This is a genomic window from Paenibacillus sp. J22P51 (assembly GCF_059692215.1).
On sequence record NZ_JCAUAZ010000007.1, the window covers coordinates 173015 to 286144 of the forward strand.

128 protein-coding genes, 2 pseudogenes and 1 riboswitch (1 of these 131 running past the window's edge) are annotated in these 113130 nt (G+C 45.1%); of the genes and pseudogenes, 101 read left to right on the top strand and 29 right to left on the bottom strand.

What is annotated here, in order from left to right:
• Positions 1–19 precede the first annotated feature (19 nt).
• The gene (locus AC58QC_RS16990) at positions 20–328 is read left to right on the top strand and encodes a DUF4870 domain-containing protein (RefSeq protein ID WP_497416312.1); all 309 of its coding nucleotides are present in this window, start codon (positions 20–22) and stop codon (positions 326–328) included.
• 67 nt (positions 329–395) lie between these two features.
• Here AC58QC_RS16990 and AC58QC_RS16995 read toward each other — a convergent pair whose 3' ends face one another.
• Entirely contained in the window at positions 396–1154 is a 759-nt protein-coding gene (locus AC58QC_RS16995; protein ID WP_497416313.1) for an MBL fold metallo-hydrolase, read from the bottom strand.
• Between the two features lie 256 nt (positions 1155–1410).
• Between AC58QC_RS16995 and AC58QC_RS17000 the strand changes: the two genes are divergently transcribed.
• The 6 genes from AC58QC_RS17000 to AC58QC_RS17025 all read left to right on the top strand — a co-directional run bounded on the left by AC58QC_RS17000 (position 1411) and on the right by AC58QC_RS17025 (position 7510).
• Positions 1411–1677 carry a hypothetical protein gene (locus tag AC58QC_RS17000; protein WP_497416314.1) on the top strand — a complete coding sequence of 89 codons (267 nt, stop codon included), beginning with the start codon at positions 1411–1413 and terminating at the stop codon, positions 1675–1677.
• 225 nt (positions 1678–1902) lie between these two features.
• Positions 1903–2886, top strand: coding sequence for a ubiquinol oxidase subunit II (gene cyoA / locus AC58QC_RS17005; RefSeq protein ID WP_497416315.1), 984 nt, complete (start codon positions 1903–1905; stop codon positions 2884–2886).
• Between the two features lie 40 nt (positions 2887–2926).
• Positions 2927–4897: a cbb3-type cytochrome c oxidase subunit I gene (locus AC58QC_RS17010; protein WP_497416316.1), complete on the top strand. Its 1971-nt coding sequence runs from the start codon at positions 2927–2929 to the stop codon at positions 4895–4897.
• Positions 4897–5499 carry a cytochrome o ubiquinol oxidase subunit III gene (gene cyoC, locus AC58QC_RS17015; protein ID WP_497416317.1) on the top strand — a complete coding sequence of 201 codons (603 nt, stop codon included), beginning with the start codon at positions 4897–4899 and terminating at the stop codon, positions 5497–5499. The genes AC58QC_RS17010 and cyoC overlap by 1 nt, the downstream gene beginning before the upstream one ends.
• On the top strand, positions 5500–5823 hold the full coding sequence (gene cyoD / locus AC58QC_RS17020) for a cytochrome o ubiquinol oxidase subunit IV (protein ID WP_497416318.1): 324 nt from the start codon (positions 5500–5502) through the stop codon (positions 5821–5823).
• 205 nt (positions 5824–6028) lie between these two features.
• Positions 6029–7510, top strand: coding sequence for a L,D-transpeptidase family protein (locus AC58QC_RS17025; protein ID WP_497416319.1), 1482 nt, complete (start codon positions 6029–6031; stop codon positions 7508–7510).
• Positions 7511–7591: 81 nt separating this feature from the next.
• Here AC58QC_RS17025 and AC58QC_RS17030 read toward each other — a convergent pair whose 3' ends face one another.
• Positions 7592–8707 carry an aminopeptidase gene (locus AC58QC_RS17030; RefSeq protein WP_497266323.1) on the bottom strand — a complete coding sequence of 372 codons (1116 nt, stop codon included), beginning with the start codon at positions 8705–8707 and terminating at the stop codon, positions 7592–7594.
• A 168-nt stretch (positions 8708–8875) separates the two neighbouring features.
• On the opposite strand from AC58QC_RS17030, the gene AC58QC_RS17035 reads away from it, so the two are divergent.
• Both AC58QC_RS17035 and AC58QC_RS17040 read left to right on the top strand, forming a co-directional pair.
• A complete protein-coding gene (locus AC58QC_RS17035; protein WP_497416320.1) occupies positions 8876–9418 on the top strand; it encodes a hypothetical protein in 543 nt (180 codons plus the stop codon).
• Complete coding sequence (locus tag AC58QC_RS17040; protein ID WP_497416321.1) at positions 9408–10565, top strand: MFS transporter; 1158 nt, start codon at positions 9408–9410, stop codon at positions 10563–10565. Before AC58QC_RS17035 ends, AC58QC_RS17040 begins: the two co-directional genes overlap by 11 nt.
• A gap of 53 nt (positions 10566–10618) precedes the next feature.
• Here AC58QC_RS17040 and udk read toward each other — a convergent pair whose 3' ends face one another.
• Positions 10619–11254: a uridine kinase gene (udk, locus tag AC58QC_RS17045; protein WP_497416322.1), complete on the bottom strand. Its 636-nt coding sequence runs from the start codon at positions 11252–11254 to the stop codon at positions 10619–10621.
• Between the two features lie 112 nt (positions 11255–11366).
• Positions 11367–11684 (bottom strand): hypothetical protein, encoded by a 318-nt coding sequence (locus tag AC58QC_RS17050; RefSeq protein ID WP_497416323.1) that lies wholly within the window; start codon positions 11682–11684, stop codon positions 11367–11369.
• A 323-nt stretch (positions 11685–12007) separates the two neighbouring features.
• On the opposite strand from AC58QC_RS17050, the gene AC58QC_RS17055 reads away from it, so the two are divergent.
• From AC58QC_RS17055 to AC58QC_RS17115, 13 genes are all read left to right on the top strand, one after another.
• Complete coding sequence (locus tag AC58QC_RS17055; RefSeq protein ID WP_497416324.1) at positions 12008–12388, top strand: hypothetical protein; 381 nt, start codon at positions 12008–12010, stop codon at positions 12386–12388.
• Between the two features lie 8 nt (positions 12389–12396).
• Positions 12397–13932, top strand: coding sequence for a sensor histidine kinase (locus AC58QC_RS17060; protein WP_497416325.1), 1536 nt, complete (start codon positions 12397–12399; stop codon positions 13930–13932).
• On the top strand, positions 13929–15494 hold the full coding sequence (locus tag AC58QC_RS17065; RefSeq protein WP_497416326.1) for a DUF3369 domain-containing protein: 1566 nt from the start codon (positions 13929–13931) through the stop codon (positions 15492–15494). The genes AC58QC_RS17060 and AC58QC_RS17065 overlap by 4 nt, the downstream gene beginning before the upstream one ends.
• 286 nt (positions 15495–15780) lie before the next feature.
• Complete coding sequence (locus tag AC58QC_RS17070; RefSeq protein ID WP_497416327.1) at positions 15781–16632, top strand: patatin-like phospholipase family protein; 852 nt, start codon at positions 15781–15783, stop codon at positions 16630–16632.
• Between the two features lie 13 nt (positions 16633–16645).
• On the top strand, positions 16646–17053 hold the full coding sequence (locus AC58QC_RS17075; RefSeq protein ID WP_497416328.1) for a VOC family protein: 408 nt from the start codon (positions 16646–16648) through the stop codon (positions 17051–17053).
• A gap of 231 nt (positions 17054–17284) precedes the next feature.
• Positions 17285–17698, top strand: coding sequence for a DoxX family protein (locus tag AC58QC_RS17080; protein ID WP_497416329.1), 414 nt, complete (start codon positions 17285–17287; stop codon positions 17696–17698).
• A 110-nt stretch (positions 17699–17808) separates the two neighbouring features.
• The gene (wrbA, locus tag AC58QC_RS17085) at positions 17809–18423 is read left to right on the top strand and encodes an NAD(P)H:quinone oxidoreductase (RefSeq protein WP_497416330.1); all 615 of its coding nucleotides are present in this window, start codon (positions 17809–17811) and stop codon (positions 18421–18423) included.
• A 455-nt stretch (positions 18424–18878) separates the two neighbouring features.
• Positions 18879–19934, top strand: a complete 1056-nt coding sequence (locus AC58QC_RS17090; protein ID WP_497416331.1) for an ABC transporter substrate-binding protein — start codon at positions 18879–18881, stop codon at positions 19932–19934.
• Positions 19935–19962: 28 nt separating this feature from the next.
• A complete protein-coding gene (locus AC58QC_RS17095) occupies positions 19963–20253 on the top strand; it encodes a thiamine-binding protein (RefSeq protein ID WP_173109389.1) in 291 nt (96 codons plus the stop codon).
• Positions 20253–21020 carry an ABC transporter permease gene (locus AC58QC_RS17100; RefSeq protein ID WP_497416332.1) on the top strand — a complete coding sequence of 256 codons (768 nt, stop codon included), beginning with the start codon at positions 20253–20255 and terminating at the stop codon, positions 21018–21020. The genes AC58QC_RS17095 and AC58QC_RS17100 overlap by 1 nt, the downstream gene beginning before the upstream one ends.
• A 19-nt stretch (positions 21021–21039) precedes the next feature.
• On the top strand, positions 21040–21816 hold the full coding sequence (locus AC58QC_RS17105; protein WP_497416333.1) for an ABC transporter ATP-binding protein: 777 nt from the start codon (positions 21040–21042) through the stop codon (positions 21814–21816).
• Entirely contained in the window at positions 21800–22591 is a 792-nt protein-coding gene (locus AC58QC_RS17110; protein WP_497416334.1) for a TatD family hydrolase, read from the top strand. The genes AC58QC_RS17105 and AC58QC_RS17110 overlap by 17 nt, the downstream gene beginning before the upstream one ends.
• Before the next feature lie 96 nt (positions 22592–22687).
• Positions 22688–23248 (top strand): DNA-3-methyladenine glycosylase I, encoded by a 561-nt coding sequence (locus AC58QC_RS17115; protein ID WP_497416335.1) that lies wholly within the window; start codon positions 22688–22690, stop codon positions 23246–23248.
• 65 nt (positions 23249–23313) lie between these two features.
• On the opposite strand, the gene AC58QC_RS17120 is transcribed toward AC58QC_RS17115, so the two are convergent.
• The 3 genes from AC58QC_RS17120 to AC58QC_RS17130 all read right to left on the bottom strand — a co-directional run bounded on the left by AC58QC_RS17120 (position 23314) and on the right by AC58QC_RS17130 (position 25087).
• Positions 23314–23619, bottom strand: a complete 306-nt coding sequence (locus AC58QC_RS17120) for a hypothetical protein (RefSeq protein WP_497416336.1) — start codon at positions 23617–23619, stop codon at positions 23314–23316.
• Between the two features lie 133 nt (positions 23620–23752).
• Positions 23753–24739 (bottom strand): YpdA family putative bacillithiol disulfide reductase, encoded by a 987-nt coding sequence (locus tag AC58QC_RS17125; RefSeq protein WP_497416337.1) that lies wholly within the window; start codon positions 24737–24739, stop codon positions 23753–23755.
• A 165-nt stretch (positions 24740–24904) separates the two neighbouring features.
• On the bottom strand, positions 24905–25087 hold the full coding sequence (locus AC58QC_RS17130; RefSeq protein ID WP_497416338.1) for a hypothetical protein: 183 nt from the start codon (positions 25085–25087) through the stop codon (positions 24905–24907).
• A gap of 169 nt (positions 25088–25256) precedes the next feature.
• Here AC58QC_RS17130 and AC58QC_RS17135 point away from each other — a divergent pair, with 169 nt between their 5' ends.
• Genes AC58QC_RS17135 through AC58QC_RS17145 form a run of 3 tightly spaced genes read left to right on the top strand, consistent with a single transcriptional unit; the run spans position 25257 to position 26517 of the window.
• Entirely contained in the window at positions 25257–25565 is a 309-nt protein-coding gene (locus AC58QC_RS17135; RefSeq protein WP_497416339.1) for a Dabb family protein, read from the top strand.
• A 16-nt stretch (positions 25566–25581) separates the two neighbouring features.
• Positions 25582–25836, top strand: a complete 255-nt coding sequence (locus AC58QC_RS17140) for a DUF2164 domain-containing protein (RefSeq protein WP_497416340.1) — start codon at positions 25582–25584, stop codon at positions 25834–25836.
• Between the two features lie 45 nt (positions 25837–25881).
• Positions 25882–26517, top strand: a complete 636-nt coding sequence (locus tag AC58QC_RS17145; protein WP_497416341.1) for an NUDIX hydrolase — start codon at positions 25882–25884, stop codon at positions 26515–26517.
• Positions 26518–26583: 66 nt separating this feature from the next.
• Here AC58QC_RS17145 and AC58QC_RS17150 read toward each other — a convergent pair whose 3' ends face one another.
• Both AC58QC_RS17150 and AC58QC_RS17155 read right to left on the bottom strand, forming a co-directional pair.
• Positions 26584–26748 (bottom strand): hypothetical protein, encoded by a 165-nt coding sequence (locus AC58QC_RS17150; RefSeq protein ID WP_497266366.1) that lies wholly within the window; start codon positions 26746–26748, stop codon positions 26584–26586.
• 14 nt (positions 26749–26762) lie between these two features.
• Positions 26763–27017, bottom strand: a complete 255-nt coding sequence (locus AC58QC_RS17155) for a YpbS family protein (RefSeq protein ID WP_310224083.1) — start codon at positions 27015–27017, stop codon at positions 26763–26765.
• A 162-nt stretch (positions 27018–27179) separates the two neighbouring features.
• On the opposite strand from AC58QC_RS17155, the gene hrpB reads away from it, so the two are divergent.
• From hrpB to AC58QC_RS17170, 3 genes are read left to right on the top strand one after another with little or no spacing between them, the layout of a single operon-like run.
• On the top strand, positions 27180–29666 hold the full coding sequence (gene hrpB / locus AC58QC_RS17160) for an ATP-dependent helicase HrpB (RefSeq protein WP_497416342.1): 2487 nt from the start codon (positions 27180–27182) through the stop codon (positions 29664–29666).
• Between the two features lie 33 nt (positions 29667–29699).
• Positions 29700–30419: a lipase family protein gene (locus tag AC58QC_RS17165; protein WP_497416343.1), complete on the top strand. Its 720-nt coding sequence runs from the start codon at positions 29700–29702 to the stop codon at positions 30417–30419.
• The gene (locus AC58QC_RS17170; protein ID WP_497416344.1) at positions 30412–30675 is read left to right on the top strand and encodes a hypothetical protein; all 264 of its coding nucleotides are present in this window, start codon (positions 30412–30414) and stop codon (positions 30673–30675) included. The genes AC58QC_RS17165 and AC58QC_RS17170 overlap by 8 nt, the downstream gene beginning before the upstream one ends.
• Before the next feature lie 274 nt (positions 30676–30949).
• Here the strand turns inward: AC58QC_RS17170 and fabF are convergent, their stop codons facing one another.
• On the bottom strand, positions 30950–32185 hold the full coding sequence (gene fabF, locus AC58QC_RS17175) for a beta-ketoacyl-ACP synthase II (RefSeq protein ID WP_497416345.1): 1236 nt from the start codon (positions 32183–32185) through the stop codon (positions 30950–30952).
• A 112-nt stretch (positions 32186–32297) separates the two neighbouring features.
• Here fabF and AC58QC_RS17180 point away from each other — a divergent pair, with 112 nt between their 5' ends.
• The 8 genes from AC58QC_RS17180 (at position 32298) to AC58QC_RS17215 (ending at position 40093) form a co-directional block, all read left to right on the top strand.
• Positions 32298–33140 carry a helix-turn-helix transcriptional regulator gene (locus tag AC58QC_RS17180; RefSeq protein ID WP_497416346.1) on the top strand — a complete coding sequence of 281 codons (843 nt, stop codon included), beginning with the start codon at positions 32298–32300 and terminating at the stop codon, positions 33138–33140.
• 97 nt (positions 33141–33237) lie between these two features.
• On the top strand, positions 33238–34341 hold the full coding sequence (locus AC58QC_RS17185; RefSeq protein WP_497416347.1) for a GntR family transcriptional regulator: 1104 nt from the start codon (positions 33238–33240) through the stop codon (positions 34339–34341).
• 82 nt (positions 34342–34423) lie between these two features.
• Positions 34424–36103 (top strand): ribulokinase, encoded by a 1680-nt coding sequence (locus AC58QC_RS17190; RefSeq protein ID WP_497416348.1) that lies wholly within the window; start codon positions 34424–34426, stop codon positions 36101–36103.
• 76 nt (positions 36104–36179) lie between these two features.
• Entirely contained in the window at positions 36180–37667 is a 1488-nt protein-coding gene (gene araA / locus AC58QC_RS17195) for an L-arabinose isomerase (RefSeq protein ID WP_497416349.1), read from the top strand.
• Positions 37668–37863: 196 nt separating this feature from the next.
• Positions 37864–38865, top strand: a complete 1002-nt coding sequence (locus tag AC58QC_RS17200) for an aldose 1-epimerase (RefSeq protein ID WP_497416350.1) — start codon at positions 37864–37866, stop codon at positions 38863–38865.
• 100 nt (positions 38866–38965) lie between these two features.
• Positions 38966–39139, top strand: coding sequence for a hypothetical protein (locus AC58QC_RS17205; RefSeq protein ID WP_497416351.1), 174 nt, complete (start codon positions 38966–38968; stop codon positions 39137–39139).
• Positions 39140–39232: 93 nt separating this feature from the next.
• Positions 39233–39586: an ASCH domain-containing protein gene (locus tag AC58QC_RS17210; protein ID WP_497416352.1), complete on the top strand. Its 354-nt coding sequence runs from the start codon at positions 39233–39235 to the stop codon at positions 39584–39586.
• A 60-nt stretch (positions 39587–39646) separates the two neighbouring features.
• On the top strand, positions 39647–40093 hold the full coding sequence (locus AC58QC_RS17215) for a hypothetical protein (protein WP_497416437.1): 447 nt from the start codon (positions 39647–39649) through the stop codon (positions 40091–40093).
• Positions 40094–40129: 36 nt separating this feature from the next.
• Here the strand turns inward: AC58QC_RS17215 and AC58QC_RS17220 are convergent, their stop codons facing one another.
• From AC58QC_RS17220 to AC58QC_RS17230, 3 genes are all read right to left on the bottom strand, one after another.
• The gene (locus AC58QC_RS17220) at positions 40130–40828 is read right to left on the bottom strand and encodes a class I SAM-dependent methyltransferase (RefSeq protein WP_497416353.1); all 699 of its coding nucleotides are present in this window, start codon (positions 40826–40828) and stop codon (positions 40130–40132) included.
• A gap of 150 nt (positions 40829–40978) precedes the next feature.
• Positions 40979–41410: a threonine/serine exporter family protein gene (locus AC58QC_RS17225; RefSeq protein WP_497416354.1), complete on the bottom strand. Its 432-nt coding sequence runs from the start codon at positions 41408–41410 to the stop codon at positions 40979–40981.
• A gap of 1 nt (position 41411) precedes the next feature.
• A complete protein-coding gene (locus AC58QC_RS17230; RefSeq protein ID WP_497416355.1) occupies positions 41412–42185 on the bottom strand; it encodes a threonine/serine exporter family protein in 774 nt (257 codons plus the stop codon).
• A 167-nt stretch (positions 42186–42352) separates the two neighbouring features.
• On the opposite strand from AC58QC_RS17230, the gene AC58QC_RS17235 reads away from it, so the two are divergent.
• The 8 genes from AC58QC_RS17235 (at position 42353) to thrS (ending at position 51370) form a co-directional block, all read left to right on the top strand.
• Positions 42353–42811: a GNAT family N-acetyltransferase gene (locus AC58QC_RS17235; RefSeq protein WP_497416356.1), complete on the top strand. Its 459-nt coding sequence runs from the start codon at positions 42353–42355 to the stop codon at positions 42809–42811.
• Positions 42808–43668, top strand: coding sequence for an HAD-IIB family hydrolase (locus AC58QC_RS17240; protein WP_497416357.1), 861 nt, complete (start codon positions 42808–42810; stop codon positions 43666–43668). The genes AC58QC_RS17235 and AC58QC_RS17240 overlap by 4 nt, the downstream gene beginning before the upstream one ends.
• Before the next feature lie 49 nt (positions 43669–43717).
• Positions 43718–44269, top strand: a complete 552-nt coding sequence (locus AC58QC_RS17245; RefSeq protein WP_497416358.1) for a DUF1697 domain-containing protein — start codon at positions 43718–43720, stop codon at positions 44267–44269.
• An 817-nt stretch (positions 44270–45086) separates the two neighbouring features.
• The gene (locus AC58QC_RS17250) at positions 45087–45923 is read left to right on the top strand and encodes a polysaccharide deacetylase family protein (RefSeq protein WP_497416359.1); all 837 of its coding nucleotides are present in this window, start codon (positions 45087–45089) and stop codon (positions 45921–45923) included.
• A 160-nt stretch (positions 45924–46083) separates the two neighbouring features.
• Complete coding sequence (locus tag AC58QC_RS17255) at positions 46084–47016, top strand: manganese-dependent inorganic pyrophosphatase (protein WP_497416360.1); 933 nt, start codon at positions 46084–46086, stop codon at positions 47014–47016.
• 116 nt (positions 47017–47132) lie between these two features.
• Positions 47133–48116: a peptide-methionine (R)-S-oxide reductase MsrB gene (msrB, locus tag AC58QC_RS17260; RefSeq protein ID WP_497416361.1), complete on the top strand. Its 984-nt coding sequence runs from the start codon at positions 47133–47135 to the stop codon at positions 48114–48116.
• A 71-nt stretch (positions 48117–48187) separates the two neighbouring features.
• The gene (locus AC58QC_RS17265; protein ID WP_497416362.1) at positions 48188–49075 is read left to right on the top strand and encodes a multicopper oxidase family protein; all 888 of its coding nucleotides are present in this window, start codon (positions 48188–48190) and stop codon (positions 49073–49075) included.
• A 381-nt stretch (positions 49076–49456) separates the two neighbouring features.
• Entirely contained in the window at positions 49457–51370 is a 1914-nt protein-coding gene (thrS, locus tag AC58QC_RS17270) for a threonine--tRNA ligase (RefSeq protein WP_497416363.1), read from the top strand.
• Between the two features lie 5 nt (positions 51371–51375).
• Here the strand turns inward: thrS and AC58QC_RS17275 are convergent, their stop codons facing one another.
• The gene (locus AC58QC_RS17275) at positions 51376–52266 is read right to left on the bottom strand and encodes a cation diffusion facilitator family transporter (RefSeq protein WP_497416364.1); all 891 of its coding nucleotides are present in this window, start codon (positions 52264–52266) and stop codon (positions 51376–51378) included.
• A gap of 211 nt (positions 52267–52477) precedes the next feature.
• Here AC58QC_RS17275 and AC58QC_RS17280 point away from each other — a divergent pair, with 211 nt between their 5' ends.
• Both AC58QC_RS17280 and AC58QC_RS17285 read left to right on the top strand, forming a co-directional pair.
• Positions 52478–52741, top strand: coding sequence for an HPr family phosphocarrier protein (locus AC58QC_RS17280; RefSeq protein ID WP_497416365.1), 264 nt, complete (start codon positions 52478–52480; stop codon positions 52739–52741).
• 138 nt (positions 52742–52879) lie between these two features.
• Positions 52880–53923 carry a Gfo/Idh/MocA family protein gene (locus AC58QC_RS17285; RefSeq protein WP_497416366.1) on the top strand — a complete coding sequence of 348 codons (1044 nt, stop codon included), beginning with the start codon at positions 52880–52882 and terminating at the stop codon, positions 53921–53923.
• A 404-nt stretch (positions 53924–54327) separates the two neighbouring features.
• On the opposite strand, the gene AC58QC_RS17290 is transcribed toward AC58QC_RS17285, so the two are convergent.
• Together AC58QC_RS17290 and AC58QC_RS17295 are read right to left on the bottom strand one after the other, a co-directional pair.
• Entirely contained in the window at positions 54328–55236 is a 909-nt protein-coding gene (locus AC58QC_RS17290; RefSeq protein ID WP_497416367.1) for a YitT family protein, read from the bottom strand.
• Positions 55237–55274: 38 nt separating this feature from the next.
• Positions 55275–55643 carry a hypothetical protein gene (locus tag AC58QC_RS17295; RefSeq protein ID WP_497416368.1) on the bottom strand — a complete coding sequence of 123 codons (369 nt, stop codon included), beginning with the start codon at positions 55641–55643 and terminating at the stop codon, positions 55275–55277.
• A gap of 173 nt (positions 55644–55816) precedes the next feature.
• Here AC58QC_RS17295 and AC58QC_RS17300 point away from each other — a divergent pair, with 173 nt between their 5' ends.
• The 6 genes from AC58QC_RS17300 (at position 55817) to AC58QC_RS17325 (ending at position 60411) form a co-directional block, all read left to right on the top strand.
• Entirely contained in the window at positions 55817–56866 is a 1050-nt protein-coding gene (locus AC58QC_RS17300; protein WP_497416369.1) for a YheC/YheD family endospore coat-associated protein, read from the top strand.
• A gap of 56 nt (positions 56867–56922) precedes the next feature.
• Complete coding sequence (locus AC58QC_RS17305; protein ID WP_497416370.1) at positions 56923–57114, top strand: hypothetical protein; 192 nt, start codon at positions 56923–56925, stop codon at positions 57112–57114.
• Between the two features lie 228 nt (positions 57115–57342).
• Positions 57343–57651, top strand: coding sequence for a hypothetical protein (locus tag AC58QC_RS17310; protein ID WP_056621264.1), 309 nt, complete (start codon positions 57343–57345; stop codon positions 57649–57651).
• A 15-nt stretch (positions 57652–57666) separates the two neighbouring features.
• A complete protein-coding gene (locus AC58QC_RS17315) occupies positions 57667–58146 on the top strand; it encodes a hypothetical protein (protein ID WP_497416371.1) in 480 nt (159 codons plus the stop codon).
• 96 nt (positions 58147–58242) lie between these two features.
• On the top strand, positions 58243–59004 hold the full coding sequence (hisA, locus tag AC58QC_RS17320; RefSeq protein ID WP_497416372.1) for a phosphoribosylformimino-5-aminoimidazole carboxamide ribotide isomerase: 762 nt from the start codon (positions 58243–58245) through the stop codon (positions 59002–59004).
• Between the two features lie 33 nt (positions 59005–59037).
• Positions 59038–60411 (top strand): PDZ domain-containing protein, encoded by a 1374-nt coding sequence (locus AC58QC_RS17325; protein ID WP_497416373.1) that lies wholly within the window; start codon positions 59038–59040, stop codon positions 60409–60411.
• A 10-nt stretch (positions 60412–60421) separates the two neighbouring features.
• Here the strand turns inward: AC58QC_RS17325 and AC58QC_RS17330 are convergent, their stop codons facing one another.
• Positions 60422–61300: an alpha/beta fold hydrolase gene (locus AC58QC_RS17330; RefSeq protein ID WP_497416374.1), complete on the bottom strand. Its 879-nt coding sequence runs from the start codon at positions 61298–61300 to the stop codon at positions 60422–60424.
• A 93-nt stretch (positions 61301–61393) separates the two neighbouring features.
• Here AC58QC_RS17330 and AC58QC_RS17335 point away from each other — a divergent pair, with 93 nt between their 5' ends.
• The 5 genes from AC58QC_RS17335 to AC58QC_RS17355 all read left to right on the top strand — a co-directional run bounded on the left by AC58QC_RS17335 (position 61394) and on the right by AC58QC_RS17355 (position 66272).
• Positions 61394–62947 carry a tetratricopeptide repeat protein gene (locus tag AC58QC_RS17335; RefSeq protein ID WP_497416375.1) on the top strand — a complete coding sequence of 518 codons (1554 nt, stop codon included), beginning with the start codon at positions 61394–61396 and terminating at the stop codon, positions 62945–62947.
• A gap of 105 nt (positions 62948–63052) precedes the next feature.
• Positions 63053–63955 carry an S-layer homology domain-containing protein gene (locus tag AC58QC_RS17340; protein WP_497416376.1) on the top strand — a complete coding sequence of 301 codons (903 nt, stop codon included), beginning with the start codon at positions 63053–63055 and terminating at the stop codon, positions 63953–63955.
• 134 nt (positions 63956–64089) lie between these two features.
• On the top strand, positions 64090–64266 hold the full coding sequence (locus tag AC58QC_RS17345; protein WP_497416377.1) for a hypothetical protein: 177 nt from the start codon (positions 64090–64092) through the stop codon (positions 64264–64266).
• A 91-nt stretch (positions 64267–64357) separates the two neighbouring features.
• The gene (locus tag AC58QC_RS17350) at positions 64358–65140 is read left to right on the top strand and encodes an alpha/beta fold hydrolase (RefSeq protein WP_497416378.1); all 783 of its coding nucleotides are present in this window, start codon (positions 64358–64360) and stop codon (positions 65138–65140) included.
• Positions 65141–65363: 223 nt separating this feature from the next.
• Positions 65364–66272, top strand: a complete 909-nt coding sequence (locus AC58QC_RS17355; RefSeq protein WP_497416379.1) for a Gfo/Idh/MocA family protein — start codon at positions 65364–65366, stop codon at positions 66270–66272.
• A 527-nt stretch (positions 66273–66799) separates the two neighbouring features.
• Here AC58QC_RS17355 and AC58QC_RS17360 read toward each other — a convergent pair.
• Entirely contained in the window at positions 66800–67873 is a 1074-nt protein-coding gene (locus AC58QC_RS17360; protein ID WP_497416380.1) for an LLM class flavin-dependent oxidoreductase, read from the bottom strand.
• Positions 67874–68162: 289 nt separating this feature from the next.
• Between AC58QC_RS17360 and AC58QC_RS17365 the strand changes: the two genes are divergently transcribed.
• The 11 genes and pseudogenes from AC58QC_RS17365 to AC58QC_RS17415 all read left to right on the top strand — a co-directional run bounded on the left by AC58QC_RS17365 (position 68163) and on the right by AC58QC_RS17415 (position 76044).
• Positions 68163–68558: a zinc ribbon domain-containing protein gene (locus AC58QC_RS17365; protein ID WP_497416381.1), complete on the top strand. Its 396-nt coding sequence runs from the start codon at positions 68163–68165 to the stop codon at positions 68556–68558.
• Between the two features lie 7 nt (positions 68559–68565).
• Positions 68566–69153 (top strand): histidine phosphatase family protein, encoded by a 588-nt coding sequence (locus AC58QC_RS17370; RefSeq protein WP_497416382.1) that lies wholly within the window; start codon positions 68566–68568, stop codon positions 69151–69153.
• Positions 69154–69221: 68 nt separating this feature from the next.
• Positions 69222–69680: pseudogene (locus AC58QC_RS17375) on the top strand (GNAT family N-acetyltransferase); the annotation flags it as partial.
• 60 nt (positions 69681–69740) lie between these two features.
• The gene (locus tag AC58QC_RS17380) at positions 69741–70451 is read left to right on the top strand and encodes a class I SAM-dependent methyltransferase (protein WP_497416438.1); all 711 of its coding nucleotides are present in this window, start codon (positions 69741–69743) and stop codon (positions 70449–70451) included.
• A 14-nt stretch (positions 70452–70465) separates the two neighbouring features.
• The gene (locus AC58QC_RS17385) at positions 70466–70816 is read left to right on the top strand and encodes a VOC family protein (RefSeq protein ID WP_497416383.1); all 351 of its coding nucleotides are present in this window, start codon (positions 70466–70468) and stop codon (positions 70814–70816) included.
• Between the two features lie 42 nt (positions 70817–70858).
• Positions 70859–71734 (top strand): RNA polymerase sigma-70 factor, encoded by an 876-nt coding sequence (locus AC58QC_RS17390; protein ID WP_497416384.1) that lies wholly within the window; start codon positions 70859–70861, stop codon positions 71732–71734.
• 73 nt (positions 71735–71807) lie between these two features.
• Positions 71808–72251, top strand: coding sequence for a carboxymuconolactone decarboxylase family protein (locus tag AC58QC_RS17395; protein WP_497416385.1), 444 nt, complete (start codon positions 71808–71810; stop codon positions 72249–72251).
• A 247-nt stretch (positions 72252–72498) separates the two neighbouring features.
• Positions 72499–73602, top strand: a complete 1104-nt coding sequence (locus AC58QC_RS17400) for a fatty acid desaturase family protein (protein WP_497416386.1) — start codon at positions 72499–72501, stop codon at positions 73600–73602.
• The gene (locus tag AC58QC_RS17405; RefSeq protein ID WP_497416387.1) at positions 73599–73916 is read left to right on the top strand and encodes a MocE family 2Fe-2S type ferredoxin; all 318 of its coding nucleotides are present in this window, start codon (positions 73599–73601) and stop codon (positions 73914–73916) included. The genes AC58QC_RS17400 and AC58QC_RS17405 overlap by 4 nt, the downstream gene beginning before the upstream one ends.
• Before the next feature lie 106 nt (positions 73917–74022).
• Positions 74023–75042, top strand: a complete 1020-nt coding sequence (locus AC58QC_RS17410; protein ID WP_497416388.1) for a LacI family DNA-binding transcriptional regulator — start codon at positions 74023–74025, stop codon at positions 75040–75042.
• A 24-nt stretch (positions 75043–75066) separates the two neighbouring features.
• Positions 75067–76044, top strand: coding sequence for an aldose 1-epimerase (locus AC58QC_RS17415; protein ID WP_497416389.1), 978 nt, complete (start codon positions 75067–75069; stop codon positions 76042–76044).
• Between the two features lie 268 nt (positions 76045–76312).
• Here AC58QC_RS17415 and tatA read toward each other — a convergent pair whose 3' ends face one another.
• From tatA to AC58QC_RS17435, 4 genes are read right to left on the bottom strand one after another with little or no spacing between them, the layout of a single operon-like run.
• On the bottom strand, positions 76313–76513 hold the full coding sequence (tatA, locus tag AC58QC_RS17420) for a twin-arginine translocase TatA/TatE family subunit (RefSeq protein WP_028555878.1): 201 nt from the start codon (positions 76511–76513) through the stop codon (positions 76313–76315).
• A gap of 36 nt (positions 76514–76549) precedes the next feature.
• A complete protein-coding gene (tatC, locus tag AC58QC_RS17425) occupies positions 76550–77290 on the bottom strand; it encodes a twin-arginine translocase subunit TatC (protein WP_497416390.1) in 741 nt (246 codons plus the stop codon).
• A gap of 41 nt (positions 77291–77331) precedes the next feature.
• Entirely contained in the window at positions 77332–79053 is a 1722-nt protein-coding gene (locus tag AC58QC_RS17430) for a GMC family oxidoreductase (protein ID WP_497416391.1), read from the bottom strand.
• Between the two features lie 33 nt (positions 79054–79086).
• The gene (locus AC58QC_RS17435; protein WP_497416392.1) at positions 79087–79863 is read right to left on the bottom strand and encodes a gluconate 2-dehydrogenase subunit 3 family protein; all 777 of its coding nucleotides are present in this window, start codon (positions 79861–79863) and stop codon (positions 79087–79089) included.
• A 177-nt stretch (positions 79864–80040) separates the two neighbouring features.
• Between AC58QC_RS17435 and AC58QC_RS17440 the strand changes: the two genes are divergently transcribed.
• From AC58QC_RS17440 to AC58QC_RS17460, 5 genes are all read left to right on the top strand, one after another.
• Positions 80041–80406, top strand: coding sequence for a c-type cytochrome (locus AC58QC_RS17440; RefSeq protein WP_497416393.1), 366 nt, complete (start codon positions 80041–80043; stop codon positions 80404–80406).
• 166 nt (positions 80407–80572) lie between these two features.
• Positions 80573–81172 (top strand): DUF2238 domain-containing protein, encoded by a 600-nt coding sequence (locus AC58QC_RS17445; RefSeq protein ID WP_497416394.1) that lies wholly within the window; start codon positions 80573–80575, stop codon positions 81170–81172.
• 107 nt (positions 81173–81279) lie between these two features.
• Positions 81280–81624: a zinc ribbon domain-containing protein YjdM gene (locus tag AC58QC_RS17450; protein ID WP_497416395.1), complete on the top strand. Its 345-nt coding sequence runs from the start codon at positions 81280–81282 to the stop codon at positions 81622–81624.
• 77 nt (positions 81625–81701) lie between these two features.
• Positions 81702–82025: an ArsR/SmtB family transcription factor gene (locus tag AC58QC_RS17455; protein WP_497416396.1), complete on the top strand. Its 324-nt coding sequence runs from the start codon at positions 81702–81704 to the stop codon at positions 82023–82025.
• On the top strand, positions 82018–82467 hold the full coding sequence (locus AC58QC_RS17460; RefSeq protein WP_497416397.1) for an SRPBCC family protein: 450 nt from the start codon (positions 82018–82020) through the stop codon (positions 82465–82467). The genes AC58QC_RS17455 and AC58QC_RS17460 overlap by 8 nt, the downstream gene beginning before the upstream one ends.
• A gap of 51 nt (positions 82468–82518) precedes the next feature.
• Here the strand turns inward: AC58QC_RS17460 and AC58QC_RS17465 are convergent, their stop codons facing one another.
• Positions 82519–82938: a cupin domain-containing protein gene (locus tag AC58QC_RS17465; RefSeq protein WP_497416398.1), complete on the bottom strand. Its 420-nt coding sequence runs from the start codon at positions 82936–82938 to the stop codon at positions 82519–82521.
• 363 nt (positions 82939–83301) lie between these two features.
• Between AC58QC_RS17465 and AC58QC_RS17470 the strand changes: the two genes are divergently transcribed.
• From AC58QC_RS17470 to AC58QC_RS17485, 4 genes are all read left to right on the top strand, one after another.
• Positions 83302–83925, top strand: a complete 624-nt coding sequence (locus AC58QC_RS17470; protein WP_497416399.1) for an FMN-dependent NADH-azoreductase — start codon at positions 83302–83304, stop codon at positions 83923–83925.
• 203 nt (positions 83926–84128) lie between these two features.
• Positions 84129–84545 (top strand): hypothetical protein, encoded by a 417-nt coding sequence (locus tag AC58QC_RS17475; RefSeq protein WP_497416400.1) that lies wholly within the window; start codon positions 84129–84131, stop codon positions 84543–84545.
• A gap of 23 nt (positions 84546–84568) precedes the next feature.
• Complete coding sequence (locus AC58QC_RS17480; RefSeq protein ID WP_497416401.1) at positions 84569–85258, top strand: class I SAM-dependent methyltransferase; 690 nt, start codon at positions 84569–84571, stop codon at positions 85256–85258.
• An 11-nt stretch (positions 85259–85269) separates the two neighbouring features.
• On the top strand, positions 85270–86262 hold the full coding sequence (locus AC58QC_RS17485; protein ID WP_497416402.1) for a glycerophosphodiester phosphodiesterase family protein: 993 nt from the start codon (positions 85270–85272) through the stop codon (positions 86260–86262).
• A 74-nt stretch (positions 86263–86336) separates the two neighbouring features.
• Here AC58QC_RS17485 and AC58QC_RS17490 read toward each other — a convergent pair whose 3' ends face one another.
• Positions 86337–86867 (bottom strand): DUF84 family protein, encoded by a 531-nt coding sequence (locus AC58QC_RS17490; RefSeq protein ID WP_497416403.1) that lies wholly within the window; start codon positions 86865–86867, stop codon positions 86337–86339.
• 198 nt (positions 86868–87065) lie between these two features.
• Between AC58QC_RS17490 and AC58QC_RS17495 the strand changes: the two genes are divergently transcribed.
• The 8 genes from AC58QC_RS17495 to AC58QC_RS17530 all read left to right on the top strand — a co-directional run bounded on the left by AC58QC_RS17495 (position 87066) and on the right by AC58QC_RS17530 (position 91603).
• On the top strand, positions 87066–87503 hold the full coding sequence (locus AC58QC_RS17495; protein WP_497416404.1) for a DUF4362 domain-containing protein: 438 nt from the start codon (positions 87066–87068) through the stop codon (positions 87501–87503).
• A 55-nt stretch (positions 87504–87558) separates the two neighbouring features.
• Entirely contained in the window at positions 87559–88020 is a 462-nt protein-coding gene (locus tag AC58QC_RS17500) for a hypothetical protein (protein ID WP_497416405.1), read from the top strand.
• A gap of 100 nt (positions 88021–88120) precedes the next feature.
• Positions 88121–88254, top strand: a riboswitch (cyclic di-AMP (ydaO/yuaA leader).
• Positions 88255–88259: 5 nt separating this feature from the next.
• Positions 88260–88910: a CAP domain-containing protein gene (locus AC58QC_RS17505; protein ID WP_497416406.1), complete on the top strand. Its 651-nt coding sequence runs from the start codon at positions 88260–88262 to the stop codon at positions 88908–88910.
• Between the two features lie 145 nt (positions 88911–89055).
• On the top strand, positions 89056–89517 hold the full coding sequence (locus AC58QC_RS17510; protein ID WP_497416407.1) for a hypothetical protein: 462 nt from the start codon (positions 89056–89058) through the stop codon (positions 89515–89517).
• Positions 89518–89615: 98 nt separating this feature from the next.
• Positions 89616–90071, top strand: a complete 456-nt coding sequence (locus AC58QC_RS17515) for an SRPBCC family protein (protein WP_497416408.1) — start codon at positions 89616–89618, stop codon at positions 90069–90071.
• A 15-nt stretch (positions 90072–90086) separates the two neighbouring features.
• Entirely contained in the window at positions 90087–90500 is a 414-nt protein-coding gene (locus AC58QC_RS17520) for an Imm7 family immunity protein (protein ID WP_497416409.1), read from the top strand.
• 19 nt (positions 90501–90519) lie between these two features.
• A complete protein-coding gene (locus tag AC58QC_RS17525) occupies positions 90520–90903 on the top strand; it encodes a group-specific protein (protein ID WP_497416410.1) in 384 nt (127 codons plus the stop codon).
• A 271-nt stretch (positions 90904–91174) separates the two neighbouring features.
• Complete coding sequence (locus AC58QC_RS17530) at positions 91175–91603, top strand: hypothetical protein (protein ID WP_497416411.1); 429 nt, start codon at positions 91175–91177, stop codon at positions 91601–91603.
• 58 nt (positions 91604–91661) lie between these two features.
• Here the strand turns inward: AC58QC_RS17530 and AC58QC_RS17535 are convergent, their stop codons facing one another.
• Both AC58QC_RS17535 and AC58QC_RS17540 read right to left on the bottom strand, forming a co-directional pair.
• Positions 91662–92471 carry a sugar phosphate isomerase/epimerase family protein gene (locus AC58QC_RS17535; protein ID WP_497416412.1) on the bottom strand — a complete coding sequence of 270 codons (810 nt, stop codon included), beginning with the start codon at positions 92469–92471 and terminating at the stop codon, positions 91662–91664.
• A gap of 102 nt (positions 92472–92573) precedes the next feature.
• On the bottom strand, positions 92574–93473 hold the full coding sequence (locus tag AC58QC_RS17540; RefSeq protein WP_497416413.1) for an AraC family transcriptional regulator: 900 nt from the start codon (positions 93471–93473) through the stop codon (positions 92574–92576).
• A 174-nt stretch (positions 93474–93647) separates the two neighbouring features.
• Here AC58QC_RS17540 and AC58QC_RS17545 point away from each other — a divergent pair, with 174 nt between their 5' ends.
• The 7 genes and pseudogenes from AC58QC_RS17545 to AC58QC_RS17575 all read left to right on the top strand — a co-directional run bounded on the left by AC58QC_RS17545 (position 93648) and on the right by AC58QC_RS17575 (position 100346).
• The gene (locus AC58QC_RS17545) at positions 93648–95759 is read left to right on the top strand and encodes a glycoside hydrolase family 52 protein (protein ID WP_497416414.1); all 2112 of its coding nucleotides are present in this window, start codon (positions 93648–93650) and stop codon (positions 95757–95759) included.
• Between the two features lie 136 nt (positions 95760–95895).
• Positions 95896–96348: an NUDIX hydrolase gene (locus AC58QC_RS17550; protein WP_497416415.1), complete on the top strand. Its 453-nt coding sequence runs from the start codon at positions 95896–95898 to the stop codon at positions 96346–96348.
• A 274-nt stretch (positions 96349–96622) separates the two neighbouring features.
• Positions 96623–97204 carry a YdeI/OmpD-associated family protein gene (locus tag AC58QC_RS17555; RefSeq protein ID WP_497416416.1) on the top strand — a complete coding sequence of 194 codons (582 nt, stop codon included), beginning with the start codon at positions 96623–96625 and terminating at the stop codon, positions 97202–97204.
• Positions 97182–97562: a low molecular weight protein tyrosine phosphatase family protein gene (locus tag AC58QC_RS17560; RefSeq protein WP_497416417.1), complete on the top strand. Its 381-nt coding sequence runs from the start codon at positions 97182–97184 to the stop codon at positions 97560–97562. Before AC58QC_RS17555 ends, AC58QC_RS17560 begins: the two co-directional genes overlap by 23 nt.
• Before the next feature lie 37 nt (positions 97563–97599).
• Positions 97600–97983, top strand: a pseudogene (locus AC58QC_RS17565) (GNAT family N-acetyltransferase); the annotation flags it as partial.
• Between the two features lie 39 nt (positions 97984–98022).
• A complete protein-coding gene (locus AC58QC_RS17570) occupies positions 98023–99195 on the top strand; it encodes an alanyl-tRNA editing protein (protein WP_497416439.1) in 1173 nt (390 codons plus the stop codon).
• Positions 99196–99380: 185 nt separating this feature from the next.
• On the top strand, positions 99381–100346 hold the full coding sequence (locus tag AC58QC_RS17575) for a right-handed parallel beta-helix repeat-containing protein (protein WP_497416418.1): 966 nt from the start codon (positions 99381–99383) through the stop codon (positions 100344–100346).
• 87 nt (positions 100347–100433) lie between these two features.
• Here the strand turns inward: AC58QC_RS17575 and thpR are convergent, their stop codons facing one another.
• From thpR to AC58QC_RS17590, 3 genes are all read right to left on the bottom strand, one after another.
• A complete protein-coding gene (gene thpR, locus AC58QC_RS17580; protein ID WP_497416419.1) occupies positions 100434–101051 on the bottom strand; it encodes an RNA 2',3'-cyclic phosphodiesterase in 618 nt (205 codons plus the stop codon).
• A gap of 186 nt (positions 101052–101237) precedes the next feature.
• The gene (locus AC58QC_RS17585) at positions 101238–101660 is read right to left on the bottom strand and encodes a Gmad2 immunoglobulin-like domain-containing protein (protein ID WP_497416420.1); all 423 of its coding nucleotides are present in this window, start codon (positions 101658–101660) and stop codon (positions 101238–101240) included.
• Positions 101661–101807: 147 nt separating this feature from the next.
• Positions 101808–102023, bottom strand: a complete 216-nt coding sequence (locus tag AC58QC_RS17590; RefSeq protein WP_497416421.1) for a hypothetical protein — start codon at positions 102021–102023, stop codon at positions 101808–101810.
• A gap of 167 nt (positions 102024–102190) precedes the next feature.
• On the opposite strand from AC58QC_RS17590, the gene AC58QC_RS17595 reads away from it, so the two are divergent.
• The 9 genes from AC58QC_RS17595 to AC58QC_RS17635 form a co-directional block, all read left to right on the top strand.
• Positions 102191–102865 (top strand): formylglycine-generating enzyme family protein, encoded by a 675-nt coding sequence (locus tag AC58QC_RS17595; protein ID WP_497416422.1) that lies wholly within the window; start codon positions 102191–102193, stop codon positions 102863–102865.
• Between the two features lie 424 nt (positions 102866–103289).
• A complete protein-coding gene (locus tag AC58QC_RS17600) occupies positions 103290–104618 on the top strand; it encodes an ABC transporter substrate-binding protein (protein WP_497416423.1) in 1329 nt (442 codons plus the stop codon).
• 72 nt (positions 104619–104690) lie between these two features.
• Positions 104691–105587, top strand: a complete 897-nt coding sequence (locus AC58QC_RS17605; protein WP_497416424.1) for a carbohydrate ABC transporter permease — start codon at positions 104691–104693, stop codon at positions 105585–105587.
• Positions 105588–105593: 6 nt separating this feature from the next.
• On the top strand, positions 105594–106424 hold the full coding sequence (locus AC58QC_RS17610; protein ID WP_497416425.1) for a carbohydrate ABC transporter permease: 831 nt from the start codon (positions 105594–105596) through the stop codon (positions 106422–106424).
• Between the two features lie 42 nt (positions 106425–106466).
• Positions 106467–107516: a glycoside hydrolase family 43 protein gene (locus tag AC58QC_RS17615; RefSeq protein WP_497416426.1), complete on the top strand. Its 1050-nt coding sequence runs from the start codon at positions 106467–106469 to the stop codon at positions 107514–107516.
• A gap of 496 nt (positions 107517–108012) precedes the next feature.
• The gene (locus tag AC58QC_RS17620; RefSeq protein WP_497416427.1) at positions 108013–109368 is read left to right on the top strand and encodes an extracellular solute-binding protein; all 1356 of its coding nucleotides are present in this window, start codon (positions 108013–108015) and stop codon (positions 109366–109368) included.
• Positions 109310–111151 (top strand): cache domain-containing sensor histidine kinase, encoded by a 1842-nt coding sequence (locus AC58QC_RS17625; RefSeq protein WP_497416428.1) that lies wholly within the window; start codon positions 109310–109312, stop codon positions 111149–111151. Before AC58QC_RS17620 ends, AC58QC_RS17625 begins: the two co-directional genes overlap by 59 nt.
• The gene (locus AC58QC_RS17630; protein ID WP_497416429.1) at positions 111144–112769 is read left to right on the top strand and encodes a response regulator; all 1626 of its coding nucleotides are present in this window, start codon (positions 111144–111146) and stop codon (positions 112767–112769) included. Before AC58QC_RS17625 ends, AC58QC_RS17630 begins: the two co-directional genes overlap by 8 nt.
• Positions 112770–112869: 100 nt before the next feature.
• Positions 112870–113130, top strand: the 5' portion of a protein-coding gene (locus tag AC58QC_RS17635; RefSeq protein WP_497416430.1) for a hypothetical protein. 6 nt of this gene lie beyond the right edge of the window; 261 of the gene's 267 nt are visible here — the first part of the coding sequence; its start codon is at positions 112870–112872; its stop codon lies off the right edge, out of view.

A 113130-nucleotide genomic window follows, 5' to 3' on the forward strand; every position in this document is an offset into this window, starting at 1 on the left:
AGAAAAAGAGGTGCTGTCTATGTACGATTCCACGGATATTCAAAGTAACAAGGGTATGGCTATTCTTGCGTACATCTTGTTCTTCGTCCCGTTAATCGCGGCGAAGGACTCCAAGTATGCTTCGTACCATGCCAATCAAGGACTTACTTTATTTCTAGCTTGGGTTATCGTGAACGTCGTACTCGGCATTATTCCGTTCATTGGTTGGTTCTTGCAGCCGATAGCTAACTTGGCTCTGGTCATTTTGGCAGTGTTGGGTATTGTTGCAGCGGCACAAGGTCAAGTCAAACCACTTCCGATTATCGGTAGTTACACACTTCTGAAGTAGAATGTACATAATAGCAAGGGCTGACTATCGGTAGGTTATCTACTGTTAGTCAGCCCTTATTTGTTTGTTATGCCTCTGCGGATCGAGCTAATTCAACAATTCGTTGGTTCACATTATCGGTGACGAGACCACCGTGATAGCACAGCACTCTTTCAATGTCGAATTGTGTGTATTTGCTCAATGATTGCAAAGCCAACGGATAATCAGCGCAATACGCAGGTATAGGGCCTTGAAGCACGCCATCAACGACAACCATGGAATCCGCGGCGAGTAATGTTTTACTCTTTTTATGATAAAGACTCATATGACCTGGTGTATGGCCAGGCGTAAGGATCACAATGATCCCGCCACATCTGTCGAGCTCTTGTCCATCTTCCAATACGGTGTTAACTGGCGCCTTTGGTGGATTCTCAAGGTTTCGGCGAAACGCATCGCGCCATTCCGGTGTTGTGTCCGCAGGTAAATTAGCAACAGCACGTTCAATGGACTCTGGCGTTACTTTGATTAACATCTTATCACCTTGTATATAAGGTTTCTCCAGTTCAGAGGCGAGTACTTCAATCGCGTGGGGAGAGGTCTCGACAAGGGTAGGCAGGCTTCCAATATGGTCAAGATCCTGATGTGTGATAATGATGGAATCCAAGTTAGATAAAGAGACGCCACAACCTTCCATCGCTTGTTGGAAAAGTGGAAGTATGCCAGGATAGCCCGTATCGACGAGAATAGCGCCTTGTTCATCGACGAATAAAGCGGGGTGAAAGACGCTGACTCTACCCATGAGCGGAACTGACAATTCTAGTGAATAAAGTCCATCTGAAATTTGCATGCGAAACCCTCCGATTTGGAATGATAAGTGTAAAAAGACATGGAAATATCATATCTACCGGAATGAAATATGTCAAATAAATATTTAATCATAACACAAATATTAACCTATGTCAACGTTTTATAGTGTGCCAATCCTACCCAGTGCATATTTGTCCAAATTTTGATCATCATGTGAATAAAATATGAACAAAACCAGCTTTTTGTGTTATACTAGATATAAAGCACTTACAATTAAGTCAGGAGTTGTGATGACAATGTCAAATAGAGCTGTATCCGCAAATCCAGTTGAGCGCGTTGAACGAGATGTGATGCCATTAGTGAAATTGATGACTTTTGCTGCGTGGGCGTTGCTTGCTATAGGTTTAGTACTTAGCTTGGTTAGTTTAAAAAGCTTCAATGATACCAATACGACATTAATGGTGGGGATTGGTTTCATGGTAGGTAGTGTTTTTATTTATGTGATTCGGACAGCGATTCACTTGGTACACTCACGCAATGTTGCCAAAAATGAATCAGAATAAGAATTCGAAGGAATACTATGAAAGCCTTTCAAGTTTAATACTTGGAAGGCTTTTTGCTGTTCATATTTTTCCAGCAGAGTCAACAAACGTTCTGTGACATTTGTTTTACATTCCAACGTCGAACCTTTGACGTATTTGTTAAGTTGAGTTTTGCTATGGTGCAGTTTGTAGAACAAGATGATATGTTGATAATAAGTTAGTGACGTCGAAGGGGAGGTAAGTAAAATGAAGAAGAGAAAGCTTAAACAAGCATCGTTGATCTTCATGATGGTCGCCATCATCTTAGTGTTGTCAGGATGCAGTCAAGCTATGGTTTTGGATCCAAAGGGACCCGTTGGTGCTGAACTGAAGGATTTGATCGTCATTACAACTGTGTTATGCGCTATTATCACCGTACCTGTTTTAGTATTAACGGCTTGGATTGTATGGCGATATCGCGATAAAAAAGGAAATAAAGCTGCGTACGATCCGAAATGGTCACATAGTACGAAATTGGAAACAATTTGGTGGGCCATCCCCATCATTATTATTGGAGCGATCGCTGTCATCACTGTGAAATACACCTACGCGACTGATCCTTCCAAACCATTAGAGTCGGATAAAAAACCTCTAACGGTTCAAGTTACTTCACTTGATTGGAAATGGTTATTTACATATCCTGAACAAGGGATTGCGACTGTTAATTATTTGCAAATCCCTGAGGATACGCCAATTAAGTTCGAATTAACGTCAGATGCACCAATGAATTCCTTCTGGATTCCGCAGTTAGGCGGTCAAATCTATACGATGTCTGGGATGGCGATGACACTGTATTTGCAAGCGGACGAAATCGGTCATTACTTCGGAACGGGTGCTAATTTCAGCGGTGAGCATTTTGCTGACATGACCTTTGATGTGAATGCAACCTCACGAGAGGATTTCGATTCCTTCGTTGCCAAAACGAAGAATGTTCCTACGAAATTGACGAAGGAAGGCTATGAGGAATTAGCATTGCCTGGCAAATCAGGCGTGAGATATTTCTCCTCGATCCCAGACGGTCTCTTCGAGCAAATTGTGACGAAATACACGAAGGGGCAATCTAGTCATAGCGGGCATGCTTCGAGGTCAAGTACAGCTGAGAAAAAAGAAACCTCTAAGGAAGCCTCGATGAGTCAAGGCGGCATGAACCATAGCGAAATGGACCATAGTCAAATTCATGGTGCGAAGTAAGTAGTATTAGATCAAAGTTTCACGAAAGGGAGATCATCTCATGTTCGATAAAATAAAAGATTTCGCATCCGAGTTTTTCGTTACAGGCGATCCGATGATTCTGGGTGCCCAAGTTAGTATCGGGCTCACTCTGGTGGCGATTGTATTCGTTCTGACCTTCTTCAAGAAATGGGGATGGCTTTGGCGCGAATGGTTAACGAGTGTCGATCATAAACGAATCGGGATCATGTATATCATTTGTTCGATTCTGATGCTGTTCCGCGGTGGTGTTGATGCGCTGCTGATGCGTGTACAGCTTGCAATGCCAGACAGTGAGTTCTTGCAGCCTGATCATTACAATCAAATTTTCACCACGCACGGCGTTATTATGATTTTGTTCATGGCCATGCCGCTGATGTTCGGGTTGTTCAATATTATTGTTCCGCTGCAAATCGGAGCGCGAGATGTCGCATATCCGTTCTTGAATTCTCTCAGTTTCTGGATGTTCTTCTGGGGAGCGATGCTGTTCAACGTATCCTTCATCATCGGTGGTTCACCAGATGCAGGTTGGTTAAGCTACCCGCCTTTATCTGAATTGTCGCATAGTCCAGGAGTGGGAGAGAACTTCTATATTTGGGGGATTCAAATTTCCGGGATCGGGAGTTTAGCGACGGGGATTAACTTTATTGTGACCATTTTGAAAATGCGTACACCTGGCATGAAATTGATGAAAATGCCTATGTTCTCATGGTCCGTATTTTCAAGTTGTATCATTATTATTTTCGCATTTCCCATCTTAACCGTTACACTTGCTTTGCTATTTTTAGATCGTTTCTTAGGTGCGCACTTCTTCACCTTAGACGGCGGTGGCAATCCAATGATGTATATCAATTTAATTTGGATGTGGGGTCACCCTGAAGTATATATCGTTGTCCTGCCTGCCTTCGGTATTTTCTCTGAAGTAGTAGCAACCTTTGCGAAGAAAACGCTATTCGGGTATAAATCAATGGTTTTCGCCATGTTGATTATTAGCTTATTTTCCTTCTTTACGTGGGCGCATCATTTCTTCACGATGGGATCTGGTGCTGATGTGAACGCGTTTTTCGCGGTAAGTACAATGCTCATCGCGATACCAACTGGTGTCAAGGTGTTTAACTGGTTGTTCACGATGTTCAGGGGTAAAATTAAATTCACGACTCCGATGTTATGGACCATCGCGTTCATCCCTTGTTTCGTTGTTGGCGGGATGACGGGCGTGCTGCTATCCGTAGCGCCTGCTGATTTCCAATTCCATAACAGCTATTTCTTAATTGCGCATTTCCATCAGGTCTTGATCGGCGGGGTAGCCTTCGGTTACTTTGCGGGACTATACTACTGGTGGCCGAAGATGTTCGGATTTAAACTCAATGAGCATCTGGGTAAATGGGCTTTCTGGCTGTGGAACATTGGCTTCTACGTATGTTTCATGCCGCAATATTTTCTTGGTTTGGACGGGATGACTCGTCGTACGTACACGTATAGCTGGGATATGGGATGGGGACCGCTAAACGTGGTTTCCACCGTAGGCGGCTTCTTGATGGGATTAGCATTCCTATTCCAAGTGTGGCAAATCGCGCACTCCATCAAGTTCCTCAAAGAACACAAAGTGGGTGGCGACCCGTGGGATGGTCGTACGTTGGAATGGTCTATTCCTTCACCAGCACCCATTTATAACTTTGCCGTGCTGCCGAAAGCAGAAGTGGCTGATGTTTGGTGGGAAGAAAAGCAAGGTAGCGTTAAAAAACAACCTGCTCCTTCAACGTATGAACCCATTCATATGCCTAAGAATTCAGGAATCCCATTCATTATGTCGGCTTTCTGGTTCTTCGCAGGCTTTGGCTTCGTGTGGGATTGGATGTGGCTGACGATTCCATCCTTAATTGGTGTTGCTATCTGTATGATTGCTCGTTCCTTCAGCTATGATACGGATTACTATATTCCAGCGGATGAAGTGAAAGCCACGGAAGACGCATGGAAAGGAGTGAAGGTATAATGGCACATACAGCTGCACATGGTGCTCATGATCATGAACACGATCATGAATCGCTCAAAACGTTTGGATTTTGGATATTTCTAATCACAGACGTTATATTATTCGGTACATTATTCGCCACCTATATCGTCCTTCATCAAAATACGAATGGAGGCCCCACTCCGGAAGAGTTATTCAAGATGCCAGGCATCATTGCGGAGACCTTCATTTTGCTAACGAGCAGCTTTACGAGCGGATTAGCCTTGCTTGGTATGTACAAAGGGAATGTGAAGCAATTAATAGGTTGGTTGATCGTAACGGTGCTGTTAGGGGCCTCTTTCATAGGCTTAGAACTTGCAGAATTCATTAACATGGTTAATCATGAAGGAGCAACGATCAGCACCAGTGCCTTTCTATCGGCTTTCTTCACATTGGTTGGGACGCATGGCTTGCACGTCTCCGTTGGCTTAATCTGGATGATTGGTTTGATCTTTCAATTAAAACGCCGCGGCATTACTACAGTAACGAAGCGTAAAGTTGCGATCATTTCCCTGTACTGGCATTTCTTGGATGTCGTTTGGATTTTCGTATTTACAGTCGTCTATCTCATGGGGGTGATGTAAGTGAGTCAACCGCAAACAGAATCACATCACGAGTCTCATGGCACATTGAAATCGTATATTATCGGTTTTGCGCTGTCGATCATCTTGACGATCATTCCACTTGTTGTCGTTATGAACCACATGCTTAACAAAACCGGGACATTAATTTTAATTTTACTCATGGCAGTTCTGCAATTCGGTGTGCAATTGTTCTTCTTTATGCATGTCAAAGAGGGCGAGAACGCCCGTTGGAACATTATGGCGCTGCTCTTTGGCCTTGTTATTCTAGTAACCATCGTGGGCGGTTCAATCTGGATTATGACTTATAATACAGTTGCTCATTAAATCTTTAACGTAATAAATTAAAAGACGTTTTCGACCAATGCTGAATGGGTTGAGGGCGTCTTTTTTGGTCATTGGTGTACATCGATCGTTCAGCTACAAAAAGGGTTGTCTTTCCATTTATGTCGTGATACAGTATGTATCAGAGATACTAATTGTATCATACAACTGGTGAGACAAGCTAAATTTATGATCGGAGAGGAGCCAAATGATCCGACGAAACCAAAGATTCCGTAACCAGCTCGATGATCACCTCGTCCATTTGCACAAGAATTTGTTCATCAGTCATGCTGATCCGCTCTATCATGAGAAGGTGATTCGTTATTTGGATGCGAACTCGCCGGAAGCACACTTCAATTTGGGACAGAAATTTCGCGAGAAAGGGAATTGGAAAAGAGCTCGTTTACACTATACGGAAGTGCTCAAAACCTATCCCTCGCCTTTCTATTCTGCTGCGAATCGTGCAATTCACATGTTGGATCAGCAACAAGCCGCTCATGTTGCACATCTAGAACAGACGTTGCCAGAGAAGCGAAAGCCATTATTACCTCCATTTATGAAAATGCTGCTGATCGTATTGCTGATTCTAAATGTTCTTTTGGTATTGTTCTTAGTTGGTGATCATTCGATCTCTCGGACGATTTCCAAAATGAAAATTTGGGGAGTAGGCACTCAGGTCACCTACGAAACGGTGGACAAGCCTTTTATTCTGTATCTATCGCCAGAGACGGCAAGTTCAGAAATCGAAAAGAAGCTTCATGCGCAAGCCTTGGTTCTGGCAAAGGAAATACCGAACGCGAATATAATGATTTACGGGATTGTGTCTGATGATAACAGGGATAAAGGAAAAACCATGCTGCTGACCAATGAGGACGATATCAAACGTGCGATTGTCGTCGCTACTTATCAACCAGATGCAGACGCCCTAGTTCACATCCGATTTCTGAACGCAGAATTTGAAGAGCACCAACCGCTTAGCGCGATTGGTGCTAATTTAGTTCGAACCGCTTTGGAATCATATAAGAAGGATACAGGACAAGCCCCTCCACAAATAGATAAATTGCTGCAGGATTATCCCAATAATTATTTAAGCTTCATCCCAATTGAAGCCGCTTCAGGCTCGAATGCGATTACAGAAGTGTACAATGGGGATGGGGGATGGGTTTACGATCTCAAAGCGCCAGATGTCGTGCACATGTTCTATGCGAATACATCTGGAGGAGTTGGGGTTCCTTATGACCCCATCCATCTCGAAGTCAATAAGGGTGACTATCAATTGAAGCTCGTTAGCGGCCCGTATTTGCTCTGGGAGAAAGAAGTCGGACTCGGTTCATCTGGGAGCACACCAGAAGGCGAATTTCGGGTCGTAGACCGCGTGCAACAGCCCAGGGGGAAGACAATGCAGAGCTATGGTGATGCAGGTCTAGGACTAGGCGCAATCGCTTTACACGGGACGTATGATGAGAGTTCCATCGGAGGGAATAAATCATTGGGCTGTATTCGTTTGACGAATGAGGACATCCAGCAGGTATTTCCATTCGTACCCAAGGGAGCCGAGGTGCGAATACTTTCCACTGATCATACCTCCAAGCCACTTGGTCAGGTGAATCAAACCTCACGACTCATCCCGGCAAGCTTGCCCAAGCATTCGGAATCCGCGGAACAGGTCATTTTCCATTGGTTGGGATAAAAAAGCAGCTGAAGCTTACCGAGAGAATCTTCTCGTAAGTCTCAACTGCTTTTTTAATTTGACGCTTATTGCTATAGTTAACTACATTAAGTTTTCTGGATTCAGCTTCTCCAGCTCAGGAATGACGAATCGGCCGTCCTTACGAATAAGTACATCGTCGAAGTAAATTTCGCCGCCGCCATATTCAGGTCGTTGAATGAGGACCATATCCCAGTGAACGGAAGAACGATTGGTGTTATCCGCAGTTTCATAGGCTTGACCTGGTGTAAAATGAATGCTGCCGTCAATTTTCTCATCAAACAAGATATCCTTCATCGGATGTTGAATGTAAGGGTTCACGCCAATCGCGAATTCGCCGATGAAGCGAGCGCCATCATCTGTATCCAGGATCTCGTTAAGCTTCTTGGTATCGTTACTGGTCGCGTTAATGATGCGCCCGTTTTCGAAGGTTAGCACAATGTTCTCGAAGGATGTGCCCGAATAGATGGTTGGCGTATTATAACTAATGACGCCATTTACGGAATCTTTCACAGGCGCAGTGTAAACCTCGCCATCCGGGATGTTGCGACGTCCGGAACAAGGAACAGCTCCGATCCCTTTGATCGAGAAGCTGAGGTCCGTATTTTTGGCTACTAAACGAACGCGATCTGTGCGATTCATGAGATCAACAAGGGATTCCATCGCCTTCGCCATTTTGCTGTAATCCAGGTTACATACATTAAAGTAGAAATCCTCAAATGCTTCCGTGCTTTTACCAGCCAGCTGCGCCATAGAAGGGTTCGGGTAGCGCATAACGACCCATTTGGTGTTATTAATGCGCTCGTCGAAGATGGGACGCTGGAAGTACTTGAGGAATAGCTTCATTTGCTCATCAGGCACATCGGAGGATTCTGTAATGTTATCTCCGCTGCGAACAGCCACGTAAGCATCCATTTGTTTCATCCGAGCAAGCTCAATGTCAGACCACGCACTGAATTGTGCTTGTGTGCCCTTCATTTGCAGGCTCCGCGTGATGGCAGGATCGCGCAATTCGATGAACGGGTTACCACCAGCGGCATAAACTTCCTCAATTAAACATTTCGCAAGCTCTGGGTCTTTAACGCCAATCATTTCAATCAATATGTTCTCACCGGGCTGAAGACTCACGGAATATCGAATAATGTTTCGGGCAAAAGTTTGTAGTCTCGGATCTCTCATTCTGTAGGTCTCCCTTAATAAAAAATACGTACCCCCAAATTATAGCGCAACGCGTTCACGTAATCCAATCGAGTCAATGGCTTCATGGAGATGGAAGGGGTATACTACTCATAAGAGTAAGAAGTTTAAATATGTCAACTTAGTGTAAAACAACTAGAGGAGGACGCTATGGCAAGAGATCAAATCAAGGTACCCTTCGGGTATGAACCCCCGGCAGAAACACAGAAGGGAACCGTCTTGATATTCGAAACATTCGAAGACTGGACAGCGTATGAGATGCGCACTTTTATTGCTTGGGCAGAGGAACGGAAATTCGTGCGTGTAATCTTTTATCCACAGCATGAGGAAACGCTGCGCAGGATGGATATTCGAGCGGAAATGCCTTACTATGCCCGTGTGAAGCATCTTGAAGAGCTTCTGGAGGATGTAGATACAACCCTTCAAGTAGAAGTGGATAAATGGGAAGGAAAGCGTAAGAAATACACGCCGTTAGATACGTCGTTAAGCTTTCTGGCAGAGAAATCTCCAGGCCCTCATTTTATTTGTATGAGTGATCGTTACGCGAACCTATTCATTACATATCCATCCTTCAAGGAGTGGATTAAAAAAGCAAGACTCGTCATATTTACGCATTTCCGTGTTCCCCTTCATGGCAAGCTAAATGACTATGCCGAGAGATGGGAAACGGTGGATTTTGGGAATGGCTCTTAAATTATTGCGCTCCAATTATCAATTAACGACATTAATAATGGTGATCATCGTGGCGGGGATGAGTCAAGGAATGCTCTTACCGCTGCTCACGATTTTGCTGGATCGATCAGGTGTTTCAACAGATGCCAACGGGGTAAACGCCGCTGCACTTTATATTGGAATTTTCGCGACGATGTTCTTCATCGAGAAGCCCGTAAGAAGATATGGCTATAAACCCGTCATTATGATTGGGATGAGCTTAATCATTATCGCCAATTGCTTATTCCCAGTGTGGCAGCAGGTTGGCTTTTGGTTTGTACTGAGGCTTCTAGTGGGAATTGGCGATAGCGCTTTGCATTTTGCCACACAACTCTGGATCGTAGCCTCCAGTCCGAAGGAGAAGAGAGGACGCAATATCTCCCTCTACGGGATGGCCTATGGCGTTGGGTTTAGTTTAGGGCCATTAGGGATTACTTTGCTAAAAGCAGGGATTTGGGCGCCATTTATGGTGACAAGTTGCTTCTTTCTATTGATTCTATTGCTTCTTACGAGGCTCAAGAATGAGAAGCCCGAGCGAGCCGAGCGTGCGGAAGCTGCACATAAACGGGCAACGACAGTTATTTCGCTAGCGTGGTTTCCGCTTATCACATCTTTGCTCTTTGGCTACATGGAAGCTGCGATGAACAGCAATTTTCCTCTTTACGGGCTTCGTATCGGTATTTCGGAGTCGACAATCGGCTTACTACTCCCCGTAACGGGTATCGGAGGGCTTATCATGCAGCTCCCGCTGGGGATATGGAGTGATCGCGTAGGTCGAAAGCCAATCCTGATGGGGACGGCCATAGTTGGAGCTCTCGCCTTCAGTTGTGTGCCCTTTGTAGGCACGAACTTATGGGGACTTGGGCTTTGTTTAGGCGTAGCAGGTGGCATGGTAGGCTCCTTCTTTTCGTTGGGCCTCGCGTATGCGGCTGATATTCTACCGCGTCATTTGCTGCCAACAGCCAATATTATTGCCTCGATCCAATATAGTGTAGGGAGTATCATCGGCCCCTTAGTTGGAGGGATGGCACTTCACTATTTGAGTGTAGTCAGCATTTTCTACTTTCTTGGCCTTGTATACTTGTTGTTTGGGCTCTCAGGGTTCATTTTCAAAGCTCGTACAACATGAAAAGAGCCACTTTCCTTGTTTGGAAGGAAGGTGGCTTTTCTTGATTTCCTATTTTAGCCGATTTCGTAATTAGCAGCTTGATCGGTCATATAGCGTTCTGTCAAAATTGTAAGCAGTGAGATGCCGATTTGATTTTCTCCGCCCTCAGGAATGATGATGTCCGCGTATTTCTTCGATGGTTCGATAAAAGCATCATGCATCGGCTTAACCGTCGTTAAATATTGATCGAAAACGGATTGCAAGGACCTCCCTCGTTCATTAATATCGCGAGATAGACGACGGAGGACACGGACATCTGGATCTGTATCAACGAAAACTTTGATATTCAGCGCGCCGCGCAGCTCTTCATCCGTTAAAACGTGGATACCTTCAAGGAGCACAATCGGCTTAACATCAACGCGAATCGTTTCTTGTGAGCGTGCATGCTGGGTGAAATCGTAGACAGGAATGTCAACGGGTTGCCCGCTTTTCAACATTTGCAAATGCTGAAGGAGCAATTCATTTTCAAAAGCACGAGGATGATCATAATTAATGCGTTCCCGCTCTTCGAAAGTAAGACCGCTATGATGAAGATAATAATTATCTTGTGAAATTAAGGTCACATTCGTGGACCCGAGCTTTGTAATGATTGATCTAGCTACTGTTGTTTTACCTGAACCGGTACCTCCGGCAATTCCAATCACGAGCATGTATGTAGTGCCTCCCCAAATAACTTGAAAACCTTCCTACGTAGTTTAACATAATGTGTACATAAAAAGAAAAAGCGATCGAATATCGATCACTTTTGGGAGAGATAAGCTGTTATCGAATCTGCTTAGGTGTATGAAACTTCTCTTGATTAGCCTCGATATCCTGAGCGGCCTGGTTCAATTGCTCGAAGGTTTGCTTGATTTGCTGCCCAAACTGATCGTTTGCAAACTCTGCTAATTGTCTTTGTGCTGACTGAACCTGCTGGTCTGCTTGAACAAGTGCGGCTTGAGCGGATTGGATGGCATGTGGATTGGCTTCTGTTATGGCGACTTGCAGCTCATGCTGGGCGGCTTGTGCTTGAAGAATGGCATGATCAGCGGCGTCAATGGCGTGCTGAACTGGCTGTTGATGCTGATTGGTTCCTGTCATGGGGGGAGACCTCCTATGGGTTCATAATGAAAAGGGAGAAGCTATGAAAAGCGACTTTACTACATTGCGCCAAAACTGGGGAAATCATTCGGTTTCGGGAAATGAAATTATTTCCTGGGTAAGCGCAAAATGTGAGCGTTATCATGAAGATTCGACATTAATTGTCAGACAATTTTGAATAAAAAAACTATTCATCGAAGCACCCGTAATCTTACACATGTTTCCAAAATAAAAGTGGACAAACTCCTTGATTATTCTTAAGCTAGAGAGGATAGTCTTTTTGACATGATTAGACAAAAAACATCTTCACGGAGGATGACATAATGAATAAGTTCAAAAGTTTTTATTTACTTACAGCGTTAACAATCGTTATTTCCGGTTGTGGTTCAGCCAAGACAACCACGTCAACAACAGCTTCGTATACACCAACTTTAGAGGTCTCGAATGTTGTGAAAGACGATACTGTGACCTTAGATCTGACAACGGATCTCAAATTATCTAAGGAGCATTACGATCAACAACGTGTTGAAGGTGAAGGACATGTTCATATATCGTTGGATAAAGGTGAGAAGATTGTTGTTACAACTAAACAAAAGGTATTGGATCATTTGAGCAAAGGAACGCATGAAGTGAAGGTCTCTTTACATAATAATGACCACACGCCATACGATGTTAGCAAAACAGTTACGTTTGAAGTGAAGTAGGTGTGACCATGCCTTTTCTTCAAAAGAAGCTCAGCTTGCAAAGACGCATCGTGTTACTCGTCACAATTGTTACTGTTGGGATGATTTCGACAATGATGGTGTTTGATACCATCAGTCTCAATCAATCGATTCGAAAAGCTTATGTGAGTCAAATTAGCGGCATGACGATTGCCATAAACGGGCGCTACGAAGAGTCAAGATCCATCACAGATATTCAACAGATATTTGATTACATTCAATATAAGAATAATCGTGTTCTGGATATGAAGCTGTATGACAAACAAGGGAAAGTTCTAGCGGCTTCAAATCGTAAGGAAATTGGAACGATACTGAACCCATCTAACCTTGTGATTCCGAAGCAAGACAACACAATTGTTGACCGTATCCCCATGGCGGAGAATGATAAGCCGATCGTACGATTGACTGCACCCCTGCAAGAAGATGGCGCTGTTGTTGGTGCTGTTGAGGTTATTTTCGACTCTTCAGAGGAAGAGTTGCTGCTTAAACAAAGAACGAAGCTTATTCTGATCGTTGGACTCAGCATTGCTCTCATCTTATCCACGTTACTATGGCTCATTCTTCGTTTCATAGTCATCCGTCCATTAAGTCGGTTGCGAGAGGCAGCTGTCATCGTGAAACAGGGCGGGGATTTGCCCAAGTTGCAATTCAAAGCATCGCCGGAAATAGATGAGGTTTCGGAAGCTTTCAATGATATGGTAAGAAATTTGGATGAACGCTATCAGGAGCTTGGGCAGGCATTGAATACCTTGCAAGTTACACAAGATCAGCTGGTCCATTCAGAGAAAATGGGTGCGTTGGGCAATTTAGTTGCCGGTGTGTCGCATGAAATTAACACTCCAATTGGGATTGGTGTAACTGCAATTACATATCTAGAACAGAAAACGAAACAATTTCAATCTTTATATGAGTCTGGGAAGATGAAGAAATCGGATTTAGAGCAATTTCTGTCCATTACTCACGAGACGAATGCCATGGTTCATTCGAATTTGGAGCGCGCTTCGTCGCTGGTAAGAAGCTTCAAACAGATTTCCGTCGATCAAAGTGTGGAAATGAAGCGTACTTTTCTTTTGAAAGAATATGTTGAAGGAATTATTGCAAGCTTGAAGCCAACACTTAAGAAAACCCAGATACACTTAGACGTATTCTGCGACGAGCGTCTTCAGTTATACACGTATCCTGGCGCATTATCTCAAATCATTACGAATTTAGTTATGAACTCATTGAATCATGCTTATGATGCTGAAGATGAAGGCAACTTATGTATTCGTGTTATTGATAATCCCGACCATATCCTGCTTGCTTATTCCGATGATGGCAAAGGGATGACCGAAGATGTGTTGGATCGCATTTTTGATCCTTTCTTCACCACTAGCCGCGGACAAGGCGGGACAGGCTTAGGGATGAATATCGTTTATAACCTCGTAAAAGAATCCTTAAATGGCACGATTCAATGTTCCAGTGTAATCGGGCAAGGCAGCTTATTTATGATAACAATCCCCAAAGAGGAGGAAGCTGAGCTATGACTAAGGAAGTGGAGTCTATCGATGAGGATGAGCTTCTTTTTGCTGCAGAGGAAGACGATGAAGTTGCAAGCCAAAGGTCAATGGAGCAAGATCCGTGGATCGTACTTATTGTAGATGACGAGAAACAAATCCATCAAGTGACGAAAATGGTACTGCAGGATTTCGAATTTGCTGGAAGAAAATTGGAGTTTCATAGCGCGTTCTCTGCGTTGGAAGCTAAACATCTATTGAGAGAGCAACCGCAAACAGCCCTTGTTTTATTAGACGTTGTAATGGAATACGAGGATGCTGGCTTGCAGATCGTTAAATTTATTCGTGAAGAATTGAATAACCAAGCTGTACGCATTATTTTGCGCACTGGCCAGCCTGGCCAAGCCCCTGAGAGAACTGTCATCATGGATTATGACATTAATGATTACAAAGAAAAGACTGAGCTGACCTCACAGAAGTTATTCACCACCGTAGTTACAGCACTGCGTTCCTTTCGAGATATCAAAACGATTGAAAAAAGCAGAATTGGCTTAGAAGAAATTATTAAGTCATCGGCTACTTTATTTGAATTGCAGTCGATGAAAAAATTTGCATCCGGTGTATTGACCCAAATGACCTCCATCGTAAATTTACATAAGAATGCCATTCATTGCAGCTTCGCCGTGACTAAGGGTGTTGAGGATATTTATATTCTTGCGGCAAGCGGGGATTATGCAGCGAATCAAGATGCGAGAGCGCGTGATGTAGTTCCTGAGGATGTACTAGTGGAAATTGAGCTAGCGTTTCAGACTCGCAAAAGCAGTTTTGCTGCGGATCGTTTCGTCATCTATTTCCAGAGCAAGATGGGAATGGAAAACGTGATTTTTATGAATGGGTTTAATGCCCTTAGCGAATGGGAGCATTACCTCGTAGATATTTATTGTGCGAACGTGTCGGTTGCCTTCGAGAATATTTATCTGAACAATGAGCTCGAAAGCACGCAGCAGGAAATCATTTATACCATGGGTGAAATCACAGAGACTCGGTCACAAGAGACAGGACATCATGTGAAAAGAGTAGCTGAATATTCGCGGTTGTTAGCCTTGAAATACGGCTTGTCTGAGCAGGAAGCTGAAATTATTCGATTAGCAACGCCAATGCATGATGTAGGTAAGGTTGGGATACCTGATGCGATCCTGAATAAACCAGGCCCACTGACCACTGAAGAATTCGAAATCATGAAGACTCATTCTAATCTAGGCTATGAAATGCTTAAGCATTCGAATAAGAAAGTGCTGCACGCCGCGGCGATTATTGCCCATCAGCATCATGAACGATTTGATGGGACAGGTTATCCACAAGGGCTTGATGGGGACAATATTCACCTGTATGGTCGAATAACAGCCCTAGCAGATGTTTTTGATGCCCTGTGCAGCGATCGTGTTTATAAGAAGGCATGGGAATTAGATCGTGTATTAGATTTATTGAAATCTGAACGCGGTAAACATTTTGACCCCGTCATTGTAGATCTCTTTCTAAGCAATCTGGATGAATTTCTGGTCATCAAAGAATTGTATAAAGAAAATCGTTAGTCACCTTAAGGATTTCTGAATGCTTACAAACCCTTGTCCTTTCTTAGGAACAAGGGTTTTTGTCAATTTTAATGTACGGTTACAGAGAACTGAGATTGAAAAGTTGACGTACACGTTAAATTTCGGCAAAAATACGGTTGAACTGTGATTTCCCTCAATTAGTCAAAGAAAGTAGGATGAAATCTTCATCTTTGTCTCATTTTCGAAGAAAGAAGCCCGTTTCTTTTAATTTACAATTCCTGTATGCTAGAAAGGGGCTTGAGACAGACAGAAAGAAGGTGTCACCATGGAAGGAATTGGACTCGTACTGGAAGGCGGAGGTATGCGAGGCGTATACACCGCAGGAGTCTTGGAATACTTTATGGAGCAGGATTTATATTTCCCCTATGTGGTTGGTGTTTCAGCGGGGGCATGCAATGCCGTTTCATATATTTCTAAACAACCTGGGCGGAATAAAAAAGTAACAATCGGGTATATCGCGGATCCCCGTTATTTAAGCTATCGTAATTTATTGCGCAGCAAAAGTATATTTGGTATGGATTTTATTTTTAATGAACTGCCGAACCGGCTAGTGCCATTTGACTATGACACGTTCTATGCCTCCTCGCAGCAATTTGCTATTGGTACAACAGATGCGCATACAGGGGAGCCGATTTATTTCACGAAGCATGAACTGCAGCAGCAAACAATGCCAATCGTGCAAGCTTCGAGCTCTTTGCCTTTTGTAGCTACGCCGATACATTATGAGGGAAGAACCTTATTTGATGGCGGATTGGTTGATCCGATCCCCGTTCAGAAATCGGTCGCTGACGGCAATAAAAAGCATATAATTGTATTGACTAAGGAGCTTGGTTACCGCAAACGGCCATTCAAGCAGCGCTGGTTGGCGAAAAGCTTCTATCCTAAATATAACGGCTTAGTAGATGTGCTTGTGAATCGCAGTGAGATTTACAATAACACCTTAGAAACGATTGAACGCATGGAAGCAGATGGAAGTGCGTTCATCATCCGACCTTCAACCAAAGTGGAAGTTGGACGGATGGAGAAAGATCCGCGCAAGCTGGAGAAATTGCATGAGCTTGGGTATGAAGATGCGAAGAGGCTAGGGCAGCAGTTAAAAGATTGGTTAATCCACTAGGAGGTTGTAAGTAGTGAGCGAAGGGAAGCAAAAGGTTAAGCCATTTTTGATGTTTGAGGGTCAGGCTGAGGAAGCGATGAATTTCTATACCTCGGTATTTGATCAATCTGAGATTGTCAGCATTCAGCGCTATGGTCCCGAAGGACCTGGACCTGAAGGAAGTGTTGTGAAAGCGACTTTCTCTATTCATGGACAACAAATTATGTGTAGTGACAGTCCGGTTCAGCACGCCTTTACCTTTACACCTTCGATATCCTTGTTTGTGACTTGCGATACGGTCGAGGAAATTAATCGCGTATTTGAAACGCTATCACAAGACGGCAAAATCTACATGGGCTTAGATGCTTACCCTTTTAGCGAAAGATTCGGTTGGGTAGGCGATCGCTTCGGTGTAACTTGGCAGTTGAGTCTTGTTAAATAGGTTCGATAATTGAATGTTGTGCTGTAAGTGAAACCACTTTCCACCTATGGAAGGTGGTTTTTGTGTTATAAAAATAACAATTAAAGGTGTCCGATTTGTGCTTATGCCGAGACCGTTTCCTTGTTTTTAATAAATTATTTTAAAGTTACTTGACAAAAGTAAGTTAGTTACAGTATCATACAAACATAAAGTTTATAACTTTAAAAAAGTTAGTAAAAAGGAGGCAAAAAAGTGAGGAATTATCATCATATTGGTACATTGATATTAAGATTATTGCTGGGAATAACCTTCTTTGCTCATGGGGTTTATAAGTATCAAGGAGGTATTGGCAATATTGCTGGTTGGTTCGAAAGTATCGGGATTCCGGGCTATATGGCATATGTAGTTGCAACTATAGAAATTATAGGAGGAATTGCACTGATTCTGGGCTTCGGTACACGTATTATGTCCGCGCTATTGGCCATAATCCTCCTAGTTGCTACTTTCAAAGTGAAATTAGCAGTCGGATTCTTCGGAAATGGTCAAATGGCTGGATACGAACTTGATCTTACTATGATAGGGATTGCTATTTATCTTTTCTTAAATGGAAGTTATTCACTTTCTATTGATTCTTTTTTCAAAAAGGATCAAAAAATAGCAAAATAAGCGTTAGCTTCTGTATAAAGTCTTTCAAGTTAATAATATGCTGGTGGTGTTTTGGAATGGGTTTTCTCGATAAAATCTTTGGAAATAGAACAAAAAAGGAGCATATAAGCATGTCAAATATAAAACTTGCAGTTATTTACTACAGTTCAACAGGTACTAATCTTCAACTTGCCAATTGGGCGGCAGAAGGTGGAATTGAAGCAGGAGCGGAAGTTAGAGTCCTAAAGATTCCTGAACTTGCCCCGCAAGCTGTCATTGAGTCAAATCCAGTTTGGAAGGGGCATGTTGAAGCAACTAAACATATCCCAACAGTCACTTTAGAAGATTTAGAGTGGGCAGATGCCATTGTTTTTAGCATTCCAACTCGTTTTGGCAATATGCCTGGCCAAGTGAAACAATTTATTGACACAACAGGTGGTTTATGGTTTCAAGGAAAACTCGCCAATAAAGTTGTAAGTGCAATGACATCCGCTCAAAACTCACATGGTGGTCAAGAGCAAACGATTCTTTCTTTATATACTTCTATGTATCATTGGGGGGCAATTGTTGTAGCACCTGGTTATACAGATCCAGTTATTTTCTCTTCCGGTGGAAATCCTTATGGTACCAGTGTTACTGTTGATCAATCCGGTAAAATCGTTGAAGATGCTGAGAAGTCGGTAAAACATCAGGCGAAGCGTACAGTTAATGTAGCTCGCGCAATTAAAGCAGGCTTGATAAGCTAAGTATTCAATAAATAGGTGGAAGAAGGCTGTTATCTACAGCCTTTTTTTATTTTAGTTCATTTTTATATTACTTAAACTCAAAAAAATGTATTTACTAAGAACGATCGGCGAAAGATAACTTGCTTATTTATAGTAGTAGGGGTATATTAATGTAAATTGAATAGCAACCTTCCGGGAGCTTGAGTAGTCAGGCTGAGAGTGCGGGATATACCGCTGACCGTTCGATCTGATCTAGATAATGCTAGTGCAGAGAATGATTGTACACGACCAAAAGTGTGCTAATGTCAACGTATACGCCGCGAGAGACCTATTGTCTTTAGCGGCTTTTTTATGTCTATTAACTCTTAGGGAATGCCAGCGTAGAAGTCTCATATAAATGCAAATCCATCGATGGTATCGATTGGAAATATCATTTTCTACACATGGCGCTTCCGGATAACGGGGGGCTTTTTCTTATGGGTACATCAAGAGACGCAGAGAGGGGAAAAAAAGAAATGAAATGGAACAAAATAGCACCACTTGTACTTGTCAGCTTTACAGTATTTATGGCAGGCTGCGGCAGCGATGACGCGAAGTCTGTTCAACCAACGAATGGAGCCAAAAAGCTGACCGACGTGAAGGTTGTCCTTGATTGGACACCAAATACGAACCATACGGGACTGTATGTCGCGAAGGATCAAGGTTTTTTTGAGCAAGAGGGCTTAAATGTGCAAATCATAGCGCCAGGTGAAGGCGGAGCTGATACGATGGTCGCTTCTGGTGCGGCTGAGTTTGGTGTGAGCTATCAAGAAAGCATTACGCAAGGAAGAATTCAAGGCGTGCCGTTAGTCTCGATTGCAGCAATTATTCAACATAATACGTCTGGCTTTGCTTCACCAGTTGCAAAGAACATTAAAACACCTAAGGATTTCGAGAACAAATCTTACGGCGGCTGGGGAGCCCCTGCTGAAAGTGCGATGATCGATTCATTAATGCAATCCGAGAAGGCAGATGCGACGAAGGTGAAAATGGTCAATATCGGCGATGCGGACTATTTTACAGCGGTCAAACGCGATATCGATTTCGCTTGGATTTACTATGCGTGGACAGGTGTCGATGCAGAACTTCGCGGTGAGCCGCTCAACATGATTTATTTAAACAAATATTCGGATAAACTGGATTATTATACTCCGGTTCTGGCGACTAATGAGAAGATGATTTCATCGAAACCAGAAATCGTTAAGGCATTCGTAGCAGCAGCTTCCAAAGGCTATCAATATGCGATTACGAAGCCTGAAGATGCGGCTAATATTCTGATCAAAGCCGTGCCAGATCTTGATCCTAAATTGGTCGTTGCCAGTCAAAAATGGTTAAGTCCACGCTACCAAGACGACGCAGCTCGTTGGGGCGAACAGAAGAAATCCGTGTGGGAAAATTACGCCACTTGGATGCTGGACCACAAGCTTTTGGAGAAAAAGCTGGACGTGGATGCGGCATTTACGAATACATTTTTACCCGGCAGTTCGAAATAATTCCGTGTCCTAAAAGAGGAGAATTCAAATGGCTAATGCACTTGTCAGTATTCAAATCATTCCAAAAACGGTGAATGGCGAAGATGTTATTCCTTATGTAGATCGTGCGATCGAAGTGATCGCGAAGTCTGGTGTCAAATATTTCGTCTCCCCTCTGGAGACGACAATGGAGGGTGAGCTGGATCAGCTCCTTCTGATTATCCAAGATATGAATACTGCGATGATTGAAATGGGCAGCCCGAACGTTATTTCACAAGTGAAAATTTACTTCAATCCGTCCGGAGCTTCGATGGACAAACTGACGGAGAAATACAGATAATGAACATCCATCGCTGGATCAAAGCAGGATGGCCGCCACTAGTGGTAGTCATCCTTCTGTTGTTTATTTGGCAGCTTGCTGTTACGTGGGGAGGGGCTGCCGATTGGTTGCTTCCGAGTCCACTCAAAATATGGCGGGACGGCACAACAGATATGCCGCGCGTGTGGATGCACATGTGGGCAACAGTCCGCTTAATGTGCATTGGGTTTAGTGTGGGAGCCCTTGGCGGAGTTCTCGTTGCCAGTGTATTACATAGGCTGCCATTCGTTAAGGCGGGCTTTTACCCATTGTTAATTCTGTCTCAAAATATCCCTGTCATCGCGCTAGGTCCGCTGTTAATTATTTTATTTGGTTTTGGCCTTTTACCTAAAATAATATTGATTTCACTTGTCTGTTTCTTTCCTGTGACGATGTCAACGCTAGATGGCTTTATGCAGACTGATCGCAGCATGTACAACTACATGCAAATGATTGGTGCTTCGAAACGCCAAATTTTCTATAAATTAGAGCTACCACACGCGCTGCCATTCCTATTTACGGGACTCAAAATATCGGCCACTTATAGTGTCATGGGAGCTGTTATCGCCGAATGGTTAGGCGGAAATGTGGGGCTCGGCTATTATATGATTTTACAAAAGTCAGCTTTCCGTGCAGATCGCGAATTTGTGGCCATCGGGATCATCGTAATACTGAGCTTACTTTTTTTCTGGCTGATTGCAGGGGTAGAGAAGCTCGTCATTCGTTGGAACGTCAAACGTTCTTCTTAGAAGAGGAGGAGCTGTATCCATGAGCAAATTAAAGCTTACAGGGATCGGGCACGTATTCCCGAGCAAAAAAGGGCAAGTTTCCGTGCTTGCCGATATCCATCTGCATGTCGAGCAAGGGGAGTTCGTTTCCATTATTGGCCCATCAGGCAGTGGCAAGAGTACCTTATTCCATATCATAGGTGGACTCGTTCGGCCGACTTCTGGAGAAGTTTGGCTAGATGACGAGAAGGTGACGGGTAAAAAGGGGTTAATTTCTTACATGCCGCAGCAGCCGGCTTTGTTCCCCTGGCGCTCCATTGAGGAAAATGTGGCGCTTGGGCAGGAAGTGGCAGGGGAGTCGCGCAGTTCGGCGATTGCCAAAGCCAGAGAATGGCTTCCCAAAGTTGGCTTAAGCGGTTACGAACGGGAGCTTCCACATGTTCTCTCAGGTGGGATGCAGCAGCGTGTTTCGTTTCTGCGAGCTTTGTTAAGTCCACAAGAGCTCATGTGCTTAGACGAGCCATTTGGCTCTTTAGATGCGTTAACACGTCAAGATATGCAGGCGTGGCTGATTAACATTTGGGAACAAAATAAACGCTCTATTCTATTTGTAACGCATAGTATCGAGGAAGCGCTCTTTCTTTCGGATCGCATCTATGTGCTTTCTAATAAGCCTGCCAGCGTCTTGGAAGAGGTGAAGGTTCCTTTCGCAAGACCACGACAGGAAGCTGTTCTGCAAGAACCGGCTTTTTTATCCCTCAGACAGCATATTCAAGGACTTTTGCGACGGGAGAAAACAAATGATGCTAGCGATTGATGCACATATTCATCTCGATATGTATACGGAAGAATCAGCACAGGCGATAATAGCAGATTTGGAAGCTTCACAGGTGCTGGCGTTGATTGCGGTGTCCAGACATCTGGACTCCTGTAAAGCCACGAAGTTATTGCAGTTACTAGCACCAGACCGTGTCTTTGCGGCTTATGGGTTTCATCCTGAGCAGGTACTGCCAACGGAAGATCAGTTGGAGGCATTAATTTGCTGGATGGGTGAGCATGCGAACGAATTGATCGCAGTTGGGGAAATTGGGCTGCCTTATTACACGCGCATAGAGGCGGAAGGAGCGGGGCAAGTTTTCAACTTGACGCCTTACATTCACCTGCTGGAGCGATTCTTGCAGCTAGCTGCTGAATGGGACAAGCCCGTTGTTCTTCATGCGGTGTATGAAGATGCTGAGATCGTATGTGACATGCTAGCGAAATATAAGATCAAAAGAGCGCATTTTCACTGGTTCAAAGGGTCGGACGAAACAGTGGAGCGTATGATAAGCGCTGGTTATTATATATCGATCACGCCGGATGTCCTCTATGAGGATGAAATTAGAGCGCTTGTTCGTAATTATCCATTAGCTTACATGATGGTTGAAACAGATGGTCCTTGGCCGTTTGAGGGGCCATTCGCAGGTAAAGAGACACATCCTCGCATGATTCATGCTGTTATTGAGCAAATTGCCGAGTTGAAAGGATTGTCCTTAGAAGAAACGGCTTCCATCTTACTGGCAAACACCCAAAGCTATTATCAGTTGTCATAATCATGACATCGCTAAATCCAACTGGACAAGTGTTCGTCATCGCTCTATAATGAAATAGAACACATGTTCGATATTCGGATGAGGTGAAAGAATAACATGACAAACCGTTGCGGTTGGGTTAATGAAGACCCTTTATATCAAGATTACCATGACCATGAATGGGGCGTTCCCGTACATGACGATCGCGTCTTGTTTGAGATGCTGAATTTGGAAGGCGCTCAAGCGGGTTTAAGCTGGTATACGATTTTGAAGAAGCGAGATAACTATCGAGAAGCGTTCGATGGCTTTGATCCGCACGTAATCGTGAATTATGATGAGGCGAAGCTGCAGGATTTGCTCCAAAATCCCGGCATTGTGCGCAATCGCTTGAAAATTGCTTCAGTTGTCCAGAACGCGAAGGCCTTTCTTAAGGTTCAACAAGAGTTTGGTACGTTCGATAGGTATATCTGGAGCTTCGTAGGCGGAGAGACGATCAAGAATCAGTGGGAAGACAGCCGTCAACTGCCTGCCAAAACAGATATCTCGGATCGCATGAGTAAGGATTTAAAGAAGCGCGGATTCAAATTCGTTGGGTCAACGATTTGTTATGCCTATATGCAGGCTGTGGGTATGGTGAATGATCACACGCAAACTTGTTTCCGTTATCATAACGAATAGCATGTAGGTAAACATAAGGCCATCTGATGGGACGAAAAGTCCGAGTCAGATGGCCTTATTGTGCTTCAATTGGCATGTTGGAGTTGCTTTTCAATTAAATTGGCTTTGATCATATAAATCCGTTTGCGGATGTAGAAATCATAGACAGCACCCGTAAGTTCTTTGGGTTTAATGCGGTTGTTCGTATCGTTATCTATGATTGTCACCGACCCATCATCATAAAACTTGAACGTGTAGTCGGCATAATAGGAGTGAGCTTCGTCCAGCATGGCATCGATCTGTCCAGGGAGAAGATGGTCAGTGTCACATAATGCCTTCTGGTACCAATAATCTCTCTCAATAAACCGAAAATTGTGACTGGGGTTCATCATGTTAACAACCTCCTCATCTAATTGGAACATTTGTTCTTGTTATTATTATAGCAAACAAGTGTTCGTAATGGAAGGGGAATCTTTGAAAAAAGGAAATATTTTCATAGATTGAATATAAAAAAGCCACCAATCTCTATGATTGATGGCTCTGGCCAGTAACGATATGTTTGGTAATGGAAAGTCCATGCAAACGGCCTGTTTCGATGAAGATCTCGTTCGCATCATACTTGGAAGAAGCGACGACGCCTGCGACATATAAGCCGGGAATGTTCGTTTCCATCGTCTCGGGATTGACCAAGGGCGCGTTTGTTTCCTCGTGAAACTGAACGCCAATATCCGTTAGCAACTGCCGATCCGGACGAAAGCCGGTCAGTGCAAGTACAAAGTCATTCTCCAAGGTGACGTGTTCACTTCCTTTTCGCACGATGACGGCATGTTCGTCAATTCGTTCTACCTGCGAGTCAAACCACATTCGGATACGCCCTTTGCTCACCATGCTTTCGAATAGCGGACGGACCCAAGGCTTAATATTGGCCGAAAAATCTTTCCCTCGATAAACGACGGTTACATCTGCACCTACCCGGAGTAAATCCATGGCAGCGTCCACAGCAGAATTATTGCCTCCGATGATCGCGACTTTGGCTCCAGCATAGGGATGAGCCTCCTTGTAATAATGGGTCGTTTTCGGGAGTTCCTCACCGGGTATACCGAGCATATTCGGATGATCGAAGTAGCCCGTAGCGACAATCACTTTAAGCGTATCGTAAGTGGCTTTGTTCCCAAATTGATCGGAAGTGTGGACCTTAAAGCCAGCTTCAACTTGCTCAATGAGAACGGCTTCCTCGTAAGAACGGATCCGCAGCTGCTCTCTGCGAGCAACTTCTCGATAGTAAACCAAGGCCTCTTGCCGATAAGGTTTATCGTGTGGGGTTGTAAAAGAGTAACCGCCAATCTCAAGCAGCTCGGGTGTACTGAAAAATTGCAAATACGTAGGATATAAATAAATAGCATTGACGATACAGCTTTTCTCTATGAGTAAAGGTGACAGACCTGCACGCTCCAAGGCAACGGCAGCCGATAACCCGCAAGGTCCCGCACCAATAACAATCACTTGTTCCAAACTAGCTACCTCCTCCAATACAAGCTTCTTCATCTATAGTAGCGCACGAGGTAGGAGATGCCAAGTTTGATTATCCCTGAAAATAAGTCGAAATAACGAAAATAAAGCAGTCACCAGTTCTTGGGAAGGCATGGAATGACTGCTCTATTCGATGAAGCCAATTATTTATGGATTAATTTGGTTCAGCTGCTTTTCTTCATTTTCTTCACTAATATCGTCTTTGGCAAGATTAATGGAAGTCGTGCTTGGTGCGTTTTCCAACGTATCATTAACGAAAGCCATATCTTGATTTTCTGCATTCATATTCGTAGTTCCTGTATAGTTGCCTTCATGTTTCTTGTTTTCCATAGAAGCACTTCCTTTTCAGTTGATTTACAATACCCGTTTAATGTGTGCAAAGTAGAAGGGTTTTATTCCCTTTTTGGGCAAGGGGAGGAAGGATGACGCGTCCATATAGTGCCTAACTACAAAATCCGCTATAATAAGCGAAGATGGCATGGGAAGGAGAGAAATTCAGATGACTGCGACAAGTATTAAACATATGGTTGTTTTCAAGCTGCATGCAGGTAAGGAGAACACTAACGCGGAGCAATTCCTGAAGATCAGTGCAGATGAGCTGACAACAATACCTGGTGTTGAGCAATTTGAAATACTCCGTCAAGTGAGCCTGAAAGCGGATTATGACTACGGTTTTTCGATGGTTTTTGCGAATCAAGCTGCTTATGAGGCTTATAATAATCATCCTGTGCATACCCAATATGTAGCTGAACGTTGGTTGAAAGAAGTTAGTTCCTTCCAAGAAATCGATTTTCAAGTATTTGTGTAAGAGGAGTGCGTACGAGATGAAGGTTTTAAAATTACCGAAGGATGAAAAAGACGCGCTTATCAGCGATCTGCAGGAGCATTTGGATGTGGAACTGGGTGTGACAGTGGGTCAAATTGCAGCAGAGCAATTGATTGACTACATGCTTCAGCAGCTAACGGCACCTATTTATAACCAAGCTATTGAGGACGCACTCAAGGGCGTGAGGGATCGAATGAACGTGCTGGAAGACGATCTCTATGCTTTGAAGGTTACGAAGATTACGCGTAGATAACGCCAGTAGACAAGAGTTGCATGCGGATTGGAGTGGGAATAAGTAGTGAAGAAGTCTGAAGAGCTTTTTGATGTGTTTGATGCGAAAAGGAATTGGCTCGGCGTGGCGCCTCGCTCCGAAGTTCATGCCAAGGGGCTATGGCATCAGACCTTCCAATGCTGGATAGTCAGTATGGAGGAGAAGGTGCCGAAGCTTCTGCTTCAGTTAAGGCATCCTGACAAAGATTTGTTCCCAGATTTACTGGATATCTCTTGTGCAGGACATCTTGCTGCTGGTGAAACCATCGAAGAGGGGACACGGGAGCTGGAGGAAGAGTTAGGGCTCTCCGTCGCATTCGAGGACTTGATCCTCTGTGGTGTATTTGCGGAGGAGGATCTGATATCGGACAAGCTCATCGATCGTGAATTCTGCCATGTATTCATCTATCGCTGCGATCAAGCGTTGAAGCGTTACGTGCTTCAGTCAGATGAGGTTAGCGGTCTATTTGCTGTGGATGTGTCTGATTTTAAACAACTCATTAGCGGTAAACGTTTGGAAATTAATGCAAGTGGTTTCAAAATGGGGATGAACGGCGAGTTCGAAGACATAGAATGGCCGATTTCGATAAAGGCATTGGTACCGCATCGTAAGGCTTATTTCGAACTTCTTTTTCAAAAGATTGAGGAGCAAGGCTGGAAATGAGCAGGTGAGTAAATGGAAAAGAACCGACTCAGCTGATCTGATCGGTTCTCGGAGTGCGAAGCTTGTTTAGACGAAATATGTACTCGCAATGTAGTAATAAGCGATGTAGCACACAATGGAAAGCCCGATGCAGGTGATTCCCCATGCAATTTTGCGCTTAAACAAGAGCAAGAATCCTGCACTGAAGGCGGATCCCATAATAAGCATTGAAATAAATGTTAGTACACCCATGAAAATGTATCTCCTTACCCTTTGTTTACGTAATCACGGACCATATCCTCAGTTACAAGGGAACGGAGTGGAGAGATACCTTTTTGGGCATGGGCGATAATTTGGGCCGTAATGGCGTTGATGGAATCAACGTTAAAAGGCAGCCCGCGTTTGCACAAATCGACAGCCGCGTCTATGGCGTGCTCTCGCTGTGCATCAAGCTCAGCAAATCGAACGAGATGCAGATGCTGTGCATTCGAATGTTTGGAAATCGCTTCATGTACATTCATGTTAAAGTTCTCCTTTAGTGACTAGATTGTCTTCTAGTATACACGATTGAAATGCGAAGGAACAGGTTTCCAAGGAGAAAACAGATGAACAAATGGTGATCTTTCATTCATTGCACGAATATTTAGTGGCGTTAATTAGATTGTAAGCTCGGAGTGAACCCCATGAATGTGTTACCGATTACCGCAGTTCTACCACAACTAGTAGATACATTACAAGCGCATAGCTGTGCCATCGTTGTTGCTCAGCCTGGTGCGGGCAAAACGACGCAGGTTCCATTGGCACTTTTGAATGTCTCGTGGCTGCAAGGCCAAAAGATTCTCATGCTGGAACCTAGAAGATTGGCTGCTCGCGCAGCGGCACGATACATGTCTAGGCTGCTCGGTGAGGAAGTCGGTCAAACGATTGGCTACCGAGTGAAAAATGATACACGCGTTGGACTGGGCACCCGCATAGAGGTCATCACAGAAGGAGTCCTAACACGGATGCTGCAGCAGGATCCTGCCTTGGATGGGGTGGGCATTGTAATATTTGATGAATTTCATGAACGCAGCTTGCATGCAGACATAGGTCTTGCTTTGTGTCGTCAATCACAAACGCTGCTTCGTGATGATCTAAGAATCTTGCTGATGTCCGCAACTTTGGAAGCCAAGGAGATTTCTGCTTTATTAGATGATGCGCCCATCATTGAAAGTGAAGGTCGAACTTTTCCCGTTGAGACTCATTATCTTCAGCAAAAAGTTACAGGGAGAATTGAGAATGCGGTTGTAGCAAGTGTTGGGCAGGCTCTGCGCGATCATGAAGGGAGCATGCTCGTCTTCCTTCCAGGAGCGGCGGAAATCCATCGCGTGGCGAATGGAATTGCGGCATTGCGATTAGGACCGACGGTGGAGATCGCTCCGCTGTATGCAAATCTTTCCATAGAAGCACAAGACCAAGCACTATCGGCCGTCTGCTCGCAAGGCCATCGCAAAATCGTGCTGGCTACGTCCATCGCCGAGACCAGCTTGACGGTCGAAGGCATCACGGTTGTGATTGACTGCGGCCTCATGCGCGTGCCGCGCTTCTCGCCCCGCACCGGCATGACCCGTCTGACGACGGTGCCGGTGTCGATCGCCTCTGCGGACCAACGCAGAGGCCGGGCAGGGCGTCTCGGTCCAGGCGTGTGTTACCGCCTATGGACCGAGACCGAGCACCGGCAGCTCCCGCCGAGCTCTACGCCCGAGATCCGCGAAGCTGATCTCGCCCCGCTGGCGCTGGAGCTTGCCGCCTGGGGCGCGCCAGACCCAGCTGCGCTGGTCTGGCTAGACCCACCGCCTGCTGCTGCGTATCAGCAGGCGCGGGAACTGCTCGTGCAGCTGGGTGCGCTGCACGAGAACGGGAGCCTAACGCCGCACGGCAAGCGTGTCGCGGCGTTAGGCCTGCACCCGCGGCTTGCGCACATGGTGCTGCAAGCCATCCCGCTTGAGCTCGGCGCGCTGGCGTGCGAGCTCGCGGTCATGCTGAGCGAGCGCGATTTCATGCGCGCCGCGGCTCGGGATGCGGATGTGCGCAGCCGCATCGAAGTGCTCTGGCGCGCTGTGCGAGGCGAAGCGCGCGAAGGGGTGGATGCCCAGCTCTGCCGCCGCATCGCGGCGGAAGCTGGCATGCTTGTGCAGTCGCTCGGCATCCGGCCGAGCGTGGGCAATGCTGCGGCGAGCGGGCTGCTGCTCGCCTTCGCCTTCCCCGACCGCGTCGCGCAGCGGCGGTCGGCGGGACGGTTTACACTCGCGAACGGCCGCGGGGCCGTGCTGCCAGAGCTTCAACCGCTCTCGAACGAGCGGTATATCGTCGCAGCGGAGCTGGACGACAGCGGCATCGAGAGCCGTATATATCTCGCTGCTCCTCTGGAAGAGGAGCAGCTGTTCACCGCATTTGAAGAGCGCATCCGTAAGGAACAGGTTGTGGAATGGGATGATGCAGTGGGTTCAGTGAAAGCGAGAGAGCGATGGGTACTTGGCGCGCTTACACTCAAAGACAAACCACTTCAGGAACCTGATCCTGATCTCGTTCTGCAAGCTTTGCTTGCAGGAATTCGTTCGGAATCCTTAGACGTACTGCCATGGACGCGAAATGCACGTCAGCTTCAGGAACGCAGCATTTTTTTACACCGTTTTACGGAAAATTGGCCTGATCTTCGCGATGAAACATTGCTGGCGACACTTGAGGACTGGGCTGGCCCGCATCTGTATGGACTGAAAAGTAAAGGTGCCTTGAGCCGCCTTAACTTGACAAGCCTATTAGAGGAAATGCTAACATGGGAGCAGCGTCGTTCGTTGGACGAGTGGGCGCCTACGCACATTCAAGTGCCGAGTGGCTCACGTATCCCCATTGACTATAGCAATATGGAGTCACCGACGTTATCCGTACGCTTGCAAGAGATGTTTGGATTAGCAGATACGCCTCGTATTGCCAAAGGAAGGGTGCCTGTCACCTTACACTTGTTATCTCCCGCACAAAGGCCGATGCAGGTGACGAAAGATTTGGCGAGCTTTTGGCGGGAAGCCTACTTCGAAGTGAAAAAAGATCTCAAAGGCCGATACCCCAAGCACTACTGGCCTGATGATCCCATGGCGGCGATTCCGACGAACCGTGCGAAGCCAAGAACCTGAACCATTTTATCTGAGAAGGGAACGGAGCAAGTCATGACTATTCACGCTGATACCGCGGACATCGTTATTTATATTTCAGCTGGATTTGCAACGGCGTCTAATTTTCTAGATGACTTTGCGGCTAAGCTTGCTTCGCGATATGAGCAAGTTGGCAAGCGTGTACGTGTTCATGTTTACTTTCCATATGGCGATTGGGATCGCTCGAAGCGAGGTCAGTTGCAGGAAATCATACGTGATATGTGGCATAATGCCCATAGGAAGAAATCAGTTCATGGTGGTAAAAGCTTGCTCCAATTCGTCTTATCTACAATGGAACAGGGGAAAAAGCTGCTTTTCATCGGGCATAGCGCAGGTGCCGTAGCCTCTATCTTGGCAGCAAAAGAACTTGAACGTCACGGGTGCGACATCCTTGGTGTGATCCAAATTGGATCCCCGAAGTGCGCGATCCCGATATCTTTAAAGCACAAAGTGTTATACGTGCATGCGACGAATCAGCACAATCAAACGCGTGATCTGGTTCCACGTCTTGGCACCTGGGGAGGCTGGAGTCGTATACGCTTAGGTCTGCGTAAATGGAATCGCATGAAACATGCCCCTATTCACCTACATATGCTCCCTATCATTGGCGGGCATGCGGATTATTTTCGAGACCATCCTCCGTACATATGGCAAGAGGCAACGAATTTACAAACAACCATGCACACCATTTGGACATGGCTGCAAACAATAGAGAAGGATGTTGAACATGATTGAAATTTTGAAAGCAAGTATGGAACACAGCAAGGAAGATGGCTACCTCGGCCATGTCGAATTTAAAGTCGAAGGCCATGAGCATCCGTATGAAATCACGCTTCAAAGCACCAAAGGCAAAAACGACTGGAGCTATGCCCTTCACTTCCTGCGGGAATCCGGCAAAGAAGAGGACATCGAGGCGGTCGAGGAATTACTTGAGGAAGATGAGTGGTTTGATCTGCTTGTAAACGCGGCGCGAGAAGCTGTGGCGAAGTAAACTATCGAATTGAGTGGATAAATAAAAACCGTGCATCGCACGGTTTTTTGTTGTGTAAGAAACTGCTGATCCTGCCGAAAACTCAAAGCTTATGGCCTGCGCTCCATGGGGCGGGAACTATTATCGATTGATATTTCTGCTTAGAATCATTTTACAACTGACATTATTTGAAATCTGTTACCGACGTAATTACGCGGTGAGTATAGTGCCGGTACAGTCGGCCAGAATTGAACAATACCATCAAAATCACCACAAACACGTAACAAACCTTCGCTCAACCAAACCGCTTCAAAATCAACACCGCATTATGCCCGCCAAACCCAAACGAGCTTGATAGCCCATACTGCAGCTCCGCGCGCCTCGCCACATGCGGGACATAATCCAGATCACACTGCGGATCTGGATTGTCTAAATTAATAGTCGGAGGGATGAGACCCTCCTGCAAGGTTTTGATCAGCGCGACGGCTTCGACACCGCCAGCTGCGCCTAGCATATGGCCGATCATCGACTTGTTCGCGCTGATCGGCACGTCGTACGCGCCGCGGCCAAGCAGACGCTTGATCGCTAGCGTCTCGGAGAGATCACCCGCGACGGTGCTCGTCGCGTGCGCGTTGATGGTGCTAATCTCCGACACATCGATCCCCGCATCGACCAGCGCTTCGCGCATGGCTCGGTAAGCCCCCGAGCCTTCAGGATCGGTCGCCACGATGTGGTAGGCGTCCGAGGTCGATCCATAGCCGACGATCTCTGCATGGATGCGAGCCCCGCGTCGCTCCGCATGCTCGAGCGACTCCAAGACAAGCACGCCGGCGCCTTCGGCGGCGACGAAACCGTCGCGCTGCGCGTCGAACGGGCGGCTCGCTTGCTCCGGCGCGTCACAGCGCGTCGACAACGCGATTGCATTGCCGAAGCCTGCGAGCGCGAGGTCGGTGACCGTCGCTTCGGCGCCACCGGCAATAACGGCATCTGCGCCTCCGCGCTGGATGAGCTTAAAAGCCTCGCCTATCGCGTTATTGCCCGTTGCGCAAGCCGTTACTGGAGCCAACGAGGGTCCTTTCGCACCGTACAGGATGCTTACCTGTGCTGCCGCCATGTTGGCAATCATCATTGGAACAACGGTTGGACTGACACGGCTTGGCCCTCTGGACAGCAGCGTTCTGTAGTTGTCCAAGATCGTTTGAATACCGCCAATGCCAGAGCCGATATAGACGCCAACGCGCTCTTCGTTAGAGGCATCGATCACGAGATCAGCATCCTCAATAGCTTGTTTGGCTGCGGCAACCGCAAATTGGCAGTACCGATCCATGCGGCGTACCTCGCGCCGACCAACAGCTGCCTCCGCATCGAAATCCCGAACAACACCAGCAAAGTTCGTTTTATAATCGGATGTGTCGAAATGCTCTATTTTAGAAATACCAGACTGCCCCTTCGTCAAATTTCCCCAGAATGTATCTACATTGTTTCCAATTGGTGTAATGACTCCCAAACCCGTAATAACCACACGTTTCATAGCGTCGTCCTCCTTTTTTTACTTAGAATGTCATACTGCGTATCCTATTACAAGTAACCGTTTATACTGGTATAATGTCTTCTATGATACTAGGCTGAGGAGGGAAATTAGCATGAACACGAAAGAGAGGCTTCATGAATTATCCAACTTTCTAACGGCACATCGATCACGCATCCAGCCGCATGAAGTTGGATTATTAGGCGGAAGCAGGCGGCGCACGCCGGGTTTGCGACGAGAGGAAGTCGCAGCGATAGCTGGCGTAAGTACGACTTGGTACACTTGGTTGGAACAGGGAAGAGACATTAAAATGTCCGTACAAGTGCTGGATCGGATTGCATTAGCGTTACAGTTAAATGAGGATGAACGGCAGTATTTATTCATGTTAGCTCTAGAGCAACCAGCTCCAACGACCTTTGTTGATCACATCCCGACGATAAGTCCAGCTTTGAATCGGATTTTGACTGAACTTCATGATTGTCCGACGATTGTGTCCGATCGCAGATGCCATATCGTTGGCTGGAATCAAGCGGCTGCGGCTGTTTTTCTTGATTTTGCCAAGCTCCCAGAGGGGGAGCGCAATATGATCTGGCTGCTTTTTACCCGAAAAGAATTGAAAGCACTGGCGGTCAACTGGAGCGACTTTGCAAAAGGCTTTTTGGCGATGTTCCGTTCCTATTATGGACAATATGTGGGAGATAACTGGTATAGCGCGTTTATTGAGGAATTGAGTGAACGGAGCAAGGATTTTCGTGTCTTTTGGAATGAGAGTGATGTCAGCACCGCGCCTGAAGTGTTCATCGAATTTCGACATGCCAAGGTGGGGAAAATGCTATTTGATCTAACAACCCTGCAGGTGCAAGGGCGGACGGATCTGAGATGCAGTGTGTATACCCCGTCTATCGGGTCCGATACCGATACGAAAATTAGACTACTGATGAGTAAAATCGGCGAATAGATGACATTTTTACCATAAACGTCATTTCATCAAAATATGTACATACAAGTTAACCGAATGGTATAATACGTTCACAATCAAAGCCCTGAGGTGAAGCATGAAAGAGAAGCAATTACCCAAATATCAACAATTAAAACAGGAAATATTATCCTGGCTACATACAGGGAGACTTAAGCCCAATGATCAAATGCCTTCTGAGAATGAAATTGCCGAGCAGTTTCTGATGAGTCGTCAGACGGTCCGTCAAACGTTTGGTGAATTAGAGAAGGAAGGCTGGCTCTACCGAATGCAAGGCAAAGGGACTTTCGTCTCCACGCCCCAAACTCAAAAATCACGCGATGTACAAACCATCGGCATCCTGACAACATATATTTCGGACTATATTTTTCCGCATATTGTTAGGGGAGCAGAGGCGACATTACGTGCAAGAGGTTATAGACTGCTGCTTTCTTCAACGGATAACGACAAGGCGAAAGAGAGAGAAAGCTTGGATATGATGATGAGTCAACCGCTGAGTGGACTTATTATTGAACCGACGAAGAGCGCTGAGGGCAACCCGAATCTTAGCTACTACTTGTCGTTGGACTATCAGCATATTCCCTATCTCATGATTAACGAGCGATACCCGGAAATGAACTGTCCTTCGCTCATCGTGGATGATGAAGAAGGCGGATTTAAAGCTGCTCAGCATCTAATAGAGTTAGGGCATCGGCGGTTAGCTGGCTTTTTCAAAACGGATGATCTACAAGGTGTGAATCGGTTAAAAGGCTTTATTCGTGCGCATCATCACTACCAGATCCCTCTGCTTCCGGAATTCGTGATTCATTATACGACGGAGGAGAAGCGATTAAAGCCGTATGCAAGCGCTGTTGCCATGCTTAAGCAAGATGCTGAACAGGATCGCCCAACAGCCTTCGTTTGTTACAATGATGAGCTTGCGATTCATCTACTTGAAGCTGTACGTACAATTGGCTTTCAGGTGCCAGAAGACGTCTCCTTAATCGGATTCGATGACTCCAATCTTGCCACGGCAACAGAGGTGAAATTGACATCTCTTTCACATCCTAAGACAGAGCTTGGAAGTGACGCGGCAGGCATTTTAATTGATATGATCGAGAATAAGCGGGCTAGCGGCAGTGAAACAGGAAAAGTGTACAAGCCTGAATTAATCATCCGAGAGTCAACAATTCGCATCCCATAATTCGAAAAATGGGGTAGTCAACTTGTACGTACAAGTGCTATACTGAAAGCAAGATCATGCTCATTATTTAAGGAGGCTTCCGATGTCGAAGAAATATGCGATTGGTGTTGACTATGGTACGGAATCAGGACGTGCGGTTTTGGTTGATTTGAGTGATGGCACAGAGGTTGCTGATCATGTTACACCGTACCCACATAATGTTATTGACGAGAAACTACCGGTTTCCGGTGTGAAGCTAGAGTACGATTGGGCCTTGCAGCATCCCCAAGATTATATTGATGTTCTAACGCAATCTGTTCCTGCAGTTGTACGTGCATCTGGCGTAGATCCGGTGGATATTATCGGACTGGGGATTGATTTCACAGCGTGTACCATGCTCCCTATCGATAAAGAGGGTCAGCCGCTGTGCTTCCAGCCAACGCTTTCCTCGAATCCACACAGCTGGGTAAAGCTTTGGAAGCACCATGCAGCACAGGATGAAGCAACTTTGATCAATGAGATTGCAGCGAGCCGAGGGGAAGCCTTCTTACCACGTTATGGCGGTAAAATATCTTCCGAATGGATGATCGCAAAGGTTTGGCAAATATTGAACGAAGCACCTGATATTTATGATCAAGCAGATCGTTTCTTAGAAGCGACAGATTGGGTTGTCTCACAAATGACAGGTCAATCCGAAATCGTTCGCAACAGCTGTACGGCAGGCTACAAATCCATTTGGCACAAGCAAGATGGCTATCCAAGCCAAGATTTCTTTAAAGCGTTGGATCCTAGACTTGTAGATGTCACAGAAACGAAGCTTCGCGGTGATGTTGTTGCCCTAGGTACGAAAGCTGGTGAGCTGACAGCTGCCATGGCTGAGCGCATGGGATTAGTAGCTGGAACAGCGATTGCGGTTGGTAACGTAGATGCGCATGCAGCTGTACCTGGTGTTGGCGTGGTTACACCCGGCAAACTAGTGATGGCAATGGGAACATCCATTTGTCACATGCTGCTTGGCACAGAGGAGAAAGAAGTAGAAGGTATGTGCGGCGTCGTAGAAGACGGCATTATTCCTGGCTATTTAGGGTATGAAGCTGGCCAATCGGCGGTTGGTGACATTTTCGCATGGTATGTGGAGCAAGGTGTTCCTGCTTATGTGGAAAAAGCGGCTGCTGAGGAAGGCATCAATGTTCATGAATGGTTGGAGCGTCGTGCATCCGCTTACAAACCAGGCGAAACGGGCTTGCTCGCATTGGATTGGTGGAACGGTAACCGCTCGGTGCTTGTAGATACAGAGTTAAATGGACTTATCTTAGGTTATTCTTTGTTAACGAAACCTGAAGAAATTTATCGTACATTACTGGAAGCAACAGCTTTCGGCACACGTAAAATTGTGGATGCCTTCCATAGCAACGGGGTAGAAGTCGAAGAGTTATACGCTTGTGGCGGTCTTCCGCAGAAGAATCGTCTTTTGATGCAAATTTACGCTGATGTTACGAATCGTGAAATTAAAATTGCCGATTCCAAACAAACACCAGCGCTTGGTGCTGCGATGTTTGGAGCGGTGGCTGCGGGTGCAGACAAAGGTGGCTATGACAGCATCGTGGATGCCGCGAAGCAAATGGCACGTGTTCGTAAAGAAACATTCAAGCCAATTGCTGAGAATGTTGCCGTGTATGAGAAGCTGTACCAAGAGTATAGCAAGCTTCATGATTATTTTGGCCGCGGTGAAAATGATGTCATGAAACGACTTCGCTCGATTCGCGAGGAAGCACGTCATTAGTAGGCTGTCAATAATTATCCGTCAATAAATGAACGTGATTCGCCATTATTTATCCATCCTAGGAGGCATCAAGCCCATGAACCCTTTTTCCGAAAAAGTATTTTGGTTTGTCACTGGTAGTCAACACTTGTACGGACCTGAAACACTACTTCAAGTAGACGAACACTCCAAACAGATCACAGCAGGCATTGATCGTGCAGAAGTGATCCCAAGCAAGCTTGTGTTCAAGCCTGTTTTGACTACTCCTGATGCGATTCGCAGACTGTGTCTAGATGCGAATGCCGACGATTCCTGTGCGGGAATTATCACTTGGATGCATACGTTCTCTCCAGCAAAAATGTGGATCGCAGGTCTTTCGGAGTATCGCAAGCCGTTGCTTCATTTGCATACACAATTCAATCGTGACATCCCTTGGGAAACCATTGATATGGATTTCATGAACTTGAACCAAGCCGCACACGGTGACCGTGAATATGGTTTCATTGGTGCACGTATGGGAATTTCTCGCAAAGTGGTTGTCGGTTACTGGGAAGATCCTGCTGTTCTTGATCGTATCGCAGGTTGGATGCGTACGTCCGTGGCTTTCATGGAAGGGCGCAGCTTGAAGGTGGCTCGCTTTGGTGACAACATGCGTCATGTTGCCGTTACAGAAGGCGATAAAGTAGAAGCACAAATTAAATTCGGCTGGTCTATCAATGGGTACGGCGTTGGTGATCTTGTTCAGCGCGTTGGGGATATCTCAGAGGCTGAAGTGGATCAACTGATGGATGAATACAATGAAGCTTACGATATTACACCTGAAGGGCGCTCAGCGGGTCCCATTCGTGATGCTATTCGTGAACAAGCGCGCATTGAACTTGGGTTGAAAGGCTTCCTGCAAGATGGCGGCTTCGGCGCTTTCACAACGACGTTCGAGGATTTGCATGGTCTTAAGCAATTGCCAGGTCTTGCTGTACAGCGTTTGATGGAGCAAGGGTACGGCTTTGGCGGCGAAGGCGACTGGAAAACGGCAGCGTTACTGCGCGTGATGAAAATCATTGCGAACAACAAAGGGACGTCCTTCATGGAGGACTACACGTATCATATGGAGCCAGGTAATGAGCTAGTGCTGGGTGCACATATGCTTGAAATTTGTCCGACTATTGCGGCGACTCGCCCGAAAATTGAAGTTCACCCGCTTGGTATCGGTGGCAAAGCAGATCCAGCGCGTCTCGTTTTCGACGGTGCTTCAGGTTCAGCATTGAATGCTTCGCTTATCGATATGGGCAACCGTTTCCGTTTGTTAATTAACGAAGTGGATGCCGTTCAACCTGTTAAGAATATGCCTAAGCTGCCTGTTGCCCGCGTTTTGTGGAAGCCGCAGCCTTCCTTGAATGAATCAGCAGAAGCTTGGATTTATGCAGGCGGCGCTCATCACACGGTGTTCTCTTACACGGTGAGCACAGAGCAGCTTGTGGATTGGGCAGAGCTAGCTGGTATTGAAGTAGTTATTATTAATAAAAATACGTCACCACTTCAGTTCCGCAATGAGCTTCGTTGGAATGATGCGGTTTGGAGACGCTAATCAGCTTGTGATTGCGAATGACCTGAGGCTCAATGCCTCAGGTTTTTCTCACGCATAAAGGGAAGTCACATTTATCGATATAAAAGCAATTTACGTCCATTGACTTTTTTCGCGAACATGGGCTAAAGTGAAATCAATGTGTCCGTCCAAATTATGGACAGAGGATAAGCAGTTATTTAGGAGGAGAATGAAGAGGATGTCTACCAAAGCATATGAAGGAACGTACAACGGAGAACAAGCGATTTGGCTGCAAGCTGGACGTTATGAAGCGGTTGTTTTACCAGATGTTGGTGCAAATTTGATTGCTTTTCGTGATATAGAGAAGGAATATCGTTTCTTGCGCGAGCCTGCGCTAGAAGAGATGGAAGCGTTTAAAGAGCGTCCAATCGTTCATGGGATTCCCGTATTATTCCCGCCGAATCGCTACGAGGATGGTAAGTTCCCTTGGCAAGGAAAAGTGCTTCAATTCCCAGTTAATGAACCCAAAACGGGCAATCATCTACACGGATTTGTACACAATATTCCATGGGCAGTGGAGACTTTCAGCAGCGATGGCAATGAAAGTCGCGTATCACTAGCCTTGCGCGTGCGTGAAGGACATTCAGTTCATGAATTTTTACCTTTTGACTTTACGATACGCTTGATCTACACCTTGAATGAGCAAGGTTTGCATCAGCAAATTTCCGTACATAATGAAGGCAACGAAGCGATGCCGTGCTTACTGGCGTTCCATACGACGATTAATGCGCCTTTTGCTGTCAATAGTCAGCCTTCTGATTATACGTTCCAAATGACAATCGGCGAGCGTTGGGCGTTGAACGAGCGTATGCTGCCAACGGGCGAGTATCAAGCGTTATCCGCGGATGAAGAGAAGATGAAAGTTGGCGGTCTGTCACCATTCTTTGCTGGCATGGATAATCACTATACGAGTGTTCCGCAAAATAGCCGCAACTTCATGGCATTGACAGATGCTCGTGAAGGCATCAAACTAGTCTATGATGTAGGCACTTCCTATAAACAGTGGATGATCTGGAACAATGGCAAAACAGAAGGCTTCTTCTGCCCAGAACCGCAAATGAACTTGGTTAATGCACCGAATGTGAATCTGCCTGCTGATCAAATCGGTCTTGTTTCCTTAGAGCCAGGCGAAGTGTGGGAAGAGACAGCACGTTTATATGTAATTAAAGCTGCGAAATAAGCGATAAGCGATAGGAACCACCCCCTTTGATGCATGGAGAGAATCCGATGGGATGATCGACTTGCGAGGAGGGGGTATTTTCATACTAGGAGGTGTAAGAATGGGGAAATGGGATCACTTGGACCGAGAGCAAATCATAGCTAAGTTGGATACGTTATCACTTGAAAATGAGAGATTGAAGGCGGAAATCGCGCGACTGCGCGGCGTTAAGCCTACTGTATCGGGCTCTATGGAGAGCATGTCAACGAAGCTTAAGGAAGCCTTGCGCGAATAATTCCGGCTGCTGGATACGAAGAAAGAAACGCCTCAGTTCGACAAAGCGATTGTGATTCGTTATAATGAAAACTGGCAAAAGGAGGGAACTAACATGAGTGAAACAAACGTAAATGTAAATGACACATTACCACCGAAAACGTGTTCCATTGACCGACTTGTAACGAAAGAAGCAGAAGTAAGCAAAGTGCTTGCTGGTCTTAAAACAGCTTGTCGTCGTAATGGACGCTATGCAGATATCGGTGAAACGATGGATTTGCAAGGCACAGCTTTTACGGTAACCAATGTGTATCAACAAGCTTTGGGTGAACTTACACCTGAGCATGCGAAACAAGAAGGTCACGAGACCGTTGATGAGTATCGCGACAGTATCCTCGCTATGCACCCAGGTATGCCTTGGCTGCCACAGATGAAAGTATGGGTACACGAATTTCAAAAAGCAGAATAACACAAAGAACCGTGTGGATCCTTGGATTCACACGGTTTATTCAAATTATTGATAGAACGGATGGTCAATTTGTCTTGGTACATTGTCATGCTTTATATTCATATCTTCAGCGTCGTGTTAAGCATCGGGCCTTATTTCGTCCTCTTTCCGTTACTTGCCCTTATTCGTAGAGCGCCATTCGAGCAGCTTACTGATTACTTAGAGCCGTTTCGGATTACAGTCCGACTAACGAAACATGCAGGGCATGTGCTTGTAGTTACAGGTATTCTACTGACTTGGATCACAGCTTGGAGTTGGAAAACCTCCTGGATTGTCGCTACGGTGCTTATTATGGTAGCTTCGCTTTACTTCATCGCACGTGCATTCTCGCCACTTCTACGACAGCTGAAAGCTCCTCACGAAGATCGTAATCTTCTCGTAAACAAGCTGCGTAAAGCTTTGATCCTGTATGTAATCATTACGCTTGCGATGATGTGGTTTATGGTGTCCAAGCCGATGATCTGGTGAAAACAGACCGAGATTAGCGCTCTTTCCTAGAGCGGATTATGGCTTTCTCGCCAGCATCACGACAAAATTATAGGACTTGTAAACACAGTCGACATCGTTAAAGCCGGAGTCGCGAAGCCAGCCAAGCTGCGCATCTAATGGAGCCATTTTATCCAGCTTGGTCCTCTCGTAGGCTGCTTGCAGTGCTTCTTGGGACAGATCCGTTGCTTCTATCTTCGCGACCCAATCTGAACGGTATAATTCATCGAGATATGGTGTTTGACCTAAGACTTGGTCTGCGTTAACGAATACGCCGCCTGGCTTCAATAGTTGGAAAATACGGGAGAACAAAGCTTGTTTAGCCGCATCCTCCAGATGATGAATGGACAGGGAAGAGATAACGGCATCGTAGGGTTCGGCATCGTCGAAGGATGTGTAATCTCCAGCTATGAAGTTCACTTCCGCTGTTCCTGCCTGTTCGAATCTTTCTTTGGCAATGTCGAGCATGCCGGTCGATAGGTCGATTAAGGTTAATTTCGCTTGCGGGTACATTGTCTTCAGTATATAGGATGAAAAAAGTCCCGTGCCTGCGCCTAAATCGAGAATACGCGGAGCTTCATGGTCTACTTGGACTAGGGATGCGGCCGTATTGTAAAAATCATCGAAGCAAGGGATCAGCTTTCTCCGCTGGCTGTCGTACTTCTGGGCAATTTCATCGAATTTCGTTAAAATGTGATGGTTTGCGTTGTCGTTCATTTGTGTTCAGCTCCATTTCCTATCCTTGGTTTGTTGCTCTATACTCTTAGTGTAAAGGGCAGTTGGTAAAAAATCCAAGATATAAAAGGCATGAAGATATAGGTAAAAACTATTAATGATTATATGGCTATTGGTTGAGTTGAGCAGAATTCAAGCTCTTGTCCGTCTTAACAGCACATTAATGACTTCTGAGAATACAAGTCCAATGGCAATTGCACCAGAGAGCAAGAATGCTTTCGCAGCCAATTGAACAGCAACGTCATAGTGATTTTGCACGACATTACGCATGGCGTCATAGGCTAGTCCACCCGGAACGAGTGGAATAATCCCGGAAACACTGAAAACGATGACAGGTGTTTTATAAATTTTCGCAAAAAACTGACTAATAATCGTCACAACAAAGGACGCAATGAGTGTGGCCAAGATGGGATCCAAATACGCTTTTTGAAAAGAGAAATAAAGCATCCAGCCTATCATCCCTACAAAACCGCATTGCAAAAGGGTTCTTCTTGGTACGTTGAAAATAATGCCGAAAGCGGAAGTTGAAATGAAACTTGTTATTAGCTGCTCGAACATTTCCATGCTAGAACCCCTTCCCAGGATAAAATGTCAATACAAAGGCGATTCCAGCCCCGATGGCAAATGCGGTCAAGAATGCCTCTGCGCCTTTTGAAACGCCAGATACGAAATGGCCTGCCATTAGATCGCGCACAGCATTCGTGATAAGCAGCCCAGGAACGAGCGGCATGACGGAGCCAATAATAATCGTATCCAAATTATGACCGAGTCCTATTTTGACAGTTAGAAAGGCCATAAGTCCAATGATTAACGACGCGAGGAATTCGGCGAAAAATTTGATCGGAACTAAGCGATGGAAAAAAGTTAAGGAGATCGTACCAACGCCACCAGCAAGGAAGGCAGGGAAGAAGTCCGACCACTTGCCTTGAAACATAATGAGAAAACACCCGCTGGCAATCGCTGCGGCTAGTGCTTGTAACCAAGCGGGATATCTGCGTTTATCGGTATTGAGGGTTTCAAGCTCCTGATAGGCTTCTATAGGTGAAAGCTCACCTTGGCTGATTCTGCGAGAAATGGCATTGACCACCGTTACTTTCCTTAAATCCGTTGATCTAGAAGAAATGCGAATCAGTCGCGTAGTCTGTTCAGGTCCGTCAATCGAGAAAATAATGCCAGTTGGCGTGACGAAGCTATGCGAATTTGGAATGCCGAAGGCTTCAGCAACATGGGTCATCGTATCTTCCACACGATAGGTTTCGCCGCCGTTTTCGAGCATAATTTTACCAGCTAGTAAACACACTTGTGCGATTTCATAATTCGTCGCTGCAGGCTGCGCCATGGGATCCGTATCCTTTCTCAATAGAAGTAATTGACCTTAGTATAATTCATAATGGAAGATTTTGAAAACAAGCTAGCGTATGGCGTGGGCTAAATTCTATACGTTTGTGCTATAATTTTTGGATAAAAGTGACCAGATACCATAAAACTGCTTGGAGGAGACCGGAAATGAGTTTGGAAATCAAATTCGTACATCATTCAGATCCTATTTTACATGCCTTAATTGCGAAGCTAGATCAAGATTTAATGGCGAGATACCCGATTGAGGAGATTTATTTTGTTGATTTTAATGATCCTTCTGTTGAGCGGATTACGTTTGCCATTGCATTATTGGAAGACATTCCTGTCGGTTGTGGTGCGCTGCGCCCGATTGATGAGGAGAGCACGGAGCTGAAGCGTTTTTTCGTTGATTCGAGCTTCCGAAAGCAGGGAATCGCGACGAAATTACTTGCTTTTTTGGAAAATGAAGCGATGCGGCTTGGGTATCATACGATTCGCTTGGAAGCTGGCGAAGCTCAACCAGAAGCAGTGGCATTTTATACGAAATGTGGGTATTATCCGATCGAATGTTTTGGAGAGTACATCGGAAGTAAGAGCAGTCTATGTTTTGAGAAAAAAATCGGATGAAAAGAGACTATTTCTTGACTGACTTGGACGGAACCTTATTAAGATCCAATGCGAAGCCATCTGACTATACAGTAAGCGTACTTACGCAAGCACTTGAGCAGGGAACGGTTGTTAGTTACGCGACTGCACGTAGTTATCAGAGTTCACACGCTGTCGTCTCGGAAATTCCTTGGCGGTACCCGCTCGTTTTATATAATGGGGCGATGTTGTTTGATCCCATGCAGAAGCGGGTGCTAGGTGGACGTTGGCTGGAAAGTGAGCGAAGCAATGAGATTGTTAAAATAGGTAAAACGTTTGGTATAACGCCGCTGCTGTTTGCACTGGATGAGCAGGATAACGAGCGCGTACACCATGAAAAGTTGGAACGCACGGGGGATCTTCAATTCTTGGCTAGTCGACCTAATGATCCGAGATTCCTAGAGGTGGAAGAACTATACAGTTCGCAATCATTGCGTACGCTGATCCTGACGTATATTGGATTGCTAGATGAGCTTCTTCCGTTGAAAGCTGCGGTTGAGGAAATCATGGGTCCAGAGGTCCACATTCATTTGATGAAGGATAATTACATAGAAGATCATTATTTCCTTGAATTCAGTCATCCGGAGGCGAATAAGCAGATGGGCTTGCGATTATGGGCGGAGCTGGTTGGTTGTACATCTGAGGAAGTGACTGTTTTCGGTGATAATCTGAACGATACCGGTATGTTCCTTGAGGCAGGCCGTAAAGTTGCAGTGGCGAATGCACATCCTGATATTTTACTAATGGCGGATGAGATTGTTGTGAGTCATGAAGAGGATGGGGTGGCTGTTTATATGGCTGCTCGAATGAGTGAGTTGCGCGTTGATGAGGTAGGGTAAGCTGTGAGGGAGTTTAGGAGTAGAACAAGTGAAAAGGGAGGGTATGCGAATGCATCGATATGTTGCTATGTTGCGCGGAATTAATGTTAGCGGCCAGAAGATCATAAAAATGGACCGACTTAGGCAGCTATTCGAATCGATGGCTTTTACGAATGTGAGTACGTATATCCAGAGTGGGAATGTGATCTTTGATAGTGAGGAAGTGGACCCGGCGGTCCTTCGTGATCGAATTGTACATGAGCTGAAGGTACAATTGACGTTTGACATTCCTGTCATTATTCGAACTCCGGCTGAGTTGCAAGGAGTCGTGACGGATACACCGTATCCGACTGTGAATGCGGATGAAAATGAGCAACGATATGTCACGTTTCTATCTCAGGTTCCTACAGATGCTGCACTTGCTAAGCTACATGCAGCTCAACGTGAGGTGGACGAGTATCACGTCAAGGGATTAACTGTGTATCTGCTCATTCGTAAAAACTACGGCGATTCCAAATTCAGCAACAATTTTATCGAGAAGAAGCTTGGCGTGGCTGCTACCACACGGAATTGGGAAACAGTGAACAAGTTGATTCAGTTGGCCGCGGAAACGGTGAAATAGTGCGGGGAATTGTGCTGACGCACGGTGTCTGAAAAACCGGCTAACTCACTGCCAATGGGCCTGTTATGCACGGGTTAGTCGAAAAAATCGACTAACTCGCTTGCAAAGGGCCTGTTATGCACGGGTTAGTCGAAAAAATCGACTAACTAGCTTGCAAAGGGCCATGTCACGCACGAGTTAGTCGAAAAAATCGACTAACTCACTTGCAAAGGGCATGTTATGCACGAGTTAGTCGAAAAAATCGACTAACTCGCTTGCAAAGGGCCATGTCACGAATGAGTTAGTCGAAAAAATCGACTAACTCACCTCCGAAAGCCCATGTCACGCACGAGTTAGTCGAAAAAATCGTCTAACTCGCCTACAAAAACCCTTGTCGCGTACGTTTTTTCTGACAGGCTCGGGTTGGATTACCCCCACAGGTACCTATTAGTCCGAAAATGTCGAATTAATCTCACTGTCCGCGCCGGTATATCTTAATTAGTCCTACTTCGCCAAACTAAATCGACCCATACAACCCTCAAGTAAGGAAAATGGGTACATAGTTCGGCATAATCGGACTATTGGTCCTTTTTAAAAAGGAATCCTCGTTTTTAATTCGGAGATCTAGGACTAACGCTGCTTCCGGTGAAGAGCTTAACGATATCAGCGGTGATGTAGTGGTGTACAGGTCTTCTCATGTTTCCGCTCCCCCGGCATTTTTGACTAACGCGGCATGTGAGAAGTATGGGATTATTTGCATATTCGATGAGTCGATGGGGGAGGCTTAGGAGATCAAACATTGAATATGTGGATATGTTCAGTAAAGGGTAGGTAGTCTATGAGCATTCGTTTACAAAAGTCTGTACGCATGTTGAAAACAACGCGCGATGTGAGGGGTGAGACCACGCGCAGCTTCAAGCACGTGTTCTCGGTCTCGCGAGTCGTCACGCTCACGCTCGCGTGCCTCCTGCTGGCTAGCTTCGCCTCGCCAGCAGAGGCCAAGCACGGGATTGCCATCCCCGTGCTGAACTACCATAGCATCGGGGTGGACCCCGGGAACACGTACGTGCTCCACCCCGATACGTTCGCGCGCCAAATGGACTATTTGGCCGCGCATCACTACACCCCGTTGACGCTGGCTGAGTTCTCCAGCGTCCTAGAACACCATCAGCCGTCACCGGCTCACCCCGTGCTGCTCACGTTCGATGACGGCTACGCGAATAACGCGGAGGTGGCGTTGCCCATCCTCCAGCAGCACGGCTTTCCGGCGACGTTGTACTTGTCGACGGGCCTTGTCAACATGCCAGGCTACCTTACCTGGCCGCAAGTCAAACAGCTGAGCGCAGCAGGATGGGATATTGCGTCACACACCGTGACGCACCCACATCTGCCAGAGCTCAGCAAGAAGGCGCAGCGCGAAGAGATTCTCGCAGCGCGTGCCCGCATTGAGCAAGAGCTGGGAAAACCAGCGGATACGTTTGCTTATCCGTATGGCGAGTACAATCGCAAGACGTTAAGGATTTTACGAAAGGCCAAATTTCGGTACGCTTTCACGACCCTAGAGGGCTGGGCTTCGTCCGATCAGCCGCCACTGAAGCTGCATCGCATCGTGGTAGACAGCCAAAAACCATTCGAAGATTGGGTGCAGCAATTAACCGAAGCGACGTCCTCGTAAGTGAGAATCAGTTTGACCCTACTAAATTTGTCAATAAGCATTTCGGGTGGATTTATGTAGATACCGAGTTTAGTAGTGGATTTACCCAGAATTTTGAGTATAATCGTATATAGAGATGATAACCACTCGCACTAAAATATGTCGTTCAAGGAGTCGTACAATGTCAAAAACACTTATTTTCGGACATAAAAATCCGGACACTGATTCAATCACATCCGCAATTGCATACGCTGCACTGAAAACAAAATTAGGTCAAGAAGTTGAAGCAGTTCGCCTAGGTTCCGTTAATGGCGAAACGCAATTCGCACTTGATACTTTTAAAGTAGCAGCACCACGTGAAGTTCAAACCGTTGCAAACGAAGCAGCAAATGTGATTTTGGTTGACCACGTTGAGCGCCAACAAAGCGCTAGCGACATCGATCAAGTACGTGTTGTGGAAGTTATTGACCACCACCGTATTGCGAACTTCGAAACGAGCCACCCGCTTTACTACCGTGCGGAGCCGGTTGGTTGCACAGCAACGATTCTAAATAAATTGTACAAAGAAAACGGTGTTTCCATCGACAAAGACATCGCAGGCTTGATGCTTTCTGCCATCATTTCCGATTCCTTGCTATTCAAATCCCCAACTTGCACAGAGCAAGACGTTGCAGCTGCTCGTGAGCTTGCGGCTATCGCTGGTGTAGACGCTGAAGTTTACGGTCTGAACATGCTTAAAGCAGGCGCAGATCTTAGCGACAAATCCGTTGCACAATTGATTTCTTTGGATGCGAAAGAATTCCAAATGGGCGGCTACAAAACAGAAATTGCGCAAGTAAATGCGGTTGATGTGAACGATGTTCTTTCCCAACAAGCTGAAATCGAAACGGCGCTTCAAGCGATTATCGCTGAGAAAAACCTAGACTTGTTCTTGTTCGTTGTAACGGACATTTTGAACAATGATTCCGTAGGTCTTGCTCTAGGTCGTAAAGCAGACGCAGTTGAGAAAGCTTACAACGTATCTCTAGTTGACAACAAAGCTATACTTAAAGGCGTAGTTTCCCGTAAATCACAAATCGTGCCTGTGCTTACAGACATTTTCAACAACCTGTAGGATACATAACTTCGATAAATAGACGAACACCGTTCATTCGCTGAACGGTGTTTTTTGGTTATACCCGTAACTTTTGGTATGATAAGAGGATACTGTGAGAAAGAGGTGTTTTAAACATGACAGATAACATTCAAGGCGTTCATTCAGATAAAGCGACGTTTGCGGGAGGATGCTTCTGGTGTATGGTGACGCCGTTTGAGTCACTGCCAGGCATTATTTCCGTCGTTTCCGGTTATATAGGTGGGCACACGAGCAACCCAACATACGAAGAGGTGTGTTCAGAGACGACGGGGCATGCGGAAGCTGTCCAAATTACATTTGACCCCGAGCTGTATCCCTACGAAAAGCTATTAGATACGTACTGGCGCCAAATTGATCCAACCGATGCGGGTGGACAATTCCATGATCGTGGATCGTCCTATCGTACATCGATTTTTGCCCATAGCGATGAGCAGCTAGCCAAAGCCGAGGCATCCAAGCAAGCGCTGCAGGATAGCGGTCGATTCGATCGTCCAATCGTAACGGAAATCGTGCGCATCGATGCTGAAGCCTTCTACCCTGGGGAAGACTACCATCAGGACTATCACCATAAAAATCCGCTTCGATACAAAGCGTACCGCAAAGGCTCAGGACGCGATGCGTATATATCGAAGTTCTGGAACACAGCGAAGGATAAAGAAGAGCGTAAGAAAGCTCTAACACCTATCCAATACGAGGTTACGCAAAATAATGCAACAGAACGTCCTTTTGAGAATGAGTTCCATGATTACAAAGAAAAAGGTCTCTACGTGGATATTGTTTCTGGCGAGCCCTTATTTACTTCCATAGATAAATTCGATTCCGGCTGCGGCTGGCCGAGCTTTACAAAACCTTTATTCGAAGGTCATGTGAAAGAGGTAACGGATACGAGTCAGTTCATGATACGTACAGAAGTACGAAGCACGGAGGCGGATTCGCATTTAGGTCACGTTTTTAATGACGGTCCTGGTCCGAATGGTCTTCGTTATTGCATCAATTCCGCAGCCCTGCGCTTCATTCCATATGCGGATATGGAGAAGGAAGGCTATGGCGCATATCTTCGATTCTTTGAAGGAAAGTAATACCTTGTAGGTAAGTCCCGAGCTTCGACGCATACATTGAAGTATAGAGCGTTGAAGCGGGGGGATATGCCATGGTCGTATCACCGGATCTACAAGATCTTAGCTATGTCGTGCTGCAAGGTGTGAAATTTTTTGAGTTGGTTGCTGAGCCCGTTGTGCAGGAAATTCTACCAGGTGTGTTCTTCAAAGGGTGGGGATACAACGGCAGCATCCCAGGGCCAACGATACGCGTGTTTCCAGGGGATTGGGTGACCATTCGCGTACACAATCGGCTGCCGGAGGCCACAAGTGTACACTGGCATGGACTTGATGTGCCGAATCGCATGGACGGCGTGCCGGCCGTTGAGCCCTCACCTTATATAGAGCAAGGCCAATATTATGACTATCATTTTCAAATTGTAAATCCACCAGGTACACATATGTATCACACTCATGTTGATACCGCTTTTCAAGAGTTAATGGGTCTAGGTGGAGGCTTTGTCATTGAGGATCCGTACGAATGCAGCGCCCAGCGGGACTATTTCATTATGCTGCAGGAATTTCACCTAAAAGGCATGGAAAAAGGTTTCGTGAAGGCTGGGCATTATGAGTTGGAGACCATGACGGATGCCTTTAACTTTTTTACCATGAATGGTCGCTGCTTCCCGCATACATCCCCTTTACCCGTTCGATTTGGAGAGGAAGTGCGCGTTCGCTTTGGAAATATCGGGATGAACGCGCATCCCATCCATTTTCATGGGCATCAGTTCTGGGTTGTTGCTACAGATGGCAACGCTATAGCTCACTACAATCGAGAGCTGCGGAATACGATACTGGTGCCTAGCGGAGTCACCGTAGATATTGAATTTTCAGCGCAAAACCCCGGTGTTTGGCCGCTTCACTGTCACATGCCGCATCATACATCGAATAATATGACGAAGCCTACTGGCGGTATGTTTACGGTCGTTCAGTATGTGTAGGAGAGAATGGCTATAGTTATTTTATCCGCATAAGCCTCTTGACATTGACCCGTCTGAGTAAGTATTATGATCTCCATAATCAAATATTAAGTTATGATCAAAGACATGATTTTCTTCACGAACTGCCCAGAGAGAGAAGTATTAGCTGAAATCTTCTCCTGTTGCCGGTTGGAAATTACCCCTTTGTAGCTGTGACACTGAACCCATGGAGATAACCCCAAGGAAGTATGCGACACCGACTTATCCCCGATACCGGATACTAATAAGGACTTGCACAAGCAAGTCGAATTAGGGTGGAACCACGAGCTGAACGCACTCGTCCCTTTCTGGGATAGAGGCGTTTTTTTGCGTTCATAAATAATGGGAAAGGGAGGCATTGGCATGGAAATTGAAGTTATTTTACCAGACGGCACAAATAGGAGGTACGTACAGGGCACGACGATTGAACAAGTAGCTGAATCGATTAGTGCGGGTCTGAAGAAACAGGCCATCGCAGGCTTAATGAACGGCAAATTGGTTGATCTGCAGCAGCAGATTGCAGCGGATAGTCTCATAGAAATCGTCACGTTGGAAAGTAAAGAAGGGTTAGCGGTTTATCGGCATAGCACTGCTCATGTACTTGCGCAAGCGCTCAAACGCATCTATGGCATGCAAGCCATCAAGCTTGGAATTGGACCCGTCATCGAAGATGGTTTTTATTATGACATCGAAATCGATAAACCGCTATCCAGTGATGATCTGAGAGCCATTGAAGATGAGATGCACCAAATCATTCAGGAAAACATCCCGATTGTACGCCGAGTGGTCAGCCGTGAAGAAGCGATGGACACTTTTGAGAAGTCAGATGAATCCTACAAGCTTGAACTGATCCGCGATTTGCCGGAAGATGTTTTGATTTCGATCTATGATCAAGGGGAATTCTTCGACCTATGCCGAGGCCCTCATCTCCCTTCAACAGGACGGATCAAAGCTTTCAGACTGCTCCACGTAGCGGGGGCCTATTGGCGTGGAGACGCCAAGAACAAGATGCTGCAACGGATCTATGGCACAGCATTCCTGAAGAAAGCACAGCTAGATGACCATCTGCATATGCTCGAGGAAGCCAAGAAGCGTGACCATCGGAAGCTGGGGAAAGAGCTTGAACTCTTTATGTTCTCGGAAGAAGCGCCGGGTATGCCATTCTATTTGCCGAAGGGGATGATCCTCCGGAATGAACTTGAGAATTTCGCTCGAGAGCTGCAGCGTAGAAGGGATTATAACGAAGTGCGTACCCCTCTGATGATGAATAATCGCATTTGGGAGGAATCGGGACACTGGGATTACTATAAAGACAATATGTATTTTACGAATGTGGACGAAACGAAGTTCGCACTTAAACCGATGAATTGCCCAGGACACATGCTTATTTATAAAAATAGCTTACATTCCTACAGGGAATTGCCCATTCGACTTTCGGAGTTTGGTCAAGTTCACCGACATGAGTTTTCTGGAGCATTGAACGGGATGATGAGAGTGCGTACATTTTGTCAGGATGATGCCCATCTCTTCGTGTTGCCAGAACAAATTGAGGATGAAATCGGTCGTGTTATTGAGCTGATCTCACACGTGTATCACGTCTTTGGCTTCCAGTATCGGATTGAGCTGTCTACACGACCGGCTGATTACATGGGTTCAAGTGAGCTCTGGGATCAAGCGGAGAAATCTTTACAGGATGTCTTAGATAAAAGAGGGATTGCGTACCGTGTTAATGAAGGTGATGGCGCTTTTTATGGGCCTAAAATCGATTTTCATATCTTAGATGCTTTGAAACGAAGCTGGCAGTGCGGAACGATCCAATTGGATTTCCAAATGCCTGAAAAATTCGATTTAAGTTATATCGGGGATGATAATCTCAAGCACCGGCCAGTCGTGATACACCGGGCAGTGTATGGTTCGATTGATCGTTTTATTGGGATTTTGACTGAGCATTTTGCAGGAGCGTTCCCATTATGGTTGGCACCTGTTCAAGTTAAACTATTGCCGGTATCAGATCACTATCTGGATTATGCCTTCCAAGTGAAGCAATCGTTAGAGGAAGCGGGAATACGTGTGGAATTGGATGCGCGGGCTGAGAAATTGGGATATAAAATTCGCGAAGCCCAACTCGAGAAAGTCATGTACATGCTCATCCTTGGTGAAAAAGAACAGATCTCCGGCGGTGTCTCCGTAAGAAAAAGGGGAGAAGGCGATCTTGGAATAAGATCGCTGCCGGAGATTAGGGATCAAATCGCTTTAGAGATTGAGGCGAAGCAATAACGAGATCATTTGTCATACCACGGATTTAAATGAATCAACACTTCATCCACGTCACTGTGCTGATCCATAATGGATTTCTTGATCGCACGCGAGATATCATGTCCTTCTTGAATCGTTAGCTCCCCAGGGACAGAGATACGCGCATCGACCAAAATATAATGTCCATGCTCTCTCGCGCGAACACGATCAATACGCTTAACCTGAGGAACCGCTTCGATCAACGCAGTGAATTGCGAAAGCATGTGTTGATCGACGGTTTTTTCCATGAGGATGTCAAAGGATTCTTTCGCCATTTCTGCACCAAGCTTCAAAACTAATAGGGAGACGATAACTCCAGCCGCTGCATCGCCGTACGCCAGCCAGTGAACATCATAGGCTTTGCCTACAAACGCCAAGCCAATACCTACTACAGCTGCAAGCGAGGCGTAGACATCGGCCAAATGATCATGAGCTGTCGCAATTAAGCTTTTACTGTTGGTACTGCGCCCGATCCGCATTGTGTATATATAGAGAAGGTATTTCCAAACAACCGAAACGGCAGAAGCAATTAAGGCAATGATACTAGGCGCGCTAGGTTCGTGGAATAGAGCAGCCACCGCGTGGTATCCGATATAAAGCGCTGCAGTTATAAGGATAAATGCAACAAAACCCGAGCCTAGTACTTCGGCTTTGCCATGGCCATACGGATGATCTTCATCCGCTGGGAGCTTGGAAATACGCATAGCGCTAAGTGCAGCAATTGTTGCGATGATGTCTCCAGCGTTATGAACACCATCTGCTAGTAGAACCTCACTTTGAAAAATGAGACCAATAATAATTTTGATAATCGTTAATAAAATGTTACTGATGAGGGAGAGCCAAATGGCCCAAACCGAGGACTTGTTGTCAATGTGCATGAATGATGACCTCCTGCAGAAGTGTTTCCCGAAGGAAAAAAAATCCCTCGACCTATGGTCGGGGGATTTGGCTGATTTTTTTATAAGAATCTAGTAAACTATTAATATAGGGCATTTTCAACACTTCACTTTTCAGAAATATCTTTGTATAATACCACACATAATGAGAAATCACAAACCTCCAAATGTCTTGGAAAGGAAGTCGAGCGGCATGCGCGTACATGAATTTACAATTGCAAAAGATTTAGAGCGTAGCGATTTATCTGGCATTTCTGTGAAGTCATCTCATTTTATTTCGGATATCACACTCGACTTTCAGTTTGATGAGAAGCATCATAAGGTTGATGTGAAAAGTGTATTAGGTATGCTGCTAGTTCCCATCAAGGCAGGCACTACGCTGCGCTTGCTCACGAGAGGGAAGGATGAGGAAGAGGCTATGCACTTTATTTTTGGGTTATTTCAAATCTTTTGTTAAATGCTTGTTCGTATGCGCTTTCATTGTTGCGCAAAATGGGACCACTTTAACGCAAGACTGGAAAGAGCGATGAAGCGATAAAAGGGATAGAATCGGTGTGGAGACACGCTAGTAATTGCTGTTGGAGGTCATTAATCGATGAGTAGCTATCGGATTGTTGTTGTTGGATGTGGTGGTATGGCGAACGTATGGGTTGAAAATATGAAGGAAAGACATGGGTGTGAGATCGTCGCACTCGTTGATATTAAAGCGGAGTTTGCGCAAGCAATGGCTGATCGTCATGGACTAACTTGTGGCGTATATACGGATGTTGAAGCAGCCATCCGTGACAATGGCGCCAATCTGGTGCTGGATATTACAATTCCAGCGAGTCACTTCCAAGTCGGAAGCACCGCGCTTCGTAATGGATGTGATGTGCTTGGTGAGAAACCGATGGCAGCTACGATGGACGAGGCTCGGGAGCTTATTCAGATAGCTGATGAAGCAGGGAAATCACTAGCGGTTATGCAGAATCGTCGTTATGACGCCAATATTCGCGCGTTTCATGAGTTGATTCACTCCGGTACGATTGGCCGCGTTGGGTATGTTGGTGCGGACTTTTTCTTGGGGCCGCATTTTGGTGGCTTCCGCGATGCGATGGAAAGTCCGCTCATTCTGGATATGGCGATCCATACCTTTGATCAGGCACGGTTTATTACTGGAGCAGATCCCGTTTCGGTGTACTGCCAGGAATTTAACCCACCCGGTTCCTGGTACACCGGGAATGCCTCTGCGATCTGCATCTATGAAATGTCAGATGGCTCTGTGTTCTGCTACCGCGGCTCCTGGTGCGCGGAAGGTGCGCCGACCTCCTGGGAGGCGGCTTGGCGCGTGACGGGCGAGCAGGGCACCGCTCTGTGGGACGGTGCGGGCGCGCCGTACGCGGAGGTTGTTATTGCCGGCGATCAAGCCGGCAAGTTCCTGCGGGAGTTCACGCGCGTAGACGCGGACGTGAACTGGTCTGGTCGCAGCGGCCATGCCGGCTGCTTGGACGAGATGTTCGCGGCGCTGGCCGAAGGCCGCCGTGCGGAGACTGATTGCCGCGACAATATCAAGAGCATGGCGATGGTATTGGGCGCGCTGGACAGTGCGAAGCTGGGCCAGAAGGTCGACCTGCGCTCGTATTGGAGCCGAGCGGAGTAAGTGCGAGGCATGAGAAAAAGCCTACAACACACGGAATGTGTTGTAGGCTTTTCTGTATGTGAATTGCAGGTAAACCAAAGTAGCTAAAAACACTAGACAGACGATAACACCCCAGTAGGCACCTATTTCATGTGCTCAACTTACCAACTAAATGGAAATACTACAGCTAATTTCTCCACAATCACTTGAATTCGCAGATTAGATGGATTTCATACAGCTAATATTGCCATTATCGACGATTTTAAGATAATCGAGGCAAATTAGCTACAGGAAATCCAGTTAATTGTCACTTTCACAGGTTGGGAGTGAAATTAGCTGCAGGAAATCCAGTTATTCTAGGTGATGGGCGAGCGGGTGCGGCGCCGAATAGGATGTATGGAGTGGTTCGGGACGCCATCCATCTCCTAATGAATATCCTTCTTCTTAAACCGTCCACCCTTAACATCGTGAATATTTCCGATGGCTAGAAAGGCTTTGGGATCCAAGTCGTCGACGATGGATTTGAGCTTCGCTTCTTCCAGTCGTGTAATAACACTGAAGATGACTTTTTTATCATCACCGGTAAATGCGCCTTCGCCATTGAGATACGTAACTCCCCGACCCAGTCGGTTCGTAATTGATTCCCCGATTTTGTCATATTCATCGCTAATAATCCAAACGGATTTGGATTGATCAAGACCCTCAATGGTGATATCAATCATTTTAAAGGCAATGTAGTAAGCAATGAGAGAATACATGGCATGATCCCAACCAAATACAAAGCCTGCGCTGGCAAGTATGAAAAAGTTGAAGAACATAACAATTTCGCCAACCGAGAAAGGTGATTTTTTACTAAATAAAATAGCTACAATTTCTGTGCCGTCAAGTGATCCACCTGAGCGAATAACGAGTCCGACACCGATCCCAAGGATAACCCCACCGAATACTGCGGCTAACAAAGGATCGATCGTGATCGCTTGTACGGGATGAAGTAAGGTGGTACCAATGGACATCAGTATGACGGAGAACGTAGTTGAGAGGGCAAAGGTTTTACCAATTTGTTTATATCCGAGCAACACAAACGGTAGATTGAGTACAACTAGAAATATACCGATTGGAAAGCCGGATAAATGAGATAAGATGATGGAAATCCCTACGATGCCGCCGTCGATAATATGATTTGGAACTAAGAAAATTTCCAAGCCAATGGAAACGAGTATCGTACCAATAATCATAAAGAAAACTCTGCGTGCAAATTTTAATCTTGTTAATTTTCGATGCTGTGAATGTGCTTGAGCTTGTGTCTGTTCTGTACCAGTTGTTGAATTAGCCATGAAAGTTCCTCTTTTCCTCAATCATTCAATTTCGTTACTTATGAGTAAGAAGGAATGAGGCCCGCATAACGTGATGTGAATTTGAGGAAAGCAAGCAGGAGTACTTTCAGCTTTTTCCAGATTAGGCTAGCTAGAAATACGATGAAAACGACAAAAATCGTCATTTCATAGTGCTTGTGAAACTGGTCATGAAGGTGAATCTTATTTTCATAAACATGTATGATTTCCTTCGAAGGCGGCTGCTGTTGAATGGTCAAAACCTGAGTGGTATTGGCTGAAATGAGAACATCGGTATCGGCTATAGCATGGTTAGAAATAGGGGGTGTTAAAGGAAATACGAATAGTCCGAGAATCAGCCAGACCATGATTGTCCAACAGCATCTGCGTGTAAAAGGGTTCAGAGACATCCCCTCCAAACAATGTAAATCCAAATTTGCTTGAATTGTAGCACTTCATTTCCAATGAGTCAAACCCCGCTATAGTCGCAGTCGGATGTCACGATTTCCTCGTGTGAAACAGGACCATTTAGGCCTTTTCTGCATACATTAGTAGAATGAACCCAAGCAGATGAGGTGAAATTGTGCGCAATGTAATCGGAATTCTCCTAGATCGCAAAACTTATCTCGGTATTCTTCGGAGCCAAACCGGGTATGAACATATCGAATACTATAATAAAGCAGCTGCCCAACTAGGGATGACTCCATTTTACATGTGTTTAAAGCACGTGAGCACAAAGTCAGCCCTAGGTTTGTGTTATGAGAATAAAAAGTACACATTGAAGCGGCTGCCGATCCCAAAGGTCATTCATAACCGCGCGATGACGCTGTCACCTTTTTCACAAAAGAAACTAAATGACCTAGCGAAGACAAGCCAAGTTTTCAATGGTCAGAATAGACATGATAAGCTTCGTATCCATCGATTGTTACGTGCGAGTACCGAAAGCTCAGCCTTTCTACCTCAAGCTATGACTTACTCGCGGGACAATTTGGGGAAGGCAATGAGCCGATACGCGTCATTCTTTGTGAAACCTACCAATAGCTCTGTGGGAAAAGGTGTACTGAAGGTCACTGTGCTGCCAGATCAAATATGGCAAGTGTGGTGGGGGAAACAAATACCTAGGCAACTTGAAGAGCAGCAAGCAATTGATTTTATAGATGAGAAAGTCAGCGGACAATCGTATTTGATTCAAAAAGCGATTCCTCTTGCGTTGTATGAGGGACGTCCTTATGACTTGCGTGTATCTGTACAACGTGGTGATAAAGGAATTTGGAGCGTAACAGGGATAGCCGGGAAGGTTGCTGCGAATGGTCGCCATGTCACGAATCTAGCAAGGGGTGGAGAAGCCATGATTTGCGAGACGTTGTTTCTTAGTAATGGCTTCGACCCGGTTCTGAAAAGGGAACAGGTTGAAAAAGCAGCACTGCAGATCGCTGAAAGCTTAAGTCGGCAAATTCCCTCTATCTCGGATGTTGGGATGGATATTGGAATCGATGAGCAAGGAGCGATTTGGTTAATCGAAGTAAACGGCAGGGATCAGCGGTATCAATATAAGCATTTGAATTTGAATAAGACATTTTATCGCACGTATGAAACCCCCATGTTATATGCGAAATACTTGTTGAGCAAGTGAATCCAATCTAGCGCAAAGCAAGCAGAATACATGCGTCGAAAAGGTGGAGTTGGGATGTGAGTGAGCGAGTTCTCGTTATTAAAATGAATTTATTGCCGTGGTATAACGAGCTTGACGATCATTTGGAAGTATATCATTATACCTTTCCTGAAGTTGTTCGCGAGCGAATCCTGACATTCGGTGAGTTTCGAATCCTCTCCATTAATCGGTATCAAACGCGTTTAAGACGAATTTCTGAAAAAGCTTAATGCCATTTGTGCGTAGAAATTAGGTAAATGTGGCATAATTAGTATAGAAGCAATACCCGTAGAAGCAGGGAAATACCTGCTTCTTTTTGTGTACAGAAAATGAATTTGGCATTAGTGTTGCTTCATACCCCTATAAACAAGTAAAATAGAGGTGAAGCATTATTCGTTCGATGTAGGCTTTTACCCACAAGCAAATACAGGGTGTACAGGAAAAGGGGACATTTAAAGGTGAACGTTCATTTAAATTTTACAAACAAGGGCAAAGTGGTAATCGAAAATTTCAATAATGAGGAGCTCATTGAAATTTTTAGTCGTTATATTAACACGTTAACGAAGAAGTACGCAGTTGATATTACGGTACCTGCTGAAGCAAATCAGAATATCGTTCAAGATGGTTCATTTAAAGTTGTTCTTTCCAATGTACAATGCGATGTTGAGACTTTTTTCAAAGAGCTTGGGAGAGATATTAAAGTGCCCTTGAAGAAAAGAGCGGACGGTAAGTTGGAGAACGTGTTTAAAATTCAAGTGATCGATTAATTTACGGGGGCATGTATGCTTAGTTTAGACGAAAAGTTAGCAATTGCAACATCCTTCCCTGAGCTGCAGCGCAAGGATGTTTCACTGGGACGGATCAATTTCCATTATGTAGAAAGTGATTATGAGAAGACGACAGTTCTTTATCATCTTCACCCGAATGGAAATGGATTCGTGTATGCCGAATACATCCCAGGTTGTACGGTAGATGCGAAAGGTTTAATCAATATTCGGGATTATAGTGAAGACGAGCTTCGTGAGATTATTGCGAAGTCAATTCAGTCTTTAACTCGTAGCGGTAGTCCTAAAGCTTCAAAGACAGAGGAAGTTCTTGCCCCTCAAGAAGAAATTTGGGTGGATGAAGACGGAAATACATTGAGTGTTACTTTCGTGGAAGATTTATGGTATATCTACGCGGGAGAGAATCTCGATTGTGCCTTTGAGACGTATGAAGAGGTTCAGGAGTATTTGGAAGAAGAAGGTTTCGATAAGAAGTGATCTATGAACGTGCAGCCCTCCTTCGAGGGCTTTTTTATGTTATACTAGATGGAAAATCGTTCAAGTATTACGAATGTCAAAGGGGAAACAGACGTCATGAAATTTAGACCATGCATCGATTTACATAACGGGAAAGTGAAGCAAATTGTCGGTGAAACCTTGGGAGGCGAGGGACAGCCAGTCGTTGAGAATTTTGTATCCTCGTACGACTCTACTTATTATGCGGAGATGTTTAAAAGAGATCGTTTAACCGGCGGGCATGTGATCATGCTTGGCGATGGGAACAAAGAAGAGGCGCTAAGAGCGCTTGGGGCTTATCCTGGCGGCCTGCAAATTGGCGGCGGAATTCAGGCGGAGAACGCGAATTTTTATCTAGAGCAAGGGGCGTCTCACGTCATTGTAACTTCCTACATTTTCCGTGATGGACAATTGAATATGGACAATCTCGCGCGCATCGTTGCGGCTATTGGGAAAGAGAAATTAGTCATTGATCTAAGCTGCAAAGAAAAAGATGGCAAGTGGTATGTAGCTACCAATCAATGGAAACAGTTAAGTGATGTGGAATTAAATCAGGAGACGATTCAATTCTTTGAGCAGTATTGCGATGAATTTCTCATTCATGCGGTGGATGTCGAAGGGAAACAGAGCGGCATTCAACAAAGCTTGGTAAGCTCATTGGCACAGTGGGTCACGATTCCAACTACCTATGCCGGCGGTGCAAGATCGTTTGAGGATTTGGCGTTGTTTAGACAGCTTTCTCAAGGGAAATTAGATATTACCATCGGCAGTGCCCTTGATATTTTCGGTGGAAAGCTCTCGTATGATGAGGTTGTCCAGCAATTAAGCATCGCACTGTAGCGATAGTGTTTGTTCGCAAAAAGGATGTGTGCAATGGCACTTTGGCACAAGCTGTATTATTGGGGAATAGGTGTAATCCTTCTGTTAATCATGATAGGAGAGCTAGTTTGGCTGCCGGATCCGTTAAGATGGGGGTCTCGCTATTATTGGATAGACCTCATTGATCTATTGATTTATGCGATTGCGCTAGTTCCTATGCTATGGATGATAGCTGCACTGCTGCACCTCGCACAGTCACAAACACAGTGGTTGAAGGTATTTCGCGGCCTTATTAGTTTCATTTGTTTATTAAGTGTTGGTATCGTGATTTACATGCCCAAAAAGCTGGAATTCTCCGCTACCGTCATGATTCTTAGCCTACTGCTTATCGTTGTGGATATGATCCTGCACGAACGGAAGAAACGAAAGGTGCCACGCCAAAGTATGATCGTATTTGGTGTGACACTAGGTCTCTTATTGTTGATGCTGTGGCCAACGCAATACTTAGTGACCTATCCAGGTATCACGCTTAACATGAATCGTTATGCACAAGCCGAAGGCGGATCAAAGCATGGGGATATATCCGGTGTTCTTATTTTCGAACGACCAGCGTTTCCGATGGATTGGTTGTATGCGAAGCTTTTTAGAGACTACACCTTCGAGAAGATTGAAAATCTGGGCATGTCCATAGGCGAGTATAATCAAGAAGTCCGTACGATGAAGGAAGATGCGAACGCCGCAGGCAGCGCAATTGCCTTCCATAAAGTGGGACTAGGCAAAGGCATCCTATCGGAAGGTGTGCGGATCACTGCTGTCTTGCAAAATACGAAAGCTGCTGAAGTGCTGCAACCAAGCGATGTCATAACCGCATTGAATGGCCATCCGATCACAATGGTCTCAGAGCTAAGTGATCAGATGCATGGAATCAAACCCGGTGAATCCATCAAATTGTCTGTGCTACGTAATAAAGCGAAGGTCGAGTTGTCCGTTGCAACGCGTGCAAGTACAGACGACCCGACTCGTGCTTCAATCGGAATCATGATCGCTAATGAGCTCAGATACGATATCCCTGAACTCGTGACCTATCATAACTACTTGCTGCACGAAGGTGGACCGTCCCATGGCGCCATGCTGGCGTTAACGTTAATTGACCAACTTACACCGTGCGGTGTTACGTATGGTCATCACGTTGCAGGGACAGGCACGATAGAACCTGATGGCTCCGTCGGACCTGTTGGTGGGCTTGTGCAGAAAGCTTATACGGTGAGCCGAACGAATGCGGATGTGTTCTTTGTACCGATCGCTAATGAAGCGGATGCGAGAAAGGGTGCAGGCGATCTGCGTATCGTACCCGTTCGAACGCTAGATGACATGTTGAACTGGCTGAAGGCCAATCCTAAGGTTGGGGCACCAGCTTGCTCACCATAATTCAATCGAGTTAGTCTCTGGCTGCTTCATATAGCTTTCGGGCAACGAGTTTGGGCTCGTAAATCGCGGTTGTCATATGATCGCCATGCAGTTGAATGAAGCGAAATAGGCCCAATCGACTAGACATGTGCGGATGCCAACCATAGTTAGGATCGCCTAATGGAATCACATTATCTTCCATGAGGTGTACGTAACTTTTGGGAATAGGAAGGCTATAAAATTTCTTCAGATCTAATTTCTCGAATAAAGGACCTGCCGGCTCGGGGAAAGCTTTTTTGTAGATCTGTTGGGCTTGGCTAAGGCTGGCCAGATTGGTGAAGGCTTCCCTAAAAAAGTCAAAAGGCAGCGTAATCGTATTGTTTTTGGAGCTTGCGTTAAGCTGCTTAAAATTGTCTACGACTTGTGGTGGTAATTCATCAGCAAGCATTTCGCCATCTTTGAGGACAAAAGCATTGAGAAAAACGAGTCGCTTCAAGCGATCGGGTACTAGCTCCGCTACTTTTTGGATCACTGAACCTCCAAAACTATGGCCAACAAGGACGACGTTGTGCAGCTTATGCGAAATGATGAAATCCGCAACAGATTTGCTTATCATCCCATGGGTCACATTTTTATTCGGGTCAGCGCCGTGTCCTGGAAATTCAGGAACGTAGACGGTATGGCCTTTTTTGCTTAGCTCAGCTGCAACGCCTGCCCAGAAGCTGGCATCCGCCCAGGAACCATGAACAAGAACGAAGGTAAGCGGCTGTTCTTTTTCACGGAAGGATGAGTCATCCTCTTGGATCCAAGGGATTGGCATATAGGGCCAATTCGTAGGCATATACGGTAGTTGATAGGGGTTTGGCCATGAAGTGTCGGGATTTGAGTAATTCTCATTCAGGTATGTCATTGTGGTCTTCCTCTCGCGTATTGATGTATTACTATATGCCCAGAAGACATATGTGCGATTAGAATTTGAAATCGAAGGGAAGTTGGTCCACGAATGGCTCATATCGAGCAGAATATGTACCGATTTAGTGAAGCACCCATTTGGGAGCTGCAGCGTGCTTATTATGAGGAGCAAGGGATTACGGCTTGGCAAAGCGGAGATGTTCCACAATACATAACAAGTAATCGGGTAATGGCCATTTCTTATGCGGAAATGTTGTTTGCTTTCCTGCAAGATCGAGCTCGAATGGGGCAGCTGACGGAGTGTGTGATGATCCTAGAACTGGGAGCAGGTTCGGGACAATTCGCTTTTTATGTGCTCCAGGAGTTAACGAAGCTTACACGAACAGCAGGCATACCACTGCCACCATTTCGATATGTGATGAGCGATTTGGCAGAGAAAAATATCGCGTTCTGGCGACAGCATACCTGCTTAGCTCCTTTTGTGGAGCTGGGGTTGCTTGATTTTGCCAAATTTGACGCGGTGCAGGATAAAGAAATTCAATTATTACACGCAGGTGAGCGCATCGGAGCAGGTGATATGATGCAGCCTCTAGTGCTTCTGGCGAATTACTTTTTCGATAGCCTGCCACAGGAATTAATTTATGTCGAAGATGGGCAGGTGTATGATTGTCGGATTTCGCTGCAATTTCCAGAGGGCGCATCTGAGCTGAGTGCTTCCCAGCAGCTGAAAGAGGTAGTTGGAAGCTATCATTATCAGCGGGACCAAGGTTATGACGATGATTCCTATCCATACCGAGATCTATTAAATGTGTATCGTGGGCACGTATCTGATTCTCATATTCTTTTGCCCGAGGTAGGCTTGCAGTGTTTAACGCGTTTGAAAACATGGTCGCGAGACGGCTTCCTGCTGCTCACGGCTGATAAAGGGGATCACCGCTTAGAAAGCTGGGAATACAACGAGCCGCCGAAGCTCATTCATCACGGCAGTATTTCATTAACGGCGAATTATCACGCATTAAGCTATGTGTGCGAAGCGCAGGGAGCCCTGCCACTGTTCACGAAACATCCTTATACCTATTTAAACATTGGATGTATTCTTAATCTCTCAGAACCTGTCCATTATGGATTAACACGACTAGCCTACGAGAGGTTTGTGGAACAATTTGGTCCCGATGATTTTTTCAATTTAAAAGAAGCTTTTGATTCGCAGATTGCGAATAAGTCTATGCCTCAACTTTTGGCCTTGTGGCGCTTAAGTGGCTATGATACTCAGTTTCTGCTGCCTTGTACCAAACGCCTCATGGATGTAATTCCAGATTGTGGGGAACATGAATGGATGGCGCTTCAGCAAGGAATTGAACGAATGTGGGCACATTATTATCCAATGGATGACAATACGGATGTTGCGCTAGCTTGTGCGATCTTGTTATATCAAATGGAAATGTATCAGGAAGCAATCCCTTACTTCGAACACACACAGCCTAAGCTGGCAAATGATGCGACTGTTCTCTATGAGATGGCGGTGTGTTACTACGAGTTAGGGCAGGATGATGCCGCAAGGCGATTTGCTGAGCGAACGATCTTGGTATCACCTGAACATGAGGAAGCAGTTGCTTTGCGTGAGTTGTTGGATTCGCTTGTTTGATAAAAAATGTGAGTTGTTGCAACAATCACGTTGCTCTCAACGTTAGGAAGGTATCCATATCAAATGGTGCTAAATGCCAACCAATTAACGAGGAGGAGTTCATTCATGAAAAAAATAGCAGCACTAAGTTTAACTTTTCTTTTGGGTAGTAGTTTGACCTTCGGTTCCGCTTATGCGTTCTCAGACTTAGAAGAGGGACAAGCAACTGCGGTTCTAGCTTTAAAAGACCGAGGTATTGTCAGTGGTTTTGATAACGAGCACTTTGTACCGAAGGGTAAAATCAGTTATGCACAAAGTGTCCAAATGATCGTCAAAGGTCTGGACCTCAACTTGGATAATATGCGCTTCATTAAGCAACCATTAGCATCCGATAGCTATTCGAATATCCCGAATGATTCTTGGTATGCCGATGCGTTCATTATTGCGCATTACCACAATCTGGACATCCCTAAGGATGTCAATCCGAATGCTACGATAACTCGCGAACAATTCGGTAATTTGCTCGTAAAAGCACTTGAGACCAAAGGTCAATTTCCACTGGTGAAAATGTATATCCCAATCAAAGACGAGGATCAGCTTACCGTGGATTACCAAGGTACGATTCAAAGATTGCTGCTCTACAAAATAACTGCTCTGGATGGGAACGGCAAGTTCAATCCCAAAAGCGAACTAACAAGAGGAGAGGCGGCGAACTGGCTGTACAACGCCATTCGTGTGCTAGAGACACATGTGAAACCACCACAAGTAGAAGAAGTCACCGTATCGGTTGAAAAAGTGAACGATGATGTGAACAAAGTAACGCTATCCAGAGGTATCAAGCCGAATCCTGGCTACGGGATTGTCATTGATAGCATCGAGTTCCAGTCGGGTAATCAAGCAATCGTGAAGTACTCGTTGAAGGAGCCACAACCTGACATGATGTATGCACAAGTCATGACAGAGGCGAAGGCAGTGACTTATGTGTCTTCGAATTATGAGGTGAAGACTGAAGCTAGCAGGCTGAAATAATGAAAAGAAATGCTGTCATCCGATGAGGGATGGCGGCATTTTTTTGTGCTTTTGCCCCCCTGTATTCGAACTGTGCAAGCTCGTACTCTCTCACATAGAATATAGCATCCTCTATCAGACGGGTGGTGAGAGATATGAAAACAATCAACTATTACACGTTGGCATTAGGCTTATTGGGTGCGGCCAAATTAATTTTGGACGCATTTGGCATGGACTTGATAACTGATGATACAGCGAATGCCATTGCCAATGGTGTTGCTGCAATATTATCTGTAATTGGCGTTTACACGAACCACCAAAAAGAGGAGTAATTCCGAACATCCTCCACACCTTTGACACCGATATTTGCCTAGTTGAATATCGTATTGCACAGAAGTGATTTTCATAACGGAGGCGTCAATCGTGGGATACTATGTTCAAGTCGAAAATGGTGTGAAATTGTTTATCGAAGATGTTAATCCAAAAGGGACGAAGACCATCCTGTTTATACATGGGTGGCCTTTGTCACATACACAATTTGAATATCAATTTAACGTGCTCCCCGGACTGGGATATCGCTGTATTGGTATGGACTGGCGGGGATTTGGGCAATCGGATAAACCGATGGATGGCTACACGTTCGATCAACTGGCGGATGACCTGCACGTCGTGATACAAGCGTTAAAGCTGGAAGGGATTACGCTTGCAGGCCATTCGACAGGCGGCGCAATCGCGATTCGTTATATGACCAGACATCAGGGCCATGGCGTGTCGAAGCTAGTGCTGATCGATGCAGCTGCTCCCACGGGGTTTACCAACGAAACAGCGGCAAAGTTTCTGCAGGAGAATGCCAATGATCGCGCAAATATGCTGCAAAGTGTAACGAATACGTTCTTCTTTCAGTATATTACGGAGCGATTCTCGGATTGGTTCTTCCAAATGGGCTTAGAAGCAGCTAGTTGGTCAACCGCGGCGGTTATTCGATTGCTGCGGGATGAGAATGTGGCTGCAGATCTAGGACGAATTGAAGTACCGACCTTGATTGTTCACGGGATTCATGACAAAGTGATACCGTACCAGCAAGCGGTTGAAATGAATAAACGAATTCCTAACTCGCAGCTAACACCGTTTCATTACAGCGGGCACGGCGGTTTCTGGGAGGAACGAGATCGGTTTAATTATATACTCACGCAGTTTATAGGTTGATTGCTAAGTGAGTGATTAATTAATACGGGATATAAAGGTAAGCCTCCCTAGTTGGGGGCTTTTGGTCGTTATCGAGAGGAGTTTCTTTGTTTATATATAGACTATCAAAAGATTTGTCTCTTAGGTGAAGGTTCATTATGATGGGAGAGAAGAGATTCTCGTTCAAGTGTTTAACACCATCGTCTACAATATCACTCAAATTGGCTTGGAGGTTGTTTCAATTATGAATCATACTACATTACGAATTGGTATTATTGGTATTGATTCCTCTCATGCACCAACGTTTACACAATTGTTAAACGAAACGGAGCATCCATTTCATGTTGCAGGTGGTAAGGTAACGATTGCTTATCCCGGTGGTTCGCCAGATTTTGAGATGAGTTACTCCCGCATAGGTGGGTTTACGGAGCAGCTTCGCGATTATTATGGCGTCCAAATTGTCGATTCTCCGGAAGAAGTAGCTGAAAAATGTGATGCCATACTCATGACCTCTGTTGATGGCCGTATTCATCTGGAACAATTCCGCCGAGTAGCCGCTTACCGTCGTCCTATTTTCATTGATAAGCCTATGGCTGTTTCTTCAGCGGATGCACGTGAGATCCTAGTCTTAGCGAAGTCACATAATATCCCGATTATGAGCTGTTCTTCTCTTCGCTACACGGAGGAATTGACGATTACCTTAGAAGATTCGGTTAGCAGCAAAATTATCGGAATGGATTGCTACGGTCCAATGGCCTTACAACCGACACAACCAGGATTGTTCTGGTATGGTGTGCACACGGTGGAGATGCTTTTTAGATCACTAGGCAAGGGTTGCCTTAAAGTAAGTGCTGTAACGACGGAGGATCATGATGTCATTACTGGCGTGTGGGAGAATGGCGTGATTGGCACGATTCGGGGCAATCGGAAGGGCAACACACAATTTGGTGCGCTGCTGCATTTTGAAGCCAATACGCAATTTATCGATGTATATAAACATCCGAAGCCGTATTACGCCAGCCTTTTGGAAAAGATTATGACAATGTTTGTGACGGGAGCGCCAGATATCGATGAGGATGAAACGTTGCAAATTATTCGCTTCATGGAAGCCGCAAATGAGAGTCGTGAAACGGGACTTACCGTATATTTATAGGTAATTGAAACATGGTTTGGGTGGGGGAACTCACCTTGCCAATTTGGGCACGCATTCGATTGATAAAATCAGCGGCGCCTAGGAGAAGGTGGATGTGCCTCCGATGGAAACGCCATTTGAGTTACAGTATAAGGATTTGCTGATAGCGATTGAGGCAAAAAGTGAAACAAGTTGTCCTCCATAGTATGAGCGAAGTGTGATCGCAGTGCTAGAGGCAGTGTATCGTTCTTCGGGGACAGGCGTGGAACAATATCTATAGGTGGAAATGAGAAATAGCTGGAAAATCTCCAGCTATTTTTTGTCATTTCTGCGCTTTGTGGAAAATAACTGGAAAATATCCAGTTATTTTCGATGATACTAGCTGATTCAGCTTAATATCGTAAAAATAGCTGCATGTTTTCCACGTAATTGGTAATTTGGCGCAATTTCCGTGAAATTAGCTGTACTTTATACAGTTAACTGTTGAAGGACGAGGCGGGGACTCGTCTCCCATTGCAAGATCAGAGACAAGAGCTATACAGAAGAGCCTATTTAGACGAGCTGCCCCGAGCAAGTTCCTTGCGTACGATCGGGGCAACCTTCGTGCCTAACAGCTCAATCGCATGAAGCATTTCACGATGCGGCATCGTACCGACGTTGAGATGGAGGAAGAAGCGGGTAACGCCTAGGTTTTTGCGCAATAGCAGGATTTTCTCAGCGACATACTCCGGATCGCCTACATAGAGAGCGCCGCGAAGACTGCGAGCAGCGTCGAAGGTAGCACGATTGTAGGCTTGTCCCCAACCGCGTTCGCGTCCGATGACGTTCATTTGTGCCGCTGTTGGTTCGTAAAACAGCTCAGCTGCCCTCTCACTCGTATCACTCACAAAGCCATGAGAATGTGTTGCAATTTGTAAGGTTTCTGGATTATGACCTGCTTGTCGGGCGGCTTGTTTATACAGTGCCACAAGAGGGGCGAAGCTCTCTGGCATTCCGCCAATGATGGCAAAAGCGATCGGCAGCCCCAAAATCCCAGCACGAATCGCAGATTCCGAATTGCCGCCACTGGCGATCCAGACGGGAAGCGGGCTTTGAACGGAGCGTGGATACACGCCAAGATTCGGGATGTCCGGACGGTGAGTACCTTGCCACGAGACCTTTTCGGATTCACGGATTTTCAGCAGTAAAGCCAATTTCTCCTCGAATAATTCATTATAATCGTCAAGACTATATCCGAACAGTGGGAAGGATTCGATGAAGGAGCCGCGACCTGCCATGATTTCGGCCCGGCCATTCGAGAGCCCATCCAGTGTTGAGAATGCTTGATAGACACGAACCGGATCATCGGAGGAAAGTACAGTGACCGCACTTGTGAGTCGAATATTCTTGGTTACCGCAGCGGCGGCTGCCAAGACGATTGCAGGAGCAGTACCTGCATAATCAGCACGATGATGCTCGCCAATCCCATATACATCCAAGCCGACTTGATCGGCTAATACGATCTCCTCAACGGCATTGCGAATCCGTTCAGCGTGGCTCATTATTTGACCTGTCGCGGGATCAGGTGTTGTTTCCAAAAATGTACTAATGCCTATTTCCATTGTTGCTGCTTGTACAGACATCTACGTTCGCCTCCAAGAAAAGTAATGACTATATTGTCTCATGTGAGGAACGAAGGGACAAGTTTTAATGGTACGAAGGATGTTTCACCGCCAATATTGGACTTCTCAGCCCTATAAAACAGCCAAATCAAGTTCGCTAAGCCGCTGAGGTTCAGCGATTAATTGCATTTCGGATATTTTACCATTCGTCATCGAGAAAGGTGTTCTTCTTTCATTATGCGCAAACGTAGGCAGGGATATTTTGGCATGTATTGAATATAAGAAGGGTGAACAGGGAAGGGGATATACAATGATTGAATGCCCATGGTGCCAAGAACACGTGCAGCTGATTAATGACGTTTGTCCTGCTTGTAAGCAGGAGGTATTTACGAACCATTTGCATCATAAGTGGGATGAAAGTGATGTTGAGGAGTTAGCCGAGCAAGAGGAAAACCATGATCTGAGTTTGGAAGTGAAGATCTCACATCATTTTACATGCAGTAAATGTAAGCATGATACTTGTCGTATCAAAGAAGTGGCGATGACAGGGACGGGAATAAGCAAGTTGCTCGATATTCAGCACAATCATTTCATATTTGTCTCGTGTATGAATTGTGGTTTTGTAGAAATCTATGATCCGAATGTGTTACATAGCAAGAATGCAGGTACTTTAGGAACCATTTTGGATATTTTATTTGGAGGATGAGACTTAGATGACGCTTATTGGACTTATACGACATGGGGTAACAGATTGGAATACAGCAAGACGTATACAAGGACATACGGATATTCCTTTAAATGCTGATGGGCGGAAACAAGCGGAATTACTTTCTAAACGAATGGTAGATGAGGAGTGGGATTTCATCTACGCCAGCGATTTGGGACGAGCGCTAGAAACAGCGGAGTTTATTGGACAAGTGAAGCAATTGGAAGTGAAAACGGATCCACGTTTGAGGGAAATGTATTGTGGACAGATGGAAGGAACAACGCTGGAAGAACGTGTTGCAAAATGGGGAGAAGACTGGTCCCAACTAGATTTAGGAATGGAGACGCATCAAGCTATTGCTGCGCGAGGGGTGAGCTTCATTCAGGAGATGCTTGAGAACCATCCGAATCAGAAAATTTTAATCGTAAGTCATGGTGGATTACTTGGACTGACATTAAAAGATTTGATCCCACATGAAGATATCGAGGAACATTTGGATAACACGTCTGTTACGAAATTACGCCATACTGAGAATCGCTGGGAATGCTTACTTTATAATTGTATAGCGCATTTACGAACGGAGCCGAACTCCTAGAAGTTTAATAAAGCTCTGTATGCGAATAAGAGGTTAAATGCAGTTGTTCTTGGAGGCGTATAAACCCCATGCTAATTTACCAAACAGAGACACTAATCGTTCGCGAACTCGAGCTCAACGATAAGGTTTTATTAGTTAAATGGCTGAATGATCCCTTGGTTTTAACTTATTATGAAGGCCGAGATAGCCCTCACGATATGGATAGGGTGAATGAGCATTTTTATCAGGAAGATTCGGCGGTCAGATGCATCATTGAATTTCATCATCAGCCGATCGGATATATTCAATTCTATGAGCTGGGTGAAGAGGAACGTCTCGAATATGGCTTTAAAGACCCAACTGAGAAGATCTACGGAACGGACCAATTCATAGGAGAAACCGCATATTGGGATAAGGGGATCGGAAAACAGCTCGTAACGTCAATGCTGGATTATTTATTGAGTGTCAGGAAGGCGGATCGTGTTGTGATGGATCCGCAGCAATGGAATGTTCGAGCAATCTCCTGCTATGAACGTTGTGGCTTTACGAAAGTGAAGGAATTGATTGCACACGAGATGCACGAAGGTCAGCTTATGGACTGTTGGTTAATGGCTTACTCGCGGATAACGAAGATCAGAGATGAAGAAAGAAAATATCATGAAGCTTGCTATGAGAACTATAGGTTATTTGAAGAAGGCTCATGGCTGGCTAAGCCTGTGAAAACAGTCATGGAGCAATTGGCCCATTTCGACGCTTATGAAGAAGTGACAGTTCTGGATCTGGGGTATGGGGTTGGACGGAACAGCATTCCGATGGCGCGAGATTTGATCCCGCGAGGCGGGAAAGTTGTCTGTGTAGACATCATGCAATCTGCCATTACTAAGCTGCTAGCTTACAGTGAGCAGTTCGGTGTTCATGATCAGATTGAAACGCATGTATCAGACATAGGAGACTATGTAATTCCACCTGAAGCCTTCGATTATATCGTCGCGGTATCGACGCTAGAGCATGTTGACTCCGAACAAACCTTCAAGCAAGTGCTGACAAGGATTGGCCAAGGCACTAAAGTTAATGGGGTTAATTGTTTGATTATCAATTCGAATCTGCAGGAGATTGATGCGCTGACTGGTGAGGAAGTAACACCTTCTATCGAACTGAATCTTACGACGGATCACTTACAATACCTTCTGAACAATCATTATGTTGGTTGGGACATTGTATTCACGACAATAAAGAAGTTATCATTTAATATTGAGCGGAACGGCAGACAGATACTGTTGAAAACTGATTGTTTAACCTACGTCGTTCGAAAAACTTAGTGGAGGTTTCATGTATGCACCCTATCCTCAATGAAATTGGCACTGTTTTTATCCCCGTGCGGGACATTGCACGAGCACGTGACTGGTATTGTGATCTGTTGGGTGTCACTAATGATGGAGAGATCCTTCACGGACATTTGTATGTGCTGCCTATGAAGGGAACAAGTATCGTGCTGGATAGCAAGATATTCGCCGAAGATCATATTTTCAAGGCACCCGCTTTTCATTTGAATACCAAAGACATCGAGGCTGCTTATACATATTTGCAGGAAAAAAATGTGGAGCTAGTGACTGGCATTGAGCACGGGCACTGGTTTAATTTCAAGGATCCTGATGGGAATATGCTTATGATATGTATGTGTTAGTGCCCCGCGGTTACACTACAAGGGGGAAAGGAGCTTCATTCCATGGAGTTGGAAAGCGTCTATGTTACGTATAAACAGCTATTATTTTCTGTTGCGTACCGTATGTTGGGCTCGGTATCCGATGCGGAAGATATGCTGCAAGACATGTTCATCACGTTGCAGAAGACAGACACAGAGCATGTTACGAATCTGAAATCGTATTTAGTCAAAATGGTGACCAACCGCTGCTTGAATTTCTTGAATTCAGCTAGCAAGCAAAGAGAAACCTACATAGGCTCGTGGCTGCCGGAGCCCAAAGTGACCTCATCCCGCGAGGATCCCATGGGAAGTCTGGTACAAGAGGAAACGATATCCTATGCGTTTCTAGTCTTGCTCCAAGAATTATCCGCTGTGGAGCGGGCGGTCTTCGTGCTCAGAGAAGTGCTCGGTTACGAGTACGATGAGGTCGCCGATATGGTCCAGAAGACAGAAGCTAACTGTCGCAAAATTTATAGTCGCGCGAAAACCAAAATTAATCTAGCTTCTGAGGAAGATGAAATCACGTTAGGTGAGACGGAGCCTCTCGTCAAGAAATTCCTTCACGCGGTAGAAACGGGGGATTTCCAAGATTTCGTCACACTGCTAATGGAAGATGCTGTTATGGTTTCAGATGGAGGCGGGAAAGTTCGCGCCGCTATACAACCGATCTACGGGAAACAACGGATTGCTGCGTTTTTCGAAGGTGTCCGGGCCAAAGGGGCGCTGCAGGGGAATTGGCAGCCTACAACTTTCAATGGTCAGACTGGACTTGTACTCATGCTGGATCAACGACCTCAAATGGTTATCTTGTTTGAACTAGCTTTTGGTCAGCAGCAATCAAGCCAAATGTACCTAATCCGTAATCCAGATAAATTGCATCATATTTATTCTTTGCAATAATGTCACAAAACTTCAATCTCATTTGTCTTATTAGCGTAGAACAAAAATAGAGATAAATGTGGAGGAGATTTCGATGGAAGTTAGAATTCAGCACGGTAAAGTTAACCCTGAGGCTTACCAAACGATGATGAAACTAGAAGGATTCATTAAGGAAAGCGGCTTAGATGGAACCCTTTATGAGTTTATTAAGATTAGAGCTTCTCAGATCAATGGCTGTGCATTTTGTCTAGATATGCATACGAGTGCGCTTCGTAAAATGGGTGAGACCGAGCAACGTATCTACTTGCTCAGCGCATGGCGTGATGCCCCAATTTATAGTGAGAAAGAAAAAGCAGTGTTGGAATTAACAGAAGCCGTAACTAATATTTCAGCTTCAGGTGTTCCGCAAGAAGTATTCGATCGCGTACGGAAGCATTTCGACGAGCGTGAGTTTGTAACACTGATCATGGCGATCAATACCATTAATTCTTGGAACCGCATCGCGATCTCGACAGGGATGTTCCCAGGGTGTATGTAAGATTATACTTTTTACAATAGATAGCAGTACGTTTAAGTCATGGATGGGGAAATTCCTATTCGTGGCTTTTTTCTTCTTGAAATGGATGGAAGGATGCTATAAAATAAAATTGTGCCCGAGCACGGAAATATACTTATAAGCAAAGGCAATTCGAAAAAAGTCGATTGGCTTTATTTTTTATCCAATTACGTGCCCGAGCACGGAATTGAAATTCCTACATTTTACAATGATAAAAGGAGGCGTTACCATGGCGATTGTTGTCCAGAAAAGAGACTACAGCATCACTGGACAGGAAAGCAAAAAAGCACAAGAACGCGGTTTAGCAGGTGCAGAGTGGTATGCAAGTCCCATCCCCCGCGCGAAGATGAAAGAGCTCATGAAACGAAAGGATGGACCAGCGATCCGGGACACACTTATCTGGTTTGGAGCGTTACTCGGATTCGGCTATCTGGCGTTCCTGTCTTGGGGAACGTGGTGGGCGGTTCCTGCTTTTTTCGTGTATGGCGTGCTATATGCTTCACCTGGCGATTCGAGGTGGCATGAGTGTGGTCATGGGACGGCATTCAAGACCCCTTGGATGAACGATGTTGTCTATCAGATCGCTTCGTTCTTCGTCTTGCGTTCGGCAACACCATGGCGTTGGAGCCATGCGCGGCATCATACCGATACGATTATTGTCGGCCGGGATCCAGAAATTCTGACAGAGAGGCCGCCGATTTGGAAAATCATCATGATGCAAATTTTTCATTTGTACGGTGGACCGATCGAGATCAAGCGATTTGCTCTGCATACGATTGGCAAATTGGAAACGGCTGAGATGGACTACATTCCAACTTCGGAGTTTCCGAAAGTATTTCGTGAAGCACGCATCTACATGCTCATTATCCTTGCCGTTGCGGGAGCTTGCCTATTCATGGGGAGCCTGCTCCCTGCCATGTTTATATTCTTACCCTCCTTCTATGGAAATCTGATGGTACTTCTTTTTGGGATGACCCAGCATCTTGGACTTTATGAGGATGTACTGGATCACCGACTGAACACACGTACGGTTCGGATGAATCCGATCTTTCGATTCCTGTATTGGAACATGAATTATCACACGGAGCATCACATGTTTCCGATGGTACCGTACCACGCGTTACCTAAACTGCATCAAGAGATGAAGGACGATTGCCCGACGCCTCGCACGAGCTTGTGGGCTGCTTTGAAAGAGGTAGTGATTGCGCTGCGTTTACAAAAGAAGGATCCCTCTTATGTAGTTGTGAAGCCACTCCCCGTAAACGCTAGACCTTATTATTTTGGCAATGGTATCGATAAGGAACACTCTGACTTAAGGAGACTACCATCATGATTAGCGAATGGATTGAGGTATGTGCGATAGATGAACTAGATGAGGAGGATGTCATTCGATTTGATCATGGGGATGCGACATTTGCTATCTATCGGAATGCGGAGGGCCAATTTTTCGCCTCGGACGGTTATTGTACCCATGAGAAAATTCATCTTTCGAACGGTTTAGTAATGGGGAACATCATTGAATGTCCGAAGCATAATGGTCGATTCGATATTACGACGGGGGAGCCGAAGCGCGTGCCTGTGTGTGTAAAGCTCAAAACGTATGCCGCGAAAGTAGAAGCAGGTAAGGTGTTCATCCAGATCACCTAAGAGAGTGCCCGATTGTGAAAAGCAGCTCCGCGGACTTGATCACAGACCTATTTTCGATCATACTAATAACGTGCCCGCGCACAATTCATTTCGAATGGAGAACGGTATGAGCATTACAATTAGGGAAATTGCACTGCAAGCTGGTGTATCCAGAGGTACTGTAGACCGCGTGCTGAATGGAAGGTCTGGCGTAAAGCCAGCAATCAGGGAACGTGTACTTGCCATCGCAGATGAGCTTAAATATGTACCCAACGTGGCCGCTAAAGCCCTTGCTTTTAATAGAAAACCCATACAAATAGGTATCGTGATGCCTCCGAAGGAAATCTCATTTTTTGATGACATTCGCAAAGGCATTCATGCTGCGGAAGATGAGTTAAAAGGGCTAGGTATATGCTTAGAATATGCGTATATCAATAATGAACAGCTAGATGATGGTGCGAAAGCCATCCAAACGCTGATTGCTAATGGCGCAAGTGGCATTCTATTCTCAGCCATCGATGATGAAGCGAACCGAGCAAGCATTGATACGGCGATTGAGCAAGGGATTCCCGTAGTTACCTTTAATTCGGATATTGAAAACTCGAAGCGGAGCTGCTTTGTTGGTCAGGATCTTGGGAAAAGCGGTGAAATCGCTGCGGGTCTCATGTCCCGTATGTTCAAGGGCAAAGCGAAGGTGCTAGTTGTCGTAGCGAACATGAAATTCCATGCGCATCGCCTACGGGCTCATCATTTTAAGGACAAATTAGTCCAAACTGGGATTGAAGTTGTTGGTGTGATTGAAGGGTACGATCGCTACGAGGATACATTTCGCAAATTGAATGATGCACTGAAGATGTATCCGGATTTGGATGGCATTTATATGGCGACAGGTCATGCTGGTGCTTGCATCGATGCGGTTAAATTGGCTGGAAAAGGCGGTCAGCTTCGCATTGTGTGTAATGATTTGATGCCTGAAGTGGAGCAGGGACTGCGAGAAGGGTTAATTGATTTTACGATTATGCAAAATCCGATTCAACAAGGGTATCGTTCCCTAAGGATTTTGTACGATTTGATTTTTACGGGAAAGAAGCCGGATAGTGAATATCAGTATACCGAAACTAGCATATTGATAGCGGAGAGCCTCTAACTTGGCATGAAAGGATGCTGCACAATGAGTCGTTATGCTGTGAACCAGGTTCAGGAGTTGGGATACACGTTGTTAGAGTTAGTAGATTCCGAAGGGGATGAGAGAGCTAAGATAACGCCTGATTTTGGCGCTAATTTACTTTCGTATATGTGCAAGAATATCCCGATCATTGTGCCACCGAGCAGCTTGCAGCCATTCATCGATCATCCTAGCTCACATACGATGTATGGTACACCGATCTTATATCCTCCGAACCGCATTAAGAATGGGACATTTACCTTCCAAGGTAGGGCATATAGCTTACCGCTGAATGAGCCGCCTTATCATCATTTACACGGTGAAATTTCGCATAAATCGTGGCATATCGTAGAGATGGGTGCTGCAGACCAGAATGGTGCTTACGTGACTTGTCAGTTCGACTTTGCGGAGCATCCGGAAATCATGAATTATTTTCCCCATCCCTTGTTATTTCGTGTCACACATCGGTTATTCGAAGGACGTTTGACCACGCAGATTACGGTTGAAAATAAAGGGAATGACACGGCGCCATTTGCGCTTGGGCTGCATCCGTATTTTGCCACTCCGTTCGCTGGGGAAGAAGCTGTGTTAACCGTACCTGCGATAGAGGAATGGCCGGTTACGAACTTAGCTTTCGTGAAAGGGCCACCAACGGAGACGGATTTCTGTAAAAGCTTATCAGGTGGCATTTCCCTTGCCGAATATCCCCAACTCGGTTGCTCACTAGTAACGCTTGGGGATGATCGAACATGCCGCTTCATCATGAAGGAGGCCGGCTATCGCATTGCGTACCAGATCGATCCGATGTTTCCGTTCGCTGTCTTTTTTAAACCGGATTGGACAGATGCTTTCTCAATCGAACCTTACACGTATGTGACGGATGCGTTTAATCTCCCCTATCCGCCTGAGCAGACGGGGGCAAGGGGAATTGCTCCTCAGGAAATTATCCAGGTATCAACGGCAGTATGGTTGGAGTTGCTGTAGTGTTAATGTGGAGCGGTATGATGAAAAGGAGCCTTTCACGATGTGAAAGGCTCCTTTTTTCTGTGCCTGCTTCCGCTTATAGCGCGGCTTCTTACTGTAGTGATGAAAAACATCACTACAGATCAAAAAAAGCAGTGCCAGCATGAGTTTAAGATCTGTAGTGATGAAAACCATCACTACAGATCAAAAAAAGCAGTACTAGCATGATTATAAGATCTGTAGTGATGAAAAACATCACTACAGATCAAAGCATTGTGCCTGCTTTTGCTTATAGCGGCGGCTTTTTGCCTTCATTTTCGATCAAATGATCATGTTCGCCATCTTCCATGATATTGCGTGTTGAGTTACGGAACTCACGCAGAGTATCCCCGAAGGCGCGGCCCAGCTGTGGCAGCTTGGAAGGTCCGAAGACGATTAAGGCGATAGCCAGTATTAAGATTAATCCTGAAACCCCGATATTGTTGAACATACAAATCATCCTCTTTTCATTTCATATTTTTTCTTTTCAATCTTCAACAAGGTTTAGCTTTGCAACACGCTGCATGGCACGCCACTGCCAGCCAGCAACCAATACGCTGATTTCAAACAAGAGAATTAAAGGCACGGTGACTGATAAGTGTGAAATCATATCAGGTGGCGAGATACACGAGCCTGTGATGGTGAGCGCGATATACGCGTATTTTCTGGACATTTTCAGAATTTGAGGGGTTAGCAGCCCGATTTTGGTTAAAAACAATAGAACCACTGGCAGCTCAAACGCGATCGCCATCGGAATGACAATTTGAAAAAGGAAAGCGAAATATCGATCTATCCCATACGTCTCGACTGCGCCAATGGATTGATTCATTCGAATCATGAAACGCATCATCATCGGGAATACGACCCAATAGCTGAACGAAACCCCGATGATAAACAGCGCAAATGCGACGGGTATGTAAGGAAGCGCGTTCCTCGATTCGGTTTCGGTTAATCCCGGCTTCACGAAGGCCCATGCTTGGTAGAGAACGACGGGCACCGTAAATAAAGCAGCGAACAGAGCCGCACATTTCATATAAATCATCAGCCCATCTGTGAAAGAAAACACATTCCATTTGATTTCTCCGATCAATGGCTGTGACTTCAAGTACAATAGGATGTCTGATGAGAGGTATAAGCCGACACACAGCGTGATGATGAACCAGCCCAATACGATCAGCAAGCGCTTGCGAACCTCAGTCAAATGCAAGATCCAATCTTCCTGCTCCATGCCATTTCTCCCTTCTCACGAAACGTGTATTCTGGCCTGCATTAAACGACACTTCCACCTTGTTTCAAATATTTCGCAATGCCGTCCACTGCGCGATATGCCAAGGCTCCAACTGTTCCTGTTGGATTGTAACCACTGTTATGAGCGAACGCTGAAGCACCTACCACGAACACATTCTCCGCATCCCACATTTGTAAATACGAGTTCACAGCGGAAGTGGAGGGATCAGCGCCCATAATTACACCACCTGTGTTATGTGTTGATTGATAGGGAACGATATTGTATGGAGCAAGCTGATCCGACGAGCCAATGGTCGATGGATTCATTTCTTTCATGATTTCAGCAGCTTTCCCCGCCATGAATTTGATCATTTGACGATCCTGCTCTTCAAAATCGAAAGTGATCCGTGGGAGCGGAAGACCGTAGGCATCCTTATAGGTCGGATCCAAATCCACATAATGATGTTTCCATGGCAGGCTGCTTCCCTGCGGAGAAACAGCCAATACACTGTTCGCATATTTCAATGACTTTTGCTTGAAGTCTTTCCCCCACGAAGGTGTGCCTTTAGGAACAGAGTTCGTGGCGATCGGTCGTTGACCTGTTTGGGAGATCCGGATACCTGCACCATGGATGAAATTCAGATTCGTATGGTCGAAATTATCGCCATTGAAATCAGGAATCTCCATGCCAAGGGAGCCAGCCCCTGCATACAAGTTGAACTGTTTTTCATCGAAAAAGCCTGTCGCATTCCCGCCGTTCGTTTGGTAGCAGTAATTTTTACCGATGACGCCTTTACCTGTGGCTGGATCATACGGTTTGCCTAATTTGGAGGTGAGAAGAAGCTTAATGTTATTAAATACATAGCTGGCCATAATGACAACATCCGCAGGCTGCTCAAACTGTTCTCCGGTTACTGTGTTCACATACACAACGCCGCTTGCTTTCTTGCCATCATTGAGCACCTGAATCACATTGGAGTAAGAGCGCAGCTCGAAATTGCCGGTTTTCTGAGCAACGGGAAGCGAGGTCACAATGACATCTGCTTTTGCGCCGTATTCACAACCAAAACGCTCGCAATAGCCGCAATATTGGCATGCAGCACGGGTAATGCCATCTGGGTTCGTGTACTGCTCAGATAAGTTAGCGGAAGGCATCATATAGGGATGGTAGCCGAGCTTTTTGGTCGCATCTTCGAACAATTTCAAGACTGGTGTTTTCACCATCGGTTTGGTCGGGAACGGAGCAGAACGTTTGCCCACTAGTGGATTCTGTTCAGCTTCACCAGAAATTCCAGCTAATTTCTCGAATTTATCGAAATAGGGCTCCAACGTATCATACGTGATGCCCCAATCTTGGATCGTCATCCCTTCAGGAATTTTCTGTTTCCCATAACGTTCCACTGTTTTGCTGTAAATCTCGAAGTCGTAAGGAAGAAACCTTAACGTTTGTCCATTCCAATGCACACTTGCCCCGCCTAGTCCTTCCCCGAGCAGGAAGGAGCCATACTCACGCATAGGCACAGCGGCCATCTTCTCCGTATTTCGGAACGTTACGGTCTCTTTGGATAAATCCTGCATGAGATCATAGCGAGAGGCGTAACGCAGCTCATCATGCACCATATAGTAATCTGCCGTACTACGCGGCTTCCCGCGCTCTAAGCCAACAACCTTGACACCCTGCTTTGCTAACTCAGCGGCAATTATTCCCCCGACCCATCCCATACCCACAATGACAACGGGGACTTTCGGCATTTTAGTAGCCATCAACGAATTCCTTCCTTCGTGAGAGTCGTAATCTTAATGAACGAAATGATCGTGCAAGCTGCGAGGCTCCATAGCCACGAATTGATCTTTATCGATCATATTCATATAACTCATCTGATTACCTGGATATTTACGCATTTTCCAGCCAGCCATATTCTTATTCCCGCCATACAAGGGATCGGAATAGACACCTTCCATGACAAGTATGCGGAAAAGGTTAAAAAAGGTTTTACCAGTAACTCCGTTAACGACGCTGATTTCGCCTTTTTCCATCGAGGTTAGAATCGCATCTTGTTCCTCGGGTTTAATTTCTACGAAGCCTTTGGTATGCTTGGTTTTTGCCGTTTCCTCTAGACTGTTCAGTCCCATCGTGACGAGTTCATGGCGTTGGATACTAAGGTAATCACCCTGTGTGGCTTCACCCTTCACAAACGGACCCATTCGATACGTACGGGCATTCACTCCCCATGGACTGGCTAACTGATGGTCGATATAGAATGCAACGCCAAGCTCTGTAGCTCCAGGACCGTTCTCGTCCTTGGGAAAGATACGTTCAGCCGCGGCTTCAGCTATTTGCAGTTGGGATTGATTGAAAAACATCGGTGCTTGGTTATAATCTGCCGTGACTTGTGGTTTAGGACTTACAGTAGACGAAGGTGAGGTCTTTGTTGCATCTTTCTTAAAGCCTCCTGACACTGCGCTTCCAATGACGCCACCAACCACTGCGCCACCAATGGCTGTTCCCGTGTACTTGAGAAAACGGCGGCGTGAGTGATCGGGCGTATGAGTTTGCGTTTTTTTGTCAGCCAACTTGTCATACCTCCTTGGAATTTTATGTACATCTGGGTAGTTATGGATATGGTGAGCTGTAAGCGTATTTCCTATGCATGAATTGCATGGAATTATGGAAACGGGGGCAATGTAGTGGTAGGTATCCGTTTTCTATACCCGGCATTTGAGCCTATGAATGTGAGGAGAAGCATACTCATGAACAGAAAGATCGTAGTCCTCACCTTATTGCTTGCTGGTGCATTATCGGCATGCGGAAAGAGTGGAACGACACCTAGCCCAACTCCAGGCACCACGACAACAACACCAACAGCATCTGCAAGTACAGGAGCAACAACAAAGGTTGATGCACAGACGGTCTTCAAGGCAAACTGTGTCAGCTGTCATGGTGCTAATTTGGAAGGAATGGTAGGTCCGAATCTTCAAAAGGTTGGCGGAAAGCACTCAAAGGAACAACTCACCGGAATCATTGCGAATGGGAAGGGTGCAATGCCAGCTTTTAAAGGGAAGCTATCCGATGATGAAGTCAGTTCATTGTCGACATGGCTTGCAGACAAAAAATAGTCAAGAATAACCCCGCCATTCGCTGTAAAGCGGACAGGCGGGATTTTTCTTTTGTAGATAGAGAGTCATTCATTTGTTTGAAATATGGGCATAGGATAATGAAGTAATTGGAAAAATACCGGTAACGTGCTTCCTTTTCTCATTATGTAATAGGGAGATGAACCAGATGAAGGGCAAGGATCGTTGGAATGACCTCTTTGAACTAGCGATGTATGTATTGGCTGGTGGTTGTTTTGTGTATTTTCTCATGAAAGGCAACATGGCCAAAATGTTTCAAGCGGTGCTCATTGTGGCTGTGCTGCAGCTCATTCGACTTGTTATCAAATGGACGAAGACAACCATGTTCACATCGTTGCGGTTCTGTGTACTGCTGTTTATTTTCATCACGATGTTCGTTGCGAACGAATTCGGCTATTATGGCGTTATTCCTTATTTGGATAAAATGGAGCATCTCTTCTCGGGGGTGATCCTCTGCTTCATCGGCTTATTGATTTATAGCAAAGCGGCTGATCATCAAGAGGGGACTGAGCCCCACACAGCGCATGTCGCGGTTTGGCTGTGCTTGTTTTTTTCGGTCGCGATGGCAGGAGTATGGGAAATATATGAGTTCGCAACAGACCACCTCTTCGGACTAAACTCTCAAAACGGAAGCCTGCTCGATACCATGACGGATATCATTTGCGGCACAGTGGGTGCGATCGTGACTGCTTGTTATTTGGCATTAAAGGCGAAGAAACGTGCACTTCCCCTAGTGGATATTAGGTAAGTTGAAGTCGCGGATTGGCATGGGAGCAGGTTGGTTGGCAGTTATTGGCTTGTCATTTCGCCTCGTTTGTGGCACTATAAGCACTATTGAATGGAGGAATGGACAGCATGGAACAGTTACCGAACTGCCCCAAATGCCAATCGGCATACACGTATGAAGATGGTGATCTTCTGGTGTGCCCAGAGTGTGCGCATGAGTGGTCGTCATCAGTAAGCGACGATGAGAACGGTGAAGATCAGAAAGTGGTTAAAGACGCGAACGGCAATGTATTGAAAGATGGTGATTCCGTCACGGTCATCAAAGATCTGAAAGTAAAAGGGACTTCATCTGTAATCAAAATCGGTACAAAAGTGAAAAACATTCGCTTGGTCGAAGGCGATCATGATATTGATTGTAAAATTGATGATTTCGGGGCGATGAAATTAAAGTCGGAGTTTGTTAAAAAGATATAAGAGGGGATCCGCTTAGAGCGGGTCTTTTTCTTTTGTGCACATTGACATGCAGTCAAATGGTTGCATATAATAGGTGCATGGACAACGTATTCAAAGCATTGGCTGATGCAAGCCGTCGACAACTTCTTGATGAGCTTTACAAACGAAATGGCCAGACCTTAAGTGAGCTTTGTGAACATTTGGAGATGACGCGTCAATCTGTCACGAAGCATTTGCAGCTTTTGGAAGAAGCACAACTCGTTATTGTAGAGTGGCAGGGACGCCATAAAATCCATTATCTGCACGTGGCACCGATCGTTGATATTTACGACCGCTGGATTCGCAAATACGAGCATGAACGCATTGTACTAATCCAGGATTTGAAGAAAAATTTGGAGCAAGAGGAGAAACCTAATGTCTGAGGTAACTTTCATTTATGTAACTTATATCGCGACAACACCAGAGAAACTTTGGACTGCATTGACAAGCACGGAGTTTACAGAAAAATATTTTTTCGGAACAGCTGTCCAATCCGATTGGCAAGAAGGCTCAACAGTCACCTATTCGCGGGAGGGAATTGTGACGGATCATGGCATCATTTTGCAATGTGAGCCGTATCGCATCCTGTCATTTACTTGGCATTATGTTGCAGATACCACAGAACGCCCACAACCGACTCGAGTAACCTTCGAGCTGAAACCCATGAATGACACGGTGAAGCTAACCCTGAAGCATGAAAAGCTTCTACAAAGCGATATTGTCGAGCGAGACGATACCTTCGAAGGCTTTAATAATGGCTGGCCAGCTATTATTAGCAACTTGAAGAGCTTGCTTGAAACAGGCAACACGTTAGCGTTTATGTAATTCAAATAATAAAGCAGAGGATCCTTGGTGGATTCTCTGCTTTTCTTATCTTCAAATCTTTTTGGAAGCCCATAACGCATCAAGCTCAGGAAGCAGGAGCACACTCTCCTGTTCATTGGGGTCGGTGCGGGCAATGACACAGGTACAAGACTCGGATTCACTCGGATTATAAGGGAGATGAGGCATTCCAGCGGGAATGTAGAGAAAATCACCTTTTTCCAGCTCCATATGCTGTTCCAAGTTTTCCCCAAACCACATGGCCGCGTTCCCTTCCAGCATATAAATGGCGGTTTCATGATCTTGATGAAGATGAGCTGTTGCTCTTTGACCCGGAGGAATGCTTAGCAGCATCATGCAAATGCCTTGCGAGTCAGCGCTTTCTTTGGAAATCGCCTCGGCGTAATCAAATCCTTGCTTTCCATGAGTTATTCGTGATGAACGGATGAGTCGACATGTACGTTTATTATCCACGTTGCAGCACCTCCTGCAACTATTCTATGCAAAAATACATATTTTAGCTTCGTGTGACCCATCTTAATAAGTAAGCGAAATGAGTGGATATTGTTGTGGAGGAGAGGAAAAAATGCAGTTATTCCATCTAAGTTACATACTATTATTTAGCGTATTACTCGTGGTAGGTACGATCGGTGTTGCGTGGTTTGTATATCATAAGCGGAAAAATAAAGCCCGCTAATGCCTGTCATGTTAGCACTTTAACACATGTGTCAAAAAATTCACTTGAGTAATTACCTCACTTGTCCTATAATGTGCCTATGTTAGTTGCAATTAAATTGTGCTAATAATACTAGATAGAGACATGGGAGAGATGACGTCATGGCAACAGTACTTTTTGTGAAAGTAAACGATCGACCTTCAGACCAAGCAGTAAGTGTTCAAATGTACGATTCATTCTTGAAATCGTATATAGAAGCGAATCCGTCTGATGTGATTTCAGAACTTGATTTGTATAATGTTGAACTTCCTTATTACGGAAATGACGCGATTACGGGAACGTTTAAGCAAAATGCAGGGTATGAGCTCACACCTCAAGAACAAGCAGCTGCTACGATCGCTAATCGTTATTTGGATCAATTCCTTGCGGCTGATAAAATTGTGATTGCTTTCCCACTATGGAACTTCACTTCTCCAGCACCATTGACCACTTATGTTTCCTACCTATGTCAGGCAGGCAAAACGTTCAAATATACAGCAGAAGGTCCAGTTGGTCTTGCTGGCGATAAAAAGGTCATCTTATTGAATGCACGCGGCGGCGTGTACTCCGAAGGACCAATGGCTGAAGTTGAGTCCGCTATCAGACCACTTCGAGGTGTATTTGGATTGTTCGGTATTCAAACACAAGTCGTTGTTATTGAAGGACATAATCAATTCAAAGATCGCTCAGCGGATATCATTGCTGAAGGCTTGCGCGAAACAGTGAAGGCTGCTCAAGCGTTCTAAGAAATTTGGTTGAAAAGAAGAAGGAGTCATCCCTTGGGATGCTCCTTTTTTTATTTGGATGGCGAGTTCGTCAGGAGCAGCCGAACCCACAATTTTACATGCAAACAGGGAATGGGAAGGGTCTCGCGAATATCATATAGAGTACATGGTGACATAATTGTTGAGAAATTTGCATGCTTATTTTTAATAAATGCACAGGGAGGATGGAAAAAGTGAAACTCTACGAGAGATCTCTTAATACCCAGCTCATTGTTGTCTGTAGCTTAATTTTTTTAACTGGCATGCAATTACTAATTAATATTGGCGCTAATCGACCTGTTGGCTTTGTTTCCTTTTTTAGTGTCATTCTAGGTGTATTCCTTATACTTGCCGTCATTATTTGTATAGATCTCATTCAAAATGACGCGGAGAAGATGGTAGCTAAAGTAGAATATCTTGAGGAATATCGGGTACATATTCGGAAACCAAATGGGAAATTAATGAAGGTACGAGTAAAAGCCGCAGAATATGAACATTTTCATGTAGAACAGACAGTCGAATTGCTTATTGCTAAACGTACAGATGCGCTGCTTTCGATCCAAAGCGTGGATAATCATTCCGAACATTCGGATCATAACTAATCTTTACCTATCGGAGGTTACCTATGGGAATTGAATGGTACGACATGATCGCCAGACGTAATGGCGGGTATAAGAGCAGAGCGGTTTATAAGACAGTAGGAAGATCTGCTGAGGATGTTTTTGAGAATCGGCTTATTGCGATGTTACCTCAATATCAGTCTATTTTGGATGCAGGTTCTGGTCATGGGGAATTTACTTTGAAAATGTCCGCGTACGCGAAAAGAATAATTGGATTTGATAATTCCAATGAACTCATCACAATCGCACAGGAGTTGCTTTCTTCCAGCCAAATTGAGAATGTCGAATTTATCTATACAACGACGAAAGCCGAACTTCCCTTTGTGGATGAACAGTTTGATTTGATTTATGATCGAAGAGGACCGACTTCCATTATCAATCACAGCAGGGTTCTGAAATCAGGTGGAACCATATTCGGGATTCACACCAGTGTAGATGCTGTAAAAGAACGTCTTGTGAAGAATAGATTCGTAGACATCGTATTAGAAGAATTTCAAGATGCCGTCACGTATTTCCCGACGAGGGAAGAACTCGTACTTTTTTTATCGGATGCCCCTGGGAGCCCGGATTTCACCAAAACAGAGCATAAGCATGAACTTGACAAGCTAATCAGCGAACTTACTACAAAAGGAAGTATGGTGGGGGAGCTCGGTATTAAGGAGCATAAGTATATTTGGCAGGCACGAAAACCATAAACGGAGGACGTATGAAACGCTTAAAAAAATTAGTTAGAAGTAAAATTGTTTGGGCCTTACTTATTCTCATTGTATTTATTTACGTAAATAATACCTCGTTACTTGCCAAAGAGCGGAGTGGTGATCCCTTTCTGATGGCACATCGCGGGCTCGCACAAACGTTCCATACGGAGAATCTGAAAAACGATACCTGCACAGCCGAACGTATTTTCGAACCAGAGCATCCTTATTTGGAGAATACGATTCCTTCCATGCAAGCAGCGTTTGACGCTGGTGCAGATGAGGTCGAATTGGACATTCATGTGACCAAAGATGACCAATTCGCGGTCTTTCATGATTGGACGCTCGATTGTCGGACGAATGTCAAAGGTCAGTCTAAAGACTACACGATGACTGAGTTGAAAAAGGTGGATATTGGTTACGGCTACACGGCCGACAATGGGAAAACGTACCCTTTTCGAGGTAAAGGGGTGGGATTAATGCCTTCGTTAACGGAGGTACTCACACAGTTTCCAAACAAAATGCTCCTGATACATATTAAAACCAATGATCCCAATGAGGGAGACTTACTCGTTGAAACGTTGGCTAAGTTATCGCCAGAGCGTCGGAGCCAATTGACGATCTATGGCGGGAATGTACCTGTTGCGATAGTGAAGGAAAAGCTGCCTGACATGCGCGTAATATCAATAGATACAATGAAAAGCTGTCTACTCCCTTACCTTTCCTATGGGTGGACAGGTATTACACCTGCTGCGTGCGAGCATATTCAAATTCATATACCAGATAAGTTAGCACCGTTGCTATGGGGATGGCCGAACAAGTTTCTAAACCGGATGGTTAAAGTGGATACGAGAGTTATTGTGGTTGGTGGAAATGGGACTGAGTTTTCAACGGGGTTTGATACTTTGGCGGATGTGGAGCGGCTTCCGGCATCGTATTCAGGTGGAATTTGGACAAATCGGATTGATCGGATTGCGCCTTTATTTAAGGAGAAGAACCGATAACTAGAAGGGCGACCCAGTAGAAATATCTACTTGAGGGAAGCCCTTTTTCTCTTGTACGCTATCTTCGCGCAACCTTACTTATAAAAAGACGACTGAAATGGTGTCAACGCCGCAATAACCGCATCTCGAAAAACATCACTCCGCGTAATTCGCCCATCGCTAAACAAGCCATATGCGCCCTCTTTGTGATTGCTCCCTACGGTGCTGCTCAATTCATCAATAATATGACGCAGCTCGGTGCCGCCTTGCTTCAATCTCTCGCCAATTGTATTGGGGATGGGAAAATACAGACCTTTGCCGACGAAAAGCCGCTTCCCGTCCCATGCTGCACAAACGGAGAAGAGATACCATTGTTTCGTATGGACCTCGTCGTAGGAAAGTCCACCTTCTAGACCAAGCCCAATATCTGCACCGGGCTCAGCGTTAAGCACACGTTTCGCCCGATTGATGGCACCGAGGACGGTTTCGTCTTCTGTCATAGGCTGATCGGACACACCGGAAGGGACGGAGTGACAGATCGGTTCAATACCAGAAGCCAAGACCACGGCAGCTCGTTTGGCTTGATTGTGCGTACCTAACGCAATGCTTATTTCTTTTTTCAACATATGACACCACTCCTTGTAAACGTACTGCGAAAGAACGTGATTATTTAGCACTAGTATACCATGGTTTTAATTCAGGCATGGTAAATGAGGTATTGGCTTGATGACAAGCTTGAGATTTCAAGCTTATTTTTTTGTTTCAAAACATTTCCAGTAGCGTTTGCGTCAAATCAGTAGATGGAACGGTTAGGGGGAACAGAAATGAAAATAAGGTACGGTCGAATGTTGTTCGTATTGAGTTGTTTGTTGCTTAGTTCATGCTCGGATTCGAGGTACGATATAGACAAAGGGACCGCAAAAGGAGACGTCATTAATATTCATGGCAGAATCATTAATCTTGATCGTTTCAATCAATTTTTGAAAAACGTTGAAGGGCACGTTGAGAGTCAGATTCGGATCATGCAAATGACCATTGAGGGGGATCCGATTTATTATGATTTTGCTTTTAAAAAAGATAAGATTTCTTATACTTATGATAATTCAGAGGACAAACATGGCAGCAAACAACGACTGAAGACGGAATGTACACGTATTGTTTCTGAGAAAGTAGAACGAGGTGTTTCATATAAGCTGGATGGTTGTAAGGATGTTGCGATTGGGGAGACTTTTAGCTTTGTGGCAGCGGGTAGTGGGGGATAGTGAGATTAATTCGAGGAGAGAGATAAAATGAAAAAGTTTTTGCTTGGGTTGACCTGTGGAATACGTACCTATTCGTTTTATCGGCGAGGGGTTAGGATTAGGCGTTTCATACAATTCACGTGATCATGTTATTTCATTGATGAATGAACCAGCAAGCTTTGCAGACGAAACGGCTAAAAAGGTATGGCAAATCCAATATCGATTGAACGTTGGGAATGATCAAAAATACGTAAGAGAACTTCTTGGTAATCCTGCGGCTGAACGAACAAATGATGATAAGCAGCAAGCTGTATGGCGTTATGATATTTTACCTTCCGCAGACTATCAGTACTTAGGGCTAAATATCGATCTTAAAGGGATTGAGCAAGGGGAATTAGGTGGACAGATAGTCTTAACATGGTCAGATGAAGGGAAAGTTGAGAAAGTTGAACTTTGGTATTCACAAGGGAAAGATAGACAAATCTATACTTATTTTATCTATCCGGACGGTTCAACAGCTGGGGCTAAATACGAGTAGATTATGGTGAATAGGAGTTAACGGGATCTAAATGGAAAATTTTGAGTCATGTATTCATTGATTTCACATGATACAATCTTTAAGATCCATTTTGGATCAAAAACTTAGAAGGCCGAAGCTTTTATGAAGCACGGGGGACCCAATCTTTGGGGTGAAGCCGCAATCTCGCGGCCGGGTGATTACTCTTTGATCCGAATCCGACAGCTAACCTCGCAGGCCGCAAAAAGGAGAGGTTTATTTTGAAACGTTACAAAAAGCTTGTAGTTACTGGTGCACTAGGTTTGACCGTCCTTATGGGAGCGAATGCGGCATTTGCTGCAACGGGAACTCATACGGTAGCGGGCAACGATACCATGTGGTTAATCTCCAAGAAGTACGGCGTTAGCCTATCTTCACTTATTAAGGCAAATCCTCAAGTTGCCAATCCCAACGTTATTTGGTCGGGGATGAAGCTCAATATTCCTGGAAGCACAAGTACAACTGCACCTGTCAAACCACCGGTTACGACTGCGCCTTCGCAATCTACTTTTGCAAGCCAAGTGGTTAACCTTGTTAACCAGGAGCGTACTAAGGCTGGACTGAAGCCTTTGGCCAGTAACAGCGCATTAACCGCGATGGCATTGGATAAAGCGAAAGATATGTACAATAACGGGTATTTCGATCACACATCACCAACCTACGGCTCTCCTTTTGATATGATGCGCTCCTACGGCATTAGCTATTCCTATGCGGGTGAAAACATCGCTAAAGGTCAACAAACGCCACAAGCCGTCATGACAGCATGGATGAACAGTGCAGGTCATCGTCAAAATATTCTAAGCCCCAACTTCACTCAAATCGGTGTTGCCTATTATAACGGTGAGTGGGTTCAGGAGTTCATTAGTAACTAATGAGTAATGAGTATTGCAATATTAAATACAGCAATAAATCGCGGCAGCCTTCCATTGGGAGGCTGTTTTTTATTTATAACAAAGTCAAAGGAGATTAGTTATTCTTGTCGAATTGGGTTTTATCTGCGGGATTGGAGTTTTTGCTATGCCTAAATCATTTCTACATTCAATATCAATCGTTGTCATAATGGGATTAACAGCATGTGAATCGTCCGTCGTTCCAGCTGAATTGCTACCAACTGCAAGTTCGGCTATTGTAACACCCATTTTGCCTAGCGCTTCACCACAAAATGTAACCAATGTGAAACCGAAGTCAGTTGAAGAAATTATGGACTTTCTCGTACAGAATGTAGATGAAATAAAGAAATACAAACAAATGATAGAAGAAGCCAATATATCAAAAGTCATATTTTTAAGTGATGGTTTAATAAATATCCCAGAAAGAACAGGAAAGTATTACGATTTATACATAGGAGAGAGTTTCAGTGATCATGTTGTTAGGTGGCAAACGTTTTATGTCAGTGAGGATATGAAAGAGATTCTTATTGTGGATGTAATTACGGGTTATAATTTAACCTTGGAAGAGTGGAGAAAACGCGCTCAATGACTTAACCTTACCGTAAGAAACGTATGGTTTTCTGGTTATTCTTTGCTTTTCACTCTTACTATCAAATATGTAATCAAATGAATCAAGAGGTGCAACCAGTGATAAAGGTATTCACAGAAATTGAAATTGAAGCAGCGATTGATGTTTGTTTTGACATGGCAAGTAATATTGATATACATACGCAGACTGTCTGGCCTCACACCAAGGAACGAGCGATTGCTGGAACAACAACAGGCATGATAAGCGGCGGGGAAACGGTCACTTTTGAGGCGCGGCACTTTTTCATTAGGCAAAGACATACTTCACTCATTTCAAATTACGTTCGACCCTATCGCTTTGTTGATGAAATGCTGCAGGGTACTTTCAAAAGTATGAGACACGAACATGAATTTATTGATTTAGGTAATCGAACCTTAATGAAGGATACCTTATATTTCGAAGCTCCATTGGGCTGGCTCGGATGGGTAGTTGAGAGAGTTGTCTTAAAGAAATATATGATGAGATTTTTGACATATCGGAACGAACAGTTAAAGATTTTAGCTGAAAAAGGTTAGGATAAGGAGCTAGCTATGTTCCAGTTTAATGGTTGGGCTGTTTTAAGGTATCACACACATGATACCGATTCCAGACTGCAAGATCTTAGGATCGCTGAGTTGAAAAGCTTAATTTCTGAACTTGATGTGGAAAAGCTAGTCACGCTTAAACAACGTAATGGGCATGACTCTGTTCTTATTTCCGGGATGCACAATCATCGCAGTGATTATGTGATTGAGTTATTTCAACAAATTGGTGAGATAATGCCGGGCTCCTATGGACTACTTTATATTCAAGATGATGAAGACTTTAGTGAGCAGCACGACAATTCCAATTGCTTCGTAGTATGGAAATTAATACGCGGAAATTTAACTAAGGAGAAAGACGTCTATTTGTCTTCTGTAATCCCTACGCTTGAAGATCCTTTTGACGAGAGTCGATTGGATTAACTAGATTGGAGGTATCCAAGTGAAATTCTACATCGCATCTAGTTTCAAGAACGTCGACAATGTACGAAAAGTCGCACAACGGTTGAAGTCACGGGGATGCATACAAACCTTCGACTGGACGGTTCATACAGGTAATGCTACTCTTCAAGTGCTCGCGGAGATCGGTCAAATAGAGAAAGAAGCTGTGTTGAATGCAGACATATTCATCATCATGCTACCGGCAGGCAAGGGAAGCCACGTAGAAATGGGACTTGCTTTAGGTGCTAGGAAGACAATATTTTTGTATGCTGCTGACGATGAGATGAATGAAATTGAAAAAACATGCACGTTTTACCAGTTGCCAGAGGTGCATAAAATCATCGGAACGATAGACGATTTGGTTTCTCAAATTCATTATCTATAGAGTAGGCTAAGGGAACCTAGGGGCGCTATTTTAAAAAAATCAGGTATTTTCGGAGATTAGCGGAACTAAGAGACGCTATTTATACGAATTTCGTGATTTTTTACGATTTTTGAACAAATAAGACCCTGTAGTTCCGTTCGATGACAATTTAGCAAGATTCGCCATGAATAGTGTCTCCTAGTTCCCTTAGATCAGCATACCCATTGGAAAAGCGGTCGAATTATGATTGAAAAGAACATAAGTACTTTTAAAAATAGAGGGGTTCAACCATTTGACTAAGAAGCGACTAAAGCTTTTCATTCTCAGTTTTGCAATCTTCCTAATTGCTGTGACGGCGATAAAGCTTATTGTAGCTTTCGGAGGAGATATGGTGGTCACTAACCATAATATATCGATGTTTACCAGTAAAACGAACGTGAATGGAAACATCAAACTCAGTATTGGCTCTTTGAAAGGTACGTATAAGATTGAAGATTTTGATCTGAAAACCCCAGGAAGAATCAGTATTCCGTATGAATCCTCAGTTGAATCAGGGACGTTGACCCTTCAAGTGATAAAATCAAATATCGTTGTATGGGAGAAAGTCATTTCTCCCACAAGTAGTGGTCTCATCGAATTTGACGGGGTTAAAGGAAGTTACACGATATCACTGACCACTGAAGAGGCGAAGAAAATAACTATGAAACTCAAACTAAAATAGTTTCCACTAAAAAAACGGAAGCCCCAGACGTGTCTCCACGTCCCAAGCCTCCGTTTTTTCAATTAAACATCGCCTCAAACCTCGTCTTGAACGTCCGATACATCCACAAATTTACTTCCCACAAGTCTGTCACTGGTTGACGTGTGAAGGGCAGTACCTGCATATACGGCGGCGGCCCGAATTCGGGCGTAAAGGTCATCGTATCCGCTCCGGCATCGAATCGGTTCTGGCAGATCCTCAACCATAAGCCGATGAATGCTTCCACATAACCGGCAAATTCAGGTGCCCTCGGGTCCGACACCTGCGGACCTTCCGGGAACCCAACGCGCCCATGTATGTGGATGGCACGCGCTATGCTCAGCTTCACGTCCTCATCATCCGGACTCGGCATGCTCTCGCAGGCTACGCACCAATGACTGAAATCAGCGCCGATCGTAATCTCCGGCAGCTGCTTCAACACGGCCGCCGTTTGCCACGGCGTGAAAAAAGCCCGCCCCCGATGCGTTTCATGCGCGATCGGAATTCCGACCTCTTGCTCAACGCGGAGCGCCGCTTCGAAGAAGCTCAGCTGCTCGTCAGATGACATGCGATCGGCTGCGCTGTGCGAATTGATAAGATCAGGTCGCAGCTCAGCAGCGCGAAGCACCTGCTCACGGAAAGAATGAGTGTGATTCGGGCCTCGCGTCACCACTTGCGCTATAAACGACAAGTTCATGTCGTCTAAGTCTTTTCGAAACTGCTGATCTTCCTTAGGGTCAGAAGGAGGCGTGTACTCAACACCGCAATATCCAGCCTCAGCGATTCGCTCTAATTTCCCCTTCCAGTTACCATTCCATTCCCACAAGGACTTATAACCGTTTAGTTTCATATCCAATGCTCCTTATCGTATAGCTCCATAGAAATATCTATGAGTATAGGACAAGACAATGGTAAAAATCTTATGGTATCTTCAGCAAAACCCAACCTATTTTCACCAAGAGAGATGTCGATAAGCGGTAGGAGATAAATTCGTCCATCGTTTGAATTGTTTGCTGAATTGCGACAAATCCTTGTAACCCAGCTGTTCCGCAATGTACTCGATAGAAAGTGTTGGGTCCATCAGCATCAACTTTGCTTGGCGAAGCTTGACTGTACTTAAATATTGACGAGGCGATACCCCGTATGCTTTTTGAAAAACACGATTACAATGCGTGGGACTATAACCGAGCTGCTTCGCGATGACTGTTATGCGGAAAGGTTCCTGTCCCTTATCTGTTGTTGACGCTTGATGCGCTATCAGTGTTGCCAGTTGAGCAGCTAAGCCAGAATCTTCGTTTTGCTGCGTAGAAGCCACAGCTTCTTCTAGTAATAATTCGCTAAGCGCGGTAAAAATACGAAATGATGCATGCATCGTCTGAAGCTTCAAGTTCAGGCTGCTTGAGGCGTTTTCTCTAGCTATTTGTGCAAGATCCATCAGGATGGGACGGAGAAAGCTCTCCAATTTGCTGCCAGAAGGGTGAAGCGTTTGCTTAATCTGACTTAATTGCTGCCTGAGCCAAGGATCGGTGACTTCCAAATGAACACATACGTATGCCATCATGCTCCCATCGACTGCGCCCAAGCTAGCATGCACCTCATTAGGAAGAATCCAGACCAAGTCACCCTGCTTCTGTACAAATTGCTTCTCTCCGACACGCATACGTTGTGAGCCTTCTATGACAAGATTCAGCTCAAACATGGGATGTTGATGCTCAGGGAAGGACCACTGCGCGTTAACCTTGCGAAGATGGGCGGCAAAAATCCGGAAAGATGCCTGCACATCAGGCAGCATGCCCCCGTGAACGACATTGTCGAGACCAGCGGGTAATGATTCTTGTTGAAGGACTTTCATATCGATAACTCCTTTGAAAAGGTTGTGATCATCTGTTCGCTAAGCTAAATATCTCACTTCCTTAGGGTCGAAATCAAATGTTTCTTTTGTCCAAATGGAAGTTCGTATTGCCCATGGGTTCGAGGTTTCCATCATTGTATAATAAGGGCAAATGACCGAGAGGAGCATCCTGAAATGAAGAATCAATTTTTCAACGCACACCATTCGCCAGTTGGCGCATTCGCAAGCTTTACCCTTGGATTTCCAGGCAAAAGCGGAGGCTTCGATTTAGAACAAGCGCGTCCTCCTAAGCAAAATATATATATTGGTCTAGAATCTGCGGAAGGCGGCACCTATGATGCATTGCCATTCTTCGAGCAGGTTAACGAAGATGAAAGCCTCCGATATGATATCGAGAATCCAGATCCGAGGCCGAGAAGGAAGAAGCTATTGTTTCCTTTTGCACAAGAGGAGATTCGTAGAGATTTCAAAGTCAGCACGGATACGTGGAAGGCTGGCGACTTGGAATTTAGTCTTATTTCACCGGCACAGTCGGTTCCTGATCCAGCAACGGCAAGTGATGATGAGCTTCGTTTAGCGCTAGTCCCAGCCGTTCTTGCTACGATTACCGTTGATAATACCAAAGGTACTTCCTCTAGAAGAGTTTTCTTCGGTTATCAAGGTACAGATCCGTACAGTGCGATGCGCAGGTTGGATGATACGATGGAAGGCGCCGCGGGTGTCGGACAAGGTCGGATTACGGCGATTGTTTCCAGAGATCCAGAAGTGCGTTCTGGGATGTATTTCAGGATCGAAGATATTTTGAAAATGAAAATTGTTGAGAACTTGACCTTCGGCCTCGGTACGGTTGGTGCCTTGTTCGCAGATACGCCTGCGGGTGAGAAGCGTACGTATCAATTCGCCATTTGCTTCCATCGTTCTGGCATCGTTACCGCGGGGCGAGATGCATCGTATACGTATGCACGACTATTCAAGAATATTGAAGCTGTTGCAGATTACGCTTTGGGCAATTTCGATAAGCTAGCAGCACTAGCTCAAAACTCAGACGCAAACATCGAAGATTCTCGCTTATCACCGGATCAGAAATTTATGCTTGCGCATGCCATTCGCAGCTACTATGGAAACACACAGCTTCTGGATATGGATGATGAGCCATTCTGGATCGTCAATGAAGGCGAATATCGCATGATGAACACATTCGATTTGACAGTTGATCAATTATTCTATGAGCTGGCTGTGAATCCATGGACGGTTCGTAATGAGTTGGATATGTTCGCGAAACGGTATAGCTATGAAGACATGGTCTGTTTCCCTGGCGACACGACGGAATACCCTGGTGGTCTTTCCTTTACACATGACATGGGGGTAGCCAACACACTTTCACGTCCTAGTTATTCTGCTTATGAGCTTTACGGCTTGGACGACTGCTTCTCGCATATGACGCATGAGCAGTTGGTGAATTGGACGTTATGTGGAGCAACCTATGTGGCGCATACCGATGATCAAGCGTGGCTGCAAGCGAATCTAGCGATTTTTGACAAATGTTTAACGAGTATGATCAATCGTGATCATCCGAACCCAGAGCTGCGCAATGGTGTTATGTCACTGGACAGCACACGCACCATGGGTGGAGCGGAAATCACGACCTATGACAGCCTAGACGTCTCACTAGGACAATCCCGTAACAATATTTATATGGCGGGCAAATGTTGGGCGGCATACGTGGCAATGGAAACCATTTTTGCTCAAAATGGGAGAGAAGATCTGGCTCTTATCGCGAGTGAGCAGGCTTTGAAGTGCGCACAAACGGTAACGTCTTACGTTACCGAAGCAGGTTATATTCCTGCCGTTGTCGGTGAAGGCAATGATTCCAAAATCATCCCAGCAATTGAAGGTCTGGTATTCCCATACTTCACAGGCAATAAGTCTGCGCTGGATGTGAATGGTCGTTACGGCTTCTATATCGAAGCATTGAAGAAGCATCTGGATGTTGTGCTTGTAGAAGGCACCTGCTTATTCGAGGATGGAGGCTGGAAGCTTTCCTCCACAAGTAATAACTCCTGGTTAAGCAAAATTTATTTGTGCCAATTCGTAGCACGAGAAATCCTTGATTTGGCTTGGGATGAAAAGGGAGCCACGGCTGATGCAGCTCATGTAGCTTGGCTTACACATCCGACCTTGTCGATCTGGAGCTGGAGTGATCAAATCATTTCAGGCGAGATCACTGGAAGCAAGTATTATCCACGTGGTGTGACGAGTATTTTGTGGCTGCAAGAAACGAAGTAATGAGATCCGAGCAACCGAAGCTAATCGCTTTGGTTGCTTTTTTGTTGGTACTATTTGTAAAATGGAGAGGGTGATCCTTCTTAGCATTCATATGAGGAATAGATTTAGTGGGTTGGACTGGAGGAAGATTGCATACATGACGAAAAAGGAAATATCAGCAGGCGGTGTTGTTTACCGTAAAATAGGCCATGATGTTCAAATTTTACTTATTGTGGATCGGTATCGGAAGCTGGCTTTTGCGAAAGGTCGCATGGAAGCTGGAGAGACAATAGAGCAAGCCGCACTTCGCGAAATTAAAGAAGAAACCAATATTGTAGGCAAGATCATTCAGCCACTGACAATCAATTATTATCAGTTCGAGCATACAGAGTATGGACAGGTTGAGAAAGAAACGCATTATTTTTTAGTGGAAGCCATTAGTGGGGAGCTCAAAGCACAAACCGAGGAAATCCGAGGTGTCCAGTGGCATAACGCTGCAGAAGCGTGGGCATTACACAATCTGAATGGTTATGAGAATAATCGTGTTATTTTGAAAATAGCTCTAGAAAGCTTGGGATACCTAGGCGATGAGAGTGAGCCCAAGGTATAATGAAGGCGTATAGATTTGGTTATGTACTGATGATCATTTGGCTGATTTGGATGTTCTATGGTTTTAATAAATATAACGATATAGATGATGAAAATAAAATGTTTCAAATCTTAGGAATTACGTTTTTGGGGCTTATCCTTTTTCCGGTTTATTTTCTTGGCGTATGTTTGTTTGGGGCTTTGGTGAGGAAAAAGAGGTAGATTGAAACCGAGGTGGGACCATGGGCATGGTCAGTATCGATCAGGTGTTGGATGAATAATTAGGAGGAGAAACATTGAACCATAAAAACGAATTACCGCAGCTGCATTTTGAGGATCAACTTGCTTTTGAGAATTGGCTTGCGCTTCATCATAACACTTCCCCTGGCATTCGATTGCAAATCGCGAAGAAAGGTGCTCGAATGATTTCAGTTTCGTATGATCAGGCGCTAGAGAGCGCATTGTGCTATGGCTGGATTGATAGTCAGAAAGAAAAGGCGGACGAGCAGTCATGGCTGCAACGTTTTACACCTCGCGGGATCAAAAGCATTTGGTCCAAAGTGAATAAAGAAAAGGCAGAAGTACTGATTGCTCAGGGGAGAATGAAGCCGTCTGGTTTGAAGGCGATAGAAGCAGCTAAGAAGAACGGGGAGTGGGAGAAAGCCTATGAACCGCAAAGCAATGCTGCCATTCCTGAGGATTTTGCGTTGGAATTGGAGAGAAATAGCGAGGCTAAGGCCTTCTATGATACGTTGGATCGGCAAAACAAATATGCCATCACGTTCCGGATTCATACGGCGAAGAAGCAAGAAACGCGCGTGAAGCGCATTAAGGAATTTATAATGATGCTTGAAAATGGGGAAAAGATTTATCCATAAATCGGTGTGTATTTTCAAATCGGGAGTGGTTGGAACGAAGTTATTATTTATTTGCAGCAGAAACAAATGGAGAAGCTTAACGGCTGAGAAAATATTTGATAAGCGGAATGACTATATCGTTAAGTCCGCGGGCACAGAGGAAGGCGCAAGAATTCGAGTGACGGAAGGTCATATCGGATGGGCAGATCTTATTTTTGTAATGGAAAAGAAGCATCTAAGAAGACTAAAAGATAAATTTCAAACGGAGATCGCGAATAAGCAGATTATTATTCTGGATATACCGGATGATTATCAATTCATGGATGAAGAGTTAATCGACATTCTGGAAGCGAGAGTATCTGAACACATAGAGATTTAAGCAGCAAGTATGAGCAGCAAGTATGGAGTTGATCAAAATGGAAATCAAAGTAATACCGAAAGAAGATGCTTGGCAACTGCGGCATCAGGTCATGTGGCCTGAAAAGGATTTAGAGTATGTTAAGTTGGACGATGATGATAAGGGGATCCATTATGGACTCCTCGATGGGGACCTGCTGATATCCGTTGTATCCCTTTTTATAGAGGGAGAAGAGGCGCAGTTTCGTAAATTTGCCACGTTATCGTCTCTACAGAACAAAGGATATGGAACGCAACTATTAAATGTTATGCTTCGAGAAGCGACGAATGCTGGTGTGAAGCGGATCTTTTGCAATGCAAGGGTCGAAAAGGCTTCATATTATAAGAAGTTTGGACTTATCGAAACAGAAACGATCTTTGCTAAAGGTGGCAAAGACTATATCGTGATGGAACGATTGTTCCACGGAGAGGAAACGAACATCATGACGACAAAGCTTTATTATGATTCTGCCTATCAGCAGGAATGGCAAACAACAATCAGTCAAAAGATTGAACGAGAAGATGGCAACTATGTCCTTCTGGAGGAGACTGCATTTTATCCGCATGGGGGTGGTCAGCCCTGTGATGCTGGTGAAATCAATGGAATTCCCGTGTTGGACGTGCTTCTGGAGGAGGACGAAGTTCTACATAAGCTAGAAAGCATACCAGAAGGAACGATTGCGAATTGCAAAATTGATTGGCAGCTCAGATTCGACCATATGCAGCAGCATAGTGGACAGCATCTGCTTTCGGCAATGTGTCGAGATCTCTATGAGGCCAACACTGTGAGCTTTCATCTCGGGACGGATTACTGCACGATCGATGTAGAGACGCTTGACCTGGAGCCAGCTAAGTTGGCAGCTATTGAGACTGAGGTGAATCGTAAGATTTACGAGAATCGCGCGATCAGCAGCTATTTCGTATCACCGGAGGAGCTTGCGAAGCTGCCGCTTGTCAAACAGCCGAAGGTGACGAAGAACATCCGGATCGTTGAGATCAAAGGCGTGGAGTATAATGCATGCGGAGGTACACATGTCGCGTCAACTGGCGAAATCGGGATGATTAAGCTGTTGAAAACGGAGAAACAGAAAGGAAACACACGTATTTATTTCCTATGTGGTTTCCGAGCATTGGCTGAATTTAACGATAATGTCCGTATTCTTGGGGCCTTGTCTGGCAAATTCAATACAGGTAAAGATGAAATTATGGACCGTATCGAGAAATGGGAATTTGAGCATAAACTGCTTCAAACGGAGCTAGCAGGGCTTAAAGAGAAGCTTGATGCGTATATGGCTCAGGAGTTACTGGTTAACTGTGAGGTTGTCGTTGCACAACAGTTTGAGGATAAATCACTGAAGGACATGCAGAGTTTAGCAACTACATTAGCTACGAAGACGGTTTTGCCGATTTTGTTCTTGACTGCTTCGGAGAACAAAGTCGTATTTGCCCACAATGGCAATTTCTCGCAAGCTTGCGGTGCGTTCTTCAAAGCTCATTTAGGCGGCTTCCATGGCAAAGGTGGCGGCAGCGATAAAATGGCGCAAGCCGGTTTCAGCAGTCGAGAGGATGCCTTGGCTTTTTATAAGTTCGCGCAAGAGCAGCTTAAAGGGAACTAATGAACTAGGAGGACTGATCTTCAAGGGAGTGTTATCTTGAGGGTTGGTCTTTTTTATTTGTAGGAAAAAGACATATTAGTTAACAATGTAAAAAAAGAAATTGACTAGTCTATTGTTCCTTTCTAAGTAGTTTCGATATGAATTTACTATATAACAGTTAGATTCTTATCGAATGAGGTGATGGAATGGCGATTATTGAGGTGTTTCCCAACAGCCCGACAGCAATTAAAGATGCGGTTACCTCGGCGAACGAGGGGGATGTCATTTTGGTGCATAAAGGTGTGTATTATGAGAATGTTCAAGTAACTGGCGCGAAAAACAACATTCGCATCGTTTCAAAGCACAAGCATCGTGCCATTCTCGATGGAAAAGCTATCCTGCTTGATGCTTTTGAATTAACTGGTGTGGCTGGTGTCGAGATCGTAGGGTTTAAAATAAGAAACTATATCTCAAATGGTATTCGAATCTCTAATGGGAAATCCAATCGGATTATTCAAAACAAGATAAGCGATATAAACGGATCAGATAATCCGAATGGTATTTATGCAAGTGATTCAGCGGGTAGTCTTTTGATGAAGAATATAATAGAGCGGATAGGAAGCGACAGCACAGGCTCCGGTATTAAGCTTGTTGCTGTTTTAGGAAACTGGGTAATCAAAAATAAGCTGCATAACAACTCAGCCCATGGAATCGAGGTCAGCAATAGTAATCATTCAGCAGTTGTGGGGAATCAGATATCTAATAATAAGTGTGAGGGTATTCTGATGAGCGGACTTGATAATAACCTGATTTTCGAAAACAAGTTAAGTAAGAATGGAGCTAACGGAGTTAAGGCCGAGAGCACGAATAATCTTATTTTGGATAGTAAAATAACGGATAATCACGGGAATGGCCTATTGTTTACATTTAATTATAACTTTGCTGGATTTAATGTGATTAAGGATAATAATCAAAGTGGGATTCATATTTCTTCCGATTTTAATGATATTCAGGAGAATAAAATTGAACATAACGATAACAATGGCGTATTTATCCAGAATCCGCACACAGTCAATTTCGTATATGAGAACAAGCTGAAGGACAATCAACCGCATAACATCAAGGACCAGGGCGTGAATAATAATATCTTACAGAATAATATCGATGACTAATCGATGATGAGGTTGGGAGCAACGCATTAAAGGCTATCGAACAGCTATTGGCTGAATCCGGCTTTACGAATATAACACGTTTCTATTCTACTGGTCTTTTTGCGGGATGGATGTGCCACGCGAAATGAGATTGGCAGACGAAATCACTTCATACATTGGCCGCTTGTTCAAGTGGCTGCGATAAAGTGTAACTTCTTCGGATTGCCATTCGAGGAGGTTTCCCTGGGGAGAAAGCGGCACCGGAAAATCACGCAACATTTTCCGCTCAAAAAGAGTCGTACCCGTGTAATTGCGTGCAAGCGTCAGATGCGGGTGATAGGTGCGCTCTTCAGGCTTAAACCCAAGTGGCATAAGTGATCTGGTTACCCGTTGCTGTAAGCTGCGAAGCCCTTCTATGTCGCCGTCAACACCAGCCCACAGTACAGATGGCTGGGTTGGTCGGCCGAATAAGCCGAGGGATTCCACATGCAGTATGAGAGGACTAGATTCTGCCGATATTTCCCGCAGTGCTTGAGAAATATGAGGGACAAGGTCTGACGGTGAATCTCCGAGAAACTGCAGCGTAATATGCAGATCCTCAAGATGGACCCATTTGCGAAAGGGCAGTTGCGGTTTGATTTCATCAATCCAGCCGGCGAGCGCATGCTTAATTTCGGACGGAACGGGCACAGCAACAAATAAACGCACTTGATCGATTAGATTCATAATAGCCTCGCTTGTTCAACGTATGGTTATGTATATGTAGTTGTAGCATACCCATTATTTGGTCGGACTGATGCATCCTGCTTCATTTGTTTAAAATGTCATTCGAACCAAAAGCTCGCGTAATTGTCGGCAAGAATTTAACCGAAAAATTACGCGAGCCTCTGAATGTGCCTATGTCCTTTTTGTTTATGTTGATGGTAAAGGAATTACCAAGTCATTAACTCGTTGACCCGTTTCTTGATTGATTTCAAACAAAATCACATTAAGCTTTTCATTAGGTGATAGTGATGTGGTGTCTAGTTGAATTTCGAAAGTTCCCCACCCAGGACCTCCTTGACTTGCCGTGACGAAAGCTTTTTTCAAATCAGTTTGTCCATTTGAAACCACATAGTTTACTGTACCTTCAAAAACACTTGCTTCTCCTTTAACAACATATTGATTCGGTGCGATCTTCTTAATGGTTACATTTCGATAAGCCTTGTTGCCATAAACTTTTTCCATGACTAATTCATTATGCTGATCAACCTTAGGGTGCGCAGCTTGAACTACTCCGCTACCTATCAAACAAAAAACAACGATTATGCTTGCTAGAAGAAATACATTTTTCATCTATACACCTCTAGAACATTTTTGCAAAACACATACCTTACTTCAGCAAAGAAGTACGAGGGTTGAAGACGGAAACAAGGCTGTCCAAATGTAGATTCATCTACTTCAGGACAGCCATTTAGTTAACTTCTTTCAGAGGCGAAGACTTTACGAGAGGCTATCTTCATCAGCGTTAGTAGATTGTGCCGTCCGTGCTTCTGCTAATTGTGCATGAGCTTGATCGAGTTGTTCTTGTGCATTCTGTATGGTCTGTCTTCGATTATTGCTAACGGATTGTGCTTGATTCAATTCGCTTAGTGCATCAGCTACAGCATTGTGAGCCGCTGTTACGGCATTTTGCTGATCGGATTGTTGGTCAGACATGGGTACACCTCCAAATTATTATTTTTATGGCAACATTAATTTTTCCGAGAGTTCACGGAATTATTCAGCCTTAAATTCTTCACAATCAGTGCAACTAGATGCTGGCTTGATCTAATCAGGAAATTTTAGGTAAAATATAGGTAAGACTAAAGTGAGGCGGTATTAAAATGGAATCCAATAATCTGTCAAGAAGTTTTGACATGATTGAAATTCCCGGTGGCGAAGTCGAATTAAGAGACGATAGAAGAAAAATCAAGTGGCAAGCAGAAATTAAACCGTTTCTGCTTGCTCAGTATCCTGTCACTTCGGGCTTATACAATGCAATTACTAACAAATCGCCTATTTCAACAGATGGGGATCTAAAGCCTGTCGTAAATATTTCTTGGCATGAGGCCATTACATTCTGTAATCTACTTTCACAGAAAGCTGATTTGCAAGCGTGTTATTCGATAAGTGATGGTGAAAATATAAGTTGTAATTGGGAATCAGACGGATATAGACTTCCTACAGAAGCAGAGTGGCAATATGCATGTAAAGCAGGAACCGCTGGCTATACATACGGAGAGCTTGATGATATTGCTTGGTTTAATGAAAATTCTGGAGGCAAGATCCATGAAGTAGGAAGAAAAGAACCGAACCCATGGGGCCTCTATGATATGTTAGGTAATGTATGGGAATGGTGTTGGGATCTATACGATGAAGAAGTGTATGGCACCTATCGAATATTTCGAGGAGGCAGCTGGGCGGAGGAGGCAAGAGGTTGCGGGGCAACATGTCGCCGGCGAAGTCACCCGACATTTCGCATTGACGACCTAGGATTCCGTCTAGCCAGGTCTTTGTAACTTCATAAGATGATGAATGGTAAAACAGCCGCAGGCTGAGACTTTATTTTCAAGTCTTGGTTCGCAGCTGTTTTTTTGTTCCCATCACCCAATCGACTTTCCTGAAAATATGTCCAATGGTTCATGAATATCGTCATGGTAACGTTTTCTAGAAAAACGTATAGTTAAATTGTGGTAAAGACAACGAGTGAAGGGGTGATGCTACATTTATATTGGCAAGTGGAATAACCATTTGATAACAGTACGGGGATTGAAAACAAAGGAAAGAGCGATCTAAGGTCCATTGGCGTGGGAACTCCTTAGAATCGCTCTCGGTAGTGAGAATGAATTTCTACGAAATTCACAGCTCACTACAATTTTGACACAAATTCAGATGAATAAGCAAGATCAACATATGTGTTTAAAATTGAAGGGAGTTACAACGATGAGAAAAATGAAAAGCTTACAAATGATGGGTGCAGCAAGTTTGTCGATGGCATTGGTTTTAGCGGGATGTTCCTCTACGAAAACGGCAGAAACGTCTCCGGCGGCGGCATCTCCAGCAGCTTCACAAGCAGCGGCAGCTACGAAAGCTCCGGAACCAGCGAAAAGCGGCGAGAAAGTAACCGTTAACTTCTGGAACCCATTCTCGGGTAATGACGGTCCATTTATGAAGAAAATCGTGGATAACTATAATAAATCGCAAGATAAATATACCGTGAAGATGACCATTCAACCGAATGGAGACTACTACAAGCTACTCGACACAGCCATTGCAACGAAAAAAGGTGTTCCTGATGTTGCGATCATGCATCTTGACCAAACTCCGACGTACATCGCGAAGGATTTGCTGCAGCCTGTAGATGCGATTGCCAAAGCAGTTGGCGTTGAGAAGAGCAACTTCCCACCTGCGACTGTCGATTATTCAACGAAAGATAACAACTGGTACAGCATACCGCTTGATATTCATCCGTTAGTCATGTATTACAATAAAGATTTGTTTAAAGCTGCCGGCATTGCCTCTCCACCAACCAATCGTAAAGAATTCGTTGATGCAGCGCAAAAGTTGACGGATGCTTCCAAAGGTATTTGGGGGGCGGCGATGCCAACCTTCTGGATCCAAAACTTCTTGTTCCCAACAATTTTGTTCCAAAATGGCGGGGATTTCTTAGATGATAAAGGAAATATTGCGTACAACTCACCTGCTGGTGTAGAGGCTGTAACATTCATGAGAAGTCTGACAACGATGAAGGTTTCACCTCCAACTGTTGCGGCTGATGGTGATTTCAACTTGTTCCAGCAAGGAAAGAGCGCGATGCACTTCAATGGTCCATGGTCGAAGGATGCCTTCGATAAAGCGAAAATTAATTACGGTGTAGCTCCGGTTCCACAGCTAGGTACAGTAAAACAAGCCGTATTCGGCGGATCCCATAACTTCGTTATTCCAAAAGGGACAACGGATGCAGCAATTCTTGCAGGTGTTGGTGATTTCTTGAAATTCGTGAACGCAAACTCCATTGATTGGGCAGAATCCGGTCAAGCAGTTGCTTCCAAAGTAGTACGTGACAGCGCAGCATTCCAAGCGATGACACAGCAACAAACAGAAGTAGCGAAGGAATTCGAGTATGTTAAATTTGCACCAAAAGTGTTAAATTGGGGTCCAATTTCCGACAGTATCTGGAGCGAGCTTGCCAATGCGCTTCAAGGCAAAAAAGATCCAAAAGCTGCACTCGACGACGCAGCAGCCAAATCAACAGCTGCCATGAAGAAGTAATCATAGCACATCAACTTGGAAAGGCGGGTACCCTGTACCCGTCTTCCCTTTTAAAGTAGAGGAGGGAATCTGGTGCCTACCCCATCACATTGGAAATCAAAGCTGACGTCAAGCTTATTCATATTACCATATTTCATCGCTTTCCTAGCCTTCACGCTGATCCCGATCATCTACGGGTTCATCATTAGCTTGAAGCAATACAATTTGCTCGATCCTGTGCATCCATTCGTGGGCTTCGACAATTACAAAAAGATTTTTACGAGCGGAACGCAAGAGAACGATTTGTTTTTCATTGGTATGAAGGCCACATTGAAATTCGTCGTATTTTCAGTTCCTTTTCTAGTCATTGTAGGCCTTGGCTTTGCCTTATTGTTAAATGCACTTCCAGCGAAATTGCGTTCCTTATTCCGTTCGATCTACTTCATTCCCTATGCTGTTTCTGCAACGGTAATGGCGGTAATTTGGAAGCGAATGTTCGATGTCACAGGTGGATTCATTAATCTACTCCTTGCCAAAGTAGGGATTCATGAGTTTGATCCGATCCCTTGGCTGCTGGATAAGCCGTTCGTATGGTTCGCACTAGTTATCGCAACACTCTGGTGGACAATCGGCTTCAATATGATTATTTTCGTGAATGCGCTCAATGGCGTACCTGAGAATCTCTATGAAGCTGCCAAAATCGATGGCGCGAACGGTTGGGACAGACTGAAGAGTATTACGCTTCCTTTTATCAGACCGGTGCTCATTTTTGTATTAATAACCTCAACCATTGCATCGTACAATATTTTCGCCCAACCGAATCTAATGAGTAACGCTGGTGATGAGACGAAGGTGCTGCTAATGGGGATTTTGCAAACTGCCTATACAGCTAGAGAAATCGGTTCAGCTTCAGCGATGGCGATTCTCATGGGCTTAACGATCATGATTGTGTCAGTCATCCAATTCAAAGTCACCAGTAGGAAGGAGTAGAGGACGTTGAAATCACTGAAAATCTTTTATGTGCTGCTTGCTTCCGTTCTAGGTATTATATTCATACTGCCCATTCTATGGATGTTTTCCAATTCCTTTAAGACCGATGTAGAAGTCATGGCGCCGGTATTTCATTTATTTCCCCAAGAATTTACGTGGGACAATTTCCATACGATTTTTGTCGGTGGAGCTGTAGAGGTTCCGATTTTCCGTTGGATGTTCAACTCCTTTTTCGTAGGTTTTGCTGCGACACTCCTGGTTATCTTCCTTGACGCGATGGCTGCTTATGCTTTAGCGAAGTTAGATATTCCGTTCAAAAGAACGCTTTTTGCCTTATTCGTTGGATCGCTGATGGTGCCAGGCATTATCTCCTTCCTTCCTCAATATTTGAATTTCAGTAATTTCAATCTGATTAATACGTATTATGTCTTAATTTTGCCATATTCGGGTGGGGCGCTCGGCGTTTTTATGTTAATCCAATTCTTCCAGTCGTTCCCAAATGAAATCATTGAAGCGGCTCGGATCGATGGGGCGAATAAATGGCAGTTATTTATGTCGGTATTGATGCCATCATCCGTTTCAATTGTAACTACACTTGCGATTTTCACGTTTATGAATGTTTTCAATGATTATGTATGGCCGTTCTTTACGGTTACAGACCTCGAGATGCGTACCCTGACAGCAGGGGTGGCGGTTATGGCAACAGGCAGCTTCGTGCAATCGTATGGCAAATTAATGGCACTTGCGACGTTATCGACGATACCGACCTTGATCATCTTCCTAATTGGACAGCGCCAATTCATTCAATCGATAACAGCAACAGGGGTCAAGCAATAGTGGCAGAGATGAGATGCGAATAGGTAGAGGTGAGGCTTTTTCATGCGGAAAATAAGTATCATTTGTTGTTTAACCATCTTGCTCCTTGCAGGGTGTACGAAGGGAGCTGTGGAGTCACAAGTGAAGGAAACCAATAGCGCTGTTTCACCGACAAAGGAAGCGAAAACATTTACCAATCCGATAATAGATAATGGAGCAGATCCTTGGGTCACCACGAAAGATGGAACCTACTTCTATACTCATACAACGGGAAATTCCATCCGAGTGTGGAAATCGCAAACGTTAACTGGGTTAGCAGAAGCTGAGTATAAAGACGTCTGGTTCCCGCCAGTTACAGGACCGAATACGTCCAACATTTGGGCGCCTGAATTACATTTTATAGCTGGAAAATGGTACATCTACTATGCCGCTGATGACGGAAAGAATGAGAATCATCGCATGTTCGTGCTCGAATCCGTGACGGATGATCCGCTTGGTGCTTATGTCGACAAAGGCATGATGGATACAGCTGGCCGCTGGGCCATTGATGGGACGACGCTGCAGAAGAAGGACGGATCACTCTATTTTATCTGGTCGGGATGGGAGGGTGCGGTCAACGTAAGTCAGCATCTCTACATCGCCTCCATGAGCAATCCGTATACGATTAGCGGCAAGCCAGTTGAAATCTCACGCCCAACCTATGATTGGGAGTTGGTAGGCAATCCTACGATCAATGAAGGGCCGCAAGTTTTATTGCATGAGGATCGTATTTTTGTAATTTATTCGGCAAGCGGCAGTTGGACGGATGATTATTGTTTAGGCATGCTAAGTACGGACATGAGCAAAGATATGCTGAATCCAGCTTCCTGGAAGAAGGGGGATAAGGCTGTATTCTCGAAAACGGATCAAGTATTTGGACCGGGTCATAACTCTTTTACGAAGTCCGTGGATGGCAAAGAGGACTGGATCGTGTATCATGCAGCGAAAACACAAGGTTCCGGCTGGAATCGCAATGTCCGTATGCAGCCTTTCCTGTGGAATAAGGACGGTACGCCGAATTTTGGTTCACCAATTGCTGAAGGCGTGCCCGTGAAGGTGCCTGGTGGGGAGTAGGCGAGGGGGAAGCGGTACAGGCACCTCGAGCGTGCAGGGCTGCTGAATGGAAGCTTTAGCGCTCTTTTGGGGCGTTAAAGGGACCGCGCGAGCGTGCAGGTTCGCGGAATGGAAGCTTTAACGCCCTTTTGTGGCGTTAAAAGCACCGCGCGAGCGTGAGGTTCGCGGAATGGAAGCTTTAACGCCCTTTTTGGGCGTTAAAAGCACCGCGCGAGCGTGCAGGTTCGCGGAATGGAAGCTATAACGCCCTTTTGGGGCGTTATAGGAACCGCGCGAGCGTGCAGGTTCGCGGATTGGAAGCTTTAACGCCCTTTTGGGCGTTAAAGTCACCGCGCCAAGCCCGAGCAAAAGAAGCTGAAACACCCTCCCGGGCGTTTCAGCTTCTTTTGTCTACAAATCCAAAAATATGTCCATGACAAAAGGAAATAGGTCATTGGCTTGACTCCGCCTAGTTTGTATAATGAAGGCAGAGTTTGATGGCATGGAGGGGATTCAAATGAGCGTAGAGCAACAATCAGATTCGAATCCTAAGCAAGCTGCGAAAGCTGCGAAAGTTAAAGTTATATGTCTCCTCCTTATGTTGAGCGTGTGGACGGTTGGCTGTGATGCGCAGTCGGACACCATAACTGACGAGCCTGCGGCGAGTAAGCTGCGTATTACCTTCTGGACACCGTTTAGTGGTGGCGATGGACAATTTATGGCGGAATTGATCCAGCAATACAATAATGAGAATCAGGATCATGTGAAAATAGAGCAAATTAACAATAATTCAGGTGATTATTATCCGAAGCTGTCAACGGCGATCGTAACCGAAGAGGCACCGGATATCGCAATTGTTCACTCTGCAAAATATTCGCAGTATGCGCCGGCGGGTTTTTTGACGGATTTGAATTCACTTGCGATCGAAGCAGGCGTCCATTGGGATGATTTTAACCCGACGATTCTTCAAAGCACTGTGGCCGACAATAAGCACCTAGGCATTCCGCTGGATACGCACCTGGAGGTCATGTACTACAACAAGGATTGGTTGAAGCTTGCAGGCCTCTTAGATGAGAAAGAAAAGCCGATTATGGCGGAAGGAGAGGCGGGTTACCTTGCTTTTCTTGAGAAGATACGCGCTAGTGTGCCTTCGAATGTTACGCCATTAGCGGAGCCTAATGTACGGATCGACTCCTTCTGGCTTTGGTTCTCCTTTTATAATCAAATGAAACAAGATGGCGGAAGATTCTACACCGACGATGGCAAAGCGGCTGCGATTGACAATCCTTCTGCCCTGAAATCCTTGGAATTCGTGAACTCTCTCTACACGAAGAAGCTCATTTTGCCGAATATTAATGATCCGTTTCAAAGCTTCGCCAAGGGAAACGCAGCAACCCTAATTTCAGGGGTATGGGGAACGGGAACGTTTGAGAAAGCAGTAGATTTACACTTCGGAGTAACCAAAATCCCACAAATTTACGATCACCCGGCAGCGTGGGGGGATTCACATACGTTCTCGCTTCCGTATCATGAAAAGCCAGATAAACAAAAACAACTCGCTGCGCTTAAATTTGCGAATTGGGTAGCAGCGCAAGGGGCTAGCTGGGCGAAGGCTGGACATATTCCGGCAGTGCAGAAGGCTGTTGCTTCGGAAGATTTTCAAAAGCTGAAATACCGCCCGGACTATGCCAGCGCAGCCGATGATGTGAAATATTTCCCCAATCAACCGCGACAGGGTTCGATCAACGATGAGCTTGTGCGTGAATTTGAGAAGATGATGGCGGAACAACTCACGCCACAAGAGGTGCTGCATAATGCGCAAAAGATCATTAATACCAATCTTCAAATCCAGCAGAATACGACTGCAAAATAGGCTTCAAATCATCAAAGATCTGCCTATTGCGATGAAATTGATCGTGATGAGCGCTATTTTTATTGCGGTTCCGCTTGGCATCGCGAGCTATTTAACTTTTACGAGCTATTCTGCTTCGATTCAAAAGAATACAGGGAAATATCAGATGGACGTAGTGAAGGAACTCACCGCCAACATTGATACGTATTTGAATGAGCTTAATTTATTGACGTTATTACCCTATCAATCTCCACAAATCATGAAGTTCCTGGAGGTTGGTGAGCAGAACGGGAGTCTTTCTTTTAATGATCGTGTAACGATTGAGGACTTCACGAAACGTGTGTTTGCCAACGGACGCGTAGATATTTCCGGTTTGACGTTATACCGCACCCGAGGTGGGAATACGTATACCGCCATGTCGGAAGAACAGGCCAATTATACGCTGCGTGACGTGAAAAATGAGGTCTGGTATGATAAGGTTTCGCAAACGGGAAAAGTCGTGTACATCGGAACATTTAACAAAAATGGGTCGGTTTCCACGAACCAAGTGTATTCTTTTGCCAGAAAAATACGCAGTGTAGATACTGGTGCTGTTCTAGCTTACATCGTGCTCGACGTTGATAAGAATATTATTCGCAATAAAATGGAAGCGATTTCCAATGAAAAGAAGAACATCATGATTGTTGATAATGAAGGCGCGATGATATATAAAAGCATGGTTAACGGCCCAGATGCTGAGCAAATCAAGCAGTTCAAAGGCGCGGGAACAGTCGTTTATAAGCAAAACAAGGATTCAGAGTTGGTTTCCTATTTTACCTCACCTTTAACGGGGTGGACGATGATTGAGATGGTTCCTCTGGCGATTTTGCTTCAGGACACGGTGAATGTGAGGAATTATATTATTGGAATTGGTGCTGTATGTTTGCTGTTAGCCATTATTATTTTCACCTTATTTGCCCTTCGAATTACGAATCCGATCAGTGAATTACGGAATCTCATGAAGAAAGTGGTTATAGGTGATTTAGCTGTTTCCATTCCGATTCATAGTCGCGATGAGATAGGTCAGTTGAGTCAATCTTTTAATATCATGGTATCGAAGCTAAGTGATCTGGGGTATCGTCTGTATGAGTCGGAGATCAGGGAGAAAAATGCCCAAATATCGGCGCTCCAGAGTCAAATCAATCCGCATTTTTTGTACAATACGTTAGGTTCTATCAGTATGTATGCTGAAATTCAAGGCAATAAAGAAGTCGTGAAAATGACGAACCATCTCAGCAAGCTGCTCCGCTACAGTATTAACAGTCATCAGAGCCAAGTTCCTTTACATATGGAATTAGAGCATGTGACGGGCTATATGGCGATTCAACAAATTCGTTTTGAGGATAAAATAAAATTCCATGTCCGCATCGAACCTGATCTTCTGAGCTATTCGGTGATTCGCTTTATTTTGCAGCCGATTGTTGAGAACAGTATTGTACATGGGATTGATAAAGGCAATGGGTATGGAACCATTAGCTTGATCGGGAAGAAACAGGATAATCATATGTTGATCCAAATTCAAGATGATGGCGCTGGGATGAGCGCTGTGCAGCTGCAGAGCTTGATTGATCGGAAGTTTCAGATGACGACAACGGAAGAAGGAACAGGCGGTACAGGGTTAATGAATGTACATCGTAGAATCGCTTTGCGATATGGGAATCAGTACGGTGTGACGATTGAGAGTGATCTCAAGCAAGGGACGACGATTTCATTAACGTTACCGCTCACCTACGGTCATCATGAAGGGAGGAAGCTGGATGCCTAGCATATTAATCGTGGATGACGAAACTATTTTCCGTAAAGGAATACGACTCATGATTACGGATATGAACAGTGAATGGTTCGTTATCGATGAGGCAACGGATGGCGCAGAAGCCTTAGAGAAAATCGAAGAGCTGCAGCCTGATCTGATTATTACAGATATCAAAATGCCCAGGATCGATGGGATACAGCTTCAATATATTGTGAAAGAGCGATTTCCTCATATTTCATGCGTGGTGATGAGTGGTTATAACGATTTTCAATATGCGCGTGAATCTTTGCGTTTGGGTGCGAAGGACTACTTGATGAAACCTTTTCAGCGGGAAGAGCTCTATGCTTTGCTCGAGAAGCTGCAGGAAGAATGGCTGACGGAGAAAAGGCCCAACAAATCCAAAGGGATGGATCAACAGGTTCAGAATCAGATGCGGCAGCATGTACTTGCGGGTCTACTCACGGGGAATGTCCATCATGGAGAGGCCGAGCTGTTAGATAACGTAGGGATTCAATTCCCTCATGCCTACATTAGCTGCTTAATAGCCAAGCTGGATCGAGATTCGGTGACAGATGAGCGGTATTATCAATTGAATCCTTCATTGTTCTCGATTTACATCCAGCAGTTTATCCAGGAGAGCCTCGATGTGAGCTTCAAAGGGTATGTCTTCATTCACCACGACACGGAAGTTGTCGCTCTGATTAACCATGAGGGTGTTGAAACGATCAATTCCGATATGGAGAAGCTGACGAATCAGATTCGGAAGGATATTCGGGTGCAGTCTAATTTCACCCTTACTTTCGGTTTAGGCAGCCCCGCTAAGGATTTGGAGTCTATATCCAAGTCGTATAAAGAGGCAGGATTAGCGCTGTTATACCGTTTGGTTATAGGTGGGGATCGGTTATTTTCAAACGAGATTGTTGCGGAGATGAAAATGGAGAAGCACGATTGGCACGCCGCCGATTGGCATTCTTTGAATCAATTCGTCCAAGAAGGGGACTTGGCGAATGTTCAGCAGCAAGCAAGCCTCTACGTGACGAAGCTCTGCCAGCAGTGGAAGGATCCAGAAATCATTCACCAACAAATTTGCAAAATGCTGCTGCATTTCTATGAATTGGCTGTAAATTTGGCTGTCGTGAAGCAGTGGCTGCAGAACACGGATGTGAAGCAGGTTTTGGTGGACATTTACTCGTATTCATCAAGCAAAGAATTGACGGAGCGCTGCCAGAAGCTGCTTGGTGATCTAACCGTGTGCATCGGGAATCGCAAGAAGAAGATGGTGACAAGCCCCGTCGAAATTGTGGTGCGTTACGTGGAGGAGCATTATGCAGAATCGATCACACTAAATTCGATGGCCGAAATCGTCTATCTCAGCCCGTCCTATCTAAGCAGCTTGTTCAAAAGCAAGCAAGGTCAGTCGTTCATTGACTTCCTGACGGAAAAGCGGATTGAAAAGGCCAAATCACTCTTGCTCTATTCCGATGAAAAGATTCAAGTCATCTCGGATTCTACCGGATTTACGAATATCAGGCATTTCAATCGTGTGTTCAAAACGATCACGAATCGCACCCCTTCCGAGTTCCGTGAGGGGAAAAGTGCAGGCATATCCGAACCGTTCAAGGTGAATTAAACTTGAGCGGTTTTTTGCGTTTATTTGGAAGGTATCCATACCAATTTAGCACGCTTGAATAAACTAGTAGGGATACTAGAAAGAGAGGGTGTGAAATTAGATGCAAAAGGCGAAGGCGGCAATTTTGGAAAATCAGGTGTATTCGAATCGCGTTGCACGATCGGAATTCGATAGCAATTGGAAGACAAGTGTGTCGAGTAGTGGTTATGTCGTGTATACAGCTACTAGAAATAACGCGAAGATTATTGTTTTGCTTACTACAGGGTTAAGAAAGTTGATTATTTTCAATAAGGGTGGAAAGGTCCTTGTAGGCTCTGGCGGAGTAAGTCATTATAGTAAACCGCATAAGGCGAAGGATCTG

Excerpts from the sequence above, each read along its gene's own strand:
- AC58QC_RS16990 (WP_497416312.1), top strand. The coding sequence starts at position 20 with ATGTACGATTCCACGGATATTCAAAGTAACAAGGGTATGGCTATTCTT.
- AC58QC_RS16995 (WP_497416313.1), bottom strand. The coding sequence starts at position 1,154 with ATGCAAATTTCAGATGGACTTTATTCACTAGAATTGTCAGTTCCGCTC.
- AC58QC_RS17000 (WP_497416314.1), top strand. The coding sequence starts at position 1,411 with ATGTCAAATAGAGCTGTATCCGCAAATCCAGTTGAGCGCGTTGAACGA.
- cyoA (WP_497416315.1), top strand. The coding sequence starts at position 1,903 with ATGAAGAAGAGAAAGCTTAAACAAGCATCGTTGATCTTCATGATGGTC.
- AC58QC_RS17010 (WP_497416316.1), top strand. The coding sequence starts at position 2,927 with ATGTTCGATAAAATAAAAGATTTCGCATCCGAGTTTTTCGTTACAGGC.
- cyoC (WP_497416317.1), top strand. The coding sequence starts at position 4,897 with ATGGCACATACAGCTGCACATGGTGCTCATGATCATGAACACGATCAT.
- AC58QC_RS17025 (WP_497416319.1), top strand. The coding sequence starts at position 6,029 with ATGATCCGACGAAACCAAAGATTCCGTAACCAGCTCGATGATCACCTC.
- AC58QC_RS17030 (WP_497266323.1), bottom strand. The coding sequence starts at position 8,707 with ATGAGAGATCCGAGACTACAAACTTTTGCCCGAAACATTATTCGATAT.
- AC58QC_RS17035 (WP_497416320.1), top strand. The coding sequence starts at position 8,876 with ATGGCAAGAGATCAAATCAAGGTACCCTTCGGGTATGAACCCCCGGCA.
- AC58QC_RS17040 (WP_497416321.1), top strand. The coding sequence starts at position 9,408 with ATGGCTCTTAAATTATTGCGCTCCAATTATCAATTAACGACATTAATA.
- udk (WP_497416322.1), bottom strand. The coding sequence starts at position 11,254 with ATGCTCGTGATTGGAATTGCCGGAGGTACCGGTTCAGGTAAAACAACA.
- AC58QC_RS17050 (WP_497416323.1), bottom strand. The coding sequence starts at position 11,684 with ATGACAGGAACCAATCAGCATCAACAGCCAGTTCAGCACGCCATTGAC.
- AC58QC_RS17055 (WP_497416324.1), top strand. The coding sequence starts at position 12,008 with ATGAATAAGTTCAAAAGTTTTTATTTACTTACAGCGTTAACAATCGTT.
- AC58QC_RS17060 (WP_497416325.1), top strand. The coding sequence starts at position 12,397 with ATGCCTTTTCTTCAAAAGAAGCTCAGCTTGCAAAGACGCATCGTGTTA.
- AC58QC_RS17065 (WP_497416326.1), top strand. The coding sequence starts at position 13,929 with ATGACTAAGGAAGTGGAGTCTATCGATGAGGATGAGCTTCTTTTTGCT.
- AC58QC_RS17070 (WP_497416327.1), top strand. The coding sequence starts at position 15,781 with ATGGAAGGAATTGGACTCGTACTGGAAGGCGGAGGTATGCGAGGCGTA.
- wrbA (WP_497416330.1), top strand. The coding sequence starts at position 17,809 with ATGTCAAATATAAAACTTGCAGTTATTTACTACAGTTCAACAGGTACT.
- AC58QC_RS17090 (WP_497416331.1), top strand. The coding sequence starts at position 18,879 with ATGGGTACATCAAGAGACGCAGAGAGGGGAAAAAAAGAAATGAAATGG.
- AC58QC_RS17095 (WP_173109389.1), top strand. The coding sequence starts at position 19,963 with ATGGCTAATGCACTTGTCAGTATTCAAATCATTCCAAAAACGGTGAAT.
- AC58QC_RS17100 (WP_497416332.1), top strand. The coding sequence starts at position 20,253 with ATGAACATCCATCGCTGGATCAAAGCAGGATGGCCGCCACTAGTGGTA.
- AC58QC_RS17105 (WP_497416333.1), top strand. The coding sequence starts at position 21,040 with ATGAGCAAATTAAAGCTTACAGGGATCGGGCACGTATTCCCGAGCAAA.
- AC58QC_RS17110 (WP_497416334.1), top strand. The coding sequence starts at position 21,800 with ATGATGCTAGCGATTGATGCACATATTCATCTCGATATGTATACGGAA.
- AC58QC_RS17115 (WP_497416335.1), top strand. The coding sequence starts at position 22,688 with ATGACAAACCGTTGCGGTTGGGTTAATGAAGACCCTTTATATCAAGAT.
- AC58QC_RS17120 (WP_497416336.1), bottom strand. The coding sequence starts at position 23,619 with ATGATGAACCCCAGTCACAATTTTCGGTTTATTGAGAGAGATTATTGG.
- AC58QC_RS17130 (WP_497416338.1), bottom strand. The coding sequence starts at position 25,087 with ATGGAAAACAAGAAACATGAAGGCAACTATACAGGAACTACGAATATG.
- AC58QC_RS17135 (WP_497416339.1), top strand. The coding sequence starts at position 25,257 with ATGACTGCGACAAGTATTAAACATATGGTTGTTTTCAAGCTGCATGCA.
- AC58QC_RS17140 (WP_497416340.1), top strand. The coding sequence starts at position 25,582 with ATGAAGGTTTTAAAATTACCGAAGGATGAAAAAGACGCGCTTATCAGC.
- AC58QC_RS17150 (WP_497266366.1), bottom strand. The coding sequence starts at position 26,748 with ATGGGTGTACTAACATTTATTTCAATGCTTATTATGGGATCCGCCTTC.
- AC58QC_RS17155 (WP_310224083.1), bottom strand. The coding sequence starts at position 27,017 with ATGAATGTACATGAAGCGATTTCCAAACATTCGAATGCACAGCATCTG.
- hrpB (WP_497416342.1), top strand. The coding sequence starts at position 27,180 with ATGAATGTGTTACCGATTACCGCAGTTCTACCACAACTAGTAGATACA.
- AC58QC_RS17165 (WP_497416343.1), top strand. The coding sequence starts at position 29,700 with ATGACTATTCACGCTGATACCGCGGACATCGTTATTTATATTTCAGCT.
- AC58QC_RS17170 (WP_497416344.1), top strand. The coding sequence starts at position 30,412 with ATGATTGAAATTTTGAAAGCAAGTATGGAACACAGCAAGGAAGATGGC.
- fabF (WP_497416345.1), bottom strand. The coding sequence starts at position 32,185 with ATGAAACGTGTGGTTATTACGGGTTTGGGAGTCATTACACCAATTGGA.
- AC58QC_RS17180 (WP_497416346.1), top strand. The coding sequence starts at position 32,298 with ATGAACACGAAAGAGAGGCTTCATGAATTATCCAACTTTCTAACGGCA.
- AC58QC_RS17185 (WP_497416347.1), top strand. The coding sequence starts at position 33,238 with ATGAAAGAGAAGCAATTACCCAAATATCAACAATTAAAACAGGAAATA.
- AC58QC_RS17190 (WP_497416348.1), top strand. The coding sequence starts at position 34,424 with ATGTCGAAGAAATATGCGATTGGTGTTGACTATGGTACGGAATCAGGA.
- araA (WP_497416349.1), top strand. The coding sequence starts at position 36,180 with ATGAACCCTTTTTCCGAAAAAGTATTTTGGTTTGTCACTGGTAGTCAA.
- AC58QC_RS17200 (WP_497416350.1), top strand. The coding sequence starts at position 37,864 with ATGTCTACCAAAGCATATGAAGGAACGTACAACGGAGAACAAGCGATT.
- AC58QC_RS17205 (WP_497416351.1), top strand. The coding sequence starts at position 38,966 with ATGGGGAAATGGGATCACTTGGACCGAGAGCAAATCATAGCTAAGTTG.
- AC58QC_RS17210 (WP_497416352.1), top strand. The coding sequence starts at position 39,233 with ATGAGTGAAACAAACGTAAATGTAAATGACACATTACCACCGAAAACG.
- AC58QC_RS17215 (WP_497416437.1), top strand. The coding sequence starts at position 39,647 with ATGGTCAATTTGTCTTGGTACATTGTCATGCTTTATATTCATATCTTC.
- AC58QC_RS17220 (WP_497416353.1), bottom strand. The coding sequence starts at position 40,828 with ATGAACGACAACGCAAACCATCACATTTTAACGAAATTCGATGAAATT.
- AC58QC_RS17225 (WP_497416354.1), bottom strand. The coding sequence starts at position 41,410 with ATGGAAATGTTCGAGCAGCTAATAACAAGTTTCATTTCAACTTCCGCT.
- AC58QC_RS17230 (WP_497416355.1), bottom strand. The coding sequence starts at position 42,185 with ATGGCGCAGCCTGCAGCGACGAATTATGAAATCGCACAAGTGTGTTTA.
- AC58QC_RS17235 (WP_497416356.1), top strand. The coding sequence starts at position 42,353 with ATGAGTTTGGAAATCAAATTCGTACATCATTCAGATCCTATTTTACAT.
- AC58QC_RS17240 (WP_497416357.1), top strand. The coding sequence starts at position 42,808 with ATGAAAAGAGACTATTTCTTGACTGACTTGGACGGAACCTTATTAAGA.
- AC58QC_RS17245 (WP_497416358.1), top strand. The coding sequence starts at position 43,718 with ATGCATCGATATGTTGCTATGTTGCGCGGAATTAATGTTAGCGGCCAG.
- AC58QC_RS17250 (WP_497416359.1), top strand. The coding sequence starts at position 45,087 with ATGAGCATTCGTTTACAAAAGTCTGTACGCATGTTGAAAACAACGCGC.
- AC58QC_RS17255 (WP_497416360.1), top strand. The coding sequence starts at position 46,084 with ATGTCAAAAACACTTATTTTCGGACATAAAAATCCGGACACTGATTCA.
- msrB (WP_497416361.1), top strand. The coding sequence starts at position 47,133 with ATGACAGATAACATTCAAGGCGTTCATTCAGATAAAGCGACGTTTGCG.
- AC58QC_RS17265 (WP_497416362.1), top strand. The coding sequence starts at position 48,188 with ATGGTCGTATCACCGGATCTACAAGATCTTAGCTATGTCGTGCTGCAA.
- thrS (WP_497416363.1), top strand. The coding sequence starts at position 49,457 with ATGGAAATTGAAGTTATTTTACCAGACGGCACAAATAGGAGGTACGTA.
- AC58QC_RS17275 (WP_497416364.1), bottom strand. The coding sequence starts at position 52,266 with ATGCACATTGACAACAAGTCCTCGGTTTGGGCCATTTGGCTCTCCCTC.
- AC58QC_RS17280 (WP_497416365.1), top strand. The coding sequence starts at position 52,478 with ATGCGCGTACATGAATTTACAATTGCAAAAGATTTAGAGCGTAGCGAT.
- AC58QC_RS17285 (WP_497416366.1), top strand. The coding sequence starts at position 52,880 with ATGAGTAGCTATCGGATTGTTGTTGTTGGATGTGGTGGTATGGCGAAC.
- AC58QC_RS17290 (WP_497416367.1), bottom strand. The coding sequence starts at position 55,236 with ATGGCTAATTCAACAACTGGTACAGAACAGACACAAGCTCAAGCACAT.
- AC58QC_RS17295 (WP_497416368.1), bottom strand. The coding sequence starts at position 55,643 with ATGTCTCTGAACCCTTTTACACGCAGATGCTGTTGGACAATCATGGTC.
- AC58QC_RS17315 (WP_497416371.1), top strand. The coding sequence starts at position 57,667 with ATGCTTAGTTTAGACGAAAAGTTAGCAATTGCAACATCCTTCCCTGAG.
- hisA (WP_497416372.1), top strand. The coding sequence starts at position 58,243 with ATGAAATTTAGACCATGCATCGATTTACATAACGGGAAAGTGAAGCAA.
- AC58QC_RS17325 (WP_497416373.1), top strand. The coding sequence starts at position 59,038 with ATGGCACTTTGGCACAAGCTGTATTATTGGGGAATAGGTGTAATCCTT.
- AC58QC_RS17330 (WP_497416374.1), bottom strand. The coding sequence starts at position 61,300 with ATGACATACCTGAATGAGAATTACTCAAATCCCGACACTTCATGGCCA.
- AC58QC_RS17335 (WP_497416375.1), top strand. The coding sequence starts at position 61,394 with ATGGCTCATATCGAGCAGAATATGTACCGATTTAGTGAAGCACCCATT.
- AC58QC_RS17340 (WP_497416376.1), top strand. The coding sequence starts at position 63,053 with ATGAAAAAAATAGCAGCACTAAGTTTAACTTTTCTTTTGGGTAGTAGT.
- AC58QC_RS17345 (WP_497416377.1), top strand. The coding sequence starts at position 64,090 with ATGAAAACAATCAACTATTACACGTTGGCATTAGGCTTATTGGGTGCG.
- AC58QC_RS17355 (WP_497416379.1), top strand. The coding sequence starts at position 65,364 with ATGAATCATACTACATTACGAATTGGTATTATTGGTATTGATTCCTCT.
- AC58QC_RS17360 (WP_497416380.1), bottom strand. The coding sequence starts at position 67,873 with ATGTCTGTACAAGCAGCAACAATGGAAATAGGCATTAGTACATTTTTG.
- AC58QC_RS17365 (WP_497416381.1), top strand. The coding sequence starts at position 68,163 with ATGATTGAATGCCCATGGTGCCAAGAACACGTGCAGCTGATTAATGAC.
- AC58QC_RS17370 (WP_497416382.1), top strand. The coding sequence starts at position 68,566 with ATGACGCTTATTGGACTTATACGACATGGGGTAACAGATTGGAATACA.
- AC58QC_RS17380 (WP_497416438.1), top strand. The coding sequence starts at position 69,741 with ATGGCTTACTCGCGGATAACGAAGATCAGAGATGAAGAAAGAAAATAT.
- AC58QC_RS17385 (WP_497416383.1), top strand. The coding sequence starts at position 70,466 with ATGCACCCTATCCTCAATGAAATTGGCACTGTTTTTATCCCCGTGCGG.
- AC58QC_RS17390 (WP_497416384.1), top strand. The coding sequence starts at position 70,859 with ATGGAGTTGGAAAGCGTCTATGTTACGTATAAACAGCTATTATTTTCT.
- AC58QC_RS17395 (WP_497416385.1), top strand. The coding sequence starts at position 71,808 with ATGGAAGTTAGAATTCAGCACGGTAAAGTTAACCCTGAGGCTTACCAA.
- AC58QC_RS17400 (WP_497416386.1), top strand. The coding sequence starts at position 72,499 with ATGGCGATTGTTGTCCAGAAAAGAGACTACAGCATCACTGGACAGGAA.
- AC58QC_RS17405 (WP_497416387.1), top strand. The coding sequence starts at position 73,599 with ATGATTAGCGAATGGATTGAGGTATGTGCGATAGATGAACTAGATGAG.
- AC58QC_RS17410 (WP_497416388.1), top strand. The coding sequence starts at position 74,023 with ATGAGCATTACAATTAGGGAAATTGCACTGCAAGCTGGTGTATCCAGA.
- AC58QC_RS17415 (WP_497416389.1), top strand. The coding sequence starts at position 75,067 with ATGAGTCGTTATGCTGTGAACCAGGTTCAGGAGTTGGGATACACGTTG.
- tatA (WP_028555878.1), bottom strand. The coding sequence starts at position 76,513 with ATGTTCAACAATATCGGGGTTTCAGGATTAATCTTAATACTGGCTATC.
- tatC (WP_497416390.1), bottom strand. The coding sequence starts at position 77,290 with ATGGAGCAGGAAGATTGGATCTTGCATTTGACTGAGGTTCGCAAGCGC.
- AC58QC_RS17430 (WP_497416391.1), bottom strand. The coding sequence starts at position 79,053 with ATGGCTACTAAAATGCCGAAAGTCCCCGTTGTCATTGTGGGTATGGGA.
- AC58QC_RS17440 (WP_497416393.1), top strand. The coding sequence starts at position 80,041 with ATGAACAGAAAGATCGTAGTCCTCACCTTATTGCTTGCTGGTGCATTA.
- AC58QC_RS17445 (WP_497416394.1), top strand. The coding sequence starts at position 80,573 with ATGAAGGGCAAGGATCGTTGGAATGACCTCTTTGAACTAGCGATGTAT.
- AC58QC_RS17450 (WP_497416395.1), top strand. The coding sequence starts at position 81,280 with ATGGAACAGTTACCGAACTGCCCCAAATGCCAATCGGCATACACGTAT.
- AC58QC_RS17455 (WP_497416396.1), top strand. The coding sequence starts at position 81,702 with ATGGACAACGTATTCAAAGCATTGGCTGATGCAAGCCGTCGACAACTT.
- AC58QC_RS17460 (WP_497416397.1), top strand. The coding sequence starts at position 82,018 with ATGTCTGAGGTAACTTTCATTTATGTAACTTATATCGCGACAACACCA.
- AC58QC_RS17470 (WP_497416399.1), top strand. The coding sequence starts at position 83,302 with ATGGCAACAGTACTTTTTGTGAAAGTAAACGATCGACCTTCAGACCAA.
- AC58QC_RS17475 (WP_497416400.1), top strand. The coding sequence starts at position 84,129 with ATGGAAAAAGTGAAACTCTACGAGAGATCTCTTAATACCCAGCTCATT.
- AC58QC_RS17480 (WP_497416401.1), top strand. The coding sequence starts at position 84,569 with ATGGGAATTGAATGGTACGACATGATCGCCAGACGTAATGGCGGGTAT.
- AC58QC_RS17485 (WP_497416402.1), top strand. The coding sequence starts at position 85,270 with ATGAAACGCTTAAAAAAATTAGTTAGAAGTAAAATTGTTTGGGCCTTA.
- AC58QC_RS17490 (WP_497416403.1), bottom strand. The coding sequence starts at position 86,867 with ATGTTGAAAAAAGAAATAAGCATTGCGTTAGGTACGCACAATCAAGCC.
- AC58QC_RS17495 (WP_497416404.1), top strand. The coding sequence starts at position 87,066 with ATGAAAATAAGGTACGGTCGAATGTTGTTCGTATTGAGTTGTTTGTTG.
- AC58QC_RS17510 (WP_497416407.1), top strand. The coding sequence starts at position 89,056 with ATGCCTAAATCATTTCTACATTCAATATCAATCGTTGTCATAATGGGA.
- AC58QC_RS17520 (WP_497416409.1), top strand. The coding sequence starts at position 90,087 with ATGTTCCAGTTTAATGGTTGGGCTGTTTTAAGGTATCACACACATGAT.
- AC58QC_RS17535 (WP_497416412.1), bottom strand. The coding sequence starts at position 92,471 with ATGAAACTAAACGGTTATAAGTCCTTGTGGGAATGGAATGGTAACTGG.
- AC58QC_RS17540 (WP_497416413.1), bottom strand. The coding sequence starts at position 93,473 with ATGAAAGTCCTTCAACAAGAATCATTACCCGCTGGTCTCGACAATGTC.
- AC58QC_RS17545 (WP_497416414.1), top strand. The coding sequence starts at position 93,648 with ATGAAGAATCAATTTTTCAACGCACACCATTCGCCAGTTGGCGCATTC.
- AC58QC_RS17550 (WP_497416415.1), top strand. The coding sequence starts at position 95,896 with ATGACGAAAAAGGAAATATCAGCAGGCGGTGTTGTTTACCGTAAAATA.
- AC58QC_RS17560 (WP_497416417.1), top strand. The coding sequence starts at position 97,182 with ATGGGGAAAAGATTTATCCATAAATCGGTGTGTATTTTCAAATCGGGA.
- AC58QC_RS17570 (WP_497416439.1), top strand. The coding sequence starts at position 98,023 with ATGACGACAAAGCTTTATTATGATTCTGCCTATCAGCAGGAATGGCAA.
- AC58QC_RS17575 (WP_497416418.1), top strand. The coding sequence starts at position 99,381 with ATGGCGATTATTGAGGTGTTTCCCAACAGCCCGACAGCAATTAAAGAT.
- thpR (WP_497416419.1), bottom strand. The coding sequence starts at position 101,051 with ATGAATCTAATCGATCAAGTGCGTTTATTTGTTGCTGTGCCCGTTCCG.
- AC58QC_RS17585 (WP_497416420.1), bottom strand. The coding sequence starts at position 101,660 with ATGAAAAATGTATTTCTTCTAGCAAGCATAATCGTTGTTTTTTGTTTG.
- AC58QC_RS17590 (WP_497416421.1), bottom strand. The coding sequence starts at position 102,023 with ATGTCTGACCAACAATCCGATCAGCAAAATGCCGTAACAGCGGCTCAC.
- AC58QC_RS17595 (WP_497416422.1), top strand. The coding sequence starts at position 102,191 with ATGGAATCCAATAATCTGTCAAGAAGTTTTGACATGATTGAAATTCCC.
- AC58QC_RS17600 (WP_497416423.1), top strand. The coding sequence starts at position 103,290 with ATGAGAAAAATGAAAAGCTTACAAATGATGGGTGCAGCAAGTTTGTCG.
- AC58QC_RS17615 (WP_497416426.1), top strand. The coding sequence starts at position 106,467 with ATGCGGAAAATAAGTATCATTTGTTGTTTAACCATCTTGCTCCTTGCA.
- AC58QC_RS17620 (WP_497416427.1), top strand. The coding sequence starts at position 108,013 with ATGAGCGTAGAGCAACAATCAGATTCGAATCCTAAGCAAGCTGCGAAA.
- AC58QC_RS17625 (WP_497416428.1), top strand. The coding sequence starts at position 109,310 with ATGCGCAAAAGATCATTAATACCAATCTTCAAATCCAGCAGAATACGA.
- AC58QC_RS17630 (WP_497416429.1), top strand. The coding sequence starts at position 111,144 with ATGCCTAGCATATTAATCGTGGATGACGAAACTATTTTCCGTAAAGGA.